General features: G+C 35.3%; 105 protein-coding genes, 3 pseudogenes and 2 riboswitches (2 of these 110 running past the window's edge). Of the genes and pseudogenes, 92 read left to right on the forward strand and 16 right to left on the reverse strand.

Annotation, left to right across the window (positions count from 1 at the left end; all coding sequences use genetic code 11):
* The 6 genes from BR50_RS10150 to pnp form a co-directional block, all read left to right on the forward strand.
* Nucleotides 1-445 carry the final stretch of a DNA internalization-related competence protein ComEC/Rec2 gene (locus BR50_RS10150; protein ID WP_074200268.1) on the forward strand. It extends 1,850 nt beyond the left edge of the window, so the window shows 445 of its 2,295 coding nt (coding positions 1,851-2,295); the start codon falls outside the window, past its left edge; it ends in the stop codon at nucleotides 443-445.
* Between the two features lie 72 nt (nucleotides 446-517).
* On the forward strand, nucleotides 518-1,558 hold the full coding sequence (gene holA, locus BR50_RS10155; RefSeq protein WP_034548423.1) for a DNA polymerase III subunit delta: 1,041 nt from the start codon (nucleotides 518-520) through the stop codon (nucleotides 1,556-1,558).
* 151 nt (nucleotides 1,559-1,709) lie between these two features.
* A complete protein-coding gene (gene rpsT, locus BR50_RS10160; protein ID WP_034548424.1) occupies nucleotides 1,710-1,964 on the forward strand; it encodes a 30S ribosomal protein S20 in 255 nt (84 codons plus the stop codon).
* Nucleotides 1,965-2,291: 327 nt separating this feature from the next.
* Nucleotides 2,292-4,286: an excinuclease ABC subunit UvrB gene (gene uvrB / locus BR50_RS10165; protein ID WP_034548425.1), complete on the forward strand. Its 1,995-nt coding sequence runs from the start codon at nucleotides 2,292-2,294 to the stop codon at nucleotides 4,284-4,286.
* A gap of 145 nt (nucleotides 4,287-4,431) precedes the next feature.
* The gene (gene rpsO, locus BR50_RS10170; RefSeq protein ID WP_013710576.1) at nucleotides 4,432-4,701 is read left to right on the forward strand and encodes a 30S ribosomal protein S15; all 270 of its coding nucleotides are present in this window, start codon (nucleotides 4,432-4,434) and stop codon (nucleotides 4,699-4,701) included.
* A gap of 196 nt (nucleotides 4,702-4,897) precedes the next feature.
* Nucleotides 4,898-7,006: a polyribonucleotide nucleotidyltransferase gene (gene pnp / locus BR50_RS10175; RefSeq protein WP_034548426.1), complete on the forward strand. Its 2,109-nt coding sequence runs from the start codon at nucleotides 4,898-4,900 to the stop codon at nucleotides 7,004-7,006.
* A 56-nt stretch (nucleotides 7,007-7,062) separates the two neighbouring features.
* On the opposite strand, the gene BR50_RS10180 is transcribed toward pnp, so the two are convergent.
* Nucleotides 7,063-7,812: an alpha/beta hydrolase gene (locus BR50_RS10180; RefSeq protein WP_034548427.1), complete on the reverse strand. Its 750-nt coding sequence runs from the start codon at nucleotides 7,810-7,812 to the stop codon at nucleotides 7,063-7,065.
* A 207-nt stretch (nucleotides 7,813-8,019) separates the two neighbouring features.
* Between BR50_RS10180 and BR50_RS10185 the strand changes: the two genes are divergently transcribed.
* Genes BR50_RS10185 through BR50_RS10195 form a run of 3 tightly spaced genes read left to right on the forward strand, consistent with a single transcriptional unit; the run spans nucleotide 8,020 to nucleotide 11,693 of the window.
* Nucleotides 8,020-9,069, forward strand: a complete 1,050-nt coding sequence (locus BR50_RS10185) for an aspartate-semialdehyde dehydrogenase (protein ID WP_034548429.1) — start codon at nucleotides 8,020-8,022, stop codon at nucleotides 9,067-9,069.
* A gap of 32 nt (nucleotides 9,070-9,101) precedes the next feature.
* The gene (gene dapA, locus BR50_RS10190; RefSeq protein ID WP_034548430.1) at nucleotides 9,102-9,980 is read left to right on the forward strand and encodes a 4-hydroxy-tetrahydrodipicolinate synthase; all 879 of its coding nucleotides are present in this window, start codon (nucleotides 9,102-9,104) and stop codon (nucleotides 9,978-9,980) included.
* A 33-nt stretch (nucleotides 9,981-10,013) separates the two neighbouring features.
* On the forward strand, nucleotides 10,014-11,693 hold the full coding sequence (locus tag BR50_RS10195; RefSeq protein WP_034548431.1) for a ribonuclease J: 1,680 nt from the start codon (nucleotides 10,014-10,016) through the stop codon (nucleotides 11,691-11,693).
* Nucleotides 11,694-11,809: 116 nt separating this feature from the next.
* On the opposite strand, the pseudogene BR50_RS10200 reads toward BR50_RS10195, so the two are convergent.
* From BR50_RS10200 to BR50_RS10220, 4 genes and pseudogenes are all read right to left on the reverse strand, one after another.
* Nucleotides 11,810-12,589 (reverse strand): annotated as a pseudogene (locus BR50_RS10200) (glycine betaine ABC transporter substrate-binding protein); the annotation flags it as partial.
* Nucleotides 12,590-12,773: 184 nt separating this feature from the next.
* Nucleotides 12,774-13,553: pseudogene (locus tag BR50_RS10205) on the reverse strand (glycine betaine ABC transporter substrate-binding protein); the annotation flags it as partial.
* Nucleotides 13,554-13,760: 207 nt separating this feature from the next.
* Nucleotides 13,761-15,566: pseudogene (locus tag BR50_RS12910) on the reverse strand (ABC transporter permease/substrate binding protein).
* Nucleotides 15,559-16,755 (reverse strand): quaternary amine ABC transporter ATP-binding protein, encoded by a 1,197-nt coding sequence (locus tag BR50_RS10220; RefSeq protein WP_034548435.1) that lies wholly within the window; start codon nucleotides 16,753-16,755, stop codon nucleotides 15,559-15,561. Before BR50_RS10220 ends, BR50_RS12910 begins: the two are co-directional and overlap by 8 nt.
* Nucleotides 16,756-17,341: 586 nt before the next feature.
* Between BR50_RS10220 and BR50_RS10225 the strand changes: the two genes are divergently transcribed.
* The 8 genes from BR50_RS10225 to BR50_RS10260 all read left to right on the forward strand — a co-directional run bounded on the left by BR50_RS10225 (nucleotide 17,342) and on the right by BR50_RS10260 (nucleotide 24,679).
* Entirely contained in the window at nucleotides 17,342-18,007 is a 666-nt protein-coding gene (locus BR50_RS10225) for an HD domain-containing protein (RefSeq protein ID WP_034548436.1), read from the forward strand.
* A 54-nt stretch (nucleotides 18,008-18,061) separates the two neighbouring features.
* Nucleotides 18,062-18,547: a GNAT family N-acetyltransferase gene (locus tag BR50_RS10230; RefSeq protein ID WP_034548437.1), complete on the forward strand. Its 486-nt coding sequence runs from the start codon at nucleotides 18,062-18,064 to the stop codon at nucleotides 18,545-18,547.
* A gap of 93 nt (nucleotides 18,548-18,640) precedes the next feature.
* Nucleotides 18,641-18,744: riboswitch (TPP riboswitch) on the forward strand.
* A gap of 77 nt (nucleotides 18,745-18,821) precedes the next feature.
* A complete protein-coding gene (gene thiT, locus BR50_RS10235) occupies nucleotides 18,822-19,382 on the forward strand; it encodes an energy-coupled thiamine transporter ThiT (RefSeq protein ID WP_034548438.1) in 561 nt (186 codons plus the stop codon).
* 164 nt (nucleotides 19,383-19,546) lie between these two features.
* Nucleotides 19,547-20,998 carry a cardiolipin synthase gene (cls, locus tag BR50_RS10240; protein WP_034548439.1) on the forward strand — a complete coding sequence of 484 codons (1,452 nt, stop codon included), beginning with the start codon at nucleotides 19,547-19,549 and terminating at the stop codon, nucleotides 20,996-20,998.
* Between the two features lie 217 nt (nucleotides 20,999-21,215).
* Nucleotides 21,216-22,397, forward strand: coding sequence for a betaine/proline/choline family ABC transporter ATP-binding protein (locus BR50_RS10245; RefSeq protein WP_034548441.1), 1,182 nt, complete (start codon nucleotides 21,216-21,218; stop codon nucleotides 22,395-22,397).
* Between the two features lie 14 nt (nucleotides 22,398-22,411).
* Nucleotides 22,412-23,047: an ABC transporter permease gene (locus tag BR50_RS10250; protein WP_034548442.1), complete on the forward strand. Its 636-nt coding sequence runs from the start codon at nucleotides 22,412-22,414 to the stop codon at nucleotides 23,045-23,047.
* A gap of 13 nt (nucleotides 23,048-23,060) precedes the next feature.
* Nucleotides 23,061-24,005 carry an osmoprotectant ABC transporter substrate-binding protein gene (locus BR50_RS10255; protein ID WP_034548443.1) on the forward strand — a complete coding sequence of 315 codons (945 nt, stop codon included), beginning with the start codon at nucleotides 23,061-23,063 and terminating at the stop codon, nucleotides 24,003-24,005.
* A gap of 5 nt (nucleotides 24,006-24,010) precedes the next feature.
* A complete protein-coding gene (locus BR50_RS10260; protein ID WP_034549163.1) occupies nucleotides 24,011-24,679 on the forward strand; it encodes an ABC transporter permease in 669 nt (222 codons plus the stop codon).
* Between the two features lie 150 nt (nucleotides 24,680-24,829).
* Here the strand turns inward: BR50_RS10260 and BR50_RS10265 are convergent, their stop codons facing one another.
* Complete coding sequence (locus BR50_RS10265) at nucleotides 24,830-25,156, reverse strand: hypothetical protein (protein WP_034548445.1); 327 nt, start codon at nucleotides 25,154-25,156, stop codon at nucleotides 24,830-24,832.
* A 145-nt stretch (nucleotides 25,157-25,301) separates the two neighbouring features.
* Entirely contained in the window at nucleotides 25,302-26,261 is a 960-nt protein-coding gene (locus BR50_RS10270) for an IS30 family transposase (RefSeq protein ID WP_034548448.1), read from the reverse strand.
* A 119-nt stretch (nucleotides 26,262-26,380) separates the two neighbouring features.
* Here BR50_RS10270 and BR50_RS10275 point away from each other — a divergent pair, with 119 nt between their 5' ends.
* The 23 genes from BR50_RS10275 to BR50_RS10385 all read left to right on the forward strand — a co-directional run bounded on the left by BR50_RS10275 (nucleotide 26,381) and on the right by BR50_RS10385 (nucleotide 49,464).
* Nucleotides 26,381-27,250: a DegV family protein gene (locus BR50_RS10275; RefSeq protein ID WP_034548449.1), complete on the forward strand. Its 870-nt coding sequence runs from the start codon at nucleotides 26,381-26,383 to the stop codon at nucleotides 27,248-27,250.
* Nucleotides 27,251-27,584: 334 nt separating this feature from the next.
* Nucleotides 27,585-27,911, forward strand: coding sequence for a hypothetical protein (locus BR50_RS10280; RefSeq protein WP_034548451.1), 327 nt, complete (start codon nucleotides 27,585-27,587; stop codon nucleotides 27,909-27,911).
* Entirely contained in the window at nucleotides 27,898-29,859 is a 1,962-nt protein-coding gene (locus BR50_RS10285; protein ID WP_034548453.1) for a V-type ATP synthase subunit I, read from the forward strand. The genes BR50_RS10280 and BR50_RS10285 overlap by 14 nt, the downstream gene beginning before the upstream one ends.
* A 31-nt stretch (nucleotides 29,860-29,890) precedes the next feature.
* On the forward strand, nucleotides 29,891-30,367 hold the full coding sequence (locus BR50_RS10290; RefSeq protein WP_034548454.1) for a V-type ATP synthase subunit K: 477 nt from the start codon (nucleotides 29,891-29,893) through the stop codon (nucleotides 30,365-30,367).
* A 49-nt stretch (nucleotides 30,368-30,416) separates the two neighbouring features.
* A complete protein-coding gene (locus tag BR50_RS10295; protein ID WP_034548455.1) occupies nucleotides 30,417-30,998 on the forward strand; it encodes a V-type ATP synthase subunit E in 582 nt (193 codons plus the stop codon).
* Nucleotides 30,999-31,014: 16 nt separating this feature from the next.
* Nucleotides 31,015-32,019 (forward strand): V-type ATP synthase subunit C, encoded by a 1,005-nt coding sequence (locus tag BR50_RS10300; protein ID WP_034548457.1) that lies wholly within the window; start codon nucleotides 31,015-31,017, stop codon nucleotides 32,017-32,019.
* Nucleotides 32,009-32,320, forward strand: a complete 312-nt coding sequence (locus tag BR50_RS10305; protein ID WP_034548458.1) for a V-type ATP synthase subunit F — start codon at nucleotides 32,009-32,011, stop codon at nucleotides 32,318-32,320. The genes BR50_RS10300 and BR50_RS10305 overlap by 11 nt, the downstream gene beginning before the upstream one ends.
* A 12-nt stretch (nucleotides 32,321-32,332) precedes the next feature.
* Nucleotides 32,333-34,117: a V-type ATP synthase subunit A gene (locus tag BR50_RS10310; protein WP_034548460.1), complete on the forward strand. Its 1,785-nt coding sequence runs from the start codon at nucleotides 32,333-32,335 to the stop codon at nucleotides 34,115-34,117.
* Nucleotides 34,110-35,486, forward strand: coding sequence for a V-type ATP synthase subunit B (locus tag BR50_RS10315; protein ID WP_034548461.1), 1,377 nt, complete (start codon nucleotides 34,110-34,112; stop codon nucleotides 35,484-35,486). Before BR50_RS10310 ends, BR50_RS10315 begins: the two co-directional genes overlap by 8 nt.
* A 6-nt stretch (nucleotides 35,487-35,492) precedes the next feature.
* Nucleotides 35,493-36,119, forward strand: a complete 627-nt coding sequence (locus BR50_RS10320) for a V-type ATP synthase subunit D (protein ID WP_034548462.1) — start codon at nucleotides 35,493-35,495, stop codon at nucleotides 36,117-36,119.
* Nucleotides 36,120-36,341: 222 nt separating this feature from the next.
* The gene (locus BR50_RS10325; protein ID WP_034548463.1) at nucleotides 36,342-36,557 is read left to right on the forward strand and encodes a YdbC family protein; all 216 of its coding nucleotides are present in this window, start codon (nucleotides 36,342-36,344) and stop codon (nucleotides 36,555-36,557) included.
* A gap of 76 nt (nucleotides 36,558-36,633) precedes the next feature.
* Nucleotides 36,634-37,248 carry a guanylate kinase gene (gene gmk, locus BR50_RS10330; RefSeq protein WP_034548465.1) on the forward strand — a complete coding sequence of 205 codons (615 nt, stop codon included), beginning with the start codon at nucleotides 36,634-36,636 and terminating at the stop codon, nucleotides 37,246-37,248.
* Between the two features lie 4 nt (nucleotides 37,249-37,252).
* On the forward strand, nucleotides 37,253-37,468 hold the full coding sequence (rpoZ, locus tag BR50_RS10335; RefSeq protein WP_034548466.1) for a DNA-directed RNA polymerase subunit omega: 216 nt from the start codon (nucleotides 37,253-37,255) through the stop codon (nucleotides 37,466-37,468).
* A 191-nt stretch (nucleotides 37,469-37,659) separates the two neighbouring features.
* Complete coding sequence (coaBC, locus tag BR50_RS10340; RefSeq protein ID WP_034548468.1) at nucleotides 37,660-38,865, forward strand: bifunctional phosphopantothenoylcysteine decarboxylase/phosphopantothenate--cysteine ligase CoaBC; 1,206 nt, start codon at nucleotides 37,660-37,662, stop codon at nucleotides 38,863-38,865.
* A gap of 14 nt (nucleotides 38,866-38,879) precedes the next feature.
* Entirely contained in the window at nucleotides 38,880-41,294 is a 2,415-nt protein-coding gene (priA, locus tag BR50_RS10345) for a primosomal protein N' (RefSeq protein ID WP_034548469.1), read from the forward strand.
* A 48-nt stretch (nucleotides 41,295-41,342) separates the two neighbouring features.
* Nucleotides 41,343-41,837: a peptide deformylase gene (gene def / locus BR50_RS10350; RefSeq protein ID WP_034548471.1), complete on the forward strand. Its 495-nt coding sequence runs from the start codon at nucleotides 41,343-41,345 to the stop codon at nucleotides 41,835-41,837.
* The gene (fmt, locus tag BR50_RS10355) at nucleotides 41,834-42,787 is read left to right on the forward strand and encodes a methionyl-tRNA formyltransferase (protein WP_034548472.1); all 954 of its coding nucleotides are present in this window, start codon (nucleotides 41,834-41,836) and stop codon (nucleotides 42,785-42,787) included. Before def ends, fmt begins: the two co-directional genes overlap by 4 nt.
* Nucleotides 42,777-44,153 (forward strand): 16S rRNA (cytosine(967)-C(5))-methyltransferase RsmB, encoded by a 1,377-nt coding sequence (gene rsmB / locus BR50_RS10360; RefSeq protein ID WP_034548473.1) that lies wholly within the window; start codon nucleotides 42,777-42,779, stop codon nucleotides 44,151-44,153. The genes fmt and rsmB overlap by 11 nt, the downstream gene beginning before the upstream one ends.
* 183 nt (nucleotides 44,154-44,336) lie before the next feature.
* The gene (locus tag BR50_RS10365; protein WP_034548474.1) at nucleotides 44,337-45,119 is read left to right on the forward strand and encodes a Stp1/IreP family PP2C-type Ser/Thr phosphatase; all 783 of its coding nucleotides are present in this window, start codon (nucleotides 44,337-44,339) and stop codon (nucleotides 45,117-45,119) included.
* Nucleotides 45,085-47,091 (forward strand): Stk1 family PASTA domain-containing Ser/Thr kinase, encoded by a 2,007-nt coding sequence (gene pknB, locus BR50_RS10370; protein ID WP_034548475.1) that lies wholly within the window; start codon nucleotides 45,085-45,087, stop codon nucleotides 47,089-47,091. The genes BR50_RS10365 and pknB overlap by 35 nt, the downstream gene beginning before the upstream one ends.
* Nucleotides 47,092-47,227: 136 nt before the next feature.
* Entirely contained in the window at nucleotides 47,228-48,136 is a 909-nt protein-coding gene (gene rsgA, locus BR50_RS10375) for a ribosome small subunit-dependent GTPase A (protein ID WP_170206186.1), read from the forward strand.
* A 10-nt stretch (nucleotides 48,137-48,146) separates the two neighbouring features.
* A complete protein-coding gene (gene rpe / locus BR50_RS10380; protein WP_034548477.1) occupies nucleotides 48,147-48,797 on the forward strand; it encodes a ribulose-phosphate 3-epimerase in 651 nt (216 codons plus the stop codon).
* A gap of 1 nt (nucleotide 48,798) precedes the next feature.
* Complete coding sequence (locus BR50_RS10385) at nucleotides 48,799-49,464, forward strand: thiamine diphosphokinase (protein WP_034548478.1); 666 nt, start codon at nucleotides 48,799-48,801, stop codon at nucleotides 49,462-49,464.
* Between the two features lie 82 nt (nucleotides 49,465-49,546).
* Here the strand turns inward: BR50_RS10385 and rpmB are convergent, their stop codons facing one another.
* Nucleotides 49,547-49,735, reverse strand: a complete 189-nt coding sequence (gene rpmB, locus BR50_RS10390) for a 50S ribosomal protein L28 (RefSeq protein WP_034548479.1) — start codon at nucleotides 49,733-49,735, stop codon at nucleotides 49,547-49,549.
* A gap of 258 nt (nucleotides 49,736-49,993) precedes the next feature.
* On the opposite strand from rpmB, the gene BR50_RS10395 reads away from it, so the two are divergent.
* The 9 genes from BR50_RS10395 (at nucleotide 49,994) to ftsY (ending at nucleotide 62,172) form a co-directional block, all read left to right on the forward strand.
* Nucleotides 49,994-50,356, forward strand: coding sequence for an Asp23/Gls24 family envelope stress response protein (locus tag BR50_RS10395; RefSeq protein WP_034548481.1), 363 nt, complete (start codon nucleotides 49,994-49,996; stop codon nucleotides 50,354-50,356).
* Nucleotides 50,357-50,424: 68 nt separating this feature from the next.
* The gene (locus BR50_RS10400) at nucleotides 50,425-52,098 is read left to right on the forward strand and encodes a DAK2 domain-containing protein (RefSeq protein ID WP_034548483.1); all 1,674 of its coding nucleotides are present in this window, start codon (nucleotides 50,425-50,427) and stop codon (nucleotides 52,096-52,098) included.
* 185 nt (nucleotides 52,099-52,283) lie between these two features.
* Nucleotides 52,284-54,332 (forward strand): ATP-dependent DNA helicase RecG, encoded by a 2,049-nt coding sequence (recG, locus tag BR50_RS10405; protein WP_034548485.1) that lies wholly within the window; start codon nucleotides 52,284-52,286, stop codon nucleotides 54,330-54,332.
* Nucleotides 54,333-54,411: 79 nt separating this feature from the next.
* Nucleotides 54,412-55,431, forward strand: coding sequence for a phosphate acyltransferase PlsX (plsX, locus tag BR50_RS10410; protein WP_034548487.1), 1,020 nt, complete (start codon nucleotides 54,412-54,414; stop codon nucleotides 55,429-55,431).
* Nucleotides 55,432-55,519: 88 nt separating this feature from the next.
* A complete protein-coding gene (gene acpP / locus BR50_RS10415; RefSeq protein WP_034548489.1) occupies nucleotides 55,520-55,762 on the forward strand; it encodes an acyl carrier protein in 243 nt (80 codons plus the stop codon).
* A gap of 193 nt (nucleotides 55,763-55,955) precedes the next feature.
* The gene (gene rnc, locus BR50_RS10420) at nucleotides 55,956-56,651 is read left to right on the forward strand and encodes a ribonuclease III (protein WP_034548490.1); all 696 of its coding nucleotides are present in this window, start codon (nucleotides 55,956-55,958) and stop codon (nucleotides 56,649-56,651) included.
* A 24-nt stretch (nucleotides 56,652-56,675) separates the two neighbouring features.
* Nucleotides 56,676-60,248: a chromosome segregation protein SMC gene (smc, locus tag BR50_RS10425; protein ID WP_034548491.1), complete on the forward strand. Its 3,573-nt coding sequence runs from the start codon at nucleotides 56,676-56,678 to the stop codon at nucleotides 60,246-60,248.
* 83 nt (nucleotides 60,249-60,331) lie between these two features.
* The gene (yidA, locus tag BR50_RS10430) at nucleotides 60,332-61,144 is read left to right on the forward strand and encodes a sugar-phosphatase (protein ID WP_034548492.1); all 813 of its coding nucleotides are present in this window, start codon (nucleotides 60,332-60,334) and stop codon (nucleotides 61,142-61,144) included.
* 29 nt (nucleotides 61,145-61,173) lie between these two features.
* A complete protein-coding gene (ftsY, locus tag BR50_RS10435) occupies nucleotides 61,174-62,172 on the forward strand; it encodes a signal recognition particle-docking protein FtsY (protein ID WP_034548493.1) in 999 nt (332 codons plus the stop codon).
* A gap of 15 nt (nucleotides 62,173-62,187) precedes the next feature.
* Here the strand turns inward: ftsY and BR50_RS10440 are convergent, their stop codons facing one another.
* The gene (locus BR50_RS10440; RefSeq protein ID WP_034545409.1) at nucleotides 62,188-63,147 is read right to left on the reverse strand and encodes an IS30 family transposase; all 960 of its coding nucleotides are present in this window, start codon (nucleotides 63,145-63,147) and stop codon (nucleotides 62,188-62,190) included.
* Between the two features lie 246 nt (nucleotides 63,148-63,393).
* Nucleotides 63,394-64,713, reverse strand: coding sequence for an ISL3 family transposase (locus BR50_RS10445; RefSeq protein WP_034546213.1), 1,320 nt, complete (start codon nucleotides 64,711-64,713; stop codon nucleotides 63,394-63,396).
* Between the two features lie 289 nt (nucleotides 64,714-65,002).
* Between BR50_RS10445 and BR50_RS10450 the strand changes: the two genes are divergently transcribed.
* From BR50_RS10450 to BR50_RS10490, 9 genes are all read left to right on the forward strand, one after another.
* Complete coding sequence (locus tag BR50_RS10450) at nucleotides 65,003-65,347, forward strand: putative DNA-binding protein (RefSeq protein WP_034548494.1); 345 nt, start codon at nucleotides 65,003-65,005, stop codon at nucleotides 65,345-65,347.
* Between the two features lie 17 nt (nucleotides 65,348-65,364).
* Nucleotides 65,365-66,792: a signal recognition particle protein gene (gene ffh, locus BR50_RS10455; protein WP_034548495.1), complete on the forward strand. Its 1,428-nt coding sequence runs from the start codon at nucleotides 65,365-65,367 to the stop codon at nucleotides 66,790-66,792.
* A 125-nt stretch (nucleotides 66,793-66,917) separates the two neighbouring features.
* Complete coding sequence (gene rpsP, locus BR50_RS10460; protein ID WP_034548496.1) at nucleotides 66,918-67,190, forward strand: 30S ribosomal protein S16; 273 nt, start codon at nucleotides 66,918-66,920, stop codon at nucleotides 67,188-67,190.
* Nucleotides 67,191-67,203: 13 nt separating this feature from the next.
* On the forward strand, nucleotides 67,204-67,446 hold the full coding sequence (locus BR50_RS10465) for a KH domain-containing protein (protein ID WP_034549165.1): 243 nt from the start codon (nucleotides 67,204-67,206) through the stop codon (nucleotides 67,444-67,446).
* 290 nt (nucleotides 67,447-67,736) lie between these two features.
* Entirely contained in the window at nucleotides 67,737-68,252 is a 516-nt protein-coding gene (rimM, locus tag BR50_RS10470) for a ribosome maturation factor RimM (RefSeq protein ID WP_034548497.1), read from the forward strand.
* On the forward strand, nucleotides 68,252-68,986 hold the full coding sequence (gene trmD, locus BR50_RS10475; protein WP_034548498.1) for a tRNA (guanosine(37)-N1)-methyltransferase TrmD: 735 nt from the start codon (nucleotides 68,252-68,254) through the stop codon (nucleotides 68,984-68,986). Before rimM ends, trmD begins: the two co-directional genes overlap by 1 nt.
* Nucleotides 68,987-69,175: 189 nt before the next feature.
* Nucleotides 69,176-69,523 carry a 50S ribosomal protein L19 gene (rplS, locus tag BR50_RS10480; protein ID WP_034548499.1) on the forward strand — a complete coding sequence of 116 codons (348 nt, stop codon included), beginning with the start codon at nucleotides 69,176-69,178 and terminating at the stop codon, nucleotides 69,521-69,523.
* 137 nt (nucleotides 69,524-69,660) lie between these two features.
* Complete coding sequence (locus BR50_RS10485) at nucleotides 69,661-70,092, forward strand: hypothetical protein (RefSeq protein ID WP_034548500.1); 432 nt, start codon at nucleotides 69,661-69,663, stop codon at nucleotides 70,090-70,092.
* A gap of 46 nt (nucleotides 70,093-70,138) precedes the next feature.
* Nucleotides 70,139-70,561, forward strand: a complete 423-nt coding sequence (locus BR50_RS10490; RefSeq protein WP_034548501.1) for an OsmC family protein — start codon at nucleotides 70,139-70,141, stop codon at nucleotides 70,559-70,561.
* Nucleotides 70,562-70,619: 58 nt separating this feature from the next.
* Here BR50_RS10490 and BR50_RS10495 read toward each other — a convergent pair whose 3' ends face one another.
* A complete protein-coding gene (locus BR50_RS10495) occupies nucleotides 70,620-71,111 on the reverse strand; it encodes a YajQ family cyclic di-GMP-binding protein (RefSeq protein ID WP_034548502.1) in 492 nt (163 codons plus the stop codon).
* 166 nt (nucleotides 71,112-71,277) lie between these two features.
* On the opposite strand from BR50_RS10495, the gene BR50_RS10500 reads away from it, so the two are divergent.
* Nucleotides 71,278-72,174: a YitT family protein gene (locus tag BR50_RS10500; RefSeq protein ID WP_034548503.1), complete on the forward strand. Its 897-nt coding sequence runs from the start codon at nucleotides 71,278-71,280 to the stop codon at nucleotides 72,172-72,174.
* Nucleotides 72,175-72,478: 304 nt separating this feature from the next.
* On the opposite strand, the gene BR50_RS10505 is transcribed toward BR50_RS10500, so the two are convergent.
* The 3 genes from BR50_RS10505 to BR50_RS10515 all read right to left on the reverse strand — a co-directional run bounded on the left by BR50_RS10505 (nucleotide 72,479) and on the right by BR50_RS10515 (nucleotide 74,817).
* Nucleotides 72,479-73,345 (reverse strand): IS3 family transposase, encoded by an 867-nt coding sequence (locus BR50_RS10505; RefSeq protein ID WP_081884465.1) that lies wholly within the window; start codon nucleotides 73,343-73,345, stop codon nucleotides 72,479-72,481.
* On the reverse strand, nucleotides 73,309-73,875 hold the full coding sequence (locus tag BR50_RS10510; protein ID WP_034546224.1) for a helix-turn-helix domain-containing protein: 567 nt from the start codon (nucleotides 73,873-73,875) through the stop codon (nucleotides 73,309-73,311). Before BR50_RS10510 ends, BR50_RS10505 begins: the two co-directional genes overlap by 37 nt.
* A 129-nt stretch (nucleotides 73,876-74,004) precedes the next feature.
* Nucleotides 74,005-74,817, reverse strand: coding sequence for a Cof-type HAD-IIB family hydrolase (locus tag BR50_RS10515; RefSeq protein WP_034548504.1), 813 nt, complete (start codon nucleotides 74,815-74,817; stop codon nucleotides 74,005-74,007).
* 135 nt (nucleotides 74,818-74,952) lie between these two features.
* Between BR50_RS10515 and BR50_RS10520 the strand changes: the two genes are divergently transcribed.
* The 3 genes from BR50_RS10520 (at nucleotide 74,953) to clpB (ending at nucleotide 78,936) form a co-directional block, all read left to right on the forward strand.
* Nucleotides 74,953-75,714 (forward strand): prolyl oligopeptidase family serine peptidase, encoded by a 762-nt coding sequence (locus BR50_RS10520; protein WP_034548505.1) that lies wholly within the window; start codon nucleotides 74,953-74,955, stop codon nucleotides 75,712-75,714.
* Between the two features lie 84 nt (nucleotides 75,715-75,798).
* Complete coding sequence (locus tag BR50_RS10525) at nucleotides 75,799-76,134, forward strand: metal-sulfur cluster assembly factor (protein ID WP_034548506.1); 336 nt, start codon at nucleotides 75,799-75,801, stop codon at nucleotides 76,132-76,134.
* A gap of 189 nt (nucleotides 76,135-76,323) precedes the next feature.
* Nucleotides 76,324-78,936: an ATP-dependent chaperone ClpB gene (gene clpB / locus BR50_RS10530; RefSeq protein WP_034548507.1), complete on the forward strand. Its 2,613-nt coding sequence runs from the start codon at nucleotides 76,324-76,326 to the stop codon at nucleotides 78,934-78,936.
* 47 nt (nucleotides 78,937-78,983) lie between these two features.
* Here the strand turns inward: clpB and BR50_RS10535 are convergent, their stop codons facing one another.
* Entirely contained in the window at nucleotides 78,984-79,172 is a 189-nt protein-coding gene (locus tag BR50_RS10535) for a YjzD family protein (RefSeq protein WP_034548508.1), read from the reverse strand.
* Between the two features lie 197 nt (nucleotides 79,173-79,369).
* Between BR50_RS10535 and dnaE the strand changes: the two genes are divergently transcribed.
* The 27 genes from dnaE (at nucleotide 79,370) to BR50_RS10670 (ending at nucleotide 111,499) form a co-directional block, all read left to right on the forward strand.
* On the forward strand, nucleotides 79,370-82,714 hold the full coding sequence (dnaE, locus tag BR50_RS10540; RefSeq protein WP_034548509.1) for a DNA polymerase III subunit alpha: 3,345 nt from the start codon (nucleotides 79,370-79,372) through the stop codon (nucleotides 82,712-82,714).
* Between the two features lie 145 nt (nucleotides 82,715-82,859).
* The gene (locus BR50_RS10545; RefSeq protein ID WP_034546789.1) at nucleotides 82,860-84,176 is read left to right on the forward strand and encodes an IS1380 family transposase; all 1,317 of its coding nucleotides are present in this window, start codon (nucleotides 82,860-82,862) and stop codon (nucleotides 84,174-84,176) included.
* Between the two features lie 418 nt (nucleotides 84,177-84,594).
* A complete protein-coding gene (pfkA, locus tag BR50_RS10550; protein ID WP_034548510.1) occupies nucleotides 84,595-85,557 on the forward strand; it encodes a 6-phosphofructokinase in 963 nt (320 codons plus the stop codon).
* Nucleotides 85,558-85,613: 56 nt separating this feature from the next.
* Nucleotides 85,614-87,371, forward strand: coding sequence for a pyruvate kinase (gene pyk / locus BR50_RS10555; protein WP_034548511.1), 1,758 nt, complete (start codon nucleotides 85,614-85,616; stop codon nucleotides 87,369-87,371).
* Between the two features lie 234 nt (nucleotides 87,372-87,605).
* Nucleotides 87,606-88,493, forward strand: coding sequence for a CvfB family protein (locus BR50_RS10560; RefSeq protein WP_034548513.1), 888 nt, complete (start codon nucleotides 87,606-87,608; stop codon nucleotides 88,491-88,493).
* Nucleotides 88,494-88,601: 108 nt separating this feature from the next.
* Entirely contained in the window at nucleotides 88,602-89,492 is an 891-nt protein-coding gene (xerD, locus tag BR50_RS10565; protein WP_034548515.1) for a site-specific tyrosine recombinase XerD, read from the forward strand.
* 92 nt (nucleotides 89,493-89,584) lie between these two features.
* On the forward strand, nucleotides 89,585-90,754 hold the full coding sequence (deoB, locus tag BR50_RS10570; RefSeq protein ID WP_034548516.1) for a phosphopentomutase: 1,170 nt from the start codon (nucleotides 89,585-89,587) through the stop codon (nucleotides 90,752-90,754).
* Nucleotides 90,755-90,782: 28 nt separating this feature from the next.
* Nucleotides 90,783-91,604 carry a purine-nucleoside phosphorylase gene (locus BR50_RS10575; protein ID WP_034548518.1) on the forward strand — a complete coding sequence of 274 codons (822 nt, stop codon included), beginning with the start codon at nucleotides 90,783-90,785 and terminating at the stop codon, nucleotides 91,602-91,604.
* A gap of 227 nt (nucleotides 91,605-91,831) precedes the next feature.
* Nucleotides 91,832-93,145 (forward strand): diaminopimelate decarboxylase, encoded by a 1,314-nt coding sequence (lysA, locus tag BR50_RS10580; protein ID WP_034548519.1) that lies wholly within the window; start codon nucleotides 91,832-91,834, stop codon nucleotides 93,143-93,145.
* Nucleotides 93,146-93,206: 61 nt separating this feature from the next.
* Nucleotides 93,207-93,614, forward strand: a complete 408-nt coding sequence (locus tag BR50_RS10585; protein ID WP_034548521.1) for a GNAT family N-acetyltransferase — start codon at nucleotides 93,207-93,209, stop codon at nucleotides 93,612-93,614.
* On the forward strand, nucleotides 93,615-94,379 hold the full coding sequence (locus BR50_RS10590; protein ID WP_034548522.1) for a segregation/condensation protein A: 765 nt from the start codon (nucleotides 93,615-93,617) through the stop codon (nucleotides 94,377-94,379).
* A 1-nt stretch (nucleotide 94,380) separates the two neighbouring features.
* The gene (gene scpB, locus BR50_RS10595; protein WP_034548523.1) at nucleotides 94,381-94,959 is read left to right on the forward strand and encodes an SMC-Scp complex subunit ScpB; all 579 of its coding nucleotides are present in this window, start codon (nucleotides 94,381-94,383) and stop codon (nucleotides 94,957-94,959) included.
* A 25-nt stretch (nucleotides 94,960-94,984) separates the two neighbouring features.
* On the forward strand, nucleotides 94,985-95,719 hold the full coding sequence (locus BR50_RS10600; protein ID WP_034548525.1) for a pseudouridine synthase: 735 nt from the start codon (nucleotides 94,985-94,987) through the stop codon (nucleotides 95,717-95,719).
* 244 nt (nucleotides 95,720-95,963) lie between these two features.
* A complete protein-coding gene (locus BR50_RS10605; RefSeq protein ID WP_034548527.1) occupies nucleotides 95,964-96,689 on the forward strand; it encodes a response regulator transcription factor in 726 nt (241 codons plus the stop codon).
* Nucleotides 96,690-96,697: 8 nt separating this feature from the next.
* Complete coding sequence (locus BR50_RS10610; RefSeq protein WP_034548528.1) at nucleotides 96,698-98,494, forward strand: sensor histidine kinase; 1,797 nt, start codon at nucleotides 96,698-96,700, stop codon at nucleotides 98,492-98,494.
* A gap of 79 nt (nucleotides 98,495-98,573) precedes the next feature.
* Nucleotides 98,574-98,697: riboswitch (FMN riboswitch) on the forward strand.
* A 197-nt stretch (nucleotides 98,698-98,894) separates the two neighbouring features.
* Nucleotides 98,895-99,830: an IS30 family transposase gene (locus tag BR50_RS10615; protein WP_034546361.1), complete on the forward strand. Its 936-nt coding sequence runs from the start codon at nucleotides 98,895-98,897 to the stop codon at nucleotides 99,828-99,830.
* A 63-nt stretch (nucleotides 99,831-99,893) separates the two neighbouring features.
* The gene (locus BR50_RS10620) at nucleotides 99,894-100,475 is read left to right on the forward strand and encodes an ECF transporter S component (protein ID WP_034548529.1); all 582 of its coding nucleotides are present in this window, start codon (nucleotides 99,894-99,896) and stop codon (nucleotides 100,473-100,475) included.
* Nucleotides 100,476-100,588: 113 nt separating this feature from the next.
* Nucleotides 100,589-101,668 (forward strand): IS30 family transposase, encoded by a 1,080-nt coding sequence (locus tag BR50_RS10625; protein WP_034545658.1) that lies wholly within the window; start codon nucleotides 100,589-100,591, stop codon nucleotides 101,666-101,668.
* Between the two features lie 453 nt (nucleotides 101,669-102,121).
* Complete coding sequence (locus BR50_RS10630) at nucleotides 102,122-103,192, forward strand: YpbB family protein (protein ID WP_034548530.1); 1,071 nt, start codon at nucleotides 102,122-102,124, stop codon at nucleotides 103,190-103,192.
* Nucleotides 103,185-104,630 (forward strand): RecQ family ATP-dependent DNA helicase, encoded by a 1,446-nt coding sequence (locus tag BR50_RS10635; protein WP_081884499.1) that lies wholly within the window; start codon nucleotides 103,185-103,187, stop codon nucleotides 104,628-104,630. Before BR50_RS10630 ends, BR50_RS10635 begins: the two co-directional genes overlap by 8 nt.
* A 64-nt stretch (nucleotides 104,631-104,694) precedes the next feature.
* Nucleotides 104,695-105,318 (forward strand): LysM peptidoglycan-binding domain-containing protein, encoded by a 624-nt coding sequence (locus tag BR50_RS10640; RefSeq protein ID WP_034548532.1) that lies wholly within the window; start codon nucleotides 104,695-104,697, stop codon nucleotides 105,316-105,318.
* An 89-nt stretch (nucleotides 105,319-105,407) separates the two neighbouring features.
* Nucleotides 105,408-106,085 (forward strand): (d)CMP kinase, encoded by a 678-nt coding sequence (cmk, locus tag BR50_RS10645; protein ID WP_034548534.1) that lies wholly within the window; start codon nucleotides 105,408-105,410, stop codon nucleotides 106,083-106,085.
* Between the two features lie 103 nt (nucleotides 106,086-106,188).
* Entirely contained in the window at nucleotides 106,189-107,409 is a 1,221-nt protein-coding gene (rpsA, locus tag BR50_RS10650; protein ID WP_034548535.1) for a 30S ribosomal protein S1, read from the forward strand.
* Nucleotides 107,410-107,597: 188 nt separating this feature from the next.
* Nucleotides 107,598-108,911, forward strand: coding sequence for a ribosome biogenesis GTPase Der (der, locus tag BR50_RS10655; RefSeq protein ID WP_034548536.1), 1,314 nt, complete (start codon nucleotides 107,598-107,600; stop codon nucleotides 108,909-108,911).
* A gap of 283 nt (nucleotides 108,912-109,194) precedes the next feature.
* Nucleotides 109,195-109,470, forward strand: coding sequence for an HU family DNA-binding protein (locus BR50_RS10660; RefSeq protein ID WP_034548537.1), 276 nt, complete (start codon nucleotides 109,195-109,197; stop codon nucleotides 109,468-109,470).
* Nucleotides 109,471-109,610: 140 nt separating this feature from the next.
* On the forward strand, nucleotides 109,611-110,876 hold the full coding sequence (locus BR50_RS10665; RefSeq protein ID WP_034548538.1) for a tetratricopeptide repeat protein: 1,266 nt from the start codon (nucleotides 109,611-109,613) through the stop codon (nucleotides 110,874-110,876).
* Between the two features lie 47 nt (nucleotides 110,877-110,923).
* Nucleotides 110,924-111,499: a ReoY family proteolytic degradation factor gene (locus BR50_RS10670; protein ID WP_034548539.1), complete on the forward strand. Its 576-nt coding sequence runs from the start codon at nucleotides 110,924-110,926 to the stop codon at nucleotides 111,497-111,499.
* 52 nt (nucleotides 111,500-111,551) lie between these two features.
* Here the strand turns inward: BR50_RS10670 and BR50_RS10675 are convergent, their stop codons facing one another.
* Nucleotides 111,552-112,442 carry a YitT family protein gene (locus BR50_RS10675; RefSeq protein ID WP_034548540.1) on the reverse strand — a complete coding sequence of 297 codons (891 nt, stop codon included), beginning with the start codon at nucleotides 112,440-112,442 and terminating at the stop codon, nucleotides 111,552-111,554.
* Nucleotides 112,443-112,657: 215 nt separating this feature from the next.
* On the opposite strand from BR50_RS10675, the gene dapB reads away from it, so the two are divergent.
* From dapB to BR50_RS10690, 3 genes are all read left to right on the forward strand, one after another.
* A complete protein-coding gene (gene dapB / locus BR50_RS10680; RefSeq protein WP_034548541.1) occupies nucleotides 112,658-113,449 on the forward strand; it encodes a 4-hydroxy-tetrahydrodipicolinate reductase in 792 nt (263 codons plus the stop codon).
* Nucleotides 113,446-114,651 carry a CCA tRNA nucleotidyltransferase gene (locus BR50_RS10685; protein WP_034548542.1) on the forward strand — a complete coding sequence of 402 codons (1,206 nt, stop codon included), beginning with the start codon at nucleotides 113,446-113,448 and terminating at the stop codon, nucleotides 114,649-114,651. The genes dapB and BR50_RS10685 overlap by 4 nt, the downstream gene beginning before the upstream one ends.
* 103 nt (nucleotides 114,652-114,754) lie before the next feature.
* On the forward strand, nucleotides 114,755-115,343 hold the 5' portion of the coding sequence (locus BR50_RS10690) for a nitroreductase family protein (RefSeq protein WP_034548543.1). Its footprint extends 14 nt past the window's final position; 589 of the gene's 603 nt are visible here — the first part of the coding sequence; its start codon is at nucleotides 114,755-114,757; its stop codon lies beyond the right edge, outside the window.

Here is a 115,343-nt window from a genome sequence, read left to right on the forward strand (position 1 = left end):
AAATACGAAAAAGCAACTTTTTGGTCCATCTTTAGCAGTATTATGGCCAGTAAAAGCTGGAGAAGGCGGAAACAATGATTCATTAGTGCTGTATGGAGAAATAGGAAGCTACTATTGGTTGTTTACTGGAGACATCGAAGAAGCAGGAGAAGCAGAATTAGCAGCTTTCTATCCCAACTTAAGGGTAGATATTCTAAAGGTTGCACACCACGGAAGCCAAACATCGACTAGCGAGCAATTTATTCAACAAATGAAACCAAAAATAGCATTAATTTCATGCGGATTAAACAACCGCTACAATCACCCTAATGGCGAGGTATTAGAACGAATGGCTGATTTGAATACGATTGTTTACCGAACAGACTTACAGGGCAGTTTTAGGTATACGTATTCAAATCGTTTAAGTGGTATGATAGAAAAAGATTTTCAAACGATTCTAAAATAATTCATTAATAGTCTTGCAAAATAATTTAATGCTTTGTACCATAGAGAGAATACAAGAAAGCGGTGGAACAGAGTGAACTTTGTATCAGAATTAGCAAAGATAAAAAATGGGACTATTGCCCGTATTTATGTGGTACTAGGAACAGAGTCGTACTTAGCAAATGTAGCTAGGAAAACGCTACTTGATTCTTTATTAAAAACAGAAGAAATAGAACTGAACTATGGTGCATACGATATGGAAGAAATATCTATCGGCACAGCCTTAGAAGATGCAGAATCTATTCCATTTTTTGGCGACCGACGCGTTGTCTTTGTGGATAGGCCTTTTTTCTTAACAGGTGAAAAAACAAAATCAAAGTTAGAGCATGATTTGAAATGGTTAGAGAATTACTTAACTCATCCTTCTGAGTCAACCACACTTGTATTTTTTGCTCCATATGAAAAATTAGATGAGCGTAAAAAAATAACTAAATTACTAAAAAAAACAGCCACAATACTCGAAGTTAATGCCTTGTCAGAAAAAGAGATGCGTAAATATCTCAAGGATACGATTGCAAATGAAGAGTACCGTTATTCTCCAGAAGCGTTTGAATTATTTATTCAATTAACGGATGCTAAATTATCGGTAGCGATGGGAGAGTTACCGAAACTTTTTCTTTATGCACAGGACACTAAATTTATTACAAAGGAAGCTGTTCAAGAATTAGTAGCTAAATCGCTAGAACAAAATATTTTTGCGTTAAATGAATATGTCTTGAAAAAAAATGTAGGACAAGCGCTTAACTTATATCAAGACCTGTTGTTGCAAAAAGAAGACCCAATCAAAATAAATGCAATCATGACTTCTCAATTTCGATTGTTGATCCAAGTTAAAATTTTAGAAAAAAAAGGCTATCAGCAAGGAGATATTGCTAAACAGTTAAAAACGCATCCTTACCGTGTGAAGCTAGCTGTTCAGCAGATGAGGAAAATTGAGGAATACGCACTAGTTGAAGCTTATAACGGATTGATTGATGCTGAGTATCGTTTGAAAACAGGAAAAGGCGATAAAGAAATGCAGTTTGAACTATTTGTTCTGCAGTATGCACAAAAAAAGGTCAGTAAAAGAACATAGATATAGGAATTTAAGATGCTATAGCTATCAAGTAAAAAAACTTTACACATTTTTATTGCATTGAGAGATATCTTTATGTATAATTGAGTTTGTTGAAACAACTGGAATAAACTATTTTAAGTTGTAAATAATTGAAAGTGGGGTGAATCAAATGCCAAACATCGAAGCTGCAATCAAACGTGTTCGTACTTCTGAGAAATCAGCTGCACAAAACAACGTTCAAAAAAGTTCAATGCGTACTGCTATAAAAAAATACGTTCAAGCTATTGAAGCAGGTAACGAAAACTCTGAACAATTACTTAAAGAAGCAATCAAATCAATTGACATGGCTGCATCTAAAGGATTGATTCATAAAAATAAAGCTAACCGTGACAAATCTCGTTTATCTGCTAAATTAGTTAAATAAGAGGTCATTGTTATAAAGAGTCATAAAAAAAGTAGTAAGGTCCTGATTAGTCAGGCCTTACTGCTTTTTTATTTTGAGTATTTCGAGCATCAAAAGAAAGACTATAGTATTTAGGGTACTATCACGATCTGTTAACTGAATGAAGAAGCTGATCGAGTTTCCGATAGTAATTAAAATAAATTTTTCAATTACTTATGTAACCTTTAGCTAATTAGTTGTAAGAACACATGTTCAATGATAAGATAATAGGGTAGAATTAAAAACGATGTGTTTTACATTAGATAGGATCCGTTTTAGATTTAATAGAAGAGCAAGGAGGTACGTAAAATGCCAAAAGACCAATTTGAACTGGTTTCTAAATACCAGCCTAGTGGTGATCAGCCAGAAGCAATCAAAAAGTTAATTGCCGGTCTCGAAAAAGGTGAGAAAGAACAAACTTTATTAGGTGCCACAGGAACTGGGAAAACATTTACGGTCTCAAATGTAATTAAAGAAGTAAATAGACCAACTTTAGTTATTGCGCATAATAAAACTTTAGCAGGTCAATTATATGGAGAATTCAAAGAGTTTTTCCCCGATAATGCTGTAGAATATTTTGTTAGTTACTATGATTACTATCAACCAGAGGCCTATGTTCCTTCAAGTGATACTTTTATTGAAAAAGAATCAAGTGTCAATGATGAGATAGATAAATTACGTCATTCTGCTACAAGTTCTTTACTAGAAAGAAGAGACGTTATTGTAGTTGCTTCAGTTTCTTGTATTTATGGTTTGGTCAATCCAAAAGATTACCGAGACCATGTGCTTTCTTTACGTGTAGGTACTGAAATGAACCGAGATGAAATGTTGCGTCGATTAGTTGATATGCAATTTGAGCGTAATGATATCGATTTTCAGCGTGGACGATTTCGTGTTAGAGGGGACGTAGTAGAAATATTCTTAGCGTCGCGTGACAGCGAAGCGATACGTGTAGAGTTCTTTGGTGATGAAATCGATCGTATCAGAGAAGTAGATGTTTTAACAGGTGAAGTTAAAGCTGATGTTCAACATGTCCCTATCTTTCCAGCAACTCACTTTGTAGCCAATGATGAACAAACAAGGTCAGCTATTAAAAATATTCAAGAAGAACTGGAACAACGATTAAAGGTTCTTCGTGCTGAAGATAAATTAATTGAAGCACAACGGTTAGAGCAACGGACAAATTATGATTTGGAAATGCTATTAGAAATGGGTTATTGTTCAGGTATTGAAAATTATTCTAGGCACATGGATGGTCGTAAAACTGGAGAAGCGCCTTATACACTAATTGATTTCTTTCCAGATGATTTTCTAATTGTGATAGATGAGTCTCATATCACTATGTCTCAAATTAGAGGAATGTACAATGGCGATAGAGCTAGAAAAGAACAATTAATTGAATATGGATTCAGACTACCGAGTGCCTTAGATAATAGACCGCTTCGCTTGGAAGAGTTTGAGAAACATGTCAATCAAATTATGTACATTTCAGCAACGCCGGGACCATATGAATTGGAAAGAGCTCCAGAAGTGATCGAACAAATCATTCGTCCAACAGGATTGCTCGATCCAATCATAGAAGTACGTCCAATCAAAGGGCAAATTGATGATTTGATTGATGAGATAAATGAGCGTTCTGAAAAGAATGAGCGTGTCTTTATCACGACCTTAACTAAAAAAATGTCAGAAGATCTAACGGACTACTTAAAAGAAGTAGGGATCAAAGTTGCTTATCTACACAGTGAAATAAAAACGCTTGAACGAACAGAGATTATTCGAAATCTGCGTTTAGGCGTATATGATGTGTTGATCGGTATCAACTTACTACGTGAAGGTATAGATGTACCAGAAGTATCATTGGTTATTATTCTAGACGCGGATAAAGAAGGATTTCTGAGAAGCGAACGCGCACTTGTTCAGACAATCGGACGAGCCGCACGTAATGAAAATGGGAGAGTTATTATGTATGCAGATCGAATTACCGACTCCATGCGTGCAGCCATGTCAGAAACGGAAAGACGTCGTGAAACGCAAAAAGAGTATAACGAAAAATATGGTATTACTCCTAAAACAATCATCAAAGATATTCGCGATTTGATTTCAATCACCTCTGTGATAAAAGGAAAAGAAGACGGAGCATCAGGTATCGAGAATATCGCTAAAATGACTAGAGCACAGCGATTAGAAGTGATTGACGGTTTGGAAATAGAAATGAAACTAGCTGCAAAAGAATTAAACTTTGAAAAAGCGGCTAATTTGAGAGATATGGTATTAGAAATAACGGCTCAATATAAATTGAAATAAAATAATCTATCAAATAAAAACTTGCATTTTACTATAAATTCTAGTAAGATTTAAGAGTGTATTAAGCACAGACCTTCTACTTGGTAAAACGAATCACCAACGTCTACTCAGTAAGAGGAAAAATTGAGGAAAGAGGTGTTTAGAAATGTCAATTTCTAAAGAACGCAAAAATGAGATCATCAAGGAATACGCAATTCATGAAGGAGACACAGGTTCTCCCGAAGTACAAGTTGCTGTATTAACAGCTGAGATCAACCACTTAAACGAACACGCACGTGTTCACAAAAAAGACCACCATTCTTATCGTGGACTTATGAAAAAAATTGGTCACCGTCGTAACTTGCTTGCGTACTTACGCAATAAAGATATTACTCGTTACCGTGAATTGATTCAAAGATTAGGTCTACGTCGTTAATTTTTCGTAGTCTATTTAGAAGCGAGGTTCTAAGGAATCTCGCTTCATTTTGTTTGTAAAAGAAAAAGCTTTTTATTTTGTTGTCCATCCTACTATACAAATGTGAGTATTTAAATGAAATTGAATTTTGACATTTGTTTAGTAGTCTGTTTGGAAAAAACGAATAAAAGCTTCAAAAAAAGGAGAAATGCACACAATGACAGAGAAACAAGTTTTTACTAAAGAATGGGCAGGACGTACATTAACAGTTGAGGTTGGGCAATTAGCAAAACAAGCTAATGGAGCGACTTTGATTCGCTATGATGATACTGTCGTGTTAACTGCAGCAGTAGCTAGTAAAAAAGCGAAAGATGTCGATTTCTTTCCTTTGACTGTAAATTACGATGAAAAAATGTATTCAATTGGTAAAATCCCGGGTGGGTTCATTAAAAGAGAAGCACGTCCAAGTGAAAATGCTACTTTAACGGCTCGATTAATTGACCGTCCAATTCGTCCAATGTTTGCAGAAGGATTTCGTAATGAAGTTCAAATCACAAATACAGTCATGTCAGTAGACCGCAATTGTTCACCAACCTTTTCAGCAATGTTTGGTTCTTCTTTGTCACTTGCTATTTCTGACATTCCGTTTAATGGTCCTATTGCAAGTGTTGATGTAGGTCGTGTAGATGGAGAATATATTATCAATCCAACTGTTGAACAAGAAGCATTATCTGACATTCATTTAACTGTTGCAGGCACAAAAGAGGCCATTAATATGGTTGAAAGTGGAGCCGCTGAAGTTTCTGAAGAAGATATGTTAGGTGCTTTGATGTTTGGGCATAGAGCGATCCAAGAATTAGTTGCTTTCCAAGAGGAAATTGTAGCTGTTGTTGGGAAAGAAAAAATGGTTATCCAATTGTTGCAGATCGATGAAGAGTTAGAAAAAGAAGTAAATGACGCTTTTCAAGCTAAGATGGTAGCAGCTATCCAAACAGAAGAAAAATTAGCTCGTGAAGAAAATATTGAAGATACTAAAGACGAAGCAAAGGCTTTTTATGAGGAAAAATATCAAGAAAATGCTGAAATTAAACGGATCAATAAAGAAGTAAAACAAATTGTTGAAGACATGGAAAAAAATGAAGTGCGCCGTTTAATTACAGTCGATAAAATCAGACCAGATGGTCGTAAAATCGATGAGATCCGTTCTTTAGCTTCAGAAATTGGGCTTTTACCAAGAGCACATGGATCCGGTTTGTTCACACGTGGACAAACGCAAGCCTTGTCTATAGCGACTCTAGCTCCATTAGGCGAACATCAAATTATTGATGGTCTTGGAGTTGAAAACAGCAAACGATTTATCCATCATTACAATTTCCCACAGTATTCTGTTGGAAGTACCGGCCCCGCACGTGGACCAGGTCGTAGAGAAATTGGACATGGAGCATTAGGAGAACGCGCTTTATCACAAGTTATTCCAAGTGAAGAAGATTTCCCTTACATGATTCGCTTAGTTGCTGAAGTTCTTGAATCAAACGGTTCTTCATCGCAAGCAAGTATTTGTGCCGGAACATTAGCTTTAATGGATGCTGGTGTACCAATCAAGGCTCCTGTAGCTGGAATCGCAATGGGTCTTGTTAAAGAGGGCGAAAATTATACTGTCTTAACTGATATTCAAGGATTAGAAGACCACTTAGGCGATATGGACTTTAAAGTAGCGGGTACAAGCAAGGGAATTACTGCTCTTCAAATGGACATCAAAATTGAAGGTATCACGGAACAAATTTTAGAAGAAGCATTAACGCAGGCTAAAAAAGCTAGAATGGAAATTCTGAATGAATTGACGTCTACAATTGCTGAGCCGCATGAAGAATTAAGTGCATATGCTCCTAAAATTGAAATGATGCAAATCAAACCTGAAAAAATCAAAGTTGTTATTGGCCGCGGTGGCGATCAAATCAATTCAATCATTGATGAAACCGGCGTTAAAATTGATATAGACCAAGAAGGAAATATCAGTATCGCATCTGAAGATGCATCAATGATCAAACGTGCCAAAGAAATTATTGATGAATTGACAAAAGACATTGAAGTTGGAAAAGTTTACTCAGGAAAAGTGAAACGAATTGAAAAATTTGGGGCATTTGTTGATATTGCTAAAGGAAAAGATGGATTAGTCCATATTTCTGAATTAGCAAATGAACGTGTTGCCAAAGTCGAAGATGTTATCTCTCTAGGCGAACAATTTGATGTTAAAGTTATTGAAATCGATAAACAAGGAAGAATCAATCTTTCTCGTAAAGTGTTATTGGAAAGTGAAGAAAAATAAAAAAGTAAATAGAAAAAAGAGCTCAATTTGAAAAAATTGGGCTCTTTTCTTTTGATTTAGTTTACTTCGATTGATTTTAGCCATTCCGTTAATAGTTTAACAGTTTCTTCTTGCTGTTCTTCAGGTAAGATGCTGGCAGGTTTATCGCCTTCTTGGTTTCCATAATCACCAAATCCGGCATGGTTTCCGCCTTTAATAGTATGAAACGAAGTGGAGTCAGGTAAGTAATCTTTCCCTGATTGATAAGCCTGATTATCAATCAGTCCATCATTAGAACCAATAATCGAGATAACTGATATAGGCAGATCATCTAGCCGATTTTTTTCATCGGTGTAGCTGGCCAATAAAAAAACACCCTTTAATTGTTTAGAACTTGATTGATTTGCAAACTGGCTAGCCATGACACCACCTAAGGAATGGCCACCTATAACATAGTTTTCAATTTTTTCTTCAGCGATAATAGCACTCGCTTTATTTTTATCGGTAACAGCAAGGTTCAATGTATGTTTAACCAAATAAACAGGATAACCTTTCGCGGCAAGCTTAGCCGCAATCGTGCTATAACTTTTTTCTTCTACTAGACCTCCTTGGTAAAATAGGATAGAAGTTTCCTGTTGATCATTCAATGGGTAAAAAATAATCGATTCTTGCGTTTCCTTGACTGTGTATTGATTGGTAGATCGAGCTTCTTTTAAAGCTTCACTTAAAGGCTGGTAAGTCTTGTTGTGCACTAAAAATAGACCACCTAAAAGAATCAGCACTAACAGAACTAAACTAGCAATTAAAATTTTGTATCTAGACTTCATAAATGCTCCTTTCAAATTTATTTAAATGAGAGTATGTAAAAAAGTGTAGCATAATTTTGTTTTATTCGTTAGATAAATAAAACAAAAAAGAGCGAATAATCTACATTTGTATAAATTCCTTTGAAATTGTGCTAAAATATATATTGGGAGTACATGTGGTTAATAGATAAGATTAAAAAATGAAAATTGTAGTAGGAGAGATAAAAAATGAATGGATATACGATTGCAGTTGTGGGAGCAACTGGAGCGGTAGGAACAAAAATGATTCAAATGTTGGAACAAGCTACTTTTCCAATAAAAAGTGTGAAATTTTTAGCTTCTAAAAGATCTGCTGGAAAAAAGTTACTTTTTAAGGGTAAAGAAGTAGAAATTCAAGAAACAACAGCTAAATCTTTTGAAAATGTTGATATTGCATTATTTAGTGCGGGCGGATCAATTTCAAAACAATTTGCTCCTGAAGCTGTAAAATGCGGTGCAGTTGTCATTGATAATACAAGCGCATATAGAATGGATCCAGATGTTCCTTTAGTCGTTCCAGAAGTAAACGAAGAGGCTATCCGTTCTCACAAAGGGATCATAGCTAATCCAAACTGTTCTACTATACAATTAATGGTCGCATTAGAACCTATTCGTAAGCAATATGGATTAGACCGTATCATCGTTTCGACTTATCAAGCAGTCAGCGGGGCAGGTATTTATGCGATTAACGAAATGAAAGAGCAAGCACAACACATGCTAAATGGTGAACCATATGAAGCAGCTATTTTACCATCGGGCGGGGATAAAAAACATTTTCCAATTGCTTTTAATGCTTTACCTCAAATTGATTTATTTGCTGAAGATGGCTATACATTTGAAGAGTTAAAAATGATCAATGAAACGAAAAAAATTATGGGTGATAACAAAATAAAAGTTTCTGCAACATGTGTTCGTATTCCAGTTGTTTCAGGGCATTCAGAATCCGTATACATTGAAGTGAAAGAAGATGGAACTAGCGTAACGGCTATCCAAGAAATTTTGAGAAATGCTCCTGGTGTAGTGCTTCAAGATGATCCAGCTAACCAAATTTATCCAACAGCCTTGGAAGCAGAAGGCAAGAAAGAAACTTTTGTTGGAAGAATACGAAAAGATAGAGACGAAGACAAAGGTTATCATATGTGGATCGTTTCTGATAACTTATTAAAGGGTGCAGCTTGGAATTCTGTTCAAATAGCTGAAAGTTTATACAAACTAGGATTGATCAAAGAAAGAAACTAAAAAAGTTAAATTTAAAACGAAGGGTGATTTTAATGGATTTAAAAAAAGCTCGCATTATAACAGCTATGACAACTCCATTTAATGAACAAGGATCGGTTGATTATGGGAAATTAGAAAAATTGATCGATTTCTTGCTTGAAAATGGAACCGAAGGATTAGTTGTGGGAGGAACAACTGGAGAATCTCCTACACTAGCTCATGAGGAAAAAGTAGCATTATATCGTAAAACAGTTGAACTAACAGCAGGACGTGTTCCAATCATTGTCGGTACAGGATCATTTAATACGGCTGAAACGATTGCTTTTACAAAAGAGGTTGAAAACATTGCTGGCATCGATGCAGCACTAGTAGTGGTTCCCTATTACAGTAAACCCAATCAAGCTGGTTTATACGCTCATTTTGAAGCGGTGGCGGCTAGTACAACCCTACCAATCATTATTTATAATGTTCCTGGTCGTACGAGTGTGTCTATTGATCCTGAGACGACGATCAAACTTTCCACTATTAAAAATATCATTGGTGTGAAAGAATGTTTAGGTCTAGATGCTGTAAGTGAAGAAATCAAAAGAACTTCTGAAGATTTCTTAGTCTATACTGGTGAAGATGGAAATGCTTTTCCTGCAAAATGTATCGGGGCTACTGGTGTGATTTCTGTAGCTAGTCATGTTTTAGGGAATGAAATCTCTAAAATGTACGATTTTTTAGAAACAGGCTCTTTGGCTGAAGCGGCACAGATACACCGTGATTTGGTTCCAAAAATGAATAGTTTGTTCAGCGTCCCATCTCCGGCACCGGTTAAATTGGTACTAAATCATTTAGGAATTAATGTAGGCGGTGTAAGATTGCCGTTAGTGGCTTGTACGAAAGAAGAAGAAGAAGTTATATTGAAATCATTAAATTTAAAAAAATAAAAATAATAAATTGAAAGTAAGAGAGGTGAAGAAATGAGTACAATAAAAATTATCCCACTAGGTGGCGTGCGCGAAAATGGAAAAAATATGTATGCTGTTGAAGTGGACGAAGACATATTCGTTTTAGACTGTGGATTGATGTATCCTGAAACAGAATTACTAGGAATAGATGTAGTCATTCCTGACTTTAGTTATTTAGAAGAAAATAGAAATCGTGTTACTGGAGTATTTCTAACACATGGACATGAAGACGCAATTGGAGCATTGCCTTATTTTCTTCAAAAATTTGATGTTCCCGTATTTGGAACTGAACTAACGATAGCATTTGCAAAGTTATTTGTTGAAAAAGATAGTCAAGTAAGTACATTTGATGACTACCACATTATTGATGAAAATACTGAGATAGAATTTGGTGATGTAATTGCCAGTTTCTTCAGAACAACCCATACTATTCCTGATTCTGTTGGGATAGCTCTTAAAACAACTGAAGGAAGCATCGTTTATACAGGCGATTTTAAATTCGACCAAAGTGCTAAACCAATGTACCAAAGTAATTTATCCCGTATTGCTGATATCGGAAAAGACAATGTTTTAGCATTATTAAGCGATTCAAGCGAAGCTGAAAGTCCGGTTGAGAATATAAGTGATTTGAAAGTAGCAGAAGAAGTATTGGATACATTCCAAAATGCTAACGGCCGTATCATTGTTGCAAGCGTAGCGAGCAATATTTTGCGTATTCAACAAGTATTAGACGCTGCTCAAAAATCGCATAAAAAGATTTTTATCACTGGGAGTAATCTTGAAAAAATCGTTCAAATTGCAATGCAGTTGAATAAGCTTCAATTGCCAAGTGAAGATCTAATCGTCCCTGTAGCAGACATTGAAAAATACGATGATCAACAGATAGTTGTTTTGGAAACAGGAGCTACTGGTGAGCCTATTAAGACCTTATCGCGCATGGCGAAAGGGAAGCACACTCAAGTGAATATAAAAGAGGGCGACTTAGTTTATATCGTAACAAGCCCATCAACTGCAATGGAAGTAACCGTTGCCCAAACAGAAAATTTGATTTATCGAGCAGGCGGAACGGTAAAACATATTTCAGATAATTTGAAAGCATCTGGTCATGCTACTCCTAATGATTTAAAATTAATGATCAACTTGATCAAACCAACTTATTTCATTCCGGTTCAAGGACAATATCGTATGCTTTCTGCACACGCAAAACTTGCACATGAAGTAGGAATGTCATACAAAAATATTTTTATTCCAGGTAAAGGCGACATCATGGAATACAAAAATAACCGTATGCATGTAGCAGGTCAAGTGACTGTTGGTAATACGATGGTCGATGGTATTGGAATAGGCGATATTGGGAATATTGTTTTACGCGATCGTAAATTGCTATCAGAAGATGGTATATTCGTAGCGGTAGTTACTATTAATCGCAGAAAGAGTAAAATTATCTCAGGTCCTGAAGTTATGACTAGAGGGTTTGTATATGTTAAAGATAATACTGATTTAGTCAATCAAAGCAATGAGATTATTAGAAAAGTAGTCGAAGAGAATTTAAGCCGAAAAGAATTTGAATGGAGTCGTCTCAAACAAGAAATTAGAGATGCTTTAAATAAACATCTTTTTGAACAAACACGTAGACGTCCAGTTATTCTACCAATTATTATGGAAACAAGTTCACGTAACCGCAGAAATTAATTAGACGAAAAAACTCTCATTTCCTTTAAAAGGAAATGAGAGTTTTTTTGTTAGGTGGCAGAAAAAAGGAGCATTCACAAAAATGTGAATGCTCCTTAACTGTGTTCATTGAAAGATTATTTTGTTACGCCTTCAGTCCATTCAGCGACACGGTCTGGATTTTCTTCGATCCAAGCTTCTGCTGCATCTTCAGGATCTTCACCTTCAGAAATAGCTAACATAATGCTTTCCATTTCTTCAGTAGTCCAATTAAATTGATCTAATACTTGATAAGCTTCAGGTAGATCTTCTTCTAAGTCTTTACGAGCCATAGTGTTGATTGTTTCTTCTCCACCAAATGCACCTTCAGGATCTTCAAGATATTTCAAGTCATAAGTGGCGAACATCCAATGTGGAGACCAACCAGTGATGATAATTTCTTCTTCATCTTTAATAGCTTGACCTAATTCAACAGTCATTGCACCAGATGAAGAAGTTTTTAGGTCCCAATCACTCAAGTTAGGATAAGTTTCTAGCGCTGTTTCAGTTGCGGCAACGACACCAGCACCAGGTTCGATACCTGTGATGGTCATTTCAGCTTCATCAGAAAGGTCAGCGATAGAATCGACATCCATATATTCAGGAACAACTAAACCAACTTTTGCGCCTTCTAAGTTCGAGCCTAAGTCAACCACTTGATCGCCATACTCTTCAAATTGAGAACCATGAGTTTCAGGTAGCCAAGCAGCTACCATTGCATCAGCATCGCCACTAGATACGGCTTGCCACATAACAGCGTTATCTAATGGTGTCAGTGATACGTCATAGCCTAAGTTTTCTAAAACTTTACCGATAACGTTAGTAGAAGCAACTTCACTATCCCATTCTACATAAGCTAGCTCAATTTCTTGGCCATTACCAACGTTTGTAGCTTCATCGTCGGTTGATTCTTCTGTTGTGCAGCCTGCAGCAACTAATGATAACCCAAGACCTGCTGTAAGACCCAAATATTTCCAGTTTAATTTTTTCATAATTGATAAATCTCTCCTTTATATTTAAATTAAATCTTTTAGTAAGATTATTTTAGATAGAATAAAACGATTATTTTGTTACGCCTTCAGTCCATTCAGCGACACGGTCTGGATTCTCTTCGATCCAAGCTTCTGCGGCGTCTTCAGGATCTTCACCTTCAGAAATAGCTAGCATAAGGATTTCCAATTCTTCAGAGGTCCAGTTAAATTGATCTAATACTTGATAAGCTTCAGGTAGATCTTCTTCTAAGCCTTTACGAGCCATAGTGTTGATTGTTTCTGCATCACCAAATGTTCCTTCAGGATCTTCAAGATATTTCAAATCATAAGTGGCGAACATCCAATGTGGAGACCAACCGGTGATGATAATTTCTTCTTCATTTTTAATAGCTTGACCTAACTCAATAGCCATCGCACCAGATGAAGAAGTTTTAAGTTCCCAATCACTCAAGTTAGGGTAAGTTTCAAGCGCTGTTTCAGTTGCGGCAACGATACCAGCTCCAGGTTCGATACCTGTGATACTTTTTCCAGCTTCATCAGAAAGGTCAGCGATAGAATCAGCGTCCATATATTCAGGGACGACTAAACCAACTTTTGCACCTTCTAAGTTCACGCCTAGGTTAACCAGTTGGTCGCCATATTCTTCAAGCTGTGAACTATGAGTTTCAGGCAGCCAAGCAGCTACCATCGCATCAGCATTGCCACTAGATACGGCTTGCCACATGACGGCATTATCTAATGGTGTCAGTGTTACATTATAGCCTAAGTTTTCTAAAACTTTACCGATAACGTTAGTAGAAGCGACTTCACTGTCCCATTCTACATAAGCTAATTCAATTTCTTGTCCATTACCAACGTTTGTAGCTTCATCTTCGGCTGTTTCTTCTGTTGCGCAACCTGCAGCAGCTAATGATAACCCTAAACCTGCTGTAAGACTTAAATATTTCCAGTTTAATTTTTTCATAATTGATAAATTTCTCCTTTATAATTAAATCAAATTTTAGAGTGAAAGATTATTTAAATAATTAGTATAGCCTATACGGTCTAAATAAAACGACTATTTTATTACGCCTTCAGTCCATTCAGCGACACGGTCTGGATTTTCTTCGATCCAAGTTTCTGCTGCATCTTCAGGATCTTCACCTTCAGAAATAACTAACATAAGGCTTTCCACTTCTTCAGAGGTCCAGTTAAATTGATCCAATACTTGGTAAGCTTCAGGCATATCTTCTTCTAAACCCTCACGGGCCATAGTATTGATTGTTTCTTCTCCGCCGAATGCACCTTCAGGGTCTTCAAGATATTTCAAATCATAAGTGGCGAACATCCAATGTGGAGACCAACCAGTGATGACAATTTCTTCTTCATTTTTTATAGCTTGGCCTAACTCAATAGCCATCGCACCAGATGAAGAAGTTTTAATTTCCCAATCACTCAAGTTAGGGTAAATTTCTAATGCTGTTTGAGTTGCAGCAACGATACCAGAACCAGGTTCGATAGCTGTGATGCCCTTTTCAGCTTCATCAGTAAGGTCAGCGATAGAATCGGCATCCATATATTTAGGGACAACTAAACCAAGTACTGCACCTTCTAAGTTCACTCCTAGGTTAACCATTTGGTCACCATATTCATCAAGCTGAGGACCATGAGTTTCAGGCAGCCAAGCAGCTACCATTGCATCAGCATTGCCACTAGCTACAGCTTGCCACATGACGGCGTTATCTAATGGTGTCAATGTTACATTATAGCCTAAGTTTTCTAGAACTTTACCGATAACGTTAGTAGATGCTACTTCAGTATCCCATTCTACATAGGCTAATTCAATTTCTTGACCTTTACCAACGTTTGTAGCTTCATCTTCTGTTGTTTCTTCTGTTGCGCAACCTGCAGCAACTAATGATAATCCTAAACCTGCTGTAAGACTTAAATATTTCCAGTTTAATTTTTTCATAATTGATAAATTTCTCCTTTATAATTAAATCAAATTTTAGAGTAAAAGATTGTTAAATAAAACGAATTATTTTTTGTTTAATTTTTGTGTCAGGCGATCAATGATGATTGCCAAAACAACTAAACCTAAACCAGATACGAAACCTGTACCGACTTGAGCACGTTGTAGGGAAGAAAGAACTTCTCTACCCAGACCAGGTGCCCCGATCATTGAAGCAATAACGACCATTGATAAAGCCAACATAACGGTCTGGTTGATACCAGCCATAATAGTTGATTTAGCTAAAGGCAATTCGACTTTAAATAATTTTTGAGCGCCTGTGCTACCAAATGATTCAGCAGCTTCAACTAGTTCAAATGAAACTTGTCTGATTCCAAGGTTAGTAAAACGAACAGTGGGTGGGATAGCAAAAATTAAAGAAGCGAATACTCCTGGGACCATACCAATACCAAAGAACGCAACTGCCGGAATTAAATAGACAAATGCAGGCATTGTTTGCATGAAATCAAGAATAGGAGCAATAATTGCATTCGCAATTTTACTTTTAGCCATCAAAATCCCAAATGGAACACCAATAACAATAGACAATAAACTAGCAACCAAGACTAAAGTCAAGGTATTCATTAAGTCTGACCAAAGATCTTGATTATAAATGAACCAAAGACCAATTATTGAAAATGTAGCTAATCCGAATGTTTTCTTTGAAGCAAAGAAAGCAATCGCAGCAATAATCAAAATAAACAAAATAGGAGGAACTAATAATAAGGTTTCCGTTGTAAATTCCATTGCAATTTCAGAATATTTTTGGATTGGATCAAACAAGAAAGCAAAAGTATCTGTTAACCAAACTGTAAGGTTCTCAACTCCGTCTGCTACGGGTAATTCTGGGATGATATCTAATATACTAGACATTTTCAAGGACCTCACTTTCTCCTGCAAGAGCGGCTATTACAGCACCTCTGACAATAATACCAACTAATTTACCTTCATCGACAACTGCCACTGGTGTAGTTGAATCATGAATAACTGTAAAGATATCATTCATTGATGTTGTTCTAGTAACAGTGGGGATATCAACTTTAAGGATACTATCAATTGTTTCAATATTTTTCTTACGAGCAGCTGAAGCATCTTCAGCTGTGATATAGCCTAAAAGATTGCGTTGGCTATCTACAACTAGCATACTTGATATTCCTTGTTTACGCATTTGCTCTAGTGCAAAGCGTGGTCCGTGATTTTTAATATTTAAAGTCTCCGGACGTTGCATAATATTTTCGGCTGTCAATACTTTAGAACGATCAACGTCTTCAATGAATTTTTCAACGTAATCATTTGCAGGGTGAGTTAATATTTCTTCAGGTGAACCAATTTGTACAATTGATCCATCTTTCATTAAGGCAATTTTATCGCCTATTCTTAAAGCTTCATTTAAATCATGAGTAATGAAGATAATGGTTTTTTTAACATTGGATTGAAGCTCGATTAATTCATCTTGCATTTCACGACGGATCAAAGGATCTAATGCTGAGAACGCTTCGTCCATTAATAAAATTTCAGGATCATTAGCTAAAGCACGTGCTAATCCAACTCTTTGCTGCATTCCACCGGATAATTGATTAGGGAATTGATCTTTATAATCGCCTAATCCTGCATTATCTAAAGCTTTTTGAGCTTTTTGTTCTCTTTCAGCTTTTTCCATACCTTGAATTTCTAATCCGTATTCGGTATTTTCTAGAATAGTCCGATGAGGGAAAAGACCAAAATTTTGGAAAACCATACTCATTTTTTCTCTTCGTACTTGACGCAATGCTTTCTTATCCATAGTAGATAAGTTTTCATTATCTATATAAATATTTCCTTTAGTTGGATCAATCAGACGATTGAACATTCGAACAAGAGTTGATTTCCCACTACCGGATAATCCCATAATAACAAAAATCTCACCCTCTTCAACCGTAAAACTAACATCATCGACTCCAACAGTGACCCCAGTTTCTTTAAATATTTCTTGCTTAGATTTCTGTTGATCTAACAGTTCTAAGGCTTGCGTTGTTTTTTTACCAAAAACTTTTGTTACATTTTCAATAGTTATTTTTGACAAAATAACAGCTCCTTCCCATTTTTTATTTATGAATCTCAAACTAGCTAACCAAAAATGATTAAGATAGAATTGAAACATAAATTGATTAGCAAACCACCGTCAAAAGTGGTTTTTCAAAAAATCTTTTTTAAGAAAAATTAACATCAATTATTCTAAAAAAAAACATTTCTAAATTAGATACAAGTGTAAGTGTAACATGAATGTCATAAAAAAAAAAATAAAACCATTTTCAAAAATAAGCTTTAGCAGCCCTTTTTTGCTTTCGCAGTAGACCTTAGAGCATATAACAAAAAAGGAATATTTTTTTAAAAAACGTTTTCATTCATACATAATTATAACATGAATGTTATAATTAAAAAAATAAAACCACTTTTAAAATAAGTTTTAGTAGCCATGTTTTACCCTTGCAATAGACCTTAGAGCATATACTAAAAAAGTAATATTTAAAAAAACGTTCTCATTCCTCTATTTATGAGTTGCCTTAAAAAAGAGTGGTATGAAGTTAGAGATAAAACTTGTGATTTTTTTGTGAGATTGATAGACTTATTTCATGTAATTCAAAGATTAGAAAAGAGGTAGAGGATCAATGTTGTCAAAGGTGCAGAAAATAATAATAAAGGATACTGAAGAATATGTCTTTCAATTGCTAAAAGATGATGCTAGTGGCCATGATTGGTGGCATATCGATCGTGTCAGAAAGCTAGCTAAAAATATAGCTGAAAACGAACTAGAAGACATAAACCTCTTTGTCTGTGAAATGGCGGCTCTTTTGCATGATGTAGCAGATGGGAAGTTAAATAATACAGAAGCTGAAGGAGAAAAGAAAGTTAGAAATTGGCTATCACAGTATCGATTGACTAAAAAAGAAAGTCAGCAAATAATGGAAATTATTCTTCATCTATCTTATAAGGGTGGAACAAATAAAGTAGTCTTATCTTCTATAGAAGGGAGAATCGTTCAAGATGCAGATCGTCTAGATGCAATGGGCGCAATTGGGATTGCACGAACGATGGCCTATTCTGGGTCGAAAAATCGTTTGATTCATGACCCAGCAAAAAAAGCACGTGACCATCTTACAATAGAAGAATATCGTTCTGGCGAAGATACTGCTATTATGCATTTTTATGAAAAATTATTAAGATTAAAAAATGAAATGAATACAACTGTTGGGGAACAACTAGCAGAAAAAAGGCACAGTTATATGGAAGATTATTTGAAAGAATTTTACGCTGAATGGGATGGAGAAAGATAAAGTCCTGATAAAAATCAATTTGATTTGAGATAACTAGGTAGGGGAGGTCAACTGATGAATGGAATAGAAGAACTTATATTAATAGAGGCGACTGTAGGCGATATTCCTATGATAGAAAATTATGTGATAGAAAAAAATCCTTATACAGTGACACCAATAGATGGGATGACGGAAAGTTTACATGAATATAAAAAATACCCGATTTTAATTTTAGATAAAGATAAAATGGTGGGTTTTTTTATTCTTCAAACAGGAGAATCCATTCTAAACTATACTTCAAATCCTCATGCAATCTTATTAAAAGACCATTCAGTTGATAAACGTTATCAAAAAAGAGGCTATGGAAAATTATCAATGGAAAAATTGCCTGAATTTATAAAAAAACATTTCTCTTCTATTAATGAGGTTATTTTATTGATTGATTATGATAACATTGGCGGACAAATGATGTATTTAAAATCAGGGTTTAAGGATACTAAAAATAGAGTGAAAGATTTAAATGGGTACAAGTTTATCTATTCTAAAATCATAATAAACTAATTTGAAAAAATAGAATAAGAATAAGCTAAAGAGATGATTGACAATTTTAAACAATAACCGTATCATAATATATGTAAGTAAATTGAATGAACAACCATCACAAAGGGGTGCCGTGAAAAGCTGAGATTGAATCAATTGATTCTAACCCTTGGAACCTGTTCGTTAGTACGAACGTAGGGATTGTGACGGGGACGAAATATTGTTTTGTAAAATAATAATTCGAGCTCCTCCTTTGATGTGTGGCACTGTTCAACACATTTAAGGAGGAGTTTTTTTGAATAATGATCGATTACGCGTTTGGATAGAAGGAACGATATTTGCTGCTTTAGCCATTGTATTATCAATGATTCCAACAAATATTGGAACAGGTTTTACTGTTTCTTTAGGAATGATCCCATTAACGTTATTTGCTTTTAGACATGGCTTTTTAGCAGCGTCCGCAGCCGGATTTCTCTGGGGCATATTACATTTTCTGATGGGGACTGCTAGTATTTTACATCCACTGCAAGGATTTATAGAATATTTTATTGCTTTTGCATTTGTTGGGTTTGCAGGTGTCGTCAAAAGGCCCTTGCTTAGTGCCTTCGAAAACAATAATAGGGTCAAACAGTATCAATTCATTGTAATAGGAACAATTATTGGTACAATTGCTCGTTTTTTCTGGCATTTCGTTGCAGGTTATTATTTTTGGGGAAGCTATGCTCCAGAAGGCATGAATCCGCTATGGTACTCTTTTATTGCGAATGGAGGAAGTGCGCTAGCCACTGGGATCGCAACAAGTATAGTATTAGTTATCATAGCTAAAACTACGCCAACTTTATTTTTGAAAAAATAAAAAATAATCATAAATTTACTTAAATACTTTTATTAAGGGGATCAGACACTAGTTCTGATCTCTTTTTTAATAAAGCATGTCTGATGAATGGCTAATTTCTAGTAGCTAAAAGAAAAGTGAAGTAGTAAGATTAGACGATAACGAAGTTTGAGAGGAATAATGCAATGAACATACTAATATACATATTTTTAGGCTTTTTCATTTTAAATACCATATTTGCTGTTATTACGGTATTTCGTGAAAAACGAGATATTGCGGCTACTTGGGCATGGTTGCTTGTATTGCTTCTATTGCCAGGGATTGGGTTTATTTTTTATCTGTTTGTAGGTAAAAAATTGACTCGTGAAAAAATATTCGATATCAAATCCCAAGAGAACATTGGAATGCCAGAGCTTGTTCAAGCTCAAAAAGATATGCTGGCAGAGGATGAAGAGCTGTTGTCTGCTAAACAAGCTACTGAAAATGCAAAAGAGATGGCTAGTTTATTTTTAGAAAGCGATGAATCTATCTTAACTAAAGGAAATAAAGTAGAATTATTTACTGATGGAGCCAAAAAATTTGAGTCTCTGATTGAAGATATTTCTAAAGCTGAACACCATATTCATATGATTTATTATATTATCCATAATGATAAAATAGGTAACCTTGTCCTTAAAGCGTTAGAAGAAAGAGCAGCAGCAGGAGTCGATGTTTTAGTCATTTATGATGCATTAGGTTCTCGATCACTAAAGTCGAACTTTTTTAAACCATTGAAAAAATTAGGTGGAAAAGCTGAACCATTTTTTGGATCAAAACTTCCAATCATTAATTTGCGATTTAACTATCGTAATCACCGTAAAATTGTGATTATTGATGGAAAAATTGGGTATACTGGTGGTTTCAATGTGGGAGATGAATACTTAGGCGAATATAAGAAATTCGGCTACTGGAGAGATACTCATTTAAAAATACAAGGTAATTCGGTATTAGCTCTTCAGAGTCGTTTTTTAATGGATTGGAATGCTGCTGTTCCTAAGCACAAATTGGAATATGCAGAGAACTACTTTCCTTTGATCGATAAAAAAGGACACTCGAATGTTCAAGTTGTTTCAAGTGGACCTGATTCGGACGTTGAACAAATCAAAAAAGGCTATATCAAAATGATCAGTATGGCTAAGGAATCTGTTTTTATTCAAACGCCTTATTTTGTTCCTGATGATTCAGTATTAGAATCGATCCAAATTGCTGTTATGTCTGGTATCGACGTAAAAATTATGATACCGAATAAACCAGATCACCCGTTTATTTATCGTGCAACAATGTATTATGCAGCAGCAATGGTCGCCGTTGGAGCAGAAGTTTATATTTATGACAATGGATTTTTACATTCTAAAACAGTGGTTGTTGATGGAGATATTTGTTCAATTGGTACAGCAAATTTTGATATTCGAAGTTTTAAACTAAATTTTGAAGTGAATGTATTTATTTATGATTGTAAAGTTGCACAAGAACAACAAAAACTTTTCTACGAAGATATGAAGAAAAGTTACTTGTTAACGCAGGAGATACTGGATAATCAGTCTAAATGGTTAAAATTAAAGCAAACTTTTTCACGATTATTTTCTCCAATATTGTAAAAATCCAATAAAATAGTCATAGAAAAATAGCCTGATTTGATTTTTTACTTATATTTCGATACTTTAAGCGAGATTTGAACAACTATCCCTTGTTCAGATCTCTTTTTTTAGGAGAAAAACTAATAAAAAAATCATCAAATTTGAATAGATCAGATATATTTGAGATAATAAAATTAATTACAGTCAAAAAAAGAAATTATATGATGAGGTGAATGGATTGATAGAATTTAAAAATGTTTCCAAAGTATATAAAAATGGAAAAAAGGCCGTCGATAATATTAACCTTATATTTAATGATGGAGAGTTTATTGTTTTCATCGGTACAAGTGGAAGTGGAAAAACAACTTCGATGCGTATGATAAACCGAATGATCGAACCAACTTCAGGTCAAATCTTAATTGATGGGGAAGATATTATGGAGAAAGACCCTGTTCGCTTGAGACGGAAAATAGGTTATGTTATTCAACAAATCGGTCTAATGCCACACATGACGATCTATGATAATATTGTCATGGTTCCTAAATTATTAAAATGGCCAGAAGAGAAGCAACGTGAAGCTGCTGAACGGTTGCTTGCAAAAGTAGATTTGCCAAAAGAGTTCTTGTCACGCTATCCAGCGGAACTTTCAGGAGGTCAACAACAAAGAATTGGCGTTATCCGTGCCTTAGCGGCCGATCAAGATATTATTCTGATGGATGAACCATTTGGAGCACTAGATCCTATCACTAGAGATGCTTTGCAAGAACTAGTAAAAGAGCTGCAAAAAGAGATGGGAAAAACGTTTATTTTTGTTACTCATGATATGGATGAAGCCTTAAAATTAGCTGATCGTATTGTGATCATGCAAGAGGGACGTGTGGTGCAATTCGATACTCCTGATAGCATATTGGCTGAGCCGGCTAATAAATTTGTAGAAGATTTTATTGGAGAAGATCGGTTGATCCAAGCTAGATCAAATATGCAAACTGTAGATCAAGTTATGATAAAAAATCCAATCTCAGTAACCCCAGGGAAATCTATTTCAGAGGCTATTCGCTTAATGAGAGATAAACGGGTCGATTCGTTATTTGTTACGGACGATTCAGGTGTCTTAAAAGGATATGTAGATATTGAAAGAATTGATCGTAACCGCAAAAGAGCTACAAGCGTAGGGGATATTATGGTAGAAAAAGTTTACTTTGTTCGAGAAGGAACCCTGTTAAGAGATACAGTTCAAAAAATACTAAAGCGCGGCTTTAAAAATATTGCAGTTGTAGATGATAAAAATCGTTTAATAGGTTTGGTTACTCGTGCATCATTGGTGGATGTTGTTTATGATACTATATGGGGCGAAGAAGAAGAAGAACTGGCAAATGGCAGTCTTTTCGAAGCAACCACTCCTGAAAAACTTAATGAATAGAGGAGGAAAAAATAATGGCTGAATTTTTTGCAGCAAATGGCTCTGATTTGCTCCTGAAGACATGGGAACATTTTTATATTTCAGCATTTGCATTGATATTAGGTGTTATCGTAGCTGTCCCTTTAGGAATAGCATTAACGCGGTTTGAAAAAAGCGCTAAATTTATTATTGGTTTAGCTACTATCCTACAAACTGTTCCCTCTTTAGCGTTGTTGGCTCTAATGATCCCTATATTTGGAATTGGGAAGGTACCGGCAATCGCTGCATTGTTTATCTATTCATTATTGCCTATTTTGAGAAATACTTACATAGGCATGAACGGAGTAGATGTTGATTTAAAAGACGCAGGCAAAGGAATGGGGATGACCAATCTCCAGATGATTCGTCGTGTTGAGCTGCCCCAAGCTGCACCAGTTATTATGGCAGGAATTCGCTTATCCGGTGTTTATGTAATATCTTGGGCAGCTTTAGCATCTTTTATTGGTGCTGGAGGGTTAGGCGATTTCATCTTTAATGGATTAAATCTTTTTATCCCTAGTCTAATTATCGGTGGAACTATTCCGGTGACTATGCTTGCATTGTTAACCGATTTCGGACTAGGAAAACTAGAAAAAAAAGTAACACCTAGAATGATGCAAGGAAATGAATAGGAGGGCTTCAGCTATGAATAAAATTCAAAAAATTGCTGCCCTTTTTATGACAGCAATAGTATTAAGCAGTTGTTCATTACCTGGTCTAGGTGGTGGGTTTAATGAAGAAGGGATAACGATTACTGGTGGTTCAAATACAGAATCACAAATTGTAGGTTATATTATTGAAGGGATGGTTGAACATTATATCGATATAGATGCTCAGATCATAAATAATTTGGGGTCGTCTTCTTTAAACCATCAAGCTTTGATAGGTGGAGATGCTAATGTAGCTGCTATAAAATATACAGGAACTTCTTTGACAGGTGAATTAGGACAAAGTCCGGTTACTGATCCTGAAAAAGCATTAAATCTAGTTGTAGATGGATTTGCTGCTGAGTTTGAGCAAAAATGGTTTCCAACATATGGTTTTGCGAATACGTATGCTTTTATGGTGACAAAAGAACTTGCAGATGAACATAACTTAGTTACTATCAGTGATCTAGAAAAAATAGCTGGTGAATTAGATGCCGGAGTAGATAACTCATGGATCGAACGTAAGGGAGACGGCTATGACGCGTTTCTAAAGACGTATGATTTTGATTTCAAACGTGTCTACCCTATGCAAATCGGGTTAGTTTACAATGCATTACAAGCTGAAGAAATGGATGTTGTGTTAGGTTATTCAACGGATGGACGTATTAAAAGTTACGACCTGATCGTTTTGGAAGATGATAAGCAATTATTTCCTCCCTATGATGCCAGCCCACTTGCGACTTTTGAAGTATTAGAAGCCTATCCTGAATTAAATGAAGTTTTATTAAAATTACAAAGTTCTATAACAAATGAAAAAATGCAAGAATTAAACTTTATTTCAGATAATAATTTAATCGAACCTAAAGTTGTAGCCGATGATTTTTTGAAAGAAAATAATTATTTTGAAACTGTCGAAGTAAATGAAGAAGGGGGCACACAGTAATGGATATGGCACAAATGAATATATGGGAGCAATTAATTTTCTATTTTTCTGAAAATGGGTTATATATATGGAGCCAATTTATTCGCCACTTTTTGATATCAATTTATGGTGTGCTTTTTGCTGGGATCATTGGTGTTCCTCTTGGTTTCTGGATTTCTCGCCATAGAAAATTAGCAGACTGGGTAATTGGAGCAGCTAATGTGATCCAAACCATCCCTTCATTAGCGATGTTATCTATCTTAATGTTGGGTCTGGGTTTAGGTGTGAATACGGTTATTACAACAGTATTTTTATATTCATTATTGCCAATCATTAAAAACACCTACGCAGGAGTTAAAAACGTAGATAAAAATATTTTAGATTCAGGTAAAGGTATGGGTATGACAAAATGGCAGTTAACCTATATGGTTGAACTTCCTTTAGCATTGTCTGTTATTATGGCTGGAATCCGTAATGCTATGGTAGTCGGCATTGGAGTAACGGCAATCGGAACCTTTATTGGTGCTGGAGGTCTAGGTGATATTATCACCAGAGGAGTAAATGTAACTGATGGAGGAGCCATTATCCTTGCAGGCGCCATCCCTGCAGCTTTAATGGCAGTAATCAGTGATCTGATATTAGGTTGGATCGAGAAAAAATTGGACCCAACAAAAAATAAAAGAATATTAACATGATAACTTAATTAATAGAAAAAATAAGCGGGATAATTAAAAAGCTCTCCTTCAGGTTAAATTAGATGATTTTAGATTTAATTGACGTAAGGGGAGTTTTTTTAGTCTATTTTCAAATTGAAGAAACGATTAAAAGTGTAAACGAAAATTAATTTAGGGCAATCGAATATGTCTTATATCATTAGGAAGAATAAGGTAAGTCATATGAGTAAGAGGATCCTCTAAGACGATTTGCGATCTTTTAAAAGGGGTACATCTAATATAACCAGTGGCTTCAGTTAAATGAGCTTGATTTTTTAGTTGATTCAATTGTAAAATAATTTTCTTCTTTTTAGTAAAAGCTTGAGTTAAAAAAAAACTAATCTGTTCTCCGGGCATTTGTGGCAAAAAAGCTATTTCATCAGTCGTAGTAGATAAAAAGAATTTTTTTTGTAAAAAGTTAAAGGGATGAACTTGCTCTTCTAAAGTGTTTTTTTTCATCTGGGTTCCTCCGAACGTTTGTTTGATAATTATATTATACGAACAAACGTTCAACAAAGCAAGTTGTTTAATTATTTTTTAAAAGTTTCTATTTTTCTGAAAAAATGGCATAATAAAAAGTAATAATATATAGATTTCTGATTTGTCAAATTAAGCTAGACAAAATATCTTCACTCATGTAACTCAAAAATACTTCCAATGGTGTTTGATACTTCAATGATTTTCTTGGAATATTATTTCTCTTGTCTGCAACGGAGGAAACAAACGATTGGTCGACTTGATTAAAGTCCATTTCTTTTGGTAAGCCATCTTTTCGTAGCAAACCATTCGAATTTTCGTTCAAAGCCCGTTGTGAAGGTGTTCCAGGATCCGCGAAATAGATGGAAACATCATGTTGGTTGCATAATGATTTCCAGTTTGAAAATTCTTTTCCACAATCAAACGTGATAGAGCGGAATAAATTTCTAGGAATAACTTGAAACCAACGGTTCATAGCTAGTTCAATATCACTGGCCTTGCGTCCCTTGGGTTTCAAGGTAATAATGACTTTCGACAAACGTTCCACTAACGTTATGACCGCACTTTTATGCTGGACACCTACAATGGTGTCGCCTTCTATATGGCCAAATTCTTTAGTGAATTGAGGGTAATCTTTCTCTCTTTCTGCGATATTCCGCTTGAAAGCTTGTTTTCCTCGACGTTCTTTATGACCATTTGGCTTTCTCTTCCCCTTCATTGGAAGTGTGGTTTCATCAAAGATTTTTTCTTTGAATTGGCGGTAAAGGGTACGAACAGAACACTTAATGGACTCTTCCGCCCGACCAATAATGACATCAGGAGTCCAACCTTGAGCGACTTTATCTTTAATGTAGGCCTGTTGTTTCTTTGGGAGAACGATTCTGTGACGCCCGCAACGCCTTTTATTTTCCTTGTATTGTTGGTAATACTCAAGGGCCGTATGACCTTCTTTTAAGAAGTTGATGACGGTATAAATGGGTGTACGAGTTCGGTTTAAATAGATGGCTATTTTGGCAACTGAGATATTTTTGTGATAATAAGATTCTATCATCACTAGCTCATCCGTGGTAAGATGTGTGTAGGTCATTCGTGATCACTCCTATGTCTTCTTTTGTCGGAAATACATTTTGAGTGTACCACGAATGGCTTTTTTATTTGTCTAGCTTAATTTTACAATCGGCGATTTATAAAAAAGGAGGTTTAGTAATGGAGTATAAAATTATTGCAGATTCATGTTGTGATCTACCGTTAGCTTTTATAAAAAATAATGATATTGAAATTATAAATTTAATGATCAACCTTGACGGAAAAGATTTTGTGGATGATATGGGAGAGACTTTTGATAGAGATGCTTTTTTTGAGGCATTAAAAAACGGTGCAAAGGCTACTAGTTCCCAAGTCAACATTGGGACATTTATAGAAGTATTCAAAAAGTATGTTGTTAAAGGACAACCCATTATATTTTTAGGGTTATCTTCAGGTTTAAGCGGTTCTTACAATAACGCTTTAGCAGCTGTAGAAATGTTGAAAGAAACATACGAACAAGTAAACATAACCATTGTTGACAGTAAAGCAGCTTGCTTGGGGGAAGGGCTCCTAGTATATGAAGCTGTAAATAGAAAAAAAGAAGGTCAGTCTTTAGAAGAAGTTGTAACTTGGTTAGAAGACAATAAAATGAAACTTCATTCATGGGTAACAGTCGATGATATTAGGCATCTTGAACGCAGTGGGAGAATATCTTCAGTTTCAGCAACTCTTGGAAGTGTTTTGAATGTTAAGCCCATCATAGTTATGAATGAAAAAGGGGGCTTAGTTCCGTCCGCTAAAGTTAGAGGCAGAAAAAAATCATTACACTATTTAATTAATAAGACAGTTGAGGGTATAGTGGATCCGGAAAATCAGACCATTTTTATTGGCCATGTCGGTGTTCCAGAAGAAGCTGAATGGATCAAAAAAGAGATTGAATCAAAAATCAAGGTGAAAGATATACAAATACATCCATATGGTCCCACGATTGCGACACATACTGGATTTGGATCAGTTGCGCTTTTCTCATTTGGTGAAGTAAGAAAATAAACGCTATTTTTTAATTTAGTAAAGCCTTAATAAGTAAAATAACTTGTCGATATATTAATGAAAGTAGTTCTTACTTTTTTTATTGATCTGCGTATAATGTTAAGATTTCTTCATTATGTAAATGCTGCTAACAGAACAATTATTTTATTGAAAAAACGCTCTAAACGTTGATTTTCAAGAGTTTATAATTTGACAATGAGAGAAAGCTATGTTAAATTGAGCGTAGTTAAATAAAAAAATGGTTGGGGCATTTGCTTTCAAGGATATTTTCTTCAAGGGGTGAGAAGAGGATTTCTTAAGCGATGCTTTTTTTGTATTTTAAGGGGGTGTAAAGATGAGTTTGGAAGCAATTGAATATGTAAAAGCAGCAGAAGAGAGAGCCCGACAAATTGAAACTGATGGAGAAAAAAAAATTCAAGAAATCAATCAGTCCATTCAAGAAAAAATCAAAGAAAATGATCAAAATATGCAACAAGAATTATACGATTATGAAGCCAGTCAACAAGCTATTTATCGTGATCGTTTAGCAAAAGAAAAGCAAGCAGTTGATCAAGAATTATCTATTGAAATAGAAGCGATGCTTAAATCGGTAGAAAATAAACAAAACAGTGTTGTTGATCATATTGTAAAGGAGGTAAGCACTCACTATGGCAATAGCTAAAATGAAACAAATGACACTTTTAGCTGAACAAGGAAATAAAGATTCTGTTTTAAAAGCAGTACAAGAATTGCAAAAACTTGAATTGGTCGAGTTATCTACTCTAGAAGAACCAGAACTTCTTGATTATTATTCAACGGATACAGCCCCTAAAAAACGTGCTGTTTATGAAGAAAAGTTGAAGGAAATCCAAGGAGCATTACTTTTTTTGAACCAACATATTGCTAAACCAGGTATGATTGAAAAGTTGAAAAAAGGTCGTGAAGAGTATACTCTCGAAGAACTTGAAAAGCATATCGCTGATTCTAATCTTGATCAAACAATCGTTGAGTTAGAAAAAACAGAAAAAAGACTGGTTGAACTAGATCAGATGAAAAAAAATCTCACTGAAAAAGAAGAGTTTCTTCGAAAATGGCAGAATATGAATTTTAATCCTAATGATTTAAAATCATTTCATCTAATGTCAGGGACTGTTGGAAGCATAGCTTCTGGTAATGTTGAAGATTTTGAAGAAGCAGTCGAAGCAGTCGAAAACAGCTATTTAAAAAAGATATTTCATTATAAAGATGAAGCTTCCTATTTAATTTTAGTACCGTCAAATTTAGAATCTTTAATGGAAGAAGTTTTTGAACAATTTCAATTGTCAAGAATCGTTTATCCATATAAGATGGCGCCTCAAGATGAGTTGAAGACGGCGCTTAAAGAAATGAAGAATGTCCAAAAAGAGGAAAAAGAATCAAAAGATACAATAAAAACATTTAAAGAAAAAGCAAGAGAGCTGCAACTAGGTGAGGAATACTATTACAATCTAGTTGAAAGAGAAATTGGAAAAACCCTTTTGTTAAATGGTAATGACTTGTTTATTTTAAATGGCTGGTTAGAAGAGGAACGAATTCCTGAATTGAATAGCCTTTTAGACGAACATGTTGGGAAAGAAAGTTACGTTGTTATTGCAGATGAAATTAAATTTAGGGACTACGCTAAAGTGCCCGTCGTTTTAAAGAATAATAAATTGGTTAAACCTTTTGAAAGTATTACAGAAATGTACAGTATGCCAAAATACGATGATGTAGATCCTACGCCATTTATGATGCCTTTTTATTTTGTCTTTTTTGGAATGATGAGTGCAGATTTAGGTTATGGAATCTTGCTTTGGGTTGTAACTTTAGCCACATCTAAATTATTCAAGCTTGATAAGAGTATGAAAATCTTTATGCAACTCTTTCATTATTTATCTTATTCAGTAATTGTTTGGGGAGTCGTTTACGGAAGTTTCTTCGGGTACACCCTGCCATTCCAATTGTTGTCTATTACGAATGATGTAATCACTATCTTAATCTTATCTGTAGTATTTGGATTTATCCAATTGATTTACGGATTGATTTTAAATGGTGGTATAAAATGGCGTAAACAACAAAGAGCAGCCAGTTATATTGATGGGACAGCATGGGCTCTTATTCTATTAGGAGTTGGTCTTTTAGTGATCAATATGGCGTTATGGAATAATGAACTTATACAAACGATCTCTTATGTTGTGATCATTGCAAATGTCATTGGAATTATATTGATGACTATGTTGGCATCAGATAATAAAGCAGCAGGTTTTGGTTTAGGCCTTTACAATATTTATGGCGCAACCAATTACATTGGAGATATAGTAAGTTATACACGTTTGATGGCTCTAGGGGTTTCCGGTGGGAGTATTGCGGTAGCATTTAATTCTATTGTAGATATTTTCCCAACAGGATTAAAATTCACGATCGGTGCCTTATTATTTATTGTCTTACACGCATTAAACATTTTCTTAACGTATTTAAGTGCATATATCCATACAATAAGACTTCAATATGTTGAATTCTTCGGTAAATTTTACGAAGGAGGAGGAAGAGCGTTAAGTCCTTTTAAAACTTTTGAAAAACATATATATTTAAAAAATAGAACCAACAAATAAAAAAAATGAATGTTAATGGAGGAATTTTATAATGGAAAATTGGGTAACTTTTTTTAGTGAAAACGGTGGAATAGTATTTGCAGCTTTAGGTGTTGCTTTTGCTACATTATTTGCAGGAACAGGGTCAGCTAAAGGTGTCGGTATCGCTGGTGAAGCAGCAGCAGCTTTAACAACTGAACAACCAGAAAAATTTGGTCAATCTTTAATTTTGATGCTACTACCAGGTACACAAGGATTATATGGATTTGTTATTGCCTTCTTAATCTATTTAAACACTGGATTTGATACTAGTTTGGCTGAAGGTATGTACATGTTTATGGCTTCATTACCAATTGCTTTTACAGGACTAACCTCTGGTATAGCTCAAGGGCGCGTAGCAGCTGCAGGTATCCAAATTTTAGCAAAAAGACCAGAACATGCTACTAAAGGGATCGTATTTGCAGCGATGGTTGAAACGTATGCAATCTTAGGTTTCGTTATTTCATTCTTAATGATATTTAACGCTTAATAAAAACTATTCCATTTATATTAAAAAGAGAAAGAATGGAGGCGGGAAAATGTCAGATTTGAAATTATTAACGGATCGTTTAATTGAAAATAAAAAAGCTGAAGTGCAAGATAAAATAAAAAAAGCCGAAGCTGAAAAAGTGAAAATGCATACAGAAGCAGCTAATAAATTAGCTGCAGAAAAAACAAAACAATTAACTTTAATCGATTCTCGTTTGGCAAGACAATTTGAACAAGATAAGCATACGCTTCAAATCAATAAGAGAGATCAAATGCTTTCTGCAAAACAAAAAGTATTGAAAACTGTCTTTAACGAAGCTGAAGAACAAATGAATCAATGGACAGACTCAGAATTCCAACAATTTTTATTGAGGGTTTTACAGCAGCATAAAGATAGTAAATCCATCGAATTGATATTAGGTCAAAATTCGTTAGATAAAGTATCAACTGACTGGATCAGTAATACAGCTAAAAAAGTAGCTAATGTTCAATCTTCAAATGAGTTTATTTCTAAAAAGAATGGCTTTATTCTTAAAAAGAGTGGGATACAATACAATTATTTATTTGATGAATTGATCAAAGACATTAAAGGCGAACTTGTTTCATCAGTTTCAAAAAAATTATTTGATTAAAAAAGGAGAGGAAATAATGGAATCAACAGACTTTGTTGGCGCAAATACACGTGTTCGTGTATATGAGAGCAGTCTCCTTAGAAATGATCAATATGAACGGATGCTACAAGCAAGTAATTTTGAAGAAGCGGTAAATTTGTTAAAAGATACTCCTTACCGAAATGATGTTGAAGAGTTAAAGGAGACTAAAAATTACGATACGCTATTGATGAATGAGTTGCAGTCTGTCTATACTGATTTATTTAAAATTACTCCTAATCATGATTTAATTGAGTTGTTTTCATTGCGCTATTCTTATCATAATTTGAAAGTTTTATTGAAAGAAAAAGTCACCGGAGAAAATTTTGAATCATTGCTTATAAATATTGGTAAAGAACCTATTTCAGTATTAAGACAAGCTATTGAAACGAAAAGATCGAATGATTTGGATGAAGATTATTTAATCAGTATCAAAGAGGCAACGGATGATTATGAGGAGTATAAAAATAGTCAATCTATCGATATCATTCTTGATCGCCGTTACTTTACTCATTTAAGACATATTGCAGAAAAGATAAACGATGCTAAAATTTTAGATATAGTAACTTTTTATATTGATATGAATAATTTATCTACTTTAACAAGAGCTATCCGTCAGAAAAGAACGCGTAATTTTTTAACAACCATTCTATCTAGCTCAGGAACGATACCGAAAGATCAACTTGTCCAAATAGGATCAGATGATTTAGTTAATGCAGGAAAAAAACTTGCCGAATCTAAATATAAAACTATTATTCTAGCGTCAATCAATGGTCAAACAAATGAATTGTCGCCTGAAAAAATAGATTTAGAAACGGATAACGCTTTTATTGATCTAATAAAAGCTGCTAAACTTGAAGTTTTTGGACCATTACCAATTATCGCTTATCTCTATGCTAAAGAAAATGAAGTGAAAAATTTAAGACTGATTTTAGTTGGCAAAGAGAATAATCTTCCAATTTCAGCTATTAGAGAAAGGATGCGAATAAACTATGTCTCATAAAATCGGTGTGGTCGGAGATAAAGATTCTATCCTACCATTTAAAATATTAGGTTTTGATGTCTTTTTCGCATCTGAAGCTAAAGAAGCTAGAAAAACGGTCGATCGTTTAGCATCAGAAAATTATGGTGTTATCTATTTGACGGAACCATTAGGCAAATTGATTCCAGATACTATAAAACGATACGATGAATTGATTTCACCCGCTATCATACTGATTCCAAATCATTTGGGATCACTAGATATCGGTAAAAACCGTATTCAAGAAAATGTTGAAAAAGCGGTTGGACAAAATATTTTATAGGAGGTTACGAGTTTGAAAATAGGAAGAATCGTTAGTGTTTCTGGTCCTTTAGTTACTGCTGAAGGAATGGAAGAAGCAAATATTCAAGATATTTGTAAAGTCGGAAAACTAGGCTTAATCGGCGAAATTATTGAAATGCGCGGCAATGTAGCCTCTATTCAAGTTTATGAAGAAACATCCATGATTGGACCTGGGGAACCAGTTGAAACTACAGGAGATGCGTTATCTGTTGAATTAGCACCCGGAATGATCGCACAAATGTTTGATGGGATCCAACGTCCTTTAGATAAATTTATGGAAAAGACAGAAAGTAACTATTTAGTTAGAGGAGTAAGTATCGAACCGTTAGATCGTTCAAAAAAATGGGAGTTTACACCAACTGTTAAAATTGGACAAAAAGTTTCTACAGGCGATATCGTAGGTTCTGTTCCAGAGACTAAGGTTATTTCTCATAAAATCATGGTTCCACATGGTATCGAAGGAACGATAAAAACAATTGAACAAGGTCAATTTACTATCCATGATACTATTTATAGTATCGAAACGGATGAAGGCGTAAAAGAATTCAATATGATGCAAAAATGGCCTGTTCGACAAGGTCGTCCAACCGCTAAAAAGTTAAATCCAGTTGAGCCAATGGTAACAGGACAACGTGTTATTGATACACTATTTCCAGTAGCTAAAGGAGGATCAGCAGCTGTACCGGGTCCTTTTGGTGCAGGTAAAACAGTTGTTCAACACCAAATCGCTAAATGGGCTGATGTTGACTTAGTTGTTTATGTAGGTTGCGGCGAACGTGGAAATGAAATGACTGACGTAATCAATGAATTTCCAGAGCTAATTGATCCTAATACGGGTGAATCTATCATGGAAAGAACTATTTTGATTGCTAATACTTCTAATATGCCTGTTGCGGCTCGTGAAGCTTCGATTTATACAGGTATCACCATTGCCGAATATTTCCGAGATATGGGTTACAGTGTAGCTATCATGGCGGACTCAACTTCTCGTTGGGCAGAAGCTTTACGTGAAATGTCTGGTCGTTTAGAAGAAATGCCAGGGGATGAAGGTTATCCAGCATACCTAGGTAGTCGTATTGCAGAATACTATGAACGTGCAGGTAAAGTGATCACTTTAGGTTCTGAGGGACGTGAAGGCAGTATAACAGCTATTGGAGCAGTATCCCCTCCAGGAGGAGATACATCTGAACCAGTAACACAAAATACATTACGAGTAGTAAAAGTATTCTGGAGTTTGGATAATTTATTAGCTCAAAAACGTCATTTTCCATCTATTGATTGGCTAACTTCTTATTCACTATATTCTAATGAATTGAATGAATATATTGGGAAATCTTTAGGTAAAGATTGGTCAAATATGGTTACAAGAACAAAATTACTTCTGCAAGACGAATCTGAATTGGAAGAAATTGTTCGATTAGTAGGGGTAGATTCTTTATCAGAAAAAGACCGTTTGAAATTAGAAACGGCTAAAATGATTCGTGAAGATTTTCTGCAACAGAATGCTTTTGATGATGTAGATACTTATACATCAAGAGAAAAACAATACGAAATGTTGGCCACTATCTTGAATTTTGAAGATGAAGCAAGAGCTGGTATGGAACTTGGTGCTTATTTTGCTGAAATCAAAAAGGGTACGGCAGCTGCTCGTGAGCAGATTGCTAAATCTAAATACTTCCCTGAAGATCAAATTGCTAAATTTGAAGTGTTAAGAAATGACATCAAAGAGGCTGTTCATGAAGTTGTTTCAGAAGGAGGTATGGAAACAAATGCTTAAAGAATATCGTACAATAAATGAAGTCGTAGGACCCTTGATGGCTGTTGAAGGCGTAGAAGGTGTTAAGTACGATGAGTTAGTTGAAATACAAATGCAAAATGGTGAAAAAAGACGTGGACAAGTTCTTGAAATCAATGGCGATAAAGCAATGGTTCAAATTTTTGAGGGATCAAGTGGAATCAACTTGCAAGATACTAAAGTTCGTTTTCTTGGAAGACCTTTATCTTTAGATGTTTCTGAAGATATGGTTGGACGTGTTTTTGATGGAATGGGACGCGTGAATGATGGTGGTCCAGAATTGATTCCTGAAAAAACATTGGATATCAATGGTGAAGCAATCAATCCTATGGCACGTGACTATCCAGATGAATTTATCCAAACGGGCATTTCTTCTATTGATCACTTGAATACATTGGTTCGTGGACAAAAGTTACCAGTATTTTCAGGTTCTGGTCTGCCACACAAAGAATTAGCCGCACAAATTGCTCGACAAGCTACTGTTAAAAATTCTGATGAAAAGTTTGCTGTTGTATTTGCAGCTATTGGGATCACTTTTGAAGAAGCTGAGTTCTTTATGGAAGACTTCCGTAAAACAGGAGCTATCGACCGTTCTGTTATGTTCGTTAATTTAGCAGATGATCCAGCTATTGAAAGAATCGCAACACCTAAAATGGCATTGACTGCAGCTGAATATTTGGCCTATGAAAAAGACATGCACGTATTAGTTATCATGACTGATATGACAAACTATTGTGAAGCATTGCGTGAAATTTCAGCAGCCAGACGTGAAGTTCCAGGTCGTCGTGGTTACCCAGGATATCTATATACAAACTTGGCTACCTTATATGAACGCGCTGGTCGTTTAGTAGGTGGAAAAGGATCAGTCACACAAATTCCTATTTTAACAATGCCGGAAGATGATAAAACACATCCAATTCCTGATTTAACTGGATATATCACAGAAGGTCAATTGATATTGTCACGTGATTTATATAATAGTGGTGTTCAACCTCCAATCGATGCATTGCAATCTCTTTCCCGTCTAAAAGACAAAGGAACTGGTGAAGGCAAAACGAGAAAAGATCATGCCGCTACGATGAATCAACTATTCGCTGCTTATGCCCAAGGAAAACAAGCTAAAGAATTGGCAGTTGTTCTAGGAGATTCAGCATTATCAGAAGAAGATAAAATGTTTGCAGAATTTGCGAATCGCTTTGAAAAAGAATATGTAAACCAAGGGAACTATACAAATCGTACAATTGATGAGACTCTGGATCTAGGATGGGAATTACTATCTATTCTGCCAAGAACTGAATTGAAACGAATTAAAGACGATATGTTAGACGAATACCTGCCGAAAGGGGAGTAAGTCTAAATGGTGAAATTAAATGTCAACCCTACAAGGATGGAACTAGCGACATTAAAAGCTAGACTAAGTACAGCAACTCGGGGACACAAATTATTAAAGGATAAGCAAGATGAACTGATGAGACAATTTATCTTACTAGTTCGGAAAAATAATGATTTGCGTACAGAAGTTGAAGCAAAGTTAACAAAAGCTATGCAGTCTTTCGTTATGGCAAAAGCGTTATTGAATGAAAAATTTATTGAAGAATTAATAGTTATTCCACCTAGAAGTGTCAGTCTTGACCTTTATGAAAAAAACATTATGAGTGTAAAAGTACCAGTAATGAATTTTAACTACGCGGATGATGAAGAATCAGACGAAATATTCTATGGCTACTTAAACTCTAACAGTGAGTTAGATACATCAATTGAGCAAATGTCGAATGTAATGGTGCAACTATTAGAATTATCTGAAATAGAAAAAACATGTCAATTAATGGCTAATGAAATAGAAAAGACTCGTCGTCGAGTTAATGCTCTTGAATATATGACGATTCCTCGTTATGAAGAAACCATTTATTTCATACAAATGAAATTAGATGAAAGTGAAAGAGCAGCAATCACTCGTTTAATGAAAGTTAAGGATATGGGTTAAGAAAGTGAAAAATAGACGTTGGATCAAGGATAGAATTCTTGGTTCAACGTTTTTTTGGTGAAAGATAAATTGGTATAGCTTGAAAAGAAGATAGAAAAGGATAAAAGTAAATATCTGAGAAATAAAAAACTATAAGAAAATGAAATTTTATGCTAAACTGGAGAATAAGTTATCTTTAACAGATAAAAAAGAGAAGCAATTTAGATTGTTGAGGTGTCTATAATGGGTCAAAAATTTTCATTTGAGATCGTGGAAGAATTAGCTGTCCTTTCTGAGAACGCTAAAGGTTGGCGCAAAGAATTAAATTTAGTGCGTTGGAATGAGAATTCCCCTAAATTCGACATTCGTGACTGGAGTCCTGACCATGAGAAGATGGGAAAAGGCGTTACATTAACAAATGAAGAATTAGCTGTTTTTAAACAATTTTTAAATGCTTAAACAAAATGAAATTTGTTGAATTTGGTTAATGGGTAAGGAATATTTTGAATATTTTGATGATAGGAAGGATTTTGACATGACTGAACGGGGACTTTTAATTGTTCTTTCTGGACCATCTGGAGTAGGAAAAGGGACAGTAAGACAGGCAATATTTGAGAGTGACGACAATGATTTTGATTATTCAATTTCAATGACAACTCGAAAAAAAAGAGTAGGCGAAAGAGATGGAATAGATTACTTTTTCAGTACCAAAGAAGAATTTGAAGCTTTGATTGAAAGTGGAGGATTATTAGAATATGCTGAATATGTAGGAAACTACTATGGGACTCCTCTTGGATATGTTGAAAAAACGTTACAAAGCGGTAAAGACGTATTTTTAGAAATAGAAGTTCAAGGAGCCCTTCAAGTTCGTGAAAAAATGCCTGAAGGAATATTTATCTTTTTAACACCACCAGATTTAAAAGAACTAAAATCACGCATCATTGGTCGTGGAACAGACGAAATGGCTATAATCGAACAACGTATGGCAAAAGCAATTGAAGAAATTGATTTAATGCGTTATTATGACTATGCGGTTGAAAATGATAAAGTTGAAAATGCTGTAAGAAAAATCAAGCAAATTATTGAAAGTGAACACTTAAAAGTTTCACGCGTTATACAACGTTATAAAAAAATGATTGAGGAGCTGTAAAATCATGATGTTAGAACCATCTATTGATAGTTTATTAGAAAAAATTGAGTCAAAGTATTCATTGGTCACACTAGCAAGCAAAAGAGCACATGAACTTGATGGAGGTTCTATGCCAATGTTAGAAAAATACCAGTCACACAAAAATGTTGGACGTGCTTTAGAAGAAATTAATAATGGCGATTTAGTTATTGATCCATCAACTGTCGGACCAGAAGAATAAAATAGCCAATTAAAAGTGCTTCAAAGTAAGAAATCTCTTACTTTGAAGCACTTTTGTGTTGAAAAGTAATGAATTAGAATGGTTTAATACTAAGAATTATAGGATAGTTAAGACAAATGCTCCTATTTCTAGTAAAATATTAAAGAAGAGAAACAGCACTAAGTTCGAGGCTCTATCAGGAGGGATGCCAGTTGTTAAAAGGGAAAAAAGTAGTTGTGTATGTTACCGGAGGAATCGCAGTCTATAAAGCTGCTGATTTGGTAAGACGCTTAATAAAAGCAGGAGCTACAGTAAGAGTAGCAATGACAAAGTCTGCAACAGAATTTGTTACACCACTGACCTTTCAAATACTAAGTAAACACCATGTCTATATTGATACATTTGATGAACGCGAAGGAGATAAAGTCAGTCATATCTATTTAGCAGATTGGTCAGACTTAGCAATTGTGGCACCAGCCACAGCCAATAGTCTAGCTAAAATAGCCAATGGTATTGCTGATAATTTTGTTTCTACTGCGTTATTGGCTACGACAGCACCTATTTTTATTGTGCCTACTATGAATCAGCATATGCTTGAAAATGCAGCAACTATAAGGAATATTCAAGTGTTAGAAAATGATGGACATTTCATTATGGAACCTGACACTGGTTTTTTGGCTGAGGGATATGAAGGGAAGGGCCGCTTTCCTGATCCAAGTGAGATCATCGATACGATCCAAGGTTTTTTATTGAACTTAGAAAAGAATTTACCATTAAAAAATCAAAAAGTCGTAATAACAGCAGGTGGAACAAAAGAAAGAATCGATCCTGTTCGATATATTACAAATGATTCTTCAGGTAAAATGGGATACAGTTTAGCAGTTGCTGCACGCAATTTAGGAGCAGAAGTTTACTTGATTTCTACTTCTAAGGTACTAAAGACACCTTATGGGGTGACTTTAGTATCCGTTGAAACGGCTGAACAAATGCATCAAGCTGTAAATGCTGAGTTTGAAAAAGCCGCAATCGTTATTATGGCTGCTGCTGTATCAGATTATCGACCAAGTCATATTTCAAATAAAAAAATCAAGAAAAATGAACAAGAAATGGTTCTTCGATTAGTGAAAAATACCGATATATTAGCTACTCTAGGCAATCAGAAAAAAGATCAATTTTTAATTGGTTTCGCTGCTGAAACGCATAATATTCAAGAATATGCTAAAGATAAGCTGATAAAGAAAAAAGCTGATATGATCGTAGCTAATGATGTATCTAAACCAAATGCAGGGTTTAATAAAGATACAAATGAAGTATCTATTTTTATGATGGATGAAGAACCAATTGAATTAACAGTAAACAGTAAACAAGCAATAGCCGAAGAAATTTTAGCAATTGCGCTTACTAAAATGAAAAAATAAAGGTGTGAGAATGAGTGGTTTCAATTGCTAAAGTAATTGTGGATGTTCCAACAATGCAAACGAACAAGCCTTATGATTATCGTGTTCCAGAAGAACTCGAGCAAGATATTGTTCAAGGAATGCGTGTGGCAGTTCCTTTTGGTAAGGGAACAAGACAAGTCCAAGGCTTTGTTGTAGAGATTACTCACTCAACAGATTATGAAGGCGAGTTAAAGCCTATTACGGGCTTAATGGATCTAACGGCAGTTCTTGACGAAGAAATGCTGTTGTTAGGAAGAGCAATGGCTCAAAAGACTTACGCTTTTCAAATAACATGTTACCAAACAATGTTGCCGGCTATTTTAAAAGCAAAATATGAAAAGAAGATCCGATTGATCGATGAGATACCTGAAGACCTATTTTTTAAATTATTCAGAGGGAAAAATGAAATCAGTTGGGATGAAGCTGAAGAGAAAGCTATCTTGCCTGAGCTCATTGATTTGAAGAAAAAAGATGCAGTCGAAGTCGTTTATGAAGTGAAAAATCAAGCAAAGACCAAAAAGAAAAGAATGCTCAAAGCTAATTTATCCTTTGAACAATTAGAAAATGAAAAAATCGCTTTAGGAAAAAGAGGTCCTAAACAACGGTTACTTTTAGAAGTTTTGCAGTCGCTAAATGATCAAACAACTAGTGTGAGCGAACTCACTACAAATACGGAACTTACGGCAGCAGATATTCGGGTAGGCGGAAAGAAAGAGTGGTTATCGATTAATGAAGTCGAAGTTTATCGTGATCCATTTAAAAATCATTCGTTTAAACAGACGGTGTCTTTCCAACTGAATGAGGGACAAGAAAAGGCGATAATTCCTATCCTGAAAGCCGTAACTGAGGAGCGACCTGAAGTATTCTTGTTAAAGGGAGTGACTGGCAGCGGTAAAACTGAAATTTATTTACAGACCATTGCTCAAACACTTCAAAATAATAAAAGTGCTTTGATGTTGGTGCCTGAAATAGCTTTGACTCCTCAAATGGTCAATCATTTTAAAGGTCGATTCGGAGAAGAAGTAGCCGTACTGCACAGTGGTTTATCTGTTGGTGAAAAATATGATGAGTGGCGAAAAATTGAACGTGGCGAAGCACGTGTGGTAGTAGGTGCCCGTTCATCTATTTTTGCACCGGTTAAAAATATCGGAGTCATCATTATTGATGAAGAACATGAAGCAACGTATAAGCAAGATGAAAATCCTAGATATCATGCTAGAGATGTAGCAATTTGGAGAGCGAATCACCATCATTGTCCAGTCATTTTGGGAAGTGCTACGCCGTCATTAGAATCAAGAGCTAGAGCTCAAAAAAAAGTCTATACACTTTTGGAATTGCCGACTCGAGTCAATAAAAAAGAATTACCTGCTGTTGAGATCGTGGACATGAGAGAAGAAGTCAAACAAGCAAACCGCAGTAGTTTTTCAATTGTTTTACAAGAAAAAATTCGTGATCGGATAGAAAAAAAAGAACAAATCGTTTTGTTATTGAATCGACGTGGCTATTCTTCGTTCGTTATGTGCCGGGATTGCGGATTTGTTCTGCCTTGTCCAAATTGTGATATCTCACTGACACTGCATATGGATACTAAGACAATGAAATGCCATTATTGTGGTCATGAGGAAAAAATACCGCATACTTGTCCAAGCTGCAAAGGAAATAAAATTCGGTATTATGGTACTGGAACACAAAAAATCGAAGAAGAGCTAAAAGATGTCATACCAGAAGCAAAAGTGATCCGAATGGATGTTGATACAACAAGAAAAAAAGGGGCACATGAAAAATTACTAAACGCTTTTGGAAATGGCGAAGCAGATATTTTATTAGGAACACAAATGATTGCAAAAGGGTTAGATTTTCCAAATATTACACTTGTTGGTGTTCTGAATGCCGATACAGGATTAGGTTTGCCCGATTTTAGAGCCAGTGAGCGGACATTTCAGCTGTTAACACAAGTAAGTGGACGTGCCGGGAGAGCTGAATTGACCGGTGAAGTAATTGTTCAGACCTTTAATCCTGAACATTATGCGATCCAGCTGGCCAAAGAGCACGATTACGACGCATTTTACAAAAAAGAGATGTCAATGAGGCGTCGCGGAAACTATCCACCTTATTTTTATACGATTCTGATCACGACTAGTCACGAAGAAGAACTTGCAGCAGCGAAAAAAATGCAACAAATCGTTCAATTCATTAAACCACAATTACAGCCTGAAACAATCATGTTAGGTCCAACGCCAAAAGCGGTTGCCCGCATGAATAATCGCTATTATTATCAAACAATCATTAAGTACAAGAGTGAACCACATTTAAAAGCAGTTTTACAAACGGTTTTAATGGAATCTCAAAAAGAAATGGCTAAAGGTTTGCAAATTGCGATTGACTCTGAGCCGATGAATTTCATTTAACTGGTAAAACGCTATTAGTTGAAGAAACGAAAAGAAAGAAGGCGAATCATGTCTGTATTATCAATTCTAAAATACCCTGATCCAATGCTTACTACTCCTACAAAAGAAGTAGATGGAATTACAGATGAAATTATTCAATTATTAGAGGATATGTATGAAACAATGGTTGCCAGTGATGGAATTGGGATTGCAGCCCCGCAAGTAAACAGCAATCTTAGACTAGCGATAGTAGAAATTGATGAAGAATCGGGATTGTTTGAAATGATCAATCCACGTATCATACACTCAACAGGAGAGACAATCGATGTAGAAGGCTGCTTGAGCTTTCCAGAAATATATGGAACAATAAAAAGAGCAGATACAATTGTTTTAAGATACTATGATCGTAATGGGGACGAATATGAAGTAGAAGCAGATGACTACCTCTCACGTGCTTTTCAGCATGAGTTAGAACACTTAGATGGCAAGTTGTTTACTGATAAAATTATTCAAAAAATCAAACCAGAAGATTTAGAAACTTATATGGAGGCGAATTTAGAATGATAAAAATCATATTTATGGGAACTCCTGCTTTTTCAGTTCCAATACTTGAAGCATTGATTGATTCCGAGTATCAAGTGGTAGCTGTTGTTACTCAACCAGATAGACCAGTAGGCAGAAAAAGAGTATTGCAAGCCTCACCAGTTAAAGCTGCTGCTCTTGAGCATGGTTTACCTATATTTCAACCGGAAAAGATCTCAGGTTCATCTGAAATGGATGCACTCATCGCACTAGAACCTGACTTGATCGTTACAGCTGCATTTGGTCAATTTTTGCCGCAAAAATTATTATCTGTTCCTAAATACGGAGCTATCAATGTGCATGCTTCTTTGTTGCCCAAGTACCGTGGTGGAGCACCAGTCCACTATGCTCTGATGAAGGGAGAAAAAGAAACTGGGGTCTCTATTATGTACATGGAGAAAAAAATGGATGCAGGAGATATAATCGCACAGAAATCATTAGAAATTTCTAGAGATGATGATGTCGGAACGTTATTTGATCGTTTAAGTGCATTAGGTAAAGACTTATTGATGGAAACTTTACCGAAATTATTAGCAGGAGATATTACGCCAGTAAAACAAAACGAAGCGGAAGTTACTTTTTCACCTAACATTAAACGCGAAGAAGAAGAGGTAGATTGGACCAAAACAGCAACTGAAGTTGATTATCAAGTTCGCGGCATGCGTCCTTGGCCAGTAGCCTATACTGTAGCAGAGGGGAAAAGGCTGAAGTTATGGGATGTGACGCCTACTGAAGAAAAAACAACTGCTTCTCCCGGAACCATTATACGGATTGAAAAAGAAGCACTCTATTTAGCTTGCGGGAATCAGACAGTTGTAAAAATAAATGAAGTTCAACCAGCTGGAAGAAGTAAAATGACTATCATGGCTTTTTTAACTGGAGTGGGAAGCCAACTAAAAGTTGGAGAAAAGGTAGGGTCAAATGGAAAATAATGAAAATCTGCAAAAAAGAAATGTTAAAAAGACAAGCCGTTATTTAGCTATGTCAATCTTAGAACGAACAGATAAGATGGGTTCGTATTCAAATTTACTGATCAATGAAGCAATCCAAAAAAATAATTTAAGTGCGGCAGATGCACGCTTGTTAACCGAATTGGTATATGGCGTATTGCAACGGAAATTAACGTTGGATTTTTATTTAGCCCCTTTTTTAAATGAAGATAAAAAAATTGATGCATGGGTCCGGAATCTATTAAGATTGTCCATCTATCAAATGATTTATTTAGATAAAATACCGGTTCATGCAATTTTGTTTGAAGCTGTTGAAGTAGCTAAGAAAAAAGGCCATATCGGGATCAGTAAATTTATTAATGGTGTATTGAGAAACGCTGATCGTAAAGGCTTCCCCAGCACTGAAATGATTGAAGATCCTATCGAACGATTGAGTATCGAGTTAAGCATGCCAAGGTGGTTAGTCGAAAGATTCACTGCAGATATTGGGTTGGAAGAAACTAAAAAAATGGGTGAGTCTTTACTTCGTCCCAGTCATGCAAGTGCACGAGTGAATGGAAAATTCTTAACGGTTGCAGAAGCACTGAAAGCCATGGAAGAAGAAGGCTTTGATGTTCGCAAAAGTACCATTTCTACAGTTGGTATAATCAGTGATGGCGGACATTTTGCCTCATCACCTTTATTTCAATCTGGGCAGTTAACGATTCAAGATGAATCTTCTCAACTAGTTGCGCCTATTTTACAATTAGAGCCGCATCACCAAATTTTAGATGCGTGTGCTGCTCCAGGTGGGAAAACAACTCATATTGCTTCTTACTTATCTGCTGAAGAGGGTGGAAAAGTGACAGCACTCGATCTGCATGAACATAAAGTAGCTTTGATTACTGAAAATGCTAAAAGAATGCATGTAGAAGATGTTGTAACAGCAATGAAATTGGATGCCAGAAATGTAGATCAAGTGTTTACGGATGAACAGTTTGATCGTATATTAGTAGATGCTCCTTGTTCTGGTTTAGGGTTAATGAGACGTAAACCAGATATCAAATATACTAAGAAGGAAAAAGATTTATTAAACTTACAAAGAGTACAACTTGGTATTTTGGAACAAGTAGCTCCAAAATTAAAAGTAGGTGGACTTTTAGTTTATAGTACCTGTACAATAACAAATGAGGAAAATAAAGAAACAGTCGAGAAATTCCTAGCTTCTCATTTAGACTTTGAACAAGCTCCTATAATGGTTGAAGAACCGCTATCTGAATGTTTGAAAGATGGATCTCTTCAAATTTATCCACATGATTTTGGAACAGATGGCTTTTTTATTAGTTGCTTAAGAAAAATACAGAAATAACTTACTCAAGAGCTGGTACAAGTATAACGGGAAGTTTCCTTTTCCCGTTTGATTTTTTTTAAGCACTTATATTTCTGTATCATTTCACTAAGGCTTGAATAAGCAAGCCTTAGTGAAATGATACAGAGCATTAATAATGAAATTTAACTCGAAATAAATTATTGAAGGGTATGAGGTAGAACAATGGAAGTTGTATTTCGCAGTGATACAGGCAAGAAGAGAAAAAACAATCAAGATTTTGTAGGTTACTTTATAAATAAAAAAAATATTATTCTAGCTATTCTTTGTGATGGAATGGGCGGGCATCGAGGTGGGGATGTTGCTAGCGAAATGGCTGTTTCTCATTTAGGGCATTCATGGGAAGAATCAGATCTTCAGGATGCTGAGCAAATCACACAATGGATGTTGACACGTATTAGTCTTGAAAACAAACGTATCTTGGAGAAATCACGTCAATTTTCTGATTTAGAAGGAATGGGGACCACACTTGTAGCTGCAGCACTGGTCAACAACGAATTCGTTATTGCGAATATTGGTGATAGCAGAGGATACCACTACACTGCTGGGCGCTTAAATCAAGTAACTGAAGACCACTCTCTAGTAAATGAACTAGTGAAAAGCGGCGAGATTTCTTTAGAAGCTGCTGAAAATCATCCTAGAAAAAACGTATTGACCCGCTCATTGGGTGTGACGGAGGAAATCGATATCGATGTAACTATTCTACCAGCATTACCTAACGATCAAATGTTGCTTTGTTCAGATGGATTAACAAATATGGTCAAGGATCAAGATATAAAAAATATTTTAAGTGCTCAAAAATCAGCGCAAGAAAAAGTTGAAACGTTGATAGCGATGGCTAATGAACGTGGAGGATACGATAATATAACCATCATATTGGTACATACAAAAACAGAAGGGGGGGATAACAATCATGGAAAAGGGGAAGAAACTGAACGGCCGTTATAAAATAATTAGATCAGTCGGTTCTGGCGGCATGGCAAATGTTTACCTTGCAAGAGATCTTATCTTAGAAAGAGATGTTGCAGTTAAGGTGTTGCGTTTTGACTTTAGAGATGATCAAAATACGATTCGACGATTCAAACGGGAAGCTTTGGCCGCTACAGAATTGATTCATCCTAATATTGTGAGTGTGTATGATGTTGGAGAAGAAGAAAATAACCAATATATTGTCATGGAGTATATTAAAGGAATGGATCTAAAGCATTATATCCATAGCAATTTCCCTATACCCTACCAAAAAGTTCTTGATATTATGAGACAAATTCTTGCAGCTGTTGAAGAAGCTCATAAAAATCGCATTATTCATAGAGATTTAAAGCCTCAAAATGTTTTAATAGATGAGTCAGGAGTCGTCAAGATAACCGATTTTGGAATAGCAGTAGCGTTATCTCAAACGTCTATTACTCAAACAAATTCTTTATTGGGATCGGTCCATTATCTTTCTCCAGAACAAGCAAGAGGAGGAATGGCAACTAACCAATCAGATATCTATTCATTAGGTATTATTTTATATGAATTGTTAACTGGTAATGTTCCTTTTGAAGGAGAGTCTGCAGTATCGATTGCTTTAAAGCATTTTCAAGAGTCGCTGCCATCGGTAAAAGATTTTGATCATCGTATTCCGCAGTCTTTAGAAAACGTTGTACTTAAAGCAACTGCAAAAGAAACGATTGACAGGTATCGTTCAGTACAAGAAATGGCTTCTGATTTGGAGACCTCTTTATCGCCTCAAAGAATCAAGGAATCAAAATTTATTCCAGCTAGCCTGATGGAGAAGACAAAAATATTGCAACCAATTATTCCTGTAGCACCTACCGCAATTGTTGATGTCGAAGAAAAAGCACCTGATCCTAAAAATAAAAAACAAAATAATGAAATAAATAAAGATACAAAGCCAAAGAAAAAACAGCGGAAAATATTTTGGCTTACATTATTATTGCTTTTGCTTATTATTACAGGAAGCATGGTTGCGTTTGCCCTTACGGCTCCTAAAGATGTTTTAATACCAGATGTTGCAGGAATGTCAAAAGAAGAAGCTGAAAATGCCCTTTTAGCGGTCGATTTGTACGTTAATACAACTATTATAGAGACAAGCGAAGACGTTAAAGAAGGCCTGGTTACGAGAACTGATCCAGAAGTGGATTCAAGTGTTAAAGAAGAAACGGATGTCAATTTGTACATCAGTTCTGGGAAAGAGACTGTTTCATTTAAAGATTATACAGGTGAACCTTATGAAGAAGTTCGAGCAGAACTTATAGAGCAAGGATTTATTACTAAACGGATAGATGAAAGTAGTAATACTTTCTCAGAAGGTTCGATCATTGAACAAAGTATAGACGAAGACGAAGAAGTTGTTCCTAGTGAAACAACAGTGACGTTAACAGTTAGTACCGGTGAAGCAAAATTTGAGATGAAAGATTTGACAGGATATTCTGAAAAAGGCGTGCAAGATTATGCGAATGAGAAAGGGCTGACAGTCACTATAAATAAAGATTATTCTGGCGAAGTTTCAGAAGGTCAAGTCATCTCACAGGATCCACCCACAGGAGAATTGTTGTCTAGTGGTGCTTCTATTTCAGTCGTGATCTCATTGGGAGAAAAACCGGAACAAACATTTTCAAAAACGGTAACTATCCCTTATGCTGAACCAAAAACGAATGAATCAGAAAAAGCAGAGTCTGAGTCTGGAAAAAAAGCAGAAAGCGGCTCACAAGAATCGACTCCTATACCAAATGAAGTTGTCATTTATATTGAAGATAACGAACACACCTTAGAAGATGAATTTCAAAAATTTACGATCACAGAAGATTTCGAAACGGTGATTCCATTTGTTCTTCAAGAAGGCGATACTGGGACTTATCGTATTGAACGTGATGGAGAAGTTATAGAAGAAAATACTAAAGTTACAGCTGAATAAAAATTAATGGATCAAAGAACTGATTTCAAGTTCTTTGATCTTTTTTTGTATGTAAGAAATATGGCTTATGTGATTAAAATCTTGCTTTCTTGAGATTCATTCAGTAGAGTAGAACTGAGAACACGTATTAGGAGGGATTTTATTGCCGGAAGGTCAAATTAGAAAAGCATTGAGTGGCTTTTATTATGTTTATTATAAAGGCGAAACCTATCAGACCAGAGGTAGAGGGAACTTTCGGAAAAGAGATTTGACGCCTTTAGTTGGCGACTATGTTTTATTTGAAAGTGGGAATTTAAAAGAAGGTGTCGTAAAAGAACTATTGCCTAGAAAAAATGAATTAGTCCGGCCGCCGGTAGCGAATGTTGATATAGGTGTAGTAGTAATGTCAGCTATTGAACCGAATTTTTCAACTAATTTATTAGACCGCTTTTTGGTCACTTTAGAAAGTAAAGGGATCCAAGCCGTTATCTATGTTAGTAAAATTGATTTATTATCGAGTGAAACGCTCCAAGAAATTAAAGAAAAACAGCAAGCTTATGAAAAAATCGGCTATCCCATTATTGTACCTGAAAAAGAAGATAATAAAAAAGCATTAGAAGAATTAGTTTCTTATTTTCCTGGGAAATTAACTGTTTTTATGGGGCAATCTGGAGCTGGCAAGTCAACATTGTTGAACAGTATTGCACCTGATTTACTATTAAAGACTGCTGAAATTTCAAGCGCGCTTGGAAGAGGGAAACATACAACAAGACACGTTGAATTATTGCCTTTATACGATGGACTAGTGGCTGATACACCAGGTTTTAGTTCAATCGATTTTTTAGAACTTGAAGCTGAAGAACTCTCGGCTTGTTTCCCTGATTTTGTTGAGGTACAAGATGAATGCCGATTCAGAGGGTGTATGCATAAAAAGGAACCGGGATGTCAAGTGAAAAAAGATGTCGAATTAAAAAAGATACCAGAGTACCGGTATCAACATTACTTGCAATTTTTAAATGAAATTGAAAGTCGTAAACCAAGGTATAATAATAAAGACAAGAAATGAGGACGAAAAAATGAAACTAGCACCATCTATTTTGAGCGCAGACTTTGCAAATTTAGCAAGAGATATTCGTTTATTGGAAGAGGGAGGAGCAGATTATATCCATGTTGATGTGATGGATGGACATTTTGTACCTAATATTACGTTTGGAGCGGATACGGTAGCTGCTATCCGTCCGGTAACAAAATTACCTTTAGATTGTCATTTGATGGTAGAGTACCCAGAACATTACATTGAAAATTTTGCTAAAGCTGGCGCAGATATTATTACAGTGCATGCTGAAAGTACACCTCATATTCATCGCGTTATTCAATTAATAAAAGATCAAGGTGTTAAAGCGGGGATCGCCGTTAATCCAGGCACGCCGATCGAATCATTGATCCATGTATTAGGACTAGTTGATTTAGTTTTAGTTATGACAGTCAACCCAGGTTATGGTGGACAAAGTTTTATCCCTGAAACACTTAAAAAAATAAAAACAGCAAAAGAGTTGAAAGAAAGAGAAGGTTATACTTATGAGATTCAAGTTGATGGGGGAATAGCTGAACAGACTGCTAAACAATGCAAAGAAGCGGGAGCATCTGTTTTTGTAGCAGGTTCTTACATTTATAATGCGGAAGATCCTAAAAGTCAAATGGCTTTATTGATGGATGCGGTAAGCTAGGATGGAACAGCAACTTGCAATCATGGTTGGTGGACCTTATGAACGCATACCAGTATTAAAAGATGTTAATTCAAAAGAACTCATTTGGATAGGTGTCGATAGAGGAACAGTGCGTTTATTGGAACAAGGAATTGTTCCTAAGATAGCTTTAGGTGATTTTGATTCTGTTACAAAAGAGGAATTAAAAAAAATCAAGAATAAAGTTGCTGATGTCCGGGTTTATCAAGCCGAAAAAGATGAGACGGATACAGAGTTGGCTGTCCGAGTTGCTTTTGACGAATTTAAACCAACTAAGGTTTTTATTTACGGAGGCACTGGGGGGAGAATAGATCATTTATTAAATAATATTTATATGGTGTTCCAACCGAAGATCTTCCAGCAAGCAGCTAAAATCTGTTTGGTAGATGTTCAAAATACCATCTCCTACTTCTTACCCGGTACACATACAATAACAAAGGAACAAGATAAAGAGTATCTTGCATTTATTTGTTTATCTGCAGTAGAGCAATTGTCAATAAAAGATGCAAAGTATCGATTAGAAAATGTGGATTTTGCTTACCCAGTTTCTTTGGCAAGCAATGAATTTATTGCAGATAAAGTGACTTTCTCCTTTAAATCGGGAATAATAGCGGTCATTCAAAGTAAAGATGACGAGTCAAAAGAATAAAAGTAATTTAGGTGAATGTAAAAGTAAACAAATAAAAAAAACCTTTTCCATAACGATGGGAAAGGTTTTTTTTTAAGTAAAATTATACGCGTGCAATTTTACCAGATTTAAGTGCTCGAGTTGATACCCAAACTTTTTGAGGTGAACCGTCAATCATGATACGAACTTTTTGCAAGTTAGCACCCCAAGTACGTTTTGATTTGTTCATAGCGTGAGAGCGGTTATTTCCGCTTCTTGCTTTACGTCCTGTAATTGCACATTCTTTAGCCATTAGTCTTTCCTCCTTTGCCGATATATCGAAGCAAAGCTTCAATCAATACTCATACTTCAATAATTTATCATAATTTAGTTGCCTTTGCAAGAACTTCTTTCAAGGAAATTTACTTGACAGCCTTTTATTGTTTGCCTAGTGTTAGTTTAGATGAGGAGAAGGATAGAGAAACTTTGTTTTTCTTTTCTTATTTAGTCTGCTATGATAAAATATAGAGTAGTAATTTATGGCTTGCTAGCCAAGAGGAGGATTTTTAACATGGCAGTTAAAATCAAAACACAATTTGGAACAATCGATATCTCAAACGAAGTCATTGCGACTGTTGTTGGGGGCGCTGCAACTGAAATTTTTGGAATCGTTGGTATGGCAAGTAAAAGTCAAATAAGGGATAATTTAAATGATATACTAAAAAAAGAAAACTATTCACGTGGCGTTATCGTTCGTCAAGAAGAGAATGGTGTAGCAGTTGATATTTATATTATTGTAAGTTATGGAATAAAAATTTCTGAAGTTAGTCGTAATGTACAAGAAATTGTAAAATACAATTTGGAAACAATGCTAGGTGTCACCGCTAATACTGTAAATGTTTATGTTCAAGGTGTTCGCGTATTAAATGACTAATAAGGACTTATCAAAGAAGAAATAGTTACTATTACTTTATTGAAAAGTAACTAAGGAGGATATATGTAGTGAAAGTTACAAAATTAGAAGGTAAACAGTTTCGCTTAATGATAGCAACAGGAGCTACTCGTTTAGATAAAAATGCGGAATATGTGAACTCATTAAATGTTTTTCCAGTTCCAGACGGTGATACAGGAACCAATATGAATTTATCATTGGCTAGTGGAGCTAAGGCCGTTGCTAACACAGCTTCTGAAAGCATCGGAGATCTGTCAGCAGCCTTATCTAAAGGTTTACTAATGGGAGCTCGTGGAAATTCTGGAGTTATTTTATCTCAATTATTTAGAGGATTCGGCAAAGCTATCGAAAATAAAGAAACGTTGTCTTCTAAAGACTTTTCTGAAGCTTTTACTAGAGGTGTTGAAACGGCATATAAAGCGGTCATGAAACCTGTTGAAGGAACTATTTTAACTGTAGCTCGCGAATCTGCTAAAGCTGGTGAAAAAAAAGCAAAAGAGACAGATGATGTTGTTGTTGTAATGGAAGCAGTCGTACGTGGAGCTAAAAAATCACTGGCTAAAACACCTGATTTATTGCCTATACTTAAAGAAGTTGGAGTTGTAGACAGCGGCGGACAAGGATTGTTATTTATTTATGAAGGATTCTTAGAAGTGTTGTCTGGAAAAGTTATAGAAGAAGATATCAATCAGCCTTCTCCACAAGAAATGTCAGAACTAGTTAATGCGGAACACCATAAAAGTGTTTCAGACCACATTCATACTGAAGATATCAAATATGGTTATTGTACAGAAATCATGGTTGAAATTGGCAAAGGAGAAACAGTTGATAGTGAATTTGACTACGATACATTCCGTAACCATCTAAACGAGATCGGTGATTCCTTACTAGTTGTTGCTGATGACGATATCGTTAAGGTTCATGTCCATACAGAACATCCAGGAGAAGTTATGAATTATGGTCAAAAATTTGGTTCATTACTTAAAATAAAAGTTGATAACATGCGTGTTCAGCATGAAACGATTCTTGAAAGTGAGTCGCACCAGCTCGTTGAAAAAAAAGCTAAAACCCCTTATGGTATTATTGCGGTTGCAGCGGGAAAAGGCGTTCAAGACTTGTTTAAAAGTTTAGGCGTTGACTATGTCATCAGTGGTGGACAAACAATGAATCCAAGTACAGAGGATATTCTTAAAGCAATCGAAGAAGTAAATGCTGAAAAAATTATTATTTTACCAAACAATAAAAATATCTTTATGGCAGCAGATCAAGCAGCTGAAGTCAGCGAATTGCCAGTGGCTGTTATTCCTAGTAAAACAGTTTCACAAGGTATGACAGCAATGTTAGCTTTCAATGAGTTGAATGACTTAGATGCAAATAAGGCTGAGATGATGAGTGAATTAGCGAATGTTATAAGTGGTCAAGTTACGAATGCAGTAAGAGACACAGAAATTAATGGAATGACGATCAAAAAAGATGATTTTATGGGTATCATTGAAGGGGATATTAAAGTATCTCAATCAAACCGTAAAGATGTTACGATTGAAACCTTGAAACAAATGATATCAGAAGATAGTGAAATTGTGACAATTTTACTTGGAGAAGATGGGGATGAAAATGAAGCTGCTGAAATTGCTGCCGAAATTGAAAAACTATTTGAAGAAGTAGAAGTAGAAATTCATGATGGTCAACAACCAGTCTATCCGTATATCTTGTCGGTAGAATAATTAAAAGGCAAAAATAGATCGGGATTTTATTCCATTCCTATTTTTGCCTTTTTTGGTCAATCAAAAAGGGAATCACTATATTCAACAGCTCACTGCTATTGCTGCTTTGAGTAACCGGTACATTAAGGGAGGAAAGAGACAGACCGAAAAGTAGAATCTACAGCTTTGAATCTGTTGAAAAATATATGACTAAAACAATTTATGATTCTGTTTCTACCCTCCCTTACGTTGGAGAAAAACGGTTAGAGGCTTTGCACCAATTAGGTATCCACACCATTTTTGATTTGTTGTCTCATTATCCGACTCGTTATGAGGATATTCAAGAAAAAGATCTATTAGAGATAGGGGATCAAGAAAAAGTCACGTTGAAAGGAAATGTTGTTTCAGAAGCAGTGGTCAGCCGCTTTGGTCCGAAGAAAAACCGCCTATCATTTCGTCTCATTATTGACCACGCTGTGATATCGGTTACTTTTTTTAATCAGCCCTATTTAAAAAATAAAATCGTTACCGGAGAAGAAATAGCTGTTTTTGGCAAATGGGATGCAAAAAGAAAAATTCTGACCGGCATAAAAATTTTAGGAAGTCGCTCAGATTCTGAGAATGGCGATTTTGAATCAGTTTATAGTGCAAATAAGGCTATTAAACAAAGCACGATTTTGAAACTGATCACAGAAGCCTTCAAATACTACGAAGATTATATCCCAGAGGTCGTGCCGCCAGAATTAAGAATCAAATATAGATTAATTTCTCATCATGACGCTATTTATGCGATGCATTTCCCAGCTTCAGAAGAACAAAAGAAACAAGCTAGAAGAGAAGTGATTTTTGAAGAGTTTTTATTGTACCAAATGCGTATGCAGATCGTTCGAAAAAAACAAAAAGCGATGGGCAAAGGAAACTCACTCAAGTACAATGTGACTGACTTGAGGAAATTTATTGAAACTTTGCCTTTTGAATTAACGAAAGCACAAAAGCGAGTTGTAAATGAAATCTGCAGCGATTTAAGACAGCCGATCCATATGCATCGATTGCTGCAAGGAGACGTTGGGAGCGGAAAAACGATTGTTGCCGCAATCGCATTATATGCTGCTACAAATGTGGGTGTCCAGTCGGCTTTAATGGTGCCAACTGAAATCCTTGCCGAACAGCATATGGAAAGTCTGTCCGAATTGTTTGATCCTCTTGAGGTCCGAATTGCTTTGTTGACGGGTTCAACAAAAACAAAAGACCGACGTTTGATTTTAGAACAATTAGCTAATGGCGAATTAGACGTTCTTATAGGCACGCATGCATTGATTCAAGAAGGCGTATCTTTTTCTCGCTTAGGTTTAGTCATCACGGATGAACAGCATCGTTTTGGTGTGAATCAACGGAAATTATTGAGAGATAAAGGAAAAGATGCGGATGTTTTATTTATGACAGCTACTCCTATCCCACGGACCTTAGCAATTACGGCGTATGGCGAAATGGATGTTTCTATTATCGATGAAATGCCTGCTGGAAGAATTCCGATTCAAACGTCATGGATCAAACCGCAGAATTTTGAAAGAACATTAGAATTCATTGAATTTCAATTAAGAAAAGGATCGCAAGCGTATGTTATTTGTCCATTAATTGAAGAATCAGAAAGTATGGATGTTAAAAATGCCACGGATATATATGAAAAGTTAACAGCTTATTACGGTGGCCGCTTTCAAGTAGGTTTGTTGCATGGAAAAATGAAATCAAGAGATAAAGAAAGTGTCATGGAAAATTTCAAAGAAAAAAGCTTGCAAGTTCTTGTATCTACAACTGTTATTGAAGTAGGAGTGAATGTGCCTAATGCGACGACTATGGTCATTTACGATGCTGACCGCTTTGGCCTGTCTCAATTGCATCAGTTAAGAGGCCGAGTTGGTCGCGGAGATAAAGAATCTTATTGTGTCCTTGTCGCGAACCCTAAAACAGAAAACGGAATGGAACGCATGAAAATAATGACAGAAACAACAGATGGCTTTTTACTTAGTGAAAAAGATTTAGAGTTGAGAGGACCTGGAGATTTGTTTGGCAATAAACAATCGGGGCTGCCCAATTTTAAAATAGGGAATATTGTAGATGATTTTGGAGCTCTAGAAGCAGCCAGACAAGAAGCGAATAATTTGATCAATCAAAAAGATTTTCTGTTAAACGAACTTTATCAAGCCCTTAGAGAAGCTATTGGGTTCAATGAATTAGAAGGTTTAGATTTTAATTGAGATTTACCCGCAATTAGTGGTAAAATTTGGTAGCATGTAAAGTTTAGTAATGTTGGAAATTCACTAGGAGGCAAATGATTTGAAAATTGCAGTAGATGCTATGGGTGGAGATAACGCTCCACAAGCAATTGTAGAAGGTATCATGATGGCAGTTAAAGAATATCAGGATATTGAATTTATTCTTTATGGAAAAGAAGAAGCTATCAGGAAATACTTAACAGATGAAACAAATATTACCATTGTTCATACAGATGAAAAAATTATGAGTGAAGATGACCCCGTTCGCGCTGTCCGCCGTAAAAAGAATGCCTCAATGGTACTAGCAGCTCAAGCTGTTAAAGACAAAAAAGCTGATGCGTTATTTTCTGCGGGAAATACCGGTGCATTGTTGACAGCTGGGCTATTGATCATTGGACGGATCAAAGGAATCGACCGACCAGGTTTATTAGTGACACTACCTGTCATTGGGAATGAAAATGAAACTTTCAATTTAATGGATGTCGGTGCAAATGCAGATACTAAACCAGAAAATATTAACCAATACGCAACATTAGGCAGCTATTATGCTCAATTTGTTAGAGGAGTAAAAAATCCGAAAGTTGGTTTATTAAACAACGGGACCGAAGAAAATAAAGGAAACGATGTAACTAAGAGAGCTTATCAACTGCTAGCAAATAATACCGATATTAATTTCGTTGGAAACGTAGAAGCGCGTGAGTTGTTGAGTGGTATAGCAGATGTAGTGGTTACAGATGGTTATACTGGAAATGCAGTATTAAAAACAATTGAAGGTACTGCGCTATCTATGATGAAACTAATTAAAAATGCTGTGTATGAAAATGGTGTAAAAGCTAAATTAGGTGGATTATTATTGAAAGATAGTTTTTCTAGTATGAAAGATGTTTTAGATTATTCTAAACATGGTGGAGCAGTACTATTTGGAGTTAAAGCACCAGTTATCAAAACGCATGGATCAACTGAGAAAGAAGCGGTCTATTACACGATCAGACAAATTCATGAAATGTTAGATTCTCATGTTATTGATGACTTAGTTCACCATTTTGAAGAAAAAGAAGCGTCAGCTATACTTAAAAAATAGTTGGACAATAGTTATAATTATCGTTAAAATAAATTGAGTGATGTAAATTAGTTTTGAGTATAAAAAGTCGAATACGGAGGTGTATATATTGTCTACTAATGAAACTTTCGAAAAAATAAAAAAAATCATCGTTGAAAGATTCGGTATTGACGAAGAAAAAGTTACCAAAGAGCTTACTTTTAAAGAAGATTTAGGTGCTGATTCTCTTGATGTCGTAGAATTAGTTATGGAATTAGAAGATGTTTTTGGGACAGAAATATCTGATGAAGATGCTGAACGCATCAAAACAGTTGGAGATGCAGTAACGCATATCGAAGAGCACAAAAATTAAACTATTTATTCAGAGTCACTGAGCTTATTCATAAGTTAGTGACTCTTTTTTTTTTTGGAAAAGAAATGCCTTTAATTTTCGAGAGGGACTGACATGTTAGTTAGTGGGGCCAAACTAGAAATGGTTTATTTTTATCAGTAAAAGCGGTATAATGGTAGAGCATGGATAAATTTTAACAGAAAGGGAGAATATAATGGACGAAGTATTTTTAACACATTTAAAAACTAAATTTAGTTTGGTTTTTCATGACCTTTCTTATTTAGAAGAAGCATTCACCCATTCATCATATGTGAATGAGCACAGGAACCTTAAATTGAAAGATAATGAAAGAATTGAATTTTTAGGAGATGCTGTCTTAGAACTGACCGTATCAAGATTCTTATATGAATTGTATCCTGATGTACCTGAAGGGAAATTAACACGATTGAGAGCGACTATTGTTTGTGAAGTGAGTTTGAGTCAATTTGCAAAAGAATACGAATTCGATCAATTTATCCGTTTAGGTAAAGGCGAAGAGCGTATGAATGGACGAAAACGTCCAGCATTGCTTTGTGATCTATTTGAATCTTTTATTGGAGCGTTATATTTAGATCAAGGAATAGACAGTGTATTATTTTTTCTTGAACAAACGATCTTTCCGAAAATCAATTCCGGTGCTTTCTCACATGTGATGGATCATAAAACAAACTTACAAGAGTTTTTACAACAAAAAGGTGAAATTGGAATCGAGTATCAATTGGTCGATGAGATAGGACCAGCACATCAAAAAGCATTCGTAGTAGAAGTACTTGCTGAAGGACAAAGCCTGGGACAAGGTCAAGGGACAACAAAAAAAGCTGCTGAACAAGTAGCAGCTGAAAATGCATTACTTGCTTTATTAGAAAAATAGTACAGGGGAAAGGAGCCAGTAGTTGTGCAATTAAAAAGAATAGACATCGCTGGTTTCAAATCGTTTGCAGATAAAACGACAATTGAGTTTCATGATGGTGTAACTGCTGTTGTTGGTCCTAATGGAAGTGGGAAAAGCAATATAACAGAAGCTATTCGCTGGGTTTTAGGCGAACAATCAGCAAAAAATTTACGTGGCGGAAAAATGAATGATATCATCTTTTCAGGATCTGATACAAGAAAGCCGGTCAACCTAGCTGAAGTCACATTGATACTAGAAAATGAAGATCAGTTTTTACCGTTAGAATTTAGCGAAATAAGTGTCACCAGACGATTACATCGAAATGGTGAGAGTGAATTTTATCTGAATAAACAAGCTTGTCGCTTGAAAGACATTGTGGACCTATTTATGGATTCTGGATTAGGAAAAGAATCTTTTTCAATAATTTCACAAGGAAAAGTGGAAAGTATTTTCAACAGCAAGCCAGAAGAGAGACGGTCTATTTTTGAAGAAGCAGCAGGTGTTTTAAAGTACAAAATACGCAAAAAAAAAGCTGAACAAAAATTAACTGAAACTGAAGAAAATTTAAATCGTGTTCAAGATATTGTCTATGAACTAGAAGGACTAGTTGAACCACTAAGAGAACAAAGCAGTATAGCAAGAGATTTTTTAGCATACAAAGAACAACTGACTGAAATGGACATTGCTCTAATGGTCGTTGAAATTGAGCAGTTAAAAATCAATTGGGATGAAAGCAAAAAGAGAATGATTTCTTTTGAAAAGCAATTAACTGAAAAGAAACAAAGTTTGTTAGAGTGTGAGAATCAGCTGGAAATTAAACGCGAAAAAAAAGTGAAATTAACTGAAGAAATAGAAGAAAATCAGCAAAAATTAGTCCAAGCTATTCAATTATTTGAGCAGACAGAGGGCCAAAAAAATGTTTTATCTGAGCGTAATAAATATACAACTGAAAATTTACAACAACTTGAAGCCTCTAAAGAGCAATCAAATCAAGCAATCAGTCGATTGGAGCAACAATTAGAAACGATCAATGAAGAACTTGAACTGAAAATCGAGCAAGAAAAACAGTTGAAGATTGATTTTTCAGCTGCGGAAAAAGAAGCTTTATCTCTTTCGGGAAATTCAAAAGAAACAATAGAGAATTTACGAGATGAATATATTGAACAAATGCAAAAACAAACTAGTTTAAGAAATGAACAGAGTTACCTTGAGCGTAGTTCTTATCAAGTAGCGCAAAAAAGCTTGAAATCGGATGTATCAGTTTCAGAACTTAAAGAAAGTATAGCAACCATAACTTTAGATTTTGAACGGATCATTCAAGAGTTGACTGATGCGCAACAAGAGGTTGCTCAAAAATTATTGCTTTATCAAGAAAAACAAGCGAGCAACCAACTGAAAAGACAAGAGTTAGAAAACAATGAATCACGCATGTATGATGCCCTAAAGGTACTACAGCAAGCCAAAGCCAAAAAAGAAAGTTTAAAAGAATTGAATGAAGATTATGCAGGCTTTTACCAAGGTGTTAAAGAAATTTTGAAACGAAAACAAAAAATTGGCGGTATCATCGGTGCAGTTGCTGAATTGATTGAAGTACCCAAGCAAGCTGAACTTGCTATTGATATTGCACTCGGTGCAGCAAGTCAAAATATTATCGTTCAAGATGAACAAAGCGGTCGCAAAGGAATTCAATATTTGAAACAAAAGCGAATCGGTAGAGCAACGTTTTTACCTTTAACAACTATAAAAGCTCGTCAATTGCCAATATCTATAGAAAACAAAGCACGTAGCTGTGAAGGGTTTTTAGGTATTGCCAGCCAACTGATTGCTTACCCTGAATCGGTTGCAACGGTCATTCAAAATCTTTTAGGAACAACGATCGTAGCTAAAGACTTAGCATCTGCTAATACTATCGCTCGTGAAGTACAGTTTAAATACCGTGTTGTGACTCTTGAAGGAGACGTTATGAACGCTGGGGGTTCAATGACTGGAGGAGCAAGCAAATCTGGCAATCAAGGAAGTTTGTTTGCTCGTAAAAATGAATTAACAAGTTTAACGAAGCAGATAGAACAAATGGAAGAAACTTTAGCAAAAAAAGAAATAGAAGTTCGTACGATGAAACAAGCAATCAAAAAAGCAGAACTAAGTTTAAACGAGTTACGCGAAATCGGTGAAAAACAGCGGTTAAGAGAACAAGAATTAAAAAATCAATCTGAAACATTAAAAGAAAAACAGCTGCGCTTTACCAGAGAATTAAAAGCTGTTCAATACGAATGTCAAGAAGCCAAAGAAGAAGCTGAATCTTATGAATTGAAAAAAATGAATTTGGTGAAAGCTTTACAAACAAATAAAATTAAAATGGATCAAATCAACCACCAGATTCTACTAGCTTCTTCTCAAAATGAAGAGCGAGAAAAAAATCATGCTTTGATCAACGAAAAGCAACAAAATTTGCGAACCAAATTAGCTGCTATAAAAGAGCAGCTAGTTGGAATGAAAAAAGAACAAAAAACAGTGTCTAGTCAACTAGAGAATCAAGCTAAAGAGAATGTGTCACTTGCGAATCGAATGGAGCAGATATCTCGCTCTGAGGGTACTCACCAAATGACTAAGCAAGAATTGGGCGATAAATTAGCCCAACTAAGCGAAGCAAAACTTGCGTTAGAAAGTCACCTATCAAAAATAAAAAGTGAAAAGAATATGTTAGAAGTCAAATTGAGTGAGATAGAACAATTGACTACTAAAATAAATAATCAAAAGCACTATCTATTGGAAGATAAGGCGAAATCTGAAGTAGCGATGAATCGGACAGATGTAGCTATTGAAAATCGCTTAGATTACTTAAGCGAGGAGTATGGTTTAACCTTTGAAGCTGCAAAAATGAGCCAATCACTAGAGGTTTCTGTTGAAGAGGCGACACGTGAAGTGAAACTTTTGAAACAGAGTATTGAAGAATTGGGTGCTGTCAATATTGGTGCAATTGAAGAGTTTGAACGGGTCGATGATCGCTACTCTTTTCTTATTGAGCAACGCGAAGATTTATTAGAAGCAAAAATCAGTTTATATACTACGATGAATGAGATGGACGAGGAAGTTAAGATTCGATTTTCAGAGGTGTTTGAAGATATTAGCATGAAATTCTCTGAAGTCTTTCCGAAAATGTTTGGCGGAGGTTCTGCTGAATTGCGCTTAACAGATCCTGAAAATTTGTTAACAACAGGTATTGAGATCATTGCTCAGCCTCCAGGGAAAAAACTGCAACAACTAAGTTTGTTATCGGGGGGAGAACGAGCATTTACAGCAATTGCTTTAATGTTTTCGATCATACAAGTCCGTCCTGTACCATTTTGTATCTTAGATGAAGTGGAAGCAGCACTTGATGAAGCGAATGTTACCAGATTTGGGCGTTATTTAAAGCAATTTGATGGTGATACTCAATTTATTGTCATTACCCACCGTAAAGGAACGATGGAAGAAGCAAATGTGCTTTATGGCATTACGATGCAAGAATCAGGTGTTTCTAAAGTGGTGTCTGTTCGTTTAGAAGAAGCAGCGGATGTTCATGTTGGAATAACCTAGAAAAGTAGAAAGGGTGGAAAGATCGATAGGTGTCGATGTTTCCACCCTTTTAAACGAACTACCAAAAAGAATGGAGCCAAAGTATGATTAAATTAGTTGCAATTGATTTAGATGGAACATTACTAAATGGGGAACATATTATATCAAATGAGAATAAAGAAGCAATTAAAAAAGCAAAAGAACAAGGCGTTAAAGTTGTCCTTTGTACAGGGAGGCCTTTACTAGGAATGATCTCTTATCTAGAAGAGTTAAACTTAAGAGAGTCTGGAGATTATGGCATTACGTATAATGGTGGCCTAGTACAACGTACGGATACTGGTGACGTGTTATCTAAAACAACACTGACAAAAGTTGAGACAGAAGAAATTTTTGAATTAAGCAAGAAAATCAATGTTCCTTGTAATTTTATTGATTTAGAAAACATTTATGAACCACCCTATCCTGAGGGACGTGACTCACTTTATCCTACAGTGATGACAGCATTACCGTATGTTCCAATAATAATGGAGGAAATGTCTGGAGACATTGCAATCAATAAAACGGTCTTTTGTTATAGCCAAATTTTATTAGACGAAGCAATTAAAAATATTCCAGCTTATTTTTTTGAAAAATATACTATTATGAAATCAAGACCGATATTATTAGAATTAATGCCTAAAAATGTAGATAAAGGTACAGGTATAGCTGTTTTAGCCGATTTATTGGGCTTTGAAGCTTCAGAAGTAATGTCCTTAGGGGATGAGGCCAATGATGCAGCAATGATCGAATATGCAGGCATGGGAGTAGCTATGGGAAATGCTACAAACGAGATCAAGGCAATGGCTCAGTACATCACCAAAACAAATGAAGAGCATGGTGTAGCATACGCCATTCATAAGTTTGTGCTTAATCAATAAGCTGAAATTCTGAGAGAAGAGGGTGTGAAATGGGATTATTTGATAAAATAAAGAAAGCTTTTACAGGCGAAGAAAAGTTAGAGACCACTGAAGTAACTGAAAAATATGAGAAGGGTCTTGAAAAAACACGAAAAACATTTTCTCAACGCATGAATGAACTGTTTGCTAATTTCAGAACAGTTGATGAAGACTTTTTTGATGAGCTTGAGGAAGTTTTGATTGGAGCGGATGTTGGTTTTGAATCAACAATGGAGATCACTGATGCCCTACGTCAAGAAGTTAAATTAAAAAATGCAAAAGCCTCGAATGAAGTTCAGCAAGTAATCATTGAAAAAATGGTTGAGATCTATGAAAAAGGCAACACAGATAAACCTGAAATCAACCTAAATGCTGAAGGGTTAACCGTGATTTTACTGGTTGGCGTAAATGGCGTAGGCAAAACAACAACAATTGGTAAGATGGCTCATCTTTATAAACAAGAAGGAAAAAAAGTCATGTTAGCAGCTGGAGATACGTTTAGAGCGGGTGCAATCGAGCAGTTACATGTTTGGGGTGAACGTGTTGGAGCAGAAGTAGTCAGCGGTAAAGCTGGGGGCGATCCAGCAGCTGTAGTGTTTGATGCTATAAAAGAGGCCAAGCAACAAGAAGCGGATATATTATTCGTAGATACCGCAGGACGATTACAAAATAAAGTGAATTTAATGAACGAGTTAGAAAAAATGAAACGGATCATAGAACGTGAAATACCAGGTGGACCGCATGAAGTATTGCTAGTGCTAGATGCAACAACAGGACAAAACGCAATGAATCAAGCAAAAGAATTTAAAAAAGCGACTGATGTAACGGGTATTGTGTTGACCAAATTAGATGGTACAGCTAAAGGTGGAATTGTTTTAGCCATTCGTAAAGAGTTAGATATTCCTGTGAAATTTGTTGGATTAGGTGAAAGTATGGATGATCTGCAACTATTTGATCCAAATGAATACATCTACGGATTGTTCAGCGAACTGATCCAACACTCAATTTAATAATTTTCTGATTTGTCAAATTAAGCTATACAAACTATCTTCATCCATATAACTCATAAAAACTTCCAACGGTGTTTGGTAATTTAGTGACTTCCTTGGAATGTTATTTCGTTTGTGTGCAACAGATGATACGAAAGTCTGGTCAACTTCGTTGAAATCCATTTTTTTTGGCAATCCATCTTTTCGAAGAAGTCCATTAGAATTCTCATTTAAAGCTCGTTGTGAAGGCGTTCCAGGATCAGCGAAGTAAATAGCGACATCATGTTGGTTGCACAAAGATTTCCAGTTGGAAAACTCCTTTCCGCAATCAAACGTAATGGATTTGAATAAATTTTTTGGTATGGCTTGGAACCATTGATTCATGGCATTCTCAATGTCGCAGGCTTTACGCCCTTTGGGCTTTAAGGTAATGATAGCTTTTGATAAAATCTCTACTAGAGTAATAACCGCACTTTTGTGGTGAACACCTACAATGGTATCTCCTTCGATATGACCAAACTCTTCTTTAAATGTGGGATAGTCTATTATTCTTTCAGAGATATTTCGTTTATAAGCTTGTCTACCTCTACGTTCTTGATGTCCGTTAGGTTTTCTTTTCCCTTTCATCGGGAGTGTAACTTCATCGAATATTCTTTCTTTAAACTGCCTATAAAGTGTTCGTACGGAACAGTCTATTGTCATTTCTTTACGGCCAATAATGACATCCGGCGTCCAGCCCTCAGCTACTTTTCCCTTGATATAAAGCTGTTGTTCTTTTGGTAAATCAATTTTTTTGCGTCCACACTGTTTCTTGTTTTTTTTATACCGTAGGTAATGGTCGAAAGCTGTGTGTCCTGCTTTGAAGAACCTGATAACATTATTAATCGGTGTACGAGTACGATTCAAGTAAGTAGCTATTTTAGCAACTGGAACACCTTGGTGGTAATAAGCTTCTATCATCACTAGTTCATCCATGGTAATATGGGTATAGGTCATTCGTGATCACTCCTTGTTTTCTGTGGTTGGAAATACAATTAGAGTGTATCACGAATGGCTTTTTTATTTGTATAGCTTAATCTTACAATCGACGTTTTATAAAAAATAGCCAAGAACTCCTTTAATGGTTGAGCAATCAACTCAATTTAAAGGAGTTTATTTTTTTACTATCAGTTACAGAAGTTTTTGATGGCTCTACGTCAAATGGTGTGGATGAGCTAAATTTAGTTGGAAATAACGTCTTGTTTAAGCAGCGTGAGAGAATCTTCTCGCGCTGCTTTTTTTTGCTTTAAAACTAATCAAAATACGACATCTAAAGTTCTGAAAATTCCGATAACCATAAGCAACCCGTTTGATGACTTTTATTTTATTGATTGACCCTTCTAAAGCACCGTTAGAATAGGGATACATAAAAGTATGTTTTATCCTAGGCAAGTGTTTACGCAGGGTTTTAAGGGCAGTCTGCATAAAAGGAGATAACTCTTTAGGAGAAGCCTTAAGTACAAGGTTTTTAAACCCTTTATAGTCATTTTTTTTAGAATAATAAAGAAGATTTTGATACAAATCATACGTCGCTTTAAGAGTCTCGTCGAGCGTAAGTAGGTAGTCGATGATTTCTGTATTCGGTAAAGGTTTTTTAAAGAGTCGTTGATAGCGGTAATCCTTAAAATTTAAGTCGTCTGAATCCTTTAACAGGAGTTGCCAGTACCTTTTAAATTTTCTGTAATTCTTTAAATCTTCTGAATTAGAGGTATGGAATTGTTTCATTGTTTGAACTCTGGTTTGATTCAACGAGCGTGATATCAACTGAACGATATGGAAACGGTCAATGATCACTTTAGCATTAGGAAAGAGATCTTTAACTAATGTAAAGTAGGCCGCGTTCATGTCTACGACAATCGTTTTTACGTTCATCCTCGTCTTATAGGGATAGCGAAGAAAGTGACGGCGTAAAGCTAGTAGCAGCCGAGTTGGCAAGATATCGATTGGTTCATGTGTGTCTGCATTCGAATAAATAAAGCTCATTTTTCCTTCGACGTTTTTAACGGATTGAAATTCATCGAAAGAGAGGTGTTGCGGCAAGGATTTGAAGGTATTTTTAACAGACTGATTGAGTTGTTTCAAGACTCTGTCTACAGTGGTAGGAGAAACAAAATGCCGTTTAGACAGGTCTTTTATAGAAATAGTGTCGGCTAATTCAACCGCGATAGACTGTTTGACCCGTTTAGCGATGAAGCAACCTTCTTCAATTTCAGGAGAACGTGCAACAAAGGTAACACCGCATGCTCTACAAAGAAACCGCTGCTTCTTTAATCGAATAGACGTTGCATAATGAGTCGAACTGACCCATTTAACCCTAGAGGTTAAATACCCATTCTTTACAATAGAGTAGGCGTGGTTCTTCATCCCACAACACTCACAGTGAGTGGGTTTGTACGTTAAAGTGGCATAGAAAACTTTTGATCTGAACCCTTTGATTCGTTTCTCCTCGCAAAATTTTTCATCAAAAAAGATATTTTTATCTTTTAAATCAAGTGCAGTTCGGATACAATTATTATGAGACATATGAATTTTCCTTTCTAGTGGGTTGTCGTGACTTTATTCTAACTGGAAAATTCATTTGTTTCTATTTTTTTATAAAAAAATAGGTGCGAATGAATTTCTTCATCCACACCAAAAATTATACAGCCTTTTTGATCAGATCGTAAAAAAAGCAGCCAACAAGAGTAAATAGTTAGAAAATGTTTGTAAAAACAAGACAAACTATTGACTATTTGGGTAAAAATGGGTACGCTATTAAAGTATGTAAACGTGTTTTCCTTGACAGTTGTAAAGCGAAGAAAGAAGGGTTAAATTGGAAATTGAAAAAACAAATCAAATGAACGCCTTATTCGATTTCTATGGCTCCTTATTGACAGAGAAACAAAAAAGCTACATGCAATTGTACTATGCAGATGATTTTTCTTTAGGTGAAATTGCAGAAGAATTTGAAGTTAGTCGTCAAGCAATTTATGATAACATAAAGCGAACTGAAAATAGTTTAATAGAATATGAACGGAAATTGCATTTATTAGAAGATTTCAACGCAACAAAGGCAGTTGTAGAAGATATGTCGAGTTACATTAAAAGTCATTATCCAAAAGATGAGTCATTAGAACAGTTTATCCAGTTATTAAAAAGAGATAGAGATGAGAAATAAAGGAATGGTGAAGTAAAATGGCATTTGAAGGTTTAACGGAGCGTCTCCAAAATGCGATGACGAAAATGCGTCGTAAAGGGAAAGTAACAGAAGCTGATGTAAAAGAAATGATGAGAGAAGTGCGACTAGCTTTACTAGAAGCAGACGTTAACTTCAAAGTTGTTAAAGACTTTTTGAAAACGGTTAGTGCACGTGCAGTTGGTGCAGAAGTATTAGATAGCCTTTCTCCTGGACAGCAAATCATTAAAATTGTTAGTGAAGAATTAACTGATTTAATGGGTGGGGAACAAGCGACGATCCAAACAGCGGCAAAAGCACCAACCGTTGTCATGATGGTTGGGCTTCAAGGAGCAGGTAAAACGACTACAGCTGGTAAATTAGCTAGCTACTTACGTAAAAATCAAAACAAACGTTCTTTATTGATAGCAGCAGATATCTATCGTCCAGCGGCTATCCAACAATTGGAAACGATTGGTAAACAGTTAGATATACCGGTTTTCTCTATGGGAGATCAAGTAAGTCCTGTTGAAATTGCAAGACAAGGGATCGAAAAAGCCAAAGCAGAACATTTAGATTTTGTGCTGATCGATACTGCTGGACGTTTACAAATTGATGAAACATTGATGCAAGAATTAAGTGATATTAAAGAAACAACACAGCCAACAGAAATCTTTTTAGTTGTAGATGCTATGACTGGACAAGAAGCTGCAAATGTTGCCTCTTCTTTTAACGAACAATTAGATATCTCGGGTGTTATCTTAACGAAATTAGATGGCGATACTCGTGGTGGGGCTGCACTTTCTATTCGTGCAGTTACTGGTAAACCAATCAAATTTACAGGATCTGGGGAAAAATTAGATGCTTTAGAACCATTCTATCCAGACCGTATGGCTAACCGTATTTTAGGTATGGGAGATATGTTGACTCTGATTGAAAAGGCTCAAGAAGACTTTGATGAAAAAAAATCAGAAGAAATGATGACAAAATTACGGGAAAATACTTTTGACTTCAATGATTTTATTGAACAAATGGATCAAGTCAGCAATATGGGACCGATGGAAGATATTTTAAAAATGATTCCAGGCATGAGCAATGTTCCTGGGTTGGATAAACTTCAAATCGATCCAAAAGATACTGCCCGTATGAAAGCTATTGTCTTATCTATGACACCTAAAGAGAGAGAAAATCCAGATCTTTTATCTCAAAGCAGACGCCGCAGAATTGCTCGAGGATCTGCTCGTCCAATAGCTGAAGTCAATCGATTGATCAAACAATTCAATGAATCTAAAAAAATGATGGGCCAAATGTCTAAAGGAAATATGAATGGCATGGAAAATCTATTTGGACAAGGTGCAAAAGGCAAACTTGGGAAAATAGCAATGAATTCTATGGTCCGTAAAAACAAGAAAAAAATGAAGAAAAAAAATAAAAAAAGTCGTAAATAATATTTCAAAATAGTAAACTGGTGATTTATAAAAAAAAAACATGCTGTAAAGAAAAAACACTTTACAAGCTATAAATAAACTGGTAAACTAATTGTTGTGAGATAGTTAATGGAGGTGTAAGAAATATGGCAGTAAAAATTCGTTTAAAACGCATGGGATCTAAAAGAAATCCATTTTACCGTATCGTAGTTGCAGATTCACGTTCTCCACGTGATGGACGTTTCATCGAAACTGTAGGAACATACAATCCAGTTGTTAATCCAGCAGAAGTAAAAGTGGACGAAGAATCAGTATTAAAATGGTTAGCTAATGGTGCTCAACCTTCTGATACAATTCGTAACATCCTTTCAAAAGAAGGCATTATGAAAAAATTCCATGAATCAAAAAACAGTAAATAAAAGGATGTTTTCTATGGCTGACATAAAAGAATTAATTCTTACAGTTGTGAGTCCTCTTGTAAGTCATCCTGATGAGTTGATGATTGATTTAGTAGAAACTGAAGAGTTTTTAGAATATCAATTATCAGTTCATCCTGATGATGTAGGGCGAGTAATTGGAAAAAAAGGTCGCGTAGCTAAAGCTATCCGTACAATTGTTTACAGTGTGAGAGTTCTTGGACTTAAGCGTGTAAGATTAACAATTGTAAATAGCTAAATTCTGAAAAAGAAATCATTTCTTCAATAAGAGATGGTTTCTTTTTTTATTAAAAATTTTATCAAAAATGCTAATTGAATAGAGCAAGTCTATAATTTCCAGTTCTAAGCAATCAATTCGATCAATTGCTTGGAACTTTTGGAAGAATAAAGGACACTAAACTTTGAACGGTACTATGACTCTATATAAAAACAATCGTTCTATTAAAAATCTCTTTTGAAACACCAATACTATTTGTTAAATAACCAATAGAGTTAAAAAGAAAAACTAATTGTAAATGAGGGAACGAAATGATGAAAATGTACAATGTAGGAAAAATTGTTAACACACAAGGAATAAAAGGTGAGGTCCGTGTTATTTCAAAAACAGATTTTCCAGAAGAACGGTATAAAAAAGGGTCGACATTATCTTTATTTAAAGACGGAAAAAAAGTAACTGAATTAACGGTTGCAAGTCACCGCAAACAGAAGAACTTTGATATTATTTCTTTTGAAAACCATCCTAACATCAATGATGTAGAAAAATACCGTGATTGCATGTTGAAAGTTAGTGAAGAGCGATTAACTGATTTACCTAAAAATGAATTTTATTTACACCAAATTATTGGGCTGACCGTCCAAGATGAAGAGAAAAATGTAATCGGAAAAATCAGCGAAGTAATGTCACCAGGTGCTAATGATGTATGGGTAATTGAGCGACCTAAAAAGAAGGATTTGCTGATTCCATACATTGAAGATATAGTATTAGAGGTAGATTTAGAAGAGCAGCTAGTCACTATTCATGTGATGGAAGGGCTAGATGATTAATGAAAATTGATGTTTTGACCTTATTCCCAAGAATGTTCCAAGGGCCATTGACCGAGTCCATTATTGGAAAAGCTATTGAAAAAGATTTACTTCAAGTGAATGTGATGAATTTTAGAGACTACACAGATAATAAACACCAAAATGTAGATGATTATCCGTATGGCGGCGGTGCAGGAATGTTGTTAAAAGCACAGCCTATTTTTGCTGCACTAGATGCCGTAAAAGAAAAAAATCCAGATACAAAAAAACGTGTAATTTTATTGGATCCGGCAGGTATTCCGTTTACTCAATCCGTAGCAGAAGAATTAGCAGATGAAGAGCACTTAGTGTTTATTTGCGGCCATTATGAAGGCTATGACGAACGTATTCGGACTCTGGTAACAGATGAAATTTCTTTAGGTGATTATGTTTTAACCGGTGGAGAATTAGGCGCTATGGTGATAATCGATGCAACTGTTCGTTTACTACCTGAAGTTTTAGGGAATGATCAATCGGCTAAAACAGATTCTCATTCTACGGGTCTTTTAGAACAGCCACAATACACCAGGCCTGCTGAGTTTCGTGGGATGAAAGTTCCGGATGTACTAATTAGCGGCAATCATAAAAAAATAAAAGAGTGGCAAGATAAAGAATCAATCAGACGTACAATTGAGAGACGTCCTGATATGCTTGAGACAGTAAAGTTATCAGAAGAACAGCAAAGATATTTAAAAGAAATAAAACAAGAGAATTGAGCTTTTGATAAGACATTCTAAAAGAACAAAGATAAAGTGATTTTAAAATTATAAAATAAGGGAATTTACTTTACACCTATTAGAACATATGGTAATATTATTTGGTGAGCGGGTAGAACCTGCCATTAAACGATGTTCCGCTGTGTCCATATTGCGATGCATGAATGTTTGTTGGAAGGAGAAAATACTATGAGTAAATTAATCGAAGCAATTACTAACGGCCAATTACGTGAAGACATTCCAGCTTTCCGTCCAGGAGATACTGTACGTGTTCATGCTAAAATCGTCGAAGGTACTAGAGAACGTATCCAATTATTTGAAGGTGTTGTAATCAAACGCCGTGGTGCTGGAATCAGCCAATCTTATACAGTTCGTAAAATTTCTAATGGAATTGGCGTTGAACGTACATTCCCATTACATTCACCACGTGTTGCTCAAATTGAAGTTGTTCGCTTTGGTAAAGTACGTCGTGCTAAATTGTACTACTTACGTGAATTACACGGAAAAGCAGCTCGTATCAAAGAAATTCGTCGTTAAGATGTTTTTTTTAAGTTCTAACCTAATTAGGTTAGAACTTTTTTTGTTTTCTAAAATACACTGTTAATTATAAACAGAGTACGTTATAATTGAAAATGAAAAAGCGATTAGAATTTAAAAAAGTGGGGTATTGTAGAGTGAATAAAGCATTAGTAAACTTTGAAGCCATATTAAAAGCAAAAAATGTTCCTTTAGCTAAGAAAGAAATAAAAAACGGACAAATTCTGTATAATGGTAAATTTAAACTGAATGATAGTCAATCTTTACCATTTGGGATTGTTTTTGACAATAAAGAAGAAGGTATTATTGATTTTCAAATTGTCTACCATAAACTAGCTTATGTAACAAATTTTGATGCAAAACATCAAGTTTTAGACGTTTTAAATGAATTAAATGAAATGAAAACAGGATATTACCGTGTTTGTCTTGCAGGAGACGGAGAAATTTATATGAGACTTCTTTCTCGTACAACAGAAGATGTGAGAGCAGCTTATGAAATGATGATCGTTGGCTCAACGATTGCTAAAAGTATTCTTCCAAAAATTGAAGAAGCTGTGGCCAAAAAATAAAATTTGAATTCAGGCAGATAGATATCCAAAAGAAAGCAGGGGTTTTATGAAAGATCAAAAGCCTTTATTTCATGCTGAAATGGTTAATGAAACGGGTGTAAAGGGTCAAGCATTTGTAAAAAATGGTGGGCTAAAAGTTAAACTTTCTAGTCCGTTAAATGACGATGAAGGCACAAATCCTGAAGAATTGATTGGATTGTCTTTGAGTACTTGTTTAAATGCCACGATTCAATCTTTATTAAAAGCAAGAGGAAAAGAAAATACAAGCCGCGTTGAAGCTCATGTCGATTTTATGCGTGAACCAAATGGAATTGGCTACTTCTTTAACGTAAAAGCTTTTGCAAAAATTGACGGGTTGTCTTTTGAAGAAAATGAAAAAATCGTGAAAGAAGCTGAGAATCGTTGTCCTGTATCTAAATTATTAGCAGGAAGTGAGACAGTGTCAGTAAAAGCTGTTAGAGAGTTTTAATCTAAAAGACAAAAAGACCTTCAAAATTATTTTTGAAGGTCTTTTTACTGCAAATAAATTACCTATAATTTGTAAACTGAAGATCTATTGGTAAATTAGCATCTCGCAATAAAGCAATGACTTGTTGCAAATCATCACGGTTTTTACCAATCACTCGTATTTGATCGTCTTGTATTTGTGTTTTAACTTTGATACCCGATTTTTTAATGAGTTGAGTAATCGTTTTTGCGTGTTCTTTGTCGATCCCACTAATCAAGTCAGCGAATTGACGCACATTTCCGCCAAAAGCTTTTTCGGTTGAAGAATAGTGCAGGTTTCTGGTGGGAACGCCTCTTTTGACCAATTTATTAGACAAAACGTCTTTTACTTGCTCTAATTTAAAATCATCATCTGAAACTAAAATTAATTTTTCTTTTTCTAATTTGATCTCGCTGAGGGATCCTTTAAAATCAAAACGATTAGCAATTTCTTTTGTTGCTAACTGTATAGAATTTTTTATCTCTTCCATATTCATTTCTGAAACGATATCAAAACTTGCTTCTTTTGCCATAATTGTTTCCTCCTTCTAAATAGTGCTCTTAAATTGTACCACAAAGGCGTGTGCAGGAGAAGGAAACGGATACAAATGAGAGGGTAATGAAGAAAAGTGAGTTTTTCTTTATTTATAAGGGAAAACTTGTTATCCTTGTTTGATTAAGTTAGTAGGGAGTTGTAAAATGACACAATTAAAAACACCAAATTTTTGGATCGAACAAGCCAAAAAAATCTTCTTCGTTTTTTTTGCAGCGATTACAAATGCAATTGCTTTGAATAACTTTTTAATTCCCTCAAATATTTATGCTGCAGGGATTAATGGAGTTTCGCAATTAATATCAGGTATTTTAGATGGTTCTTTAGGCATCATTATCGATACGGGTGTATTGATACTTGTATTTAACATACCTATCGCGCTACTTGGATGGTTCAAAGTAGGGAGAAATTTCACATTATACAGTTTCATGACTTCGGTTTTGATTTCGTTTTTTGCTATTCTTTTACCGATAAATCCATTGACGAATGATCCTTTGATGAATGCTCTGTTTGGAGGCATCATTAGTGGAGCAGGAATTGGATTTGCTTTGAAATTTGGTTTTTCGACTGGTGGAATGGATATTATTTCAATGGTATTGGCCAAAACAACAGGAAGATCGATCGGGACATTGATATTTTCAATGAATTTACTCATTGTTTCATCGGCTGGTTTACTATACGGTTGGGAATATGCTCTTTATACCTTGGTATCGATTTACGTTATGACTAAGATGATTGATACAATACACACCAGTCATCAAAAAGTGACAGCTATGATTGTAACCAATGAACCGGATGCTTTGGTGAAGAAAATACACGAAAAATTAATAAGAGGAATTACAATTATTCCTGCTAAAGGTGCTTATTCAAAAACGGATCGTTCTGTTCTAATGATGGTCATTACTCGTTATGAAATGTATGAATTAGAACAAGCGGTCAGAGAAGCAGATGCTTCAGCATTTGTTAATTTTATGGAAACAAATAAAGTACTAGGAGAATTTTGGAGTTTTGATCGACAAAAAGAATCTCAACTAAAAAGATAATATAAGTGAGGCTGGGACATAAGCCCGAGCCTCTTTGCCTATCCAACTATTGATTCTAGAGGTACTGCTAAAAAGTAGCCTCATCGGTAGAAAATAAAACAAAAATAGATTGAACATTTTATGATTCAAATATATAGGGTCTATAATTTTTGGCGTTAACAGATCAGTTTGATCACTCACTTGAAATTTCTTTTAAAAGACCAATACCATTTATTGACCAATCGATATAGATATCTATATCAAAAAAAGAGTTTGTTTATCAGTTTCCTGATAAGGTGCTGACCCCTAAAAGTTAGAGTTTTTATTATTCAGCTGATTGGCTGGTTTGAATTCGGTATTCTACCGGACTTAAGCCAGCCAATTTTGCTTTTGATCGAACATGATTATACCATTCGATATATTCTTCAATTCTTGATTTCAATTCCTCATAACTGACTAATTTCTCCCCATGATACATTTCTTGTTTTAGGATGCCGAAGAAATTTTCTATTGCCGCATTATCTGCACAAGTCGCCTTGCGAGACATACTCTGAAAAACGTTATTTTTCTTTAGTGTTTTGACCCAATGATTATGCTGATACTGCCAACCTTGATCAGAATGAAGAGTGGTACGAACCGTGGCGTATTCTTTAAGCATGCCGATGGCTTCTTCCAAAGGTTTCATCACTAAGTCCAGGATAGGTCGTTTATTTATTCCATAAGCTATCACTTCACTATTAAATAGATCTAGAATAGGACTAAGGTAGAGCTTTTCTCCGCCTGTACATTTAAACTCTGTCACGTCGGTGACGAGCTTCTGTAAAGTGATGGATGTAGAGAAGCGTCTATTTAACTTATTCTTGGCAATAGTGCCTACTTTTCCTTTATAAGAGTTATATTTCCGAGATTTTCTAATAAATTTAACACACTTCAAACCCATTTCTTTCATGAGACGATAAACTTTCTTGTGATTGACACTATAACCTAGTTTCTTCAGTTCATTTGTAATGCGTTTGTATCCAAATCGCTCTTTGAACTGAAAGAAAAGTTGTTCAATCTGTTCTTTTAGTCGCTGATTACTATCTATTTTTTTTAATTGCTTTACGTAATAGTGATAGGTTGACTCTGGAATACCCACCACCAGAAGGATATCTTTTAGTTTGAATCCTTCTTCTTTAAGTTCGTATGCCACTGCTGCTTGTGCTTTTCGAGAAAGACGTCGGGATTCTTCTGAAAAGCTTTCAACTTTTTTAAATAGGCATTCTCCAATTTCAGTAGTTCAATTTCTCGTTCTAATTCTTGTCTAGAACAATCTGCTGATGTGCCTGGTTTCAGTTGCTGTTTTTTTGGTTTTTTAGTCATTGAAGGACGCCCCTTTGGGTGTGGTTTTAGGCCTTCAATTCCCTTGCCTTGGAAAGCTTGATTCCAATTTGCGATAAGGGAAGGATTATTCATGCCGAAGGTAATGGCTGTATCTGAATAAGAAGTGCCTGTCTGTTTTATAAAGTGTAATACATCTACCTTAAATTGAACAGAGTAAGCTGCTTTCGTCTGTTTCCTTTTTAAACCGTCCAAACCAAGTTTTCGGTATGCCTTTACCCAATTATTAAGGGGAGTTGTAGAGGAAAGAGCATATTTCTTCGCTAGTAATTGAAAGCCCAAAGGGCCGTTTAGATACTCTTGAACAACTTGTAACTTAAATTCTTCACTATATTTTGTCATAAAAACAACCCCCAAAAGTTTAGATTTCACTCTAACTTTTGGGGGTCGCTACCTAAACAAACTCTTTTTCCTATTCTCAGCTAGTTATGTCCCAAACTCACTTTTTTAATGGTTGATCAAGATCAACTATTAAACTAATCCAAAGTAATTTTCTAAATAATGAGCTAGCCCATCTTCATTATTGGTTTTTTCTGTTATATCATTTGAAATATGTTTTAAAGTATCGATCCCATTTTTCATAACTACGCCGTGTCCAGCGTATTGGATCATTTCATAATCATTGTCTTCATCACCAAAAGCAATAATATCTTTTTGTTTGATGCCATATACTTGTGCAATGCGTTCAACACCTAGTGCTTTTTGCACACCGGCTGCAACGATTTCTAAACAAGGTGATTGTCCGCCCCAAGTTCTAATTTCAACAGTATCGCCATAACGAGCTGAGATTTTTTCAATAATATAGGCTTGATTTTCTGCATCTGTAAAAACACAAACAGCAGTAGGATCTTCTTTCAAACTAGATGCCGTAAGTTTTGAAGCCCTATTGCTTCCTTCTGGAAAGAAGCCGTTGTAAGGAACGAAATAATTATCTGCAAAAACGGTATCTTTTAGTTCTGCTGCAATTAAATGGATATTTAATTCTTTTTTTAATGTCAGCATATCTAAGGCAATCTCACGATCTAATGTTTTGTGGTACTGTGATTCCCAATTCAATTGATCTGGTAAGTGACACAAAGCGCCATTAAAGTTTACAATAGGCGTTTCCATACCTAATTGAGTATAGAACTGTTTACTGTTTCTGTATGGTCTGCCTGTAACGATTGAAACAAGGTGACCGGCATTTCTTAAAGTCTTCAAAGTATTTTGGGTCCTAACCGAAATTTCTGAACGATTATTTAATGTGGTCCCATCTAAATCTAGAGCAATTAATTTTTTATTCATCAAGATCCTCCAACTATTATTCATTTATTTTATAAAAGTTTCTAGGTTTCGTTTATGATACACTTACTACATAGAATCTACACAAATAGTGTACCATAAAGTCTATAAGAATGAATACAGAAAGAGGATAGATAGATGATAACAGTAGAGCACAAATCCATTAATGGAATTCCGATATTAGAAGTTGTTTTAACAGAAAGGCTAAATGAGATCTTGCCAACGGTTGTTTTTTATCATGGATGGACAAATCTTAAAGAAAGTTCTTTGGTCCATGGTTATGAAATTGCTAAAAAAGGATTTAGAGCATTAATTCCTGAAGCCTATTTGCATGGAGAAAGAAGCAAAGGGATACCAGTAGAAGAGAGAAGTTTAGAGTTTTGGGATGTTGTGCAGCATAATATTATTGAATTCCCTGCTATAATCGATCACTATGTTAAAGCAGGATTGACGGACCAAAGCCGTGTTGGGGTATCAGGCCTCTCAATGGGCGGTATGACAGCGAGCGCCATTTTAACGCAATATCCTTGGCTAAAAACAGCGGTTGTTCTAATGGGAAGTCCCTCGCCAATTTCTTTTTCTAAGTGGTTATTATCATCCAAATGGCAAACAGGAGCAGAAATCGATTTTGAGTCAAAACAATTTGCTCCGGCTATAGAGTCGTTAAAAATTATTTCACTTGATTTACAACCGGAAAAAATTGCTGGGAAATTTATCCACTTTTGGCATGATGAAGACGATGATTTAGTGCCTTATCAACCTACTTTCGATTTTTATAAAAAAATAAAAAATCAAGATTATGGAAAACATGTGAGCTTTACAACAACTGAAAGCTATGGTCATCATGTACCGCATATGATTTCGGTTGAAACAGCCGAATTTTTCGATAAACACTTATAAAGAAAATAGGATCTCTCGTTGAAATAATTTACTTTTAGGAAGACAAGAGGTAATATAATATCAAAAAGAGAAGGTGTCTAACTCGTGGAACCGACTAACTGGAATGAAGAAAAAATAAATGAAATCAAAGGGGAAATACTTTCTGCTTTAGAGCAGGTCATTGATCCTGAATTGAACATTGATATCGTGAACTTGGGTTTAATTTACGGTGTCGAAATCGCTGAAGACAAACATTGCGTAATAAAATTAACGCTAACTACGATGGGCTGTCCCTTAGTGGATACTATAACCGATGACATTATGAAAGCAATGCAAACGATCCCTGAAATTTCTTCAACTGAAGTAAAATTAGTCTGGTATCCAGCCTGGGATACAAGTAAAATGAGCCGCTATGCAAGAATTGCATTAGGTGTAAGATAAAGAAAAGTTTACTCTACTAAAAAAGTTAGGGTAAACTTTTTTAGTATCCGCACTAAAACCAGAACTTTGTTTTGGGAGTAAAAATTTATTATAATGAATCAACAAAATAGGTGAAGACTCAGGCGTTTCGTTTTACCTTTATTGACCAAATTAGTATACTGAAATTAGGTAAATCAAGGAGGAGTTCCAATGGATATCGAAAAGATGACTACTACAATGCAGCAAACCCTTGGAGAAGCACAAAGCATCGCCGTAACAAGAAAACATCAGGAAATCGATCTTCTTCATTTATGGAAGATCTTTTTAACGCCAGATCATTTTGCGCGTGGGCTTTACCAATCTTTAGAAATCGATACAGAAAAATTCGAGTTTTTTGTAGATCAAGAATTGGATAAATACCCTACTGTTGAAGGATTAAATGTTCAATATGGACAGGGTATGAGTCAAAACTTATACCGTCTATTAACGGAAGCCGATAAAATCAGAACTGATTTTCAAGATGATTTTCTTTCAACTGAAATCGTTTTACTAGCGCTAATGCAATTAAAGAACCATAGTTTGACTAATTATTTAACTAAAAATGGCTTAACTGAAAAAAAATTAGAAAATGAAATTAAAAAAATAAGAGGAGGAGATCGTGTGACCTCACAAAATCAAGAAGAAACTTATCAGGCACTCGAAAAATATGGAACGGATTTAGTCAAAGCTGTAAAAAGTGGAGACCAGGATCCGGTTATCGGAAGAGATGATGAAATTCGTGATATGATTCGTATTTTATCTCGTAAAACTAAAAATAATCCGGTATTGATTGGAGAACCTGGAGTAGGTAAGACAGCTATAGTGGAAGGATTAGCCCAGCGGATCGTCCGAAAAGATGTACCAGAAAATCTAAAAGGAAAAACTATTTTTTCATTAGATATGGGATCGTTGATTGCAGGGGCAAAATATCGAGGAGAGTTTGAAGAACGTTTGAAAGCGGTATTAAAAGAAGTGAAAAAAAGCGAAGGACAGATCATCTTATTTATTGATGAGATCCATACGATCGTTGGAGCTGGGAAAACGGAAGGCAGCATGGATGCAGGGAATCTATTGAAACCGATGTTAGCCCGAGGCGAACTGCATTGTATTGGTGCGACAACACTAGATGAATATCGAAAATACATGGAAACTGATAAAGCTCTTGAAAGACGATTCCAAAAAGTACTCATTAATGAACCGACAGTGGAAGAGACTATCAGTATTTTAAGAGGATTAAAAGAACGATTTGAGATCCATCACAGTGTAAATATCCATGATAATGCCCTAGTTGCTGCTGCAACATTATCCAATCGTTATATTACGGATCGATTCCTACCGGATAAAGCAATCGACTTGATAGATGAAGCGTGTGCGACTATTCGGGTTGAAATGAATTCAAGGCCTACTGAATTAGACCAAGTTTCTCGCCGATTGATGCAATTAGAAATAGAAGAAGCTGCATTGAAAAAAGAAAAAGATGATGCTAGTATGCGAAGATTAGCAATCATCCAAGAGGAATTATCTAATTTACGTGAAGATGCTAATCACCTGAAAATGAAGTGGGAGACTGAAAAAGAAGAAGTAGCTAAATTACGTGATAAACGTGCTGAAATCGAAAAAGCACGCCATGAATTAGAAGAGGCCGAGGGTAATTATGATTTAGAACGTGCCGCTGTTCTAAGACATGGGCAGATCCCGGCTTTGGAGAAGGAATTGAAAATGCTTGAAGAGCAACAGTTAGCAGCGCAAGACGATCAAGTCAGACTGGTACAAGAATCGGTTACTGAAGAAGAAATCGCAGTCGTTATCGGCCGGATGACAGGCATTCCCGTCAGTAAGTTGATCAAAGGAGAACGCGAAAAATTGATGCATTTAAATACAGCATTAAGTGAACGGGTCATTGGTCAAGAAGAAGCAGTACAAAGTGTGTCAGATGCAGTTATAAGGGCTCGAGCAGGTATTCAAGATCCAAATCGTCCGCTAGGTTCATTCCTATTTTTAGGACCTACTGGTGTAGGGAAAACGGAATTAGCTAAAGCGTTAGCTGAAAACTTATTTGATTCGCAAGACCATATGGTGCGGATCGATATGAGTGAATATATGGAAAAACATACTGTTTCAAGATTGATAGGAGCACCTCCTGGTTATATCGGTTATGATGAAGGTGGGCAACTAACTGAAGCGGTGAGAAGAAGTCCGTATACGATTGTTTTGTTAGATGAGATAGAAAAAGCTCATCCTGATGTGTTTAATATTTTGTTACAAGTATTAGATGATGGACGCCTAACAGACTCAAAAGGCAGAATGGTTGATTTTAAAAACACTGTTTTAATCATGACAAGCAATATTGGCTCTGTTTTATTGCTAGAAGGCACAGATGCACAAGGACAAATAAAAGAAGCGACGAAAGAACACGTGATGTCATTGTTAAAAACATCCTTTAAACCAGAATTTTTAAATCGAATCGATGATACGATTTTATTCGCACCTTTAGGTATAGATGTTGTGAAGAAAATTATTCTTAAATTGACACGCGATTTGGCTTTACGATTGGCAGAACAAGATATTGAGCTGTCCATTTCAGAAGAAGCACAAGTATGGATAGCAGAAAAAGCTTATGATCCTATGTATGGAGCAAGACCGTTAAAGAGATTCATTACTAAACAGGTAGAAACGCCCTTAGCTAAAGGTATTATTTCTGGGGAGATTCCACCAAAATCTAAAGTTACGATTACTTTAGAAGCGGATCAATTATCTTATGAAACGGTAATTCTAGATAAATAAACAAAAAAAAGACATTCACCAGAATGTCTTTTTTTGTTTATTTAAGTTTATTTAGTGGCATGCTCATGTCTTTGATCAGGAAGAGTTTTGGCAATCAAAATAACCATGACCCCGATAAATAATCCCATACCTGAAGCAAGTACAAAATCATATGAACTACCGGATAATGAACTTCCAATGTAATTTACCGCTTGTCCTATAAAGAATCCCCAAAATAAAGTTACTAAATATTTCATAAATTTGACCCCTCTTCTTTTACAAGTTCATTCTATCACTTTCAAGAAGTTTGTAAAGTAGAAGTCAATAGATTTTTTTTGATAACATTCCGCTTTGGGATGATCAAGTAAGAATAAAAAGTTCGTTTAGAAGGTTTGCGTATCCGAATCTTAGAAGGGTATAATGGTAAATAGCAAGTTAGAATGGAGTGACAAAAATGTCATTTGTACAATTGCAAGTTATTAGTTCCTATAGTCTATTACAAAGTACCATTACAATTGAAAAATTAGTGATCAATGCTAAAGAAAGAGGTTATCAAGCAATAGCCTTGACCGATCACAATATCTTATATGGGATGGTTGATTTTTATAAAATGTGTAAAAAACATCAAATCAAGCCTATTTTAGGCTTAACGTTGGATGTTGGCGGTATTATAAAAAAAGAAGAGAACCATTCGATTATATTGTTAGCAAAAAATGTTGAGGGATATGAAAGTTTGATGGCTCTTTCAAGTGAAAAAATGTTATTAACTGAAAATGAGCGCTTAACGATCGAACGTATCAAGCCACATAGTCAAAATTTAATTGCGCTGACACCTGGAGAAGAAGGAGAAGTTGAAAAATTATTGCTCCAAAATGAGAGGAATTCCGCAGCAATAGTTGTAAAAGAATGGCAAAATATATTTCCAGCGGACCAATTTTATTTAGGGGTCCAACTCCAACCAAAACTAAAAGCGATCAAAGATGAGTTGAATGCATTAGCAGCTGAAACAGGAATCGCTACTGTTGCGTTGCAAGATATTCGATACATTGATGCAACGGATGACTTTAGCACGAATGTTTTAAGAGCAATCGACAAAGGCGAAGTTCTCTCGATTGAAAATGCGGTTATTTCAGGCGAATATTATTTGCCTGAAAGCAGTCAAACAGAAAAAATATTCAAAGATAACGGCTTGGAAAAAGCAGCTCAGCGAACCAATGAAATAGCTGCCATGATCGATGTAGAAATAGCATTGAACCAGCAATTGCTGCCAAAATTTCCTTTAGCGAAAGAGAGAAAGACAACTGAATTCTTAAAAGAACAATGTTTGAAAGGATTGCATTTAAGAGTACCCAAATCAGATGAACGATACACTAAACGTTTAGATCATGAGTTGACAGTTATTGAAAAAATGGGATTTGAAGATTATTTTTTAATTGTGTGGGACGTAATGGCTTACGCTCATAAAGTGAAAATTGTGACGGGTGCAGGTAGAGGTTCAGCGGCCGGCTCGCTAGTTGCTTACTTACTTGAAATTACTGATGTTGATCCAATTGAGTATGATCTGTTATTTGAACGATTTTTAAATGAAGAACGTTATACAATGCCTGATATTGATTTGGATTTTCCAGATAATCGGCGAGAAGAAATTTTACAATATGTAAAAAATAAGTATGGTGTAAATCATGTTGCTCAAATAGCTACTTTTGGAACCTTGGCTGCTAAAATGGCTTTAAAAGATGTAGCGCGAGTATTTGGCCTGAGCCCTGCAGAAGCGAATATCTGGTCTAAAGCTATTCCAAAGGTACTTGGGATAACATTAGAAAAAGCCTATCAACTTTCTTCATCTCTCAAAAAGATAGTTGGAGAAAATGATAAAAATACGCTTCTATTTGAGACGGCTAAAAAAATCGAAGGATTGCCGCGACATATATCAACGCATGCAGCAGGTATCGTCATCAGCGATAAATCTTTAACGCGTTACGTCCCTTTGCAGCAAGGTGGAGGAGAGCTACTGTTAACACAGTATCCGATGGGAAATGTGGAAGAAATCGGTTTGTTGAAAATGGATTTTTTAGGGTTGAAGAATTTAACTATCATAGATAATGCACTGAAACTTATTCAAAGAGAAACCGGGGAACGCATCGATTTGTTAAAAATCTCAATGCAAGATCAAGAAACGCTTCGATTATTTCGTCAAGCAGATATGGTAGGAATATTTCAATTTGAATCTGCAGGGATCAAAAATGTCCTTCGCAGATTAGAACCATCCTCGATCGAGGATATTGCAGCTGTAAATGCGTTGTATCGTCCCGGTCCCATGGAACAGATCGATACGTTTATCAAAAGAAAAAAAGGTATTCTCCCGATTGAATACCCTCATGAAAGTCTATCAGCTATTTTAGCTGTCACATATGGTGTAATGGTGTACCAGGAACAAGTCATGCAAGTGGCTGCAAAGATGGGCGGATACACATTAGGTCAAGCGGATATTTTAAGAAGAGCAATCGGGAAAAAACAAAAAGTAATTATTGATAAAGAAAGGAACCATTTTATCTCCGGTGCCGACAAACTTGGCTATACTGAAGAGGTGGCTAAGCAAGTCTATGATTATATCGAACGATTTGCAAATTATGGTTTTAACCGTTCCCATGCGGTTGCGTACTCTTTTATTGCCTACCAGATGGCCTATTTAAAAGCTCATTACCCTAATGCTTTTTTTGTAGCGTTATTGAATTCTGCTTTAAACAATTCGACTAAAATGAAGGAATACATCATTGAAGCAAAAAAAAGAACCATCAAAGTTCTTTCACCTGATATCAATGATAGCTTCAGCGGCTTTACACTAACTGGAAACAATATTTTGTTTGGATTCAATTCAATTAAAGGATTAAGAAGAGATATGATCGTCGAAATGATCCAAAAGCGAAAGAACGATGGAAATTATTTAGATTTGATCGATTTTCTTAAAAGAGTAGATAAAAAATGGTTGAAGCCTGAGTATATCAAACCGTTGATTTATGCTGGAGCATTTGATCGATTTGAGTATTCGAGAGGAACGCTCTTAGCTTCAGTTGAAGGAATCGTTCAAAGCATAAAGATGAGTGGGAATAATAGTGATTTGTTTGAATTATTAAAACCTAAATATGAATTTGCTCCGGATCTGACAATAGAAGAAAAGTTGGAAACAGAAGAGCAATATTTAGGCACCTATTTATCCGGTCATCCAACAGAAAAGTACGACCAACTACGACAATGGAAACAAGTTGACTACATGAGTGAACTGACAGTTGGGAAAACAAGCAGAGTAATAGGAATGATAAAAAATGTTCACAAAATCCGAACAAAAAAAGGCGAATCGATGGCCTTTGTGACCATCAGCGATACTTCAGGAGATTGTTCGCTCACCCTTTTTCCAATAAAATATCGTCAGTTTATTGATCTGCTTACAAATGGAACGATTTTATATGTATCGGGAAAAGTGGAGACGAAGCAAGAAGGACCGCCTCAAATGATTGTCAATCAAATGGATGACGCTGCTAGAATTGCTGACAACCATACAACTAAAAAATGTTTTATCCGGATACAGGCAGAACAAAATAATAATGAAACTTTAGGGCAGATGAAAAAGCTGATGATAAAATCAAAAGGGAATATTCCAGTTGTTTTATACTATATGCAAACGAATAAGAAAATTGTTTTAGCAGAAGAAAATTGGATCGAGGATACTACTGAACTTCTTGAACAATTAAAAAAACTTCTTGGAAAAGAAAATGTTGTAATCAAAAATAATCCTGAATAATTCATACTTTTTTTGAAATGCTCTGGAAAAACTGTTCTAGCGCTAGTTTAAGCTGGATTTCTCAACACCCTTTGGGTGTGCAAAAAAAACCCCAATCTGTTATGGTTAAATCACCTAAACGTAACCAAAGAAAGGGGTTCTCTCTATGGCAATTTTACATGAAAATCGGTTACTTTTCAATTCAAACATTTCGGTATCACATTCTGGTGGTAATTTATCCTCAGATTCCGGGTTAATATTAGTTAAGGAGTTTATGCACACCATTAATTTTTCTAATATTTTAAAACAAAACCTCATCATTAATGATAATCGACTTTATCATAAACATACTAATCAGGCGATAATTGAACAAATTATTTTTCAATTGATTGGTGGCTATCAAACAGATTCTTCGGCTGACATTTTATCAAAAGATCCCATTTTCCAGAGCCTATTAGCTAAAGAACAACTTGCTTCACAACCGTCTATTTCTCGCTTTTGGGATCGGTTAAATCAAGAAAATATTTTCCAATTGCAAGAAGTCAATCAAATCCTGCTTGATAAAGTACGGACTGCACGTAATACAACTGAGATGATTTTTGATTTAGACTCAACTCATTCGGATACCTTCGGGAATCAAGAAAATTCGAATTATAACGCTCATTACCAAACGAATGGCTATCATCCGCTAGTTGCCTTTGAAGGCTTGACCGGTGATTTATTGAAAGCAGAACTTCGTTCTGGTAACGTGTACACATCCAATGGTGTGGCAGATTTTGTCCAACCACTTTTTGACCATTATCAAGAAACCGTACCTGTAAGTTCTATTCTAGTGCGTGCCGATAGTGGTTTTGCAACTCCTGAATTATATGAGCTATGTGAAGAACGTCGAAATTTTTATGTTATTCGATTGAAATCGAATCGCAAATTAGGCAAAATCGCTGAGCAATTTATCTCTATAGATGATCAACACGATTGGTATAGAAAAGAAGTTCACTACGCTTCTGTACTCTATCAAGCGAAGAGCTGGTCACATTCACGAAGAGTTTGTATTAAATCTACGCGTGAAGCAACAGAATTGATTGCTCGACATGAATTTATCGTAACTAATTTATCAGAAGATATTTCTGCAGAAGCGGTCTTTCAAACTTATTCTAAAAGAGGAACCATGGAAAATTATATTAAAGAGGCCAAAAATGGGTTTTATTTCGATAAAACCGACAGCCCTCGTTTCTTAGAAAATCATGCACGCATGATGGTGAGCGTACTAGCTTATAACATGGTCAATTTTATGCGTACTCTTTGTTTTACGAAAGAAACCAAAGGTTTTCAAGTATCAACCATTCGCTTGTTCTTATTTAAAGTGGCAGGTAAGCTTGTTCATTCGGGAAGGAAAACCTCTTTGAAACTCAGTTCCTCCCACGTTTATCAGAAACTCTTTCGTAAAATCTTGTGGAATATCCAGCATTTTAAATGGGAGTAGCACTCATACTCAATACAATAGTTAAAAAAAATGGCTCATTCCAAGGGGTCAGTATGCCCAAAAATCTTAATTGCCTGACAAAAAAATGAGTGCTTTGTAAATTTGAAGTAAAATCAGTAAACCAAACAAGCTACTGTCCTGAATGAAGTGAAAAACACACTAATTTTTATTTTTTGAAAAAAGTATGAATCATTCAGGATAATTAAATATAATTATTTTTTCGCGAAATCTGATTTTTAAAAGGACAAAAAGTTATAAAAGTGGTAGAATAACAGGTGAGCTTATGTTAGCAGGTTAAAAAAAGAATATGTGTGCTAAAATATTAAGTGTAATGAGTAAAAGTTTTTTTAAATAATGCTAGTTATGAATTGTTTAGAAAAGCTGTTTACTTTAATCTATTTTATGAGGTGAAGTCAATATGAAACGCATTGCTGTTTTAACAAGTGGTGGAGATGCTCCAGGAATGAATGCAGCTATTCGAGCTGTTGTACGTAAAGGTCATTATGAAGGTATGGAAGTATATGGTATCAACTATGGCTATGCTGGTTTGGTAGCTGGTGATATACGCAAATTAACTCGTAGAGATGTAGGCGATAAGATTTCAAGAGGTGGAACTTTTCTTTATTCTGCTCGTTATCCTGAATTCGCTACTGAAGAAGGTCAATTAAAAGGTATTGAACAATTGAAAAAATTTGGGATCGAAGGTTTAGTTGTTATCGGCGGAGATGGTTCTTACATGGGTGCTGCAGCGTTGACCAGACATGGCTATCCAACAGTCGCTTTGCCAGGTACGATCGATAATGATATACCAGGTACTGATTTCTGTATCGGATTTGATACTGCTATTAATACAGTATTAGATTCTGTTGATAAAATACGTGATACGGCAACAAGCCATGTGCGTACTTTCATTATTGAAGTTATGGGACGTAATGCAGGAGATATCGCATTATGGACTGGTGTAGCAGGAGGAGCAGAACAAATTGTCATTCCTGACATAGACTTTAATATGGAAGAAATTGCTAATACGATTCAAAAAGGCCGTGAACGTGGTAAAAAACACAGCATCATTATCCTAGCTGAAGGCGTAATGAATGGGAACGAATTTGCAGAAGAATTATCAAAATTTGGAGATTATCAAGCCCGTGTTACTGTCTTAGGACATGTTCAACGTGGCGGTTCTCCAACAGCTCGTGACCGAGTTCTATCAAGTGTTTTTGGTGCTAGAGCTGTAGATCTATTAAAAGTTGGCAGAGGTGGCCTATGTGTAGGTATCGTGGACAATAAAATTGTTGAAAATGATATTATTGAAACTTTAAATACAAAAAAACACATGCCAGATGTCAGTTTATACAAATTAAATCAAGAAATATCTTATTAAATTGATTACAAACTTTAAAAATTGTAATAAAAAATGCTGTTAGGAGCGATAATAGAATGAAAAAAACAAAGATTGTATGTACGATTGGTCCAGCAAGTGAAAAAGTTGAACAATTGGTTCAAATGATAGATGCAGGTATGAACGTAGCCCGCTTAAACTTTTCACATGGGGACTTCGAAGAGCATGGTGCACGCATCATAAATATTCGTGAAGCTTCAAAACGTACTGGCAAAATGGTAGCTATTCTATTAGATACAAAAGGTCCTGAAATGCGTACACACAACATGAAAGATGGTCTTGTTGAATTTGAAACAGGAGACGTTGTTCGTATCTCAATGACAGAAGTTGAAGGAACAAAAGAAAAATTCTCAATCACTTATCCTGAATTGATCAATGATATAGAAGTAGGTACTCACATCTTACTAGATGATGGTTTAATAGATCTTGAAATAACAGAATTAGACCATGCAAACAATGAAATTGTTGTTTTAGTTCAAAACCCAGGAACACTAAAAAATAAAAAAGGTGTTAACGTACCAGGCGTATCTGTGAATTTACCAGGAATTACTGATAAAGATGCTGCCGATATTCGTTTTGGTCTAAAAAATGATATTGATTATATTGCAGCAAGTTTTGTACGTCGCGCATCTGATGTATTAGAAATCACTCAAATTCTTGAAGAAGAAAACATGACACATGTTCAAATCATTCCTAAAATTGAAAACCAAGAAGGCGTGGATAACATCGACGAAATCTTGAAAGTTTCAAATGGAATAATGGTTGCACGTGGAGATTTAGGAGTTGAAATTCCTACAGAAGAAGTTCCTATCGTTCAAAAAGCACTTATCCAAAAATGTAATCAAGCTGGTAAACCAGTTATTACTGCTACACAAATGTTAGACTCAATGCAACAAAACCCACGTCCAACACGCGCTGAAGCAAGTGACGTAGCAAACGCTATTTTTGATGGAACAGATGCTATCATGCTTTCTGGAGAAACAGCTGCTGGAGATTACCCTATTGAAGCTGTACAAACTATGACTCGTATTGCTATACGTACTGAAGAAGCATTAGTAAATCAAGATGCTTTTGCATTAAAAGCATACAGCCAAACAGATATGACTGAAGCAATTGGTCAATCAGTAGGACACACTGCACGTAATTTAAATATCCAAACGATTGTTGCAGCTACTGAGTCTGGACATACTGCACGTATGATCGCAAAATACCGTCCAAAAGCTAATATCGTTGCTGTTACGTTTACAGAACGTCAAATGCGTGGTCTTGCATTAACTTGGGGAGCTTACCCAGTTGTTTCTGAAAAACCAGCTTCAACAGATGATATGTTCCACTTAGCAACTAAGATCGCTCAAGAAACTGGATTTGCAACTGCAGGAGATCTAATTATCATTACTGCTGGTGTACCAGTTGGCGAACGTGGCACAACTAACCTAATGAAGATCCAATTGATCGGAACTAAATTAGTTAGCGGACAAGGCGTTGGGACAGATGCTGTTATTGGTAAAGCAATTGTTGCAACAAGTGCTGAAGAAGCAAATAAAAATGCTGTTGAAGGTGGAATTTTAGTTGTGAAAACAACGGATAAAGACTACTTGCTAGCAATTGAAAAATCATCAGCTTTAGTAGTAGAACAAGGCGGCTTGACTAGTCATGCAGCTGTCATTGCGATTGCAATGAACATTCCTGTTATTGTGAATGTTGAAAATGCTACAACTCTTATTAAAAATGATGAATTGATCACTGTCGACTCACGTCGTGGAATCGTCTACCGTGGAGCAACAACAGCTATCTAATAGAACCTAAAATTTTAATGAACAAAACTCTCTTGAGGATTGATTTTGGATCTGATAGAGAGTTTTTTTTTTTTGATTAATTGAAAGTTCTAGTTTACATAAAAAAATATGGTAAACTTATAGTGGATTCTTTTCTACTTTCTTTCTATTCTTTGCTTTTTCGTATAAAATGGAGAGAATGGATCGATAAATCAAAAAAAGATGGCTATTTCTAAACTTATGGAGGAAAAAAATATGAATCAATCACTAGGAAAAATTATTACTGGACTTGTTACAGACGTAAATGACACCTCATTTTTTGTACAAAAAGATGGTGTAACGTATAAACTAACTAAAACTGAAGGAATGGATTATAAATTAGGTGATACAGTTGAAGGCTTTGCCTATATTTCTATGGATAAAGACTATATGTTGACACAAGAAATACCTGAAGTACAAGTAGGTTATTTTGCGTGGGGAACCGTTATAGATACTAGAAAAGATTTAGGCGTATTTGTTGATATTGGGTTGCCTGATAAAGAATTGGTTGTGTCACTTGACGAACTTCCTACAATTAAACATTTGTGGCCTAAAAAAGGTGACCGTTTACTGATAACTATTCGAGTAGACGATAAAGATCGTATGTGGGGAGAACTAGCTAGTGATGAAGTGTATCAATCGCTAGCAATAAAAGGAACAGAAGAATTGATCAATCAAAACATTAAAGGAACAGCTTATCGTTTGAAAGTCATTGGGACTTTCATTTTGACGGAAGATAATCAAATAGGCTTTGTTCATCCTTCAGAACGTAAAGATGAGCCTCGTTTAGGCGAAGTTGTATCTGGACGTGTTATTGGGGTAAGATCAGATGGTGTGATAAACGTCTCTTTAATGCCACGGGCTTATGAAGCTATTGGCGATGATGCAGCAATGCTGATGGCCATATTAGAACGAACGAAAACAGGTAGTTTTCCATATACCGATAAAAGTTCTCCAGATGATATTGCAGATCGCTTTGGAATCAGTAAAGGTCAATTTAAGCGCGCAATTGGGAATTTAATGAAACAACGTCTAATCGTGCAGGAAGATGGCGAAACAAAACTTGTTGAATCTTCAACTAAACTTGAAGAAGAAGAAGAATAAAAATTTAATCATTCAATTATATGAAAGAAGGCAGTTCACAAAGTGTTCTTGCCTTCTTCTTTTTTTAAAAGAACATACTAATGTTGATTTGATCAGAGGTGAAAGAATATGAATGAAGACATTGAGGAGTACCTTCGCTTTCTTACCATTGAACGTGGCCTTTCAAAAAATACAATTGAAAGTTACAAGAGAGATATCAGCCAATACCTTGCTTTTATTTCAGAGAGTAAGATAACCGAATGGAGTCAAATCGATCGCTATGTCGTGCTGTCTTTTTTACAAAATTTAAAAGAACAAAAAAAATCTGCTGGGACCATTATTCGAATGGTCTCTTGTTTGAGACGGTTTCATCAATTTTTAAAACAAGAACAAATATCCAAAGGCGACCCTATGTTGCATATCGATACACCAAAGAAGGCTCAAAAATTACCAAAAGTGTTATCTATGAAAGAGGTCGATCGATTAATCGAAACGCCAAATACCGGCGAAACATTAGGTTTAAGAGATCGAGCAATGCTTGAAGTACTTTATGCAACTGGACTTCGTGTTTCTGAACTAACGGACTTGAAATTGGATGATTTACACTTATCACTTGGACTGATCCAAACAATTGGTAAAGGAGATAAAGAAAGAATCATACCTTTAGGCGATATGGCAATTGAATGGATCGAAAAATATCGGCGGTATAGCCGGTCAAAATTAGAAAGAGAAGGTCAGCGTTCGCCTTATTTATTTCTTAACCATCATGGACGAAAATTGACCAGACAAGGCGTTTGGAAAAATTTGAAAATAATAGTAAAAAAAGCTGGGATAGAAAAAGAAGTGACACCCCATACTTTGCGGCATTCATTCGCCACACACTTGCTAGAAAATGGGGCTGATTTAAGAGTGGTGCAAGAGTTGTTAGGCCATTCAGATATCTCCACAACTCAAATTTATACACACATTACGAAACAAAGAATGTCAAGCGTTTACAAAACCTATCATCCTAGAGCTTGAAAATGGGCAGAATGCAGAGTTTTACTCGCTTTATTGTGTGCTTTTTATTATAATGAAAATGTAGAAACCTATATTTAGGAGGATGAAAACGAATGTCATACAAAAGAGTGCATTTGATAGTTATGGATTCAGTTGGTATCGGGGAAGCTCCTGACGCTGATAAATTTAATGATTTAGGGAGCGACACACTTGGTCACATTGCTCAAGAAGTAGAGCTGACGATACCGCATCTTGAACAATTAGGGTTAGGAAATATCAAACCTTTAAAAGGTGTCCGCAGTGTTGTAGACAATTTAGGTTATTATACAAAACTTGAAGAAGTATCTGTTGGTAAAGATACTATGACTGGACATTGGGAGATCATGGGGCTGAATATTCAAACACCATTCCGCGTCTTTCCTGACGGATTTCCAGATGAATTGTTGAAACAAATTGAAGACTTTTCTGGTCGCAAAATTGTAGGAAATAAACCTGCGAGCGGAACAGATATTATTGACGAATATGGAAAACACCAATTAGAAACGGGAGATATAATCATCTATACTTCAGCAGATCCAGTTTTACAAATCGCTGCACATGAAGATGTGATCCCATTAGAGGAATTATACCGTATTTGTCAATTTGTAAGAGATATAACGAAAGACGATCCTTATATGATCGGCAGAATTATTGCGCGTCCATATGTTGGTGAACCAGGTAATTTCACAAGAACAAGCGGACGACACGATTATGCATTAGATCCTTTTGGTAAAACGGTATTGGATTACTTAAGTGAAGCTGGCAAAGACGTTATTGCAATCGGTAAAATCAATGATATTTATAATGGAGCAGGAATTACGGAGTCCGTGCGTACGGAACACAATATGGATGGCGTGGACAAGTTGTTAAGCGTCATGGATAAAGATTTTGAAGGTATCAGTTTTTTAAATCTGGTTGATTTTGATGCTAAGTTTGGACACCGCCGTGATGTCGTTGGGTATGCTCAAGCATTAGATGAATTTGATGCTCGTATTGAAGAAATCGTCGGTAAATTAAAAGAAGACGACTTATTATTGATCACGGCTGACCATGGAAATGATCCAACAGCTCCTGGAACAGATCATACAAGAGAATACGTTCCTTTACTCGCTTATTCTCCATCTATGAAAGGGCAGGGCGAAATACCTCAAGGGAATTTTGCAGATATTGGGGCTACCATTGCAGATAATTTTGGTGTTCAAGATACAGGTCTCGGTAAAAGCTTTTTAGAAGAATTGAAGTAAAAAAAGGATAAGTAACTGGAGGAAAATTATGACCATAACACTTTCAAAAAAAGTTAATGAGGCAAAAAGTTACATCATAGAAAATGGGGTCCAAGATATAGAAATTGGTTTGATTTTAGGATCAGGCCTGGGTGAGTTAGGAGAAGAGGTTGAAAATCCGATTGCTATTTCTTATAGCAAAATTCCTCATTTCCCAGTTTCTACAGTAGAAGGACATGCTGGACAATTAGTATATGGTACACTTGGTGGTAAAAAAGTACTAGCTATGCAAGGTCGTTTTCATTTTTATGAAGGCTATTCTTTGGAAGAGGTAACTTTTCCAGTTCGCGTAATGAAAGCTCTTGGTATCCATTCATTGATCGTTACGAATGCAGCTGGCGGCATCAACACTGATTTTACCCCAGGTGAATTAATGATGATCACGGATCAAATCAATTATACAGGAACAAATCCATTGATTGGTCTTAATGATGATTCAATGGGTCCGCGTTTTACAGATATGAGTCATGCGTATGATCCGGCTTACCAAAAAATCGTTCGTTCGGTGGCTAAAAATATGGCTATTGATCTAAAAGAGGGCGTATATATCGGGTTTTCTGGTCCGACGTATGAAACACCTGCTGAAATAAAAATGGTTCGATTATTTGGTGCTGATGCCGTGGGAATGTCTACCGTTCCTGAAGTTATTGTAGCAAAACATGCAGGTATGAGAGTGATCGGTATTTCATGTATTACCAATTTAGCAGCGGGAATGCAAGCTAATTTAAACCATAAGGAAGTTGTAGAAACAACACAACGCGTTAAGCATACATTTAAAGCTCTAGTAAAAAATATTCTTTCAGAAATATGATCAATCATATATTAAAGAGAAACTGTGAAAAAGCTATGGTTTACTAGCCGTACTTTTAAATAGTTTCTCTTTTACTCATGATTCATTTTTAGGTTAATACAAATCGTATTTTCAAGGTATTTACGGGTACACACTTAAGGTGTAAGCCTATATTGAGAAAAGCATTTTTTTGTGTTAAAGTAAGTAAAGCAAAAAACAAGAGAACCTGAAATGGGGATAGCCGATTTATGGACAAAAGATTATTGACCGGGACAATGAAAATAAATAAAGCCAACCATTTAGAAATTGGGGGTATAGATACCGTTTCATTAGTTGAAAAATATGGAACACCCTTATATGTCTATGATGTTTCTCAAATTAAATACAAAGTTCGAACTTTCAAAAAGACTTTTCAAGATAGAAATATTGCTGCTCAAGTTGCCTATGCAAGCAAAGCCTTCTCTTGTTTAGCCATCTATCAATTGATGGCCAAGGAAGAGTTGTCTTTGGATGTAGTTTCTGGAGGAGAACTTTATACAGCGATCCAAGCAAATTATCCGAGTAAAAAAATACATTTTCATGGGAATAATAAATCCGATTCAGAAATTATTGCGGCGTTAGATTATGATATTGGCTGCTTTGTGGTCGATAATTTTCATGAATTAAAAAAATTAAATGAGTATACAATACAACGCAAACAAAAAGTATCGATTCTGTTACGGGTGACGCCTGGCGTTGAAGCTCATACCCATGATTATATAACCACCGGTCAGACCGATTCTAAATTTGGATTTGATTTAAATAACGGACAAGCACAACAAGCCTTACAATCAGCTTTGGAAATGCCATATATCGATACGATGGGTTTGCATTGCCACATTGGTTCACAAATTTTTGAAACTGACGGTTTTAGATTAGCTGTTGATAAGTTACTGACGGAGTCAAAAAAATGGCAGGAGCTGTTTGGCTTTCATTTGCGTGTTTTAAATGTCGGCGGCGGTTTTGGTATTAGGTATACAGCTGAAGATGAGCCATTGCCAATCGAGGATTATGTGAATAATTTGATTGATGAAGTTCAAATCGTTTCAGCAAACGTTCAACTGCCGATGCCTGAAATTTGGATCGAACCAGGACGTAGTTTAGTAGGAGATGCAGGCATTACTTTGTATCAAGTCGGTTCGCAAAAAGTAATCCCAGATGTTCGAAATTATTTGGCGATTGATGGGGGAATGACGGATAACATTAGGCCTGCTTTATACGATGCAAAATATACTGGTGTCTTAGCTAATCGTATGGAGGATAAAATAGAAGAAACCTATTCTATTGCTGGAAAATGTTGCGAGTCTGGCGATATGTTGATATGGGATCTGCCGTTGCCAAAAGCAGATGATAAAGATATTTTGGCCGTTTTTAGTACCGGAGCCTATGGGTATGCTATGGCTAGTAATTACAATCGTATACCACGACCACCGGTAGTATTTGTTGAAAATGGGCAAGCTTTTTTAGCTATTAAGCGGGAAAGTTATGCAGACTTGATGAGATTAGAATGCTCTCTTTATTAAAGTAAATTAAGATAGGGGCTAACATCAAGCAGTTGCAAACTTATAGTACTAGGAGGATAATATGTTACTCGATTACAAAAATGATTATGAAAAAATTTCAATGGGTTTACTTTCATTTGATCCCGATTTAAAAGATGTTTCACGTTTACAAGACGAAATGGATTGGTATCAAAGTGAAGAGAATCATAAACTTTATTTATGGAAAAGCGAAGAAACTGAAGATATCATAGCTGTAATAGGCGTAGAGATCGGAAACGATATGATATTGTTAAGACGTATCTCAATCAATCCTTCATTTAGAAATGAAGGAATCAGTTATAAAATTTCAGAGGCGTTAGAGCAACGGTATCCACAAAAAAAAGTAATGGGAACGTTGGAAACAGCATCTTTAATTATCAAATGGGAGCAAGAAAAAAGTAAAAAAAACGAACAGCAAAATTTAATAGCTGATGAAAAAGGCGAGGGTTAAATGTCATCCGACATAAATATAAAAATTGATGCATTTGAAGGACCACTAGATTTATTGTTGCAATTGATCAAGCATTTAGAAATTGATATTTATGACATTCCTATTGCTGAAGTGACTGCTCAATATTTAAATTATATTCGAGCTATGAAAGTATTGCAGTTAGATATTGCAGGTGACTATCTAGTTATGGCAGCTACTTTAATGGCAATTAAAAGCAAACTACTGCTGCCTAAGCAAGAAATAGAAGTAAATCTAGAAGATGAAGGATTTTATGAATCTGGTGAGGATCCTAGAGATGCATTAGTAGAACAATTGTTGGAATATCGGAAATTTAAAACAGCAGCGGCGATATTAAAAGTAAGAGAAGAAGAAAGAAGTCAATACTTTTCTAAGGAGCCAGCTAATTTAGAGTTTTTACAAGAAAATGTTCCCCTAGAGCCACTTCAAATCAGTACGTTTGATTTAGTTGCTGCTTTTCAAGACATGTTTAATAAAAAAGCAAAAAAAATACCTTTACAAACAAAAATCAAAGCAGAAGAAACATCTATTAATGAAAAGATGGATTTTATTATGGGAAAATTGAGAAGTGTAAAAAAAAATCAAGGTGTTTTATTTACTGGTCTTTTTGATACTCCAACAAAAAATGAGATGGTAACGACTTTCATGGCTTTACTTGAATTGATCAAAGAAAAAAATGTATTTATTCAGCAAAAAGTAACCTACGGAGATATTACCGTCTATCCATCAGAAACAGGTGATGAGTAGCATGGATGAATTAGCAACAATTGAAGCACTCCTTTTCGTAGCTGGAGATGAAGGCCTCTCATTAGAGGAAATCTCTGTTTTACTGGAGTGTTCAACTCAACAGGTTTATCAATTTCTTATGCGACTCCAAAAAGGATACGAAGATTCAACGTCCAGAGGATTAATGCTTCTCGAGATAGGAAATCAGTATCAATTAGCAACCAAAAAAGAGTATGCTGATGTTATAAAAAAATATGCGGTTTCACCGTTGACAACGAATCTTTCACAAGCCGCGTTAGAGACGCTTGCAATTGTTGCTTATAAGCAGCCTTTAACACGAATGGAGATCGATGAGATACGTGGTGTCCAAACAAGCGGAGCACTGCAAAAATTAACGCTCAGAGGTCTTGTTGAACCAAAGGGACGCGTGGAAGGTCCTGGAAGAGCTATTTTATACGGGACATCAGCGTATTTTATGGATTATTTTGGACTCAAAGATTTAAATGATTTACCTAAAATAACCGATTTAGAAACAGAAAATAATGAAAAAGAGTCTGATTTATTTTTTGAACGTTTTAACCAGCAATTTGAAAATGAATAAAAATAGAGTGTATTAAGGAGAAATTATGGAAAGATTACAGAAAGTTTTAGCACATGCCGGAGTAGCTTCACGACGTAAATCAGAGGAACTTATTTCTATGGGTCATGTTAAAGTAAATGGAAAAGTTGTTAAGGAAATGGGTATTCAAATTGGGAATTCTGATGTAGTGGAAGTCGATGGAGTACCGATTTATAGAGAAGAACCAGTTTATTTTTTATTGAATAAGCCTAGAAATATGATCACGGCAGTTTCAGATGATAAGGGACGTCCAGTAGTGACCGATCTGTTTACAAATATCGAGCAACGTATTTACCCAGTTGGGCGCTTAGACTATGATACAACAGGAGCATTAATGTTGACAAATGACGGAGAACTTTCCCAATTGTTGATGCACCCTAAGCACCAAATAGATAAAACATATGTTGTTAAAGTAAAAGGCTTAGTAGACAAAAAATCACTGAATAGACTTGAAAAAGGTATTGTTATTGAAGGTAAAAAGACAGCACCAGCAAAAGCAAAAATCCTTTCATCAGATCGTACTAAGGATGTTACTATGGTGGAATTAACTATACATGAAGGCCGTAATAGACAAGTTAAAAATATGTTTCAAGTTATTGGACACCCAGTAGAAAAATTAAAAAGAGAGTCTTATGGTACGTTAACTTTAGATGGATTACAACCTGGTGAATGGCGTGAATTAAAAACGTTTGAAATCTATCAGTTACGTAATTCAGCAATACAAGAAGAGACAACTAAATAAAATTCAAAAAAAACTTGGGAGCACTAAATCCAAGTTTTTTTTGAAATTTAAATAAAATAATGTTTATTTGAGTACACCGATAAGTGCTTTTTTGGCTTACTAAAGGATTATTTTAAGAACGTTCTATATTTTAAGCATGAAATCATTTGAAATAGTTGAAAACTAGAACAATTGTTGTGTATACTAAGGTTAGACTAGGCATCTTATAAGTAAGACCTAATGTAGAATAATGGGGTGTAAATAAATGGAAAATGAAGTTATATATCTGCTAGTAGTAGATGATGAGGATCGAATTCGCAGACTATTAAAGATGTACTTAGAAAGAGAAAATTATCTTATCTTTGAAGCAGATAATGGAGAAGATGCCGTTAAAATGGCTTTAGAAAAAGATTATGATTTAATTTTGTTAGACTTGATGCTTCCTAAGATGAATGGGATCGAAGTGGCTGAAAAAATACGTGAAACTAAAAACACTCCTATTATGATGTTAACTGCTAAGGGAGAAGAGATAAGCCGTATAGAGGGATTTGAAGTTGGTGCGGATGATTATATTGTGAAGCCATTTAGTCCTAGAGAAGTTGTTTTAAGGGTATCGGCTATTTTAAAAAGAACACAAAGCAACAAGCCGAAAGAAAAAGCGAATCCAAATTTGATTGAAATGCCGCATTTTGAAATAGATGACCAATCTCACCGTGTGCTAGTAGATGGAAATCCAGTTAATTTAACGCCTAAAGAATATGATTTATTAGTTTATTTAGCACAATCCCCTGATCAGATTTTTGGAAGAGAGCAGTTATTGCGCGAAGTATGGAAATACGAATTCTTTGGTGATCTAAGAACGGTAGATACTCATATTAAACGACTGAGAGAAAAATTAACGAAATACTCAGAGCCAGCTGCCAAAATGATTGTAACCGTTTGGGGCCTGGGATATAAATTTAATTCTTTTCCAGAAGAATCTGAAAAGTAGGCAAAAATATGTTTAAACTAAGTAGTTTAGTTACGCGTATATGGCTGGCAACGATGTTAGCTATAGGTTTTTTTTTATTTACTGCCACGCAAGTATATGGAATAATTTATAAAAAAAATATAGAAGAAAATTATATGAACGATTTTGAAAGTTCAATTAACTCTCTAGTTAGTATTCTAGAAGAAGATCCAGGTTTTTTAATAGAAAATATCGACAAATCAAGAGCTTATGATCCTCACTTGTCTTTGATCGTGAAATTAGATGATGAACCCTTGATTTATTCTTCAAATATTTATTTGGAGGAACAATTAAATAACTTTAATCAAATCAAATCAACTAGCAAGTTCGAAACTGCTTTAGCGAGTGGTGAAAATTTTTTAATAATAGATAAAACCAGTTTTAACGGAAAGATAAACACACCTTATATCTTAAAAAAACAAGATTTTAATTTTAATGATCAAGAGGGTCAGTTATATATTTACGGAGATTTGTCATTTTTAAACAGCACATATAGTAGAATGAAAACATGGTCAGCCATCAATGCTATTCTTTATATTATTATAGGTATTTTACTATTTTACTACCTCCAACGCAGGCTTGGAAAACCTTTAAAACAATTAAGAGATATAGCTTATGATTATGCTAAGAACGATTTCTCAAAACAAGCCCAATCGAATTATAAAGATGAATTAGCTCAATTGGCTTTAGCTATGAATAAAATGGGTAAGTCATTGGAAGTTACAGGAGCAGCAACTAGACAAGAGAAAGAATTATTGGAAAACATTGTGACCTCTATTTCTACCGGGGTGTTGTATTACAACCAAGATAAAACTTTATTAATGTCTAATCCACTTGGAGATGAGTTTTTACAACATTTATACCGATCAAATCAAGTAATGAAAACGGTTATACCTGAAGTGTTAGAGCACCGAATCGATTCTGTTATAAAATTTCCTGAGAAAGTAATTTATGAAAATAATATCGAAGAGTACTATTATAGAATAACCTTGATACCGCTTTTTGATGAAAATCTTGAAAGTGTACGTGGTGTATTAGTATCCATTCAAAATATAACAAAAGAAAAACGGCTTGATATTATGAGAAATGATTTTATAAATAATATTTCTCATGAATTGAGGACCCCTTTAGTTATGATACAAGGATATAGTGAGGCTATTTTAGATGATGTGGCTGAAACGCAAGAAGAAAAAAAAGAAATGGCTAAAATAATCGGAGAAGAATCGATTAGAATGAATCGGATGGTAAATGAAATGCTCGATAGTTCTAGAATGGAAGCCGGGTTTATCAAATTGACAAAAATGGATGTTTATTTTGAAGATTTTTTCAAAAACTTATTCACGCGGTTTGCTACTATGTCCGAAAAAAATAATATCCAAATGGAATTAAAGATCGATTCAAATTTGAATTCATATTTTATGGATGAAGATAAAATGAATCAAGTGTTCGTAAATTTGATTAATAATGCTATCAGACATACTAGTTTGACAAAAAAAGAAAAGAAAAAAGTAGGAATTTGGGTACACCTAGATAAAATTATGGATGAAGTTTTAATTGAAGTCATCGATAATGGAACAGGAATTTTAGAAGAAGATATTCCTTATGTATTTGATCGTTTCTATAAAGCAGATAAATCTCGCATGGTAATGAAAGAGAATAAAACGGGAACAGGCATTGGGTTATCCATTGTAAAGAACATAGTAGAAGCGCATAATGGTTTTGTTGAAGTGAAAAGTGTGGTAAACGAACAGACAAAATTTATTATTCATCTACCTTATTTAGATTGATTTACTAATTAAAAGTAAATAGAATCATTGATTTTTATTCTTTTATGGTATATAATAAAAGTGTTAAAAAAATATAAAGATTCGTCTTCAGGGGCAGGGTGTAATTCCCGACCGGTGGTAAAGTCCACGAACTAAATAGCATTATTTAGTTGAACTGGTTAAATTCCAGTACCGACAGTAAAGTCTGGATAAAGAAGATGGAGTTTATTTGAATAGGTATCATTGTTCAAGTGCTCTGTTTAGTTATCTATCTAAAGATAATTAGAACGAGCATTTTTATATTGTTTTTATTTGATGAATTGTAATATTAAGTGCAACACCCAAGACGAAATAAAAGAAACCCATGACGTCCTCGTATAGAATGAAGTTACCACACTACCATTCGATTGGAGGAGTTGTCATGAGCTACACTCATTTTACCATAACCGAACGTTCCAAAATAGAAGTCTATCTTGAACTTAAGATGTCCATTCGTACAATTGCGAAAAAGCTAAATCGCTCTCCCTCGTCCGTTTCTAGAGAATGCCAACGAAACCCAAACTACCAAGCGGAAAAAGCTCAAACATCTTATAATCAAAGGAAAGCTGCCTGCGGGGCTCATTCTAAACTAACAGCCTCGCTAAAAATAGTTATCCAAGAAAAGTTGGATCAAACGTGGTCTCCAGAACAAATTAGTGGCCGTTTACTTCAAGGATCCTTGACCTTCAAAACCATTTACCGCTGGATTTATGCCGGTTTGCTTGACGTGCCTTTGACGGTCTTGCGTCAGAAAGGGAAGCGTCAAAAACCAAAGGAAACAAGAGGTCGATTTGTTGTCGGCACACCGATTTCCAAACGGCCAAAAGAAATCAGAAAACGCACGACTTTTGGTCATTGGGAGTTGGATACTGTTGTCTCAGGTCGTGGTCAAGCGAAGGGCTGTGTTGCCACCTTTGTAGAACGTCAAACCCGTTGGTATAAAGCCATTCTTATACCGGATCGTTCCGCAAAGTCAATGGAGCGAGCCATTCGAACTCTTCATGCTCTTTATCCACGAGAAGCCTTTCAAAGCTTTACAACGGATAGAGGAAAAGAATTTGCCTGTTATACCGTGATTGAATCAGAGTTGAACATTCCAATGTACTTCGCTGATGCGTACGCTGCTTGGCAGAGAGGAAGTAATGAAAATAGTAATGGCCTTTTCAGGGAGTTTTTCCCAAAACGAACGAATTTTGATACCATTCTCACAGAGGAAGTTGAAGAAGCTCTTTCCTTGATTAATAATCGGCCCAGAAAATGCCTGGACTGGAAAACACCATACGAAGCGTTTATGGAAAAGGTGTTGCACTTAATTTGACAAACCGTCATTTAAATAAACTCAGAAATGCCTAGGCTGATGAATCCTTTTAGGAGGATTTTTATGCAAACTAGTAACACAAAAAAAATGGTGGGAATAGCTATGTTAGCCGCTTTTGCAACCATTTTGATTTCATTTGGTTTTCCAATAATTCCAGGAGTTACTTTTCTAAAAGTAGATTTTAGTGATATTCCTGTTTTGGTTGGTATGTTTTTATACGGTCCAGTTGGAGGAATAATGATCGCGTTTATTCGTTCATTGCTTCACTATATCCAAACGGGCGGTGATGCAGGATATCCGATTGGGGATACTGCAAGTTTTATCGCTTCGGTCGCGTATACGTTACCGATTTATTTGATCATGAAGTCTAAAATTCATGATACGAAAAATATTATCTTTGCAAATGTGATTGGAACTGCATCATTGACAATTGTTCTATCATTTGTAAATTATTTCTTATTACTTCCTTTATACTTAAAAGTATTAAACTTTAGTGTAGGATCTATTAGTGATTATTTATTAATGGGTGTTATACCCTTTAATATAGTAAAAGGGGCAATAGTAAGCACAGTATTTATCTTACTCTTTGCAAAATTAAAAACTTGGTTATTCCGTAATCAAATGACAAAAGTTAGTTTTAAATAAAAAGCTGGATTATATAATGAAGTTAGCCACTAAGGCTAAAATATAAAAACGCCATGTGAATTTCATGTTATATTGAAGTTACCACTAACTCTCAATAGACAGGATGAATTCACATGACGCACTCTAACGATAACACACCAGCACGTAAGGGGAAACACTTATCTTATTCAGAACGATCTCAAATTGCTATTTTGAAACAGGAAGATTATTCGAATCGTCCTATTGCTATTGTCCTGAATCGAGTACCTCAAACAATCAATAATGAGATAAAGCGTGGAACAATTACTCAACTTAAACGTCAAAAGCAAAAGAGTAAGATTTATGATTATTTTATTAGAATTTATGATGCTGGTACCGGTCAGGCTGTTTATGACAAGCATCGTTTAAACTGTGGCCGTCGACCAAAATGGGCGGATACAGATGCCTTTATAGAGTGGGCCGATGATAAAATGTTGACTGATAAATGGTCACCTGATGTAGTGGTTGGCTTTGCTTTAAAGCATGAGCTGTTTGATCCCACAATTATCCCTTGTACCACGACACTTTATTACTGGATAGATAGAGAGATTATGAGAACGAAAAACCTCGACCTTCTAGAAAAGCTGTCTCGGAAACCGAAGGTATTATCTCTGAAGAAGCGTCCAAATAAGCGTATACTTGGACAATCAATTGACAACCGTCCAAAAGAAATTGATAATCGTAAAACCTTTGGTCACTGGGAAATCGATACTGTGATTGGCAACAAAATAAAGACAGATGCCGTATTACTCACTTTGGTTGAACGCCAAACACGCCTTGAAGTTATTATGAAAATAAATGGTAAAGATCAAGAATCTGTAAATCAAGCGATTCGTACTCTTCAAGCACGATCCAGAGAGGACTTTCCAACTTTTTTCAAAACGATTACCTCAGATAATGGTTCTGAATTCGCGGGACTAGATGAGGCTTTGAAAGACACTTTAGATGTTTATTTCAGCCACCCTTATGCTTCTTTTGAACGAGGAACGAGTGAGAATCAACATAAATTTATTCGTCGATTCATTCCTAAAGGGAAGCCTATCAGCCAATTCACTGAGACACAATGCCTGCGAATTCAACAATGGATGAATGATTATCCCAGAAAAATATTAGATTATAGGACCCCACATGACTGCTTTGTGAACGCACTTCGCCTAGAACGACAAACAGCTTAAAAGCCTTTTTCGGCATAACTTGAAAGCTGGGAAGATGACCGTAGACAGTTCGTCGATAAACTTGTGATATCTCAGTGTAGCACCAAGCCTTACAAAATGAATTAAGCTCTTTAATTTTCACATGAAATAATTCTTTAACAAGTGGCTAACTTAAACTTGAAATTTACATTTTAAATAAAAAAAGAAACCGCAGAAATTGCGGTTTCTTTTTTTATTTTTTGAAATATTGGCTGAATGATTTTTAGTATAAGTAGGTAAGTGTGCTCTATCATAGTTGATGACGTATTCATACTAGTTGTCAAATAATCCAGCTATTTAAACTTTTCGTTATTAATATTTTTTTAAAATTAGAAAAGAATACCCTAAAAATAGTTATTTTTGGTATATTAGATTTAACAATATATATGTTTTACAATCAATTTTTTAAATGCAATCAGAATGTGGGTGAATATCTTGGAACAATCGTTATATATTAAGTATTTCTGTCTCTCATTATATTCTAAAAAGCATCCTGTTAAACCTTCAACGCTTTACCATATTTTAGTTGGAAAAAGAACAGCCTCGATTTTGTTTAAGGCTCATTCGTATCATGCGATAAACTTTTTTTCAATTTTTCCATATTTACAGCGTGAACAGTACGATGAAATGATGCAGCTTTTTATTAGCAAAGGATGGATAAAAGCAAAAAAAGCAGATGAGGATTTTTATCTTTGTGAGAAAGGAAAAAAAGAAATAGAAAGTTATTTTTCAAAACATTTTTACCCAACTCGTTTAAATCAATTAACTCAAGGAAAGGCTACCAAGGAATTTTGGAAAAAAATAATATTTTTGACCCAAGTTCTTTCGGAGTTAAGGTATAAAAATAATCATTATTTACCAATTGAAAAAGAGTTTAAAACACAGCTATGGGTAAAAAAATGGTTAAAAAGAAATCAATTAGAAAAACAAGAGCTTGCTATTTCTTGTGGAAAAGAATGGATCCAAGTATTAAAAGAAATGGATGCGATCGATGCCGAAATGATCGTATCACAGTTAACAGGACATGAAAAAATTGGTAAAACAAGTACTCAATTAGCAGCCAAATATGGTGTTGAGCCAATTGAAATAGCCTTTTTACTTCAAAATGCCATTATTCAGTTGATGGAAAAAGTTGCTGAAAATAAAGAAAAATACCCATTTTTTTATCTCGTTTATCAAGAATGTGTAGGGGATCGTTTCAGCAGTCTTAGTCAAAGTACTAAAATAACGGCCCATTATTTGGAAAAAGGACTTTCTGTTGAAAAAATTGCTGTGAAAAGGAAATTAAAGCTGAATACGATTTCAGAACACGTTATTGAATTGGCTATTATTTTTCCAGATTTTAAGGTATCTAGTTTTATGCCTCAGGATGAATATGAACGATTGAATGGGCTATTTAATAGTCATGAAGAAATAACGTATGAGGAATTAACAAGCAGAATGCCATCTGCCCCCTTCTATTGGTACCGCTTAATTCAGGTTGAAAGGAGTCGTGTCCGTGGATAATAGAGTGCTTATAAAAAAAAATTTAGAGAATTATTTTGGCTATACCTCCTTTAGGGACGGGCAAGAAGAAGTTATTTTATCAGCTTTAGACGGTAATCATACATTGGTTATGCTGCCAACAGGGATGGGGAAATCCCTTTGTTATCAACTGACCGGATATTGTTTAGATGGTCTTGTGGTGATCGTTTCTCCATTATTATCTTTGATGCAAGACCAAGTTGAGCAATTAAAGTTGACCGGTGAAAAAAGAGTTGCTGCTATTAACAGCTTAATGGATGCACACGAAAAAGAATGGGTGCTAAACCATTTATCTGAGTATAAATTTATTTTTCTCTCACCAGAGATGCTCCAACAGGAATATGTCATGTCTTATCTTGAAAAAGTTTCCATTAGTCTTTTTACAATTGATGAAGCTCATTGCATTTCTCAGTGGGGATTAGATTTCAGACCTGATTATTCAGACTTAGGTATCATTCGTCAGCAACTGAAATTTCCTTTAACAATGGCGTTAACAGCTACAGCTACAGAACGGGTCAGAGAAGAAATTTTAACGTCTCTGCAGATAGATCATGAAAACACAAAGCAAGTTATTTATTCCGTCGATCGGTCAAATATTGCTTTTTCTACTTTGATTTGTGATCATGATAAAAAACAACAATTAATAAATCAAATTCAAAAATTAAAGAAACCGGGAATTATTTATTTTTCTAGTAAGAAGATAGCTGAAGAAGTTGCTGGATTGATTCGGAATAAAACGGGTATGGCCGCTGAAAGTTATCATTCAGATATAGTAGCGGAAGATAAAATTAAAATACAACAGCAATTTATTCATGATGAGATCGATATTATTTGCGCGACAAGTGCTTTTGGAATGGGAATAAATAAAAGTAATATTCGATTTGTGATCCATTTTCATTTGCCAGGCAGTCCAGAGGCTTATTTACAAGAGGTTGGAAGATGTGGTAGAGATGGAGAACCTAGTCTTGCACTTTTATTATACGAACCAGGAGATGGCATGATCCAACTCCGTTTACAAGAATATACGTTACCAACTATTGACATGTTAGAATATAGTTATAAAAAAGGTAAAGTATTAGAAGGCAGTTGCAGCCCTACGCAAAAGCAATTGATAGAAAATTATTTAAAATCTGATTTATCTGTTGAAGCAGCCAAAAATCAAGTGAAGAGCAGAATGATTTATAAACAGCAACAATTATATTACATGATAGATTATGCTGAAACATCAAGCTGTAAGAGAGCCTTTCTTTTACATTATTTTAATGAAAAAGTAAGCGGAAAACCACCTCTCTGTTGTTCTAACTGCAATATTGAAATCAATGAATGTTATAAGGAAACTGATTTGAAACAAAAAAAAATAGTGGAAAAAGAAAAAAATCCAGAAGAAACCTTAAAGGAATTATTTTTAATTGGAAATTAATAAGACAACTCTATGTAAAAATGATACAATAATAGTGATTTTGGTTTAGGAGGAGTACTAAAAAATGAGTAAAAAAAATTCTAAAAATAACCCTAAAAAAGAAAATGCATGGAACCGTAAATTTGATGATGATGATAATTTTGTAGATGATAAGTTTTCCAGAACGGCAAGAAAAAAAGCGAAAAAAAGTGTGCATCCTGTTATAACTTCATTACTTATTTTTTTAGCATTGATCTTTATCTTACCAACATTGGCGTATTTTTGGTGGTCTAATGAAGATGCCGGAACCAGTAAAACGCTTAGCTCTTCTGAAGAAAGAATGATTATTACCGAAAATAGCAGCAGTGAACTGAGCAGTTCAAAAGAACCTGAATCAGAATCAAAAGTAGAATCAGAATCTTCATCTGAAAGTAATAGCGTCAAAGAGGATTCATCCGAGTCTGAGAGTGAAGCGACAAAAGTAGAAGAACCAGAGTCACAAGTGGCAGAAGAACCAATTATTGAGGAAATAGAAAATGTTGAAGAAGAAGCAACAGCAGAAGAATCAGCGAATACTTATACTGTTCAAGCAGGAGATAATTTTTATCGAATCGCGTTGGATCACAATATGACAACTGATGAATTAAAATCTTTAAACGGGATATCAGATGATTCAATCAGTATAGGAACTGTTTTAAAAGTAAAATAGCTATCATGTTAAGCCTCATTTCCATAATCAAAACGGAGGCTAGGGTAAACCTAGCCTTTTTAATATGAATAAGAAAGTAGGACGAAAAGTTGGAAAAGACAATAAGAATCGCAATTGACGGTCCGGCATCTGCTGGGAAAAGTACAGTTGCTAAAATAGTGGCAAAGGAATTGGGCTACATTTATTGCGATACTGGAGCGATGTACCGTGCGTTAACGCATCAAGCAATTGAAAAAAATATTGAAGTAACAGATGAAAAACGACTAGTAGAATTATTAAAAGAAATGACGATTTCCTTTGAGCCAAATGGGGATAATCAAAAAGTATTTGTCAATGGTCAAGAAGTCACAGAAGCGATCCGCTTACCAAATGTAACAAATTTAGTTTCTGCTGTTTCAGCACATGGAGAAGTCAGAAGCGAGTTAGTTAAACGCCAACAAGAAATAGCTGCACATGGCAGAGTCGTTATGGACGGACGAGATATTGGGACGGCTGTATTGCCAACAGCAGAAGTTAAAATATTCCTTATAGCGAGTGTTGATGAACGTGCTCAAAGACGTTACACAGAAAATATGAGTAAAGGCATAACAACTCCATTGGAAGTCTTAAAGCAAGAGATAGCTGATCGGGATTACAAAGATTCTCATCGAGAGGTATCGCCGCTCGTCCAAGCTGAAGATGCCATTCTTTTAGATACAACTAGTTTATCTATTGAACAAGTTGTTGAAAAAATTAGAGAAATGATCCATATTAAGCTTTCAAAATAGCGTTCTTTTTATTTTCTAAATCGTTTTTGTGGCAATATTTTTAAATATTGGTTAAAATATAAGGAGAAAGAATTTTATTGGCTAGTTATAGGAGGGCAAACATATGACGGAAAATGAAAAAAACCATGAAGTCGAAGAACAAGAATCAATGATGGAAGCAATGGGTAATGTTCAAGAAATTAATATTGGTGATACTGTCAGAGGTGAAATTTTAACTATTCAAGATAATAAACAAGCTATAGTCGGTATTATCGGTGGTGGGGTTGAAGGGGTCATTCCAAACAATGAATTATCAGCGGCACCATTTGAAAACGTTACAGATATTGTAAACGTTGGAGATATTGTTGACTTAGTAGTGATCAAAGAAATCAAAGAAAAAGAAAATGGCAGCTTTTTGCTTTCTAAGCGTCGTGTTGATGCTAAGAAGGTTTGGGAAAAAATCCAAACAGAGTTTGATGAAGGATCAATTATTGAAGCGCCAGTTACAGAAGTAGTAAAAGGTGGTTTGGTGGTAGATGTCGGCGTTAGAGGATTTGTCCCCGCTTCTATGGTGGATGTCCATTTTGTAGAAGATTTTTCTAGTTATAAAGGACAAACCTTAAAATTTAAAATTGTTGAAATCGAACCAAGTGAAAACCGCTTGATCCTTTCTCATAAAGCGGTTGTTGAAGCTGAAAATGAAGAAAAGAAAAAAGATTTATTGAGTCATTTGGTTGAAGGCGAAATTGTAAAAGGGAAAATTGCTCGTTTAACAAATTTCGGAGCATTTATTGACCTTGGTGGCATAGATGGACTTGTTCACATTTCGCAGATTGCGTATGAGCACGTTAAAGATCCTGCAGATGTACTAACTGTTGGTGAAGAGATCGATGTTAAAGTTCTTTCTGTAAATGAAGAAGAAGGGCGTATTTCGCTTTCTATCAAAGATACATTACCTGGACCATGGGATGGTATTGAAGAACGTGCTGCAGTAGGTTCTGTTTTAAACGGCTTAGTTAAACGTCTAACAAGCTTTGGAGCTTTTGTTGAAGTATTCCCAGGTGTTGAAGGACTCGTTCACATTTCGCAAATTTCACACAATCACATTGCAACACCGCATGAGATTTTAAGTGAAGGTGATGAAATTAAAGTGAAAGTCTTAGAAGTAAATCCAACAGATCAACGTCTGTCTTTAAGTATTAAAGCACTAGAAGAAAAGCCCAACCATTCGAAAGAAAAGCAAGAAGAAACGAACTACGATATGCCTGAAGAAGATACCGGGTTTACGTTAGGCGATATTCTTGGCGATCAACTATCTGATATCACAACGGATGAAGACAAGTAATTACGAATTTTAAAAAGGGCATGCGAGCAATTTTTGTTCTCGTGTCCTTTTTTATGTGTTATTTAATAAAAATAAATCAAATAAATAAGGTATTTATGAGATTTTGCCTTATTCCTTAAGCAAAAGCTTGCATGTTTTAAGGTATTTCTATAAACTGACAAGAGAATAAAAAAAAGGAGGCAAAAACAATGGCAAAACCAGTTGTAGCCATCGTTGGTCGCCCTAACGTAGGAAAATCAACTATTTTTAATCGTATTGTTGGAGAACGTATCTCAATTGTAGAAGATGTATCAGGGGTAACTCGTGATCGTATTTATGCGCCAGCAGAATGGTTAGGGAAAGAATTTAATGTGATTGATACAGGCGGGATCGACTTAGGTGACGAACCATTTTTGGAACAAATAAAACATCAAGCTGAAATAGCTATGGATGAAGCAGATGTGATTATTTTTATCACAAGCGTAAAGGAACACATAACTGATGCGGATGAGAACGTAGCAAGAATTCTTCACCGTACAAAAAAACCAGTTTTGTTAGCAATAAATAAAGTAGATAATCCAGAAATGCGTAATGATATTTTTGACTTTTACGCTTTAGGATTAGGGGAACCTTTCCCAATTTCAGGAAGTCATGGTCTAGGAATTGGAGATCTATTAGATGCAGCTATTAGCCATTTTCCAGATGAATCAGAAGAAGAATATGATGATTCTGTTATAAAATTCAGTTTGATTGGCAGACCGAATGTTGGAAAATCATCTATTATAAATGCCATGTTAGGAGAAGACCGAGTAATCGTTTCAGCAATCCCTGGGACAACTCGTGACGCTATTGATACTAAGTTTATGGGTGAAGACGGTACTGAGTTTGTTATGATCGATACTGCTGGAATGCGAAAAAAAGGTAAAGTCTATGAAAACACTGAAAAATATAGTGTTTTAAGAGCTCTTAGAGCAATCGAACGTTCAGATGTTGTCTTGTGTGTGTTGAATGCTGAAGAAGGTATCAGAGAGCAAGATAAGAAGGTTGCCGGGTATGCTCACGAAGCTGGAAAAGGAATCATCATTGTTGTAAATAAATGGGATACTCTTGATAAAGACAACCACACAATGAAAAAATTTGAAGAGCAAATTAGAAGCGAATTTTTATATTTGAGCTATGCACCAATTATTTTTGTATCAGCTTTAACGAAACAACGCCTAAATAAGCTCCCTGAGATCATTGAGCGAGTAAGTATGAATCAAAACCTACGCATTCAATCTGCTACTTTGAATGAAGTCATATTAGATGCAGTAGCTATGAACCCGACACCGACAGATAAAGGGAAAAGATTGCGTATTTATTATGCTACTCAAGTGGCTGTTAAGCCGCCAACTTTTGTTGTATTTGTAAATGAACCAGAAATGATGCATTTCTCTTATGCTCGTTTCTTAGAAAATCGTATTCGTGATGCCTTTACTTTTGAAGGAACACCTATTCATCTTATTATAAGAAGAAGAAAATAAGAGTGAAGAGTTATCAGTAAACGGAGCATTTTAACATAACTCTTAAGGGGTTTCAAATAATTTTTTGAATATTTGAAAAATGCTTAAAAATATCGCTTAATGCATTGAAAATCATTGCAGTATCAGTATTTGTATGATATCTTTTTAAAAGAAATGTCATTTAGAACTACTAATTTTACATTTCGCAATAATTCATTTTTGGGCCACTCAAAAATGTCTAAATGATGTTTATTTGCTTATAAATAATGCATCAATTCTTCTTTCCGAGGGAGGTGAAATACACATGGCTAACAAAGCAGAATTAATCGAAAATGTTGCAACTTCAACAGGTCTTACTAAAAAAGATGCAACTTCAGCAGTAGATGCTGTTTTTGAATCAATTCAAACTTCATTAAGTGAAGGAGAAAAAGTTCAAATTATTGGTTTTGGTAACTTTGAAGTGCGCGATTGTGCTGCACGTAAAGGTCGTAACCCTCAAACAGGGGAAGAAATCCAAATCGCTGCAAGCAAAGTGCCTGCATTCAAACCAGGTAAAGCTCTTAAAGACGCAGTTAAATAAGTCACAAATAAAAAAGGGCCAGTGCTTTGCACTAGCTCTTTTTTATTTGGATCGTAAACAAGCTGCTGTGTGTTTTAATCCTCTTAATGTATGGTAAAATGAATCAAATAGAAGATTATTAAACGAAAGAGGTTTTTGACATGTCATACGGACAAATGATGATTGATTCACTTAAAGAAAATCAATTAGATGAAGCGATGAATTATTTTGAAAAAGCTATAACTCAAGATACAGATGAAGAGCTCTATATTTTGGCTGATTCTCTATACCAACTCGGCTTTTTAAATGAAATAAAAAAAATAAATTTACACTTACTTGAAAAGTATCCTGAAGATGATGAATTGAGAGTAGGTCTGGCAGAAATAGCTATTGAAGCGAACGAATTAGAAACAGCCATGGATTGGTTAATAGAAGTTTCAGAAGAAAGTCCTGTTTATCCTCAATCTTTGCTTGTTTTAGCTGATTTGTATCAAGTTCAGGGTCTTTATGAAGTGAGTGAGCAAAAGCTTCTCAAAGCGAAGGAAATCGTACCTGATGAGAAGGTTATTGATTTTGCATTAGCAGAATTGCATTTTTCAATGGGAAAATATGCTCAAGCGATCCATGGATACGAAGAATTGATGGCCCAAGGTCTTACTGAATTTTCTGGAATCAATCTTGCAGCTCGTTGCGGTAGTTCTTATAGTTCTCTAGGTGATCTAGAACAAGCTATTTTATATTTAGAACAAAGTTTAGAAGAAAAGGAAAATGTCGATGTATTATTTCAATTAGGTTTTTCCTATTTGCAAGACAAACAATACCGTCGTTCAATCGAAACGTTGAATACACTAAAAGAATTAGATCCGAGTTATACAACTTTATATCCCTATTTAGCTAAAGGATTAGAAGAAGAAAATGAACTAGATAAGTCTTTAGAAGTTATTAAAGAAGGCTTGAGAGTAGACCAATACAATTATGAACTATTTTATTATGGAGCTGATATAGCAATTAAATTAGAGAATGAAACGTTGGCAGAAAATTATTATTTAAATGCTATTCAACTTGCCCCGGAAAATTCAAGTATCCAGTTGGCCTACACTAACTTATTGTTGCAGCAAGAACGTTACGATGAAACAGTCGAGCTGATTCAAAAAATTCTGATCCAAAATGAAGTCGATCCTCAATTCTATTGGAATTTAGCTTTAGCAAATGAAGGATTGGAAGAATATCCTGCAGCAGGAACGGCTTATCAAAAAGCTTATCCAGCTCTTCGAGGAAATAAAGATTTCTTGAAATCGTATATCTATTTTCTACGAGAAGAAGGAGAGCGTATAGTTATCAAAGACGTAATAACCGATTATTTACTTCTGGAACCAGCAGATGCAGAAATATTAGAAATGCTAGAAGAAATTAATAGCAACTATTAATTTATTAAGTTATAATGAGAGAAAGGGTAAGACAAGGAGGTTTTTACATGAGCATCCAAATTTCTTTAGAAGCTAAAAAGATTTTTCTTAGCTGGTTTTTAGATAGACATCAATTGAAAAGAAGAGAATCTATGTGGATCCTAAACTACCTACTAAATCATGACATTGTATTAAATAAAGTCCATTTTGTTGAAGCTGCAGAAAAAACTCCAAGAGGTATGATGATGTCTACAACGGGGATGAGTAACGAACCTTTTCTATTTTATAAAAATGGGACAGTGTTTAGTGATCCGGAACAGGCTTTCCATGAAGTTAGATTAAATTGGCAAGAAGAGATGTATATTGAGTTGATTTTTTCAAATCCTTGGAAATCTGCCGAATATCTTACTGTATTAGAAGACAACCCTTATTTTAAATGGAATGAAACGATTAGCGAAAAACTCATTGAGGAAGTTGAACTAGCACTTGAAACTTTGTCATTAACTGAACGCAAACAGAACACATTACATCAAATCGATTTATCTTTAGAAGAAGAAGACCGAGAAAAATTTATTCAATTGTCTAATCAATTAAAAAAAATTGAAGATGACTTAAAGAATGAACAAAAAAAGCCAAACCATTGATGTACACCCCAAAATTCAGAAGAATAATCGGTCTTTTGGGGTGTATTTTATATCAAAGGGTGGCTTTTTTTTTGAAAAGAGGTTGTTTAGGTTTAGGATCAAATGAAAATCCTTCACCTAAAACTTCGTGTACCGTTAAAAGAGAAAGAAAAGCCTTTGGATCCGTTTCGTGAATGATTCGTTTAGCCGTTACTATTTCATGACTGCCCAAGACACAATACAAAACTTTTTTTTCTTCTTTTGAATAAGCACCTTCGGCTTTAAAGAAGGTTACCCCTCGTTCCATTTCAAGCATAATATTTTCAGCTATCGTATCATTTTTATCTGAGATAATTAATAATCCTCTTGCGGCATAAGAACCATCTTGCATGAAGTCAACGATCTTAGAAAATACATAAGAAGCAAGCAACGTATACATCATATGAGGCAGGTCTATATAAGTAAGCGATAAGGTTAGAATAAAAACATCAAAGACCAGCAGTGTTTTGCCCATCGAAATACCTTTTTTCTTTTCAAGAATTCGAGCAAGAATATCGCTCCCACCAGTTGTTCCACCAGAACGGTAGATCATACCACTGCCTACTCCACCACACAAACCAGCTAATATTCCAGCTATGAAAAGATCATTATCTATATTGATTGCAACAGACGTTCTTTGCCAAATATATAGAAAGAAAGATAACATGGTCGTTCCGTATATTGTGTAGATCAATGAACGATTGCCTAATAATTTCCATCCAATCAAAATAGTTGGGATATTTAATAATAATGTAGAAAGTGCTGGGTCGATTTGAAACCAATACCTTAATAGAAGTGAAATCCCGGTCATACCACCTTCAGCTAATTCATTTGCAATGTTGATATACACTAATCCAAATGCATAAAGTGCACAGCCAATTGTTATAATAAATAAATCTTTTATTGCTATCTTTTCGTTTATCATACCGTCACTCCAGACTTTATTTACTTTATAAAGAATACATTTTTTTTTAAAAACAAGCAACAGGTCTTGCAACCTTCTCACTTTTTGGTAGACTTAGAGGGTAAGATACCGGTTAAATGAAGAGGTGGATAGCCATTTAGCCTAGGCAATTAATAAGGTAAAATAAAATAAAATTTAATTAGCGGTTGAGAAACCGATTGAGAGGAAATAATAAAATGATCAATATCGTAGTTGCAGGTTTTAAAGGTAAAATGGGTTTAACAGCCACAAAGATGGTAATAAAGAATGAAAAATTTACATTAGTGGGGGTATTTGACCCTCATTCTGTTGAAAAAAACTTAAATGAGATAAGTGAGTTTTCGAATACAGATGTACGTGTTTTTCAAGATAAAGAAGATTTGGTAAAAGAAGTTCAGGCAGATGTATGGATCGATTTCACTATTCCTGCAGTTGCTTTTCAAAATACTTATTTTGCTTTAGAACATGGTATTCGACCAGTGGTTGGCACAACTGGTTTTACAGAAAGTGAAGTAAAAGAAGTTCAGAAATTAGCACAAGAAAAAAGGCTTGGTGGATTGATTGCGCCTAATTTTGCAATCGGAGCTGTCTTAATGATGGAGTTCGCTGCTAAAGCATCTAAGTATTTTCCCGATGTTGAAATAACTGAAATGCACCATGATAACAAATTAGATGCGCCAAGTGGAACGGCAATAAAAACGGCTGAAATGATCTTTGCAGAACGTGGATATCATGCACAAGGCAATCCAGAAGAAAAAGAAACAATCAAAGGGGCTCGTGGAGCAGATTACGAAGGCATGAAAATTCATAGTGTACGCTTACCTGGTCTGGTTGCTCATCAACAAGTTCAGTTTGGAAGTGTCGGTGAAGGTCTGTTGATTCGCCATGATTCATTTGATCGGTCTTCCTTTATGACGGGTGTTGCTTTGGGCTGTGAAAAAGTAATGTCATTAAACGAAATAGCCTATGGATTGGAAAATCTTTTATGATTTTTTTAGACCATCAGTTTAAACAAGCCTTACCGATTATTGATAAAATAAAAGAAGCAGGATTTGAAGCTTATTTTGTAGGTGGAAGTGTGCGTGATACGTTATTAAAAAAGACGATCAATGATGTGGATATTGCTACTAGTGCAAAACCAGATGAAATCAAGCTCATATTTCAAAAAACGATCGATGTAGGAATTGAACATGGGACTGTAATGGTTTTATGGAAAGATGAGACCTATGAAATTACTACTTTTAGAACGGAATCAACGTATCAGGATTTTAGACGCCCAGATAACGTTGAGTTCGTCCGCTCATTAAAGGAAGACCTGAAACGTCGTGACTTTACCATTAATGCATTGGCAATGGATAGAGATGGTAAAATCATTGATTATTTTGATGGTCAGAATGATTTAGAAAATAAAATAATCAAAGCTGTTGGTATCCCGGAGGAACGTTTTTTTGAGGATGCATTGCGTATGATGCGTGGGGTACGTTTTGTTAGTCAGTTAGATTTTGATATGGATAGCGAAACAGAACTAGCCATCCAAAAAAATCATTCATTACTTGAAAAGATAGCTGTTGAGCGAATTCAAGTTGAGTTTATAAAGCTTTTATTAGGTAGCGGGAGAAAAAAAGCATTAGCATTATTTATTCGAACTAATTTATTTCGTTATTGCCCAGGACTGAAACTTCATAAAAAAGAGTTAGAAGAATTGGCTAAACTAGACTGTGTGATCGAAAATCGAATCATTGCTTGGACGTTGTTGATCCATCATCTAAATATACCAACGGAAGAAGCAGAATTATTTTTAAGAGAGTGGAAATGCTCAAAAAAAGAAATTAATTTAGTGAAATCAGCTCTATTTGCATTAAGACATCGTCTGAAAAATAACTTCAATCGCCAAGTCCTCTATCAGGTTGGACTACAAATAGCTTTGGATGTTGAGACCATGATGGAATGTCTAGGACGTTCAGTTGATTTTGAGTCTATTCACTCGATATATGAAGAATTACCAATTTACAGTAAAAAAGAAATAAAGATAAACGGCAATGATTTAAAAGAAGTACTAAACAGAAAACCTGGCAAATGGCTAGGGGATTTGATGATCGAAATAGAGATGGCTATTTTAGTAGGAGATATACTTAATGAGAAACAAGCTATTTTTGATTGGGTTTCGCTCTATTACGAAGAAAAAGATTGAAAAACTGTTGCGGCGGTTAAAATAAGCAATAAAAAGGTTTACTAACTAAAAATAAGTTGTTATACTTAAAAAGTAAGTTATTTTTAAGGAGGAATTTTAAATCATGGAAAATCAATACACAAAATTATTAGAAGAACGCCGTTCAATTTATTCTTTAGGAAAGAATGTTTCTTTATCTGAAGATAAAATCGTTGGATTAGTAGCAAAAGCTGTTAAAGAAAGCCCATCATCATTTAATTCACAAACATCACGTGCAGTAATATTATTTGGAGCTGCTCATAATAAACTTTGGGATATTACTGAAGAAGCTTTACTTAAAGCAATTCCAGAAGGACAAGATTTAACTCCAACTAAAGAAAAATTAAATAGTTTCCGTGCTGCATTTGGAACAATTTTATTTTTTGAAGATACTAGTATTGTTAAAGCTTTACAAGAACAATTCGCGTTGTATGCAGATAACTTCCCTGTTTGGTCTGAACAATCTACTGGGATCGCACAACACTCTGTATGGACAGCGTTAGCTATTGAAAATATTGGAGCAAGTTTGCAACATTACAACCCACTGATCGATAGTGCTGTTCAAAAAGAATGGAACCTTTCTGCAGACTGGAAATTAACTGGACAAATGCCTATTGGTTCTATTGAATCACAAGCTGGTGAAAAAGAATACATGGATGATGATACAAGAATTC

Origin of the sequence: Carnobacterium alterfunditum DSM 5972, assembly GCF_000744115.1 — a bacterium.
Taxonomy (GTDB): domain Bacteria; phylum Bacillota; class Bacilli; order Lactobacillales; family Carnobacteriaceae; genus Carnobacterium_B; species Carnobacterium_B alterfunditum.

Excerpts from the sequence above, each read along its gene's own strand:
- BR50_RS10305 (WP_034548458.1), top strand. The coding sequence starts at position 32,009 with ATGTCTCATAAAATCGGTGTGGTCGGAGATAAAGATTCTATCCTACCA.
- BR50_RS10445 (WP_034546213.1), bottom strand. The coding sequence starts at position 64,713 with ATGTCTCATAATAATTGTATCCGAACTGCACTTGATTTAAAAGATAAA.
- BR50_RS10315 (WP_034548461.1), top strand. The coding sequence starts at position 34,110 with ATGCTTAAAGAATATCGTACAATAAATGAAGTCGTAGGACCCTTGATG.
- BR50_RS10520 (WP_034548505.1), top strand. The coding sequence starts at position 74,953 with ATGATAACAGTAGAGCACAAATCCATTAATGGAATTCCGATATTAGAA.
- BR50_RS10500 (WP_034548503.1), top strand. The coding sequence starts at position 71,278 with ATGACACAATTAAAAACACCAAATTTTTGGATCGAACAAGCCAAAAAA.
- rpsT (WP_034548424.1), top strand. The coding sequence starts at position 1,710 with ATGCCAAACATCGAAGCTGCAATCAAACGTGTTCGTACTTCTGAGAAA.
- BR50_RS10605 (WP_034548527.1), top strand. The coding sequence starts at position 95,964 with ATGGAAAATGAAGTTATATATCTGCTAGTAGTAGATGATGAGGATCGA.
- BR50_RS10495 (WP_034548502.1), bottom strand. The coding sequence starts at position 71,111 with ATGGCAAAAGAAGCAAGTTTTGATATCGTTTCAGAAATGAATATGGAA.
- BR50_RS10590 (WP_034548522.1), top strand. The coding sequence starts at position 93,615 with ATGTCATCCGACATAAATATAAAAATTGATGCATTTGAAGGACCACTA.
- BR50_RS10225 (WP_034548436.1), top strand. The coding sequence starts at position 17,342 with ATGTTGTCAAAGGTGCAGAAAATAATAATAAAGGATACTGAAGAATAT.
- BR50_RS10545 (WP_034546789.1), top strand. The coding sequence starts at position 82,860 with ATGGCAATTTTACATGAAAATCGGTTACTTTTCAATTCAAACATTTCG.
- pnp (WP_034548426.1), top strand. The coding sequence starts at position 4,898 with ATGACAGAGAAACAAGTTTTTACTAAAGAATGGGCAGGACGTACATTA.
- BR50_RS10265 (WP_034548445.1), bottom strand. The coding sequence starts at position 25,156 with ATGAAAAAAAACACTTTAGAAGAGCAAGTTCATCCCTTTAACTTTTTA.
- BR50_RS10665 (WP_034548538.1), top strand. The coding sequence starts at position 109,611 with ATGTCATACGGACAAATGATGATTGATTCACTTAAAGAAAATCAATTA.
- BR50_RS10395 (WP_034548481.1), top strand. The coding sequence starts at position 49,994 with ATGGCAGTTAAAATCAAAACACAATTTGGAACAATCGATATCTCAAAC.
- BR50_RS10300 (WP_034548457.1), top strand. The coding sequence starts at position 31,015 with ATGGAATCAACAGACTTTGTTGGCGCAAATACACGTGTTCGTGTATAT.
- BR50_RS10320 (WP_034548462.1), top strand. The coding sequence starts at position 35,493 with ATGGTGAAATTAAATGTCAACCCTACAAGGATGGAACTAGCGACATTA.
- trmD (WP_034548498.1), top strand. The coding sequence starts at position 68,252 with ATGAAAATTGATGTTTTGACCTTATTCCCAAGAATGTTCCAAGGGCCA.
- BR50_RS10185 (WP_034548429.1), top strand. The coding sequence starts at position 8,020 with ATGAATGGATATACGATTGCAGTTGTGGGAGCAACTGGAGCGGTAGGA.
- rsmB (WP_034548473.1), top strand. The coding sequence starts at position 42,777 with ATGGAAAATAATGAAAATCTGCAAAAAAGAAATGTTAAAAAGACAAGC.
- BR50_RS10620 (WP_034548529.1), top strand. The coding sequence starts at position 99,894 with ATGCAAACTAGTAACACAAAAAAAATGGTGGGAATAGCTATGTTAGCC.
- uvrB (WP_034548425.1), top strand. The coding sequence starts at position 2,292 with ATGCCAAAAGACCAATTTGAACTGGTTTCTAAATACCAGCCTAGTGGT.
- scpB (WP_034548523.1), top strand. The coding sequence starts at position 94,381 with ATGGATGAATTAGCAACAATTGAAGCACTCCTTTTCGTAGCTGGAGAT.
- ffh (WP_034548495.1), top strand. The coding sequence starts at position 65,365 with ATGGCATTTGAAGGTTTAACGGAGCGTCTCCAAAATGCGATGACGAAA.
- BR50_RS10670 (WP_034548539.1), top strand. The coding sequence starts at position 110,924 with ATGAGCATCCAAATTTCTTTAGAAGCTAAAAAGATTTTTCTTAGCTGG.
- pknB (WP_034548475.1), top strand. The coding sequence starts at position 45,085 with ATGGAAAAGGGGAAGAAACTGAACGGCCGTTATAAAATAATTAGATCA.
- xerD (WP_034548515.1), top strand. The coding sequence starts at position 88,602 with ATGAATGAAGACATTGAGGAGTACCTTCGCTTTCTTACCATTGAACGT.
- BR50_RS10640 (WP_034548532.1), top strand. The coding sequence starts at position 104,695 with ATGAGTAAAAAAAATTCTAAAAATAACCCTAAAAAAGAAAATGCATGG.
- BR50_RS10675 (WP_034548540.1), bottom strand. The coding sequence starts at position 112,442 with ATGATAAACGAAAAGATAGCAATAAAAGATTTATTTATTATAACAATT.
- BR50_RS10230 (WP_034548437.1), top strand. The coding sequence starts at position 18,062 with ATGAATGGAATAGAAGAACTTATATTAATAGAGGCGACTGTAGGCGAT.
- BR50_RS10465 (WP_034549165.1), top strand. The coding sequence starts at position 67,204 with ATGGCTGACATAAAAGAATTAATTCTTACAGTTGTGAGTCCTCTTGTA.
- BR50_RS10685 (WP_034548542.1), top strand. The coding sequence starts at position 113,446 with ATGATTTTTTTAGACCATCAGTTTAAACAAGCCTTACCGATTATTGAT.
- lysA (WP_034548519.1), top strand. The coding sequence starts at position 91,832 with ATGGACAAAAGATTATTGACCGGGACAATGAAAATAAATAAAGCCAAC.
- BR50_RS10615 (WP_034546361.1), top strand. The coding sequence starts at position 98,895 with ATGAGCTACACTCATTTTACCATAACCGAACGTTCCAAAATAGAAGTC.
- BR50_RS10510 (WP_034546224.1), bottom strand. The coding sequence starts at position 73,875 with ATGACAAAATATAGTGAAGAATTTAAGTTACAAGTTGTTCAAGAGTAT.
- rplS (WP_034548499.1), top strand. The coding sequence starts at position 69,176 with ATGAGTAAATTAATCGAAGCAATTACTAACGGCCAATTACGTGAAGAC.
- clpB (WP_034548507.1), top strand. The coding sequence starts at position 76,324 with ATGGATATCGAAAAGATGACTACTACAATGCAGCAAACCCTTGGAGAA.
- rpe (WP_034548477.1), top strand. The coding sequence starts at position 48,147 with ATGAAACTAGCACCATCTATTTTGAGCGCAGACTTTGCAAATTTAGCA.
- fmt (WP_034548472.1), top strand. The coding sequence starts at position 41,834 with ATGATAAAAATCATATTTATGGGAACTCCTGCTTTTTCAGTTCCAATA.
- BR50_RS10295 (WP_034548455.1), top strand. The coding sequence starts at position 30,417 with ATGTCAGATTTGAAATTATTAACGGATCGTTTAATTGAAAATAAAAAA.
- dapA (WP_034548430.1), top strand. The coding sequence starts at position 9,102 with ATGGATTTAAAAAAAGCTCGCATTATAACAGCTATGACAACTCCATTT.
- BR50_RS10270 (WP_034548448.1), bottom strand. The coding sequence starts at position 26,261 with ATGACCTACACACATCTTACCACGGATGAGCTAGTGATGATAGAATCT.
- dnaE (WP_034548509.1), top strand. The coding sequence starts at position 79,370 with ATGTCATTTGTACAATTGCAAGTTATTAGTTCCTATAGTCTATTACAA.
- pfkA (WP_034548510.1), top strand. The coding sequence starts at position 84,595 with ATGAAACGCATTGCTGTTTTAACAAGTGGTGGAGATGCTCCAGGAATG.
- ftsY (WP_034548493.1), top strand. The coding sequence starts at position 61,174 with ATGGGATTATTTGATAAAATAAAGAAAGCTTTTACAGGCGAAGAAAAG.
- BR50_RS10610 (WP_034548528.1), top strand. The coding sequence starts at position 96,698 with ATGTTTAAACTAAGTAGTTTAGTTACGCGTATATGGCTGGCAACGATG.
- BR50_RS10365 (WP_034548474.1), top strand. The coding sequence starts at position 44,337 with ATGGAAGTTGTATTTCGCAGTGATACAGGCAAGAAGAGAAAAAACAAT.
- pyk (WP_034548511.1), top strand. The coding sequence starts at position 85,614 with ATGAAAAAAACAAAGATTGTATGTACGATTGGTCCAGCAAGTGAAAAA.
- rpsA (WP_034548535.1), top strand. The coding sequence starts at position 106,189 with ATGACGGAAAATGAAAAAAACCATGAAGTCGAAGAACAAGAATCAATG.
- gmk (WP_034548465.1), top strand. The coding sequence starts at position 36,634 with ATGACTGAACGGGGACTTTTAATTGTTCTTTCTGGACCATCTGGAGTA.
- deoB (WP_034548516.1), top strand. The coding sequence starts at position 89,585 with ATGTCATACAAAAGAGTGCATTTGATAGTTATGGATTCAGTTGGTATC.
- recG (WP_034548485.1), top strand. The coding sequence starts at position 52,284 with ATGACTAAAACAATTTATGATTCTGTTTCTACCCTCCCTTACGTTGGA.
- rnc (WP_034548490.1), top strand. The coding sequence starts at position 55,956 with ATGGACGAAGTATTTTTAACACATTTAAAAACTAAATTTAGTTTGGTT.
- BR50_RS10575 (WP_034548518.1), top strand. The coding sequence starts at position 90,783 with ATGACCATAACACTTTCAAAAAAAGTTAATGAGGCAAAAAGTTACATC.
- BR50_RS10280 (WP_034548451.1), top strand. The coding sequence starts at position 27,585 with ATGAGTTTGGAAGCAATTGAATATGTAAAAGCAGCAGAAGAGAGAGCC.
- def (WP_034548471.1), top strand. The coding sequence starts at position 41,343 with ATGTCTGTATTATCAATTCTAAAATACCCTGATCCAATGCTTACTACT.
- rpoZ (WP_034548466.1), top strand. The coding sequence starts at position 37,253 with ATGATGTTAGAACCATCTATTGATAGTTTATTAGAAAAAATTGAGTCA.
- BR50_RS10490 (WP_034548501.1), top strand. The coding sequence starts at position 70,139 with ATGAAAGATCAAAAGCCTTTATTTCATGCTGAAATGGTTAATGAAACG.
- BR50_RS10515 (WP_034548504.1), bottom strand. The coding sequence starts at position 74,817 with ATGAATAAAAAATTAATTGCTCTAGATTTAGATGGGACCACATTAAAT.
- der (WP_034548536.1), top strand. The coding sequence starts at position 107,598 with ATGGCAAAACCAGTTGTAGCCATCGTTGGTCGCCCTAACGTAGGAAAA.
- BR50_RS10535 (WP_034548508.1), bottom strand. The coding sequence starts at position 79,172 with ATGAAATATTTAGTAACTTTATTTTGGGGATTCTTTATAGGACAAGCG.
- BR50_RS10325 (WP_034548463.1), top strand. The coding sequence starts at position 36,342 with ATGGGTCAAAAATTTTCATTTGAGATCGTGGAAGAATTAGCTGTCCTT.
- BR50_RS10180 (WP_034548427.1), bottom strand. The coding sequence starts at position 7,812 with ATGAAGTCTAGATACAAAATTTTAATTGCTAGTTTAGTTCTGTTAGTG.
- BR50_RS10600 (WP_034548525.1), top strand. The coding sequence starts at position 94,985 with ATGGAAAGATTACAGAAAGTTTTAGCACATGCCGGAGTAGCTTCACGA.
- BR50_RS10195 (WP_034548431.1), top strand. The coding sequence starts at position 10,014 with ATGAGTACAATAAAAATTATCCCACTAGGTGGCGTGCGCGAAAATGGA.
- BR50_RS10385 (WP_034548478.1), top strand. The coding sequence starts at position 48,799 with ATGGAACAGCAACTTGCAATCATGGTTGGTGGACCTTATGAACGCATA.
- BR50_RS10560 (WP_034548513.1), top strand. The coding sequence starts at position 87,606 with ATGAATCAATCACTAGGAAAAATTATTACTGGACTTGTTACAGACGTA.
- BR50_RS10275 (WP_034548449.1), top strand. The coding sequence starts at position 26,381 with ATGGAGTATAAAATTATTGCAGATTCATGTTGTGATCTACCGTTAGCT.
- BR50_RS10290 (WP_034548454.1), top strand. The coding sequence starts at position 29,891 with ATGGAAAATTGGGTAACTTTTTTTAGTGAAAACGGTGGAATAGTATTT.
- dapB (WP_034548541.1), top strand. The coding sequence starts at position 112,658 with ATGATCAATATCGTAGTTGCAGGTTTTAAAGGTAAAATGGGTTTAACA.
- rpsO (WP_013710576.1), top strand. The coding sequence starts at position 4,432 with ATGTCAATTTCTAAAGAACGCAAAAATGAGATCATCAAGGAATACGCA.
- rpsP (WP_034548496.1), top strand. The coding sequence starts at position 66,918 with ATGGCAGTAAAAATTCGTTTAAAACGCATGGGATCTAAAAGAAATCCA.
- BR50_RS10255 (WP_034548443.1), top strand. The coding sequence starts at position 23,061 with ATGAATAAAATTCAAAAAATTGCTGCCCTTTTTATGACAGCAATAGTA.
- rimM (WP_034548497.1), top strand. The coding sequence starts at position 67,737 with ATGATGAAAATGTACAATGTAGGAAAAATTGTTAACACACAAGGAATA.
- BR50_RS10660 (WP_034548537.1), top strand. The coding sequence starts at position 109,195 with ATGGCTAACAAAGCAGAATTAATCGAAAATGTTGCAACTTCAACAGGT.
- yidA (WP_034548492.1), top strand. The coding sequence starts at position 60,332 with ATGATTAAATTAGTTGCAATTGATTTAGATGGAACATTACTAAATGGG.
- BR50_RS10625 (WP_034545658.1), top strand. The coding sequence starts at position 100,589 with ATGACGCACTCTAACGATAACACACCAGCACGTAAGGGGAAACACTTA.
- BR50_RS10285 (WP_034548453.1), top strand. The coding sequence starts at position 27,898 with ATGGCAATAGCTAAAATGAAACAAATGACACTTTTAGCTGAACAAGGA.
- BR50_RS10250 (WP_034548442.1), top strand. The coding sequence starts at position 22,412 with ATGGCTGAATTTTTTGCAGCAAATGGCTCTGATTTGCTCCTGAAGACA.
- BR50_RS10585 (WP_034548521.1), top strand. The coding sequence starts at position 93,207 with ATGTTACTCGATTACAAAAATGATTATGAAAAAATTTCAATGGGTTTA.
- rpmB (WP_034548479.1), bottom strand. The coding sequence starts at position 49,735 with ATGGCTAAAGAATGTGCAATTACAGGACGTAAAGCAAGAAGCGGAAAT.
- BR50_RS10440 (WP_034545409.1), bottom strand. The coding sequence starts at position 63,147 with ATGACCTATACCCATATTACCATGGATGAACTAGTGATGATAGAAGCT.
- BR50_RS10260 (WP_034549163.1), top strand. The coding sequence starts at position 24,011 with ATGGCACAAATGAATATATGGGAGCAATTAATTTTCTATTTTTCTGAA.
- cls (WP_034548439.1), top strand. The coding sequence starts at position 19,547 with ATGAACATACTAATATACATATTTTTAGGCTTTTTCATTTTAAATACC.